Here is a 115,343-nt window from a genome sequence, read left to right as displayed (position 1 = left end):
ACTTAAAAACAGGGGAATGCAGCGCATTTTCATGGGCAACAAATTACTACAATTATCGGCACTGTTCCTTATCCGTGTTGTGCATTGAATGGTCTATCTGCCCAGGCCTGCAGCTTGCTGCCAGGCGACTGCAACCGCCGCCGGCCCACAAAGAAGATACTTACCAGGCCCAGCTGCTAAAAACCTTTCCTGCAAGAGGTTACGGGGACAATTGGTGAACTACAGGGTGTTTGCAGAAGTGTTAACGGTTGTTAAACCCCTGCCCTGGCCATATTACTTTCACAAGGATTTATTTATTTTAGCCGCTACGAATGGCTAACCAACATCTGTACCGCCCTTTACTTTAATAACACATCAGACAATAAGAACCGTTACCTGCAGCAATTACACCGACTACTCCACTACAGATGAATGGCCAATCGCTTTGTTTTTCCTGAATCACTATTTGCCTTATGTATTACACGTCCAATATTCCAGCATCCCTGCTCCCGGACAATGAAAAAGAAAGGTTGCAACACCTGCATCGATACAAGATCCTGAATACCGCACCAGAAGAGGACTATGATAATATTGCGCGCGAAGCCATGGCGATCTTTAATACGCCATCCGCCGCAATTACTTTCATAGACCGTGACACGGCGTATCCTAAAAGTTATGTGGGCGCCGGTGGTTGCAGCCACCTGCCGCGCTATGCCTGCTTTTGCGCCATCGCCATCCATAACAGCAAGGTGACGGTTTTCCCCGACACACAGCAGGTTCCCGAACTGCGCGCCAATCCTTACAGCAATGGCCTCAACCCGGCAACACCGCCTATCCGCTTTTATGCTGGCGCACCACTGCGCACGCCTGAAGGCACACATATCGGTACCATCTGCGCATTGGACAATAAGCCGCACGCAACGATCACGGATGAACAGGCGCTGAAACTACGTGCCCTGGCACGCCAGGTAATGCAACACCTGCATATGCGCCTGCACCTGCAGAACGCATTGAAAGGACAGCGACCCAATTGACCCTTCCATTATTTTTTTCATAAGCCGCTTCCCCCACCGGAAGCGGCCTTTTATTTTCATAACTTTTGTAAATTCGGTAAACGCCCGTCTTGCATGTCCATCGCTCGTCAATGTTTGTTGTTGCTCCTGCTTGCCCCTTTGATTTCCTTTGCGCAGGATGCCCATTACTGGTCTTCTGAATACAATGCCGGCGGCTTTTTTGCACCGGGGGCTGTTATTGCCAATAACCGCGATAGTGGGGTACTGTTCTACAATCCTGCCCTGCTGGCGGTTTCGCAACGCAATGCGGCAGCCATTGGTGGTAACATTTACCAGGTAAACCAGATCAGGATAAAAGACGGCACGGGCAGTGGTAAGAACCTGGTATCCAATAACGCATCCGTGGTACCGCAGATGATCTCCGGCAGTTACACCCTGAAAACCCCGCGGGCACTTACTTTCGCCTATGCACTCATTAACACGCCGCTGTTGTATTACCAAACCTCCCAGCGGGCAGATACCAAACAAAATGTGCTGGACGATAGCTACAGTCCCGGGAATGAAGTATACGTGGGCCAGTATACGGCGCAGAACAATGTGTATGAATCCGGCGCTGTGCTGAGCACCGGCTTTAAATTATCCTCCCGCTTCGCGATAGGCTTTAAGCTGGAAGGCCTGGTACACAACCAACGCTACAACACCAGCTACACTTCCCGTGCCCTGCTCAATACCGGTCCTGACACCCTGCTGCCGCCTATTGTGAACAGCGAAGCCATGTACAACGTCAGCTACTACAGTGCGGGGGCGCGGCTGAGCGCAGGCCTGGCCTATGAAGCCGGCCCACACCACCTGGGCCTGCTCATTACCTCACCCCTGCTGCATGTAATGGGTAGTGGTACCATCGTAAGCGACAACCTGCTCTCCAACATACAACTGACGCCCGGCGAGCCATTCAACCTCCTTGCCAATACCCGGCAGACGGGCCTCCACGCCAATTATAAACAACCCTTCAACGTCTCCGCCGGCTATCATTATGATTACGGCAAAGGCCAGCTGGCCATTACTGCCGCATGGTTTGCAGCCATGAAAGAATACAATATCATCACCCCCCATGCGGGTTTCTTCATACGCCCGGACACCGGCAGCAACAATGCCACGCCAGACCTGCTGCGCCTGCGCGATGCCCGCAGAAGCCTGCTGAATATAAGCCTGGGCCTTACCTACCAGTTACAACCTGCTGTGGCAGGGTATGTGGCTTTCCGCACGGACTTTGCCTACAATGGCACCCAGGTGCCGGACAATACCAAATCCGGCTATACAGCAAACATCAGCAGCTGGAACCTTTACCACCTGCAACTGGGCGCTAATCTGAAGAAGAAACAATACAACCTGCGCGCTGGATTATTGTTATCTTATGGTCAAACCCAGCATTACCCGCAACCGCTCAACTTTGACGATCCCCATGAAGATAACCTGCTGGTGGGCAAGAGCGGCCTGGTAAAAGGGCACTCCATCACTGCTGGTATCATGCTGGCATTTATCCACAATCTTTAAGCGCTTATGCGACTTTCGCCTCGACAAAGGAGATGGTTGAAACGCTTTGCCATCCTGTTACTGTTGCGTGTAGTGATAGGCGTGGTATTGTATTACATTATCACCTACAAGTTCCGGGAAGTGACCCAATACGTGGTCCGCAAAGAAAGCAAAGGGCTATATTGCGTTTGACGCAGGCAGCATTGACATGCACCTCTTCAAAGGCACGCTGGTGCTGAATCATGTGTCACTGCACTGTAGGGACACGATGCACACGTCCGCTCATTTTTCCGTAGATGTACCACAGGTCTATCTTTCCATTGCCTCCTTCAAAGACCTGGTGCTGCATCAAAAACTATCAATAGACAGTATGTCCATTTTGCAGCCCCATGTAACAGCGCATGTGCGCGGGGGACCGGGAAAAATTTGTATTCAACTACTGGGTAAAAACCTTGCTACGCGGCCTGATGACCGTGCCGGCGTGAAAAAAGATAAAAAATACCGGCAGCAATACGAAGCAGACAAAGGGCGCTATTTCTTAGGCAATACTCCTCCTTAAAACAGGAAAGGCGATCCATACGCGGACCGCCTTTCCTGTTTATGCCTTTTGCCTCAACGAAGGATGCTCTGGTGGCAGCGGCACAATATCCGGCTCATTGGGAAGCAGTGGAAAACGCCGGGCTACCCAGTCTTCCTTGGCCTTTTCAATGAGGGCCATGTCACTGGCTACAAAGTTCCAGTAGATGTGGCGCGGCTCCGGGAAGGGCTCCCCGCCAAAGATGTACACAGTGGTATGCTCTCCCATCACAAAATCGCATAACTGGCTGTTCTTGGCCACCAGTATACGCCGCGGCTCATACACGTTGCCTTCGCTTTCTACACTGCCTTCTAAAATGTACATCCCCACATCACCATAGAGATCCTTACCCAGTGAAATAGTCTGGCGCTCTTTATTTTTCAGTTCCAGCAAATATAACCTGCTGTATACCGGCACAGGAGAGCGGTGCCCTTTTACCTCACCGGCCACCAGCTTGTAATGCACTCCGCCTTCTTCCCAGGAAGGAATCGTATCACCTTCCGCGTGGAAAAAAGTGGGGTCCATCTGTTCCAATTCCCTGGGTAGCGCCACCCAGATCTGTAATCCATGCAGCACTTTATCGGAATGGCGGAAGCGCTCGGGCGTGCGCTCAGAATGCACAATGCCTTTGCCAGCCGTCATCCAGTTTACCTGCCCTGGCTGGATCTCCACATTGGTGCCCAGCGTATCATGATGGGTAACATTGCCTTCAAACAGGTAGGTGAGCGTAGACAACCCTATGTGCGGGTGCGGGCCTACATCCAGGTTCTGGTGATCGCTCATTTGCGCGGGGCCCATGTGATCAATGAAGATAAAAGGCCCTACCATGCGCCGTTCGCGGAATGGCAGCAGGCGCCCCACCAGGAAATGCCCAATGTCTGCAGGACGTTCTTCTATGATAAGCTGGATGTTAGACATGTCAGATGATTGAATTGTTATTTACTGCTGATGGTTTTTAAAGATCAAATGGCCAAACTGTCAGGCTGTTGCAGTACAAAGTTCTGTACAATACAGCAATCTAACAATTTGGCCATTTAACAATTTGGCAATCCGGCAATTTAACTATTTCAAATTGCTGGTATGTTCGTCAAAGTATTTTTTGATCTCAATCACGTCGCCCAGGTTGTGCATCCAGTTGGATTCGTGCTCAATAGATACCATACCGGTGAAGTGCTGGCGTTTCAGCTCTGCAAAGATGGGCGGGAAGTTGATCACCCCTTTACCTACTACTGTGTCAGCAGCCTGGGTATCGTTGAATTTCACGATGTCTTTCAGGTGGGCACCGTAAATGTGGCCGTCCAGTTTTTTCAGGCATTCCACGGGATCCAGGCCGTTACGTGCCCAGTGGCCTACGTCTGCGCAGGCGCCAATGTTGGGGTGGCCCTGGATGGCAGCCAGTACGGAATCAGGGTGCCAGTATACGTTGGGTTTGGGGTGATCGTGGATGGCCACTTTAATGCCATACACACCTGCCAGGCTGTCTACCATACCCCATTGGGATTTGATTGGCTCTGAAGTGATGTAGCTCAGGCCAAAATATTTTGCCAGTTCAAATGCCTTGATCCATTCAGCTTTGTCTTTGGGAACGATAACGCCCATGGCCACAATACTGATGCCTTTCCTGGCCAGCAGGTCCTTTACCTTGGATTTTTCGTCCGCGGTCATGTCACCGCCAAATTTGCCTTTCATGCCGCCGCCCAGGTCCTGGCCCCAGAAAGCTTCAATGTTCTTGATGCCGGCGCTATCTACCTTGTCCAGTGCATCTGTAAAAGAAAATTTCATGAAGGTCCACATCTGGATGCCCAGCTTGTACGGTACGCCTGCAGTGGCGCTGGAAGAATCTGTGGCAGTGCTGGTGGAGTCCGTAGCAGTCTTAGTGCTGTTGCCATTATTGCAGGCGGGCAGCGACACGCTCACGGATGCAGCGCATAACACGCCCAGTAAATAACGTGAAACTTTGTGCATGGTAATAACGTTGTTTGATTGATGAAAACTACCACCCAAGATAACAAATTGTTGGTTTGCGGCACATTTTTAAATGATAAATGGTCGGTGATGGCATCACCGCCGTATTGCTTTGCGCGGGGCGTCCTGTTCTGCTACTTCCTGTGCGTGAGGCTTACTGCCACGCTCCATTCTGCGCCGCTGCCTATGTGGTGGACAGCCGCAAAACTGCCCTGGTTCAGCGCAAAGGCCAGGTCCAGCAGGCTGTTTACATAACAGAGGGGCTTTCCTTTTGCTACGGCGCCAAAGGTCTGGCAGTAAGGTGCATCGCCTTTGTATACCTGCTTACCCTTGTGGAAAATGGTGAAGTGTACGACATCGCCAAACTGCGGGTTTAGCTGGTTAAAGAGGTCCCCGCTGATGTTGGTCCAGAGATTGCCATACTGCACGTCCAGGATGGCAATGCTGCCTTTGATCACGGAACCTTCCCGCACCGCGGGCTGATAAGGGATGGTCACTACTTCAGCCGGCAGTTTAGGCCCCACCTGCTCAAAGCTGATCGTGCCGGAAGCCAGCCTGGCGCCGGTGTAGGCATATACGTCGCGGCCGTGGAAGGTGTAAGATTGCCGGGAATCCCGGCGGCGGTTCACCGCTTCGTCTATTTCCCTTACTTCTGCAATGCCCAACGACTGCGCCACCAGCGTAAGCGTGCCATTGTCCGGCGTTACAATGAACTGGCCGGTCTTTGTTTTCAGCACCACGGACTTGCGGGAGGTGCCCACGCCTGGATCTACCACAGACACAAACACGGTACCCGCGGGCCAGTAAGGCACCGTTTGTTCCAGGCGGTACGCCGCTTCCCAGATGTTATAAGGCGGTATCTCGTGCGTAAGGTCATACAGTTTCAGGTCGGGCGATACGCCATTGGCCACGCCTTTCATGGCGGCTACCGCGCCATCCTTCAGCCCGAAGTCTGATTGGAACACGACGATCTTATTCTGCGCCCATGCGCCCAAACCCGCCAGCAGCAGGGACACAAAGGCAATGAACGTTATACATTTACGTATCATGACAGCTGATTTTTTACCGTCTATAAGTTAGTAGATTATTGCCAGATTGTTGCAGGGTCTGTTGCGGCCGCGCTGCGCGCAAAAACTGTGCTGCGCATGACCGCCACCAGAATTCATCCCGGCAAAATTGGGCTTCATCACATTTATTTTCCCGCCAGGGGAGATGCCTGTAACTTATAGCAGCATTCATTTCCCCCATGAAGACACTTACTTTCCTCCTGCTGTTTGCCTTGTGTGGTGGCCGCCTGCCGGCGCAGGATGCGGGTACCATCCGGTTCACGGATGCTTCCGGCCAGTACCTGGAGCGCGTTGTGTACAGCGATACCGCGAACCTGAATGTGCAGGCCCATTTTGAAAGATCGCTCATTGCCTACTGGCAGGCCATGCGGCCGGGTGGTGATGTGCAAACGTTCCTGCAACATGGCAACTGGCAGTTCCGCTTTTTCGTGGATGATAAGCTGGTGTACACGGAAAACCTGCACCATGGCGCTGGCTTACCGCCCTCCAAACAAGTTCCTGCTCTTTCCGCGCCGCTTATCAGCAGCAAGCCCCGCGACCATTGGGGCTGTTATCTCTGGGGGCGTTTCCTCCTGCAGGGCGGGGAATCCGCGCTGGGCACCGGCGTTACCCACCAATTGAAAATAGAACTACGCCCTTACCTGCAGCTGGACAGCCTGCAACTGGGCCCACTGGCGGCCAGTGGCAGCGTGGCTGTCACCGTGCCCCCGATCCACATAGATCCTGCGGCGTCGGCCATACAAACCATCCGGCCAGGCAGCGGCTGGCGCACCAGCCCATCATCTTATGACACGGCTCTGATACGGCAACTCAATGAGCAGATCCTTGCCCGCCGCTTCAAAGAGATCACCAGCATTATTGTGATCCGCAACGGACAATTGCTGCTGGAAGAATATTTCAATGGCAGTGACCGGGATTCCCTGCAGGACACGCGTTCCGTGGGCAAGTCCTTCACGTCTGCGTTAATGGGCATTGCCATTCAGGAACACCTGGTCAAAGATGAAAAGCAGCCACTGGGTACCTTCTACAAACTTTCCCAATTTGATCATTACACACCGCAAAAAGACAGCATTACGCTGGAGCAACTGCTCACGATGAGCAGCCCGTTTTATGGCAATGATGACCTCAGTGACTCCCCGGGTAATGAAGAAAATATGTACCCTACGTCCAACTGGGTAAAGTTTGTGCTGGACCTTCCGCTGGATAGCAGCCGTCCGCAGGGGAAGCCATGGAATTACTTCACTGCCGGTGTAGTGTTGCTGGGTGATATATTGCAACAAAGCACCCCGCAGGGGCTGGAGCAATATGCTGCCACAAAACTCTTCACACCACTGGGCATTCATCACTACCAGTGGCAGTACACGCCCCAGCATGTGCCCAGCACCGCCGGTGGCCTGGGCCTGCGCAGCCTGGACCTGGCCCGGTTTGGCCAATTGTATAAAAATAGAGGCAACTGGCAGGGCCGGCAGATCATTCCTGCCAGCTGGGTAAAGGCAAGTTTTCAAAAACGCGCAGTGCTGCCCACCGGACCCCAGGAATATTACGGTTACCTGTTTTGGAACAAGACCTTCCGTGTTAATGGCAAGGACGCGGAAACCTTTTACAGTAGCGGCAATGGCGGTAATAAGATCTTTGTGTTCACGAACCAGCCGCTTGTGATCGTGATCACAGCTACGGCTTATGGCCGGCCGTATGCGCATCCGCAGGTGGATAGGATGATGCGGGAGTATTTGTTGCCGGCGGTGTTGCCGTGAGTAAACGCGGTAGGTGGAAGGGCTGCATCAATGACACAGCCCTGCTTTTCTATTTTGGTCTTTACTTTATTCTGATTGTTGCTTGTGTTTTAACTGCCAGTTGATGCACTGGTACCACGCAATGCCTTCACGGGAAAAACCTGCGTCCTGCGGCAACAGGGATGCGTTGCCACTATTGAAATCCGGCTGGTAAGTACGCACCTTGCGCACCGGCGATTGTACCAGCAGCTTACCATTGCGCAGGTACCCCAGGCCCTGGTAAGTACTGATGAAGGCCCGCTCCTGGCCAGGCGCTTCATTAAGCACATCCTGCCCGAAGAACTTGGAACGGTAATGAAAATTGAGCAACCCTAAAATAGTAGGCGCCACGTCTATCTGGGCTGTGAGTGTGCTCACTTCCCGAGGTTGCAGTATCCTGGGTGCATAGATCATCATGGGAATATGATAACCCGTAACCGGCAGTTCCATGTGGCCGGCCGCGCTGGCGCAATGGTCTGCCACGATCACGAAGACAGTGCTGTCGAACCAGGGCTTGGAGGCGGCTTCCTGCAGGAACTTATGAATGCTGTAGTCCGTGTATTTCACCGCACCTTCCCGGCACTGTGCAGACGGCGGGATGTCTATGCGGCCTTCGGGATAGGTGAACGGACGGTGGTTGGAAACCGTCATGATATGCGAGAAGAAAGGCTTCCCGGCCAGGTAGTTGGAATCCAGTGTATGCAGGGCCAGTGTGAACAGATCTTCGTCTGCCACGCCCCAGATATTTTCATAATGTACCTGCGATGCGGGAATGGCGGAGCGGTCTATCACCGTATAACCATTGTTACTAAAAAAGGCCTTCATGTTATCAAAATAGCTGTAGCCCCCATAAATGTATTGGGTGGTATAGCCTTTGGAGCGGAACACGCTGCCCAAGGAAAACAGGTGCGCATTGTCCGGCCGCTTTACAATACTTTGCCCGGGCGTGGGTGGAATGGAGAGCGACAATGACTCCAGGCCACGTACCGTGCGGGTGCCGGTGGCATAAAGATTGGTGAAGAACAGGCTTTGCCCGGCCAGGGTGTCGAGGTAAGGCGTGATGTTCTTATCAGAGCCAAACGCTTTCATGAAGCTGGCGCTGAAGCTCTCCACGCTGATGAGCACCACGTTCAGGTGGCGCTCCGCCTGCGGGTAAGTGATCTCCCGTTCTATGCTGTAAGGGCCCTGGTTTACAAAATGGCTATTGGGCGTTTGTAATCCCGCCCGCACAATGCGGAAAGCAGCTTCATCCGGGATGGTCTGGTAGAATTTGTAAAAGTCGAGCTCATTCTGGAAAAAGGCAGATGCAAACTGGTAAGGGCCATTGCCGGCCAGTTCATTGGCGTACTGGTTATTACTGAAATCCTTCCATTTTTCCTGCACACCATAATAAGCGATCGCCGGCAGCAGCAGGAGCAAAACTGCTACAGCCGTACGTTTGCCGAAGGCCATAGATTTATACACGCTGTTGCGGATATACTGCCGCTTCCATACCACGATGGTAATGGCCAGTAATAACACCACGCTCACGATAGGCACGATGGGGTAAGACTCCCCGATATTACCCAGCACTTCCGTGGTGTACACGAGATAGTCTACCGCAATAAAATTATACCGGGTGCTGAACTCCTGCCAGAAGAACCATTCGCTGACACTGTTGAACAACAGCAGGAAAGTGACCAGCACCGTGAAAAAATACAGTACCCCCGTTCTCCACCGCAGGCGGAATGATGGCGGCATAAAATACAGGAATACGTAAATGGCAAAGCGCAAGGCAATATAAAGGATCACACCCCGTGACAGGTCTTTATTATAATCTGTAGGCACCACGTGCGTAAAAAGCAGCAGGGAAAGCAGGCCAGCAAAGCCGGCCACTACCCAGGGCATCACTTTCCGGCGGTACATAAAGTCGTTTTGCAGCCAAAGCTGCAGCACAAAGGGGATAATGACGAAGCTCGCAACAGCGCAGTCGTACACAAAGCCTAGTAACATGGCACCGAGCCATTGGCCAAAATGCATGCCCGTGGAGGGCGTAGCCGCAAACAGTACAACACGGGTGATCGTGGAAATACACAATACGAGGATAAGGATCATTCCCACTACGGAGAATCTGGTCTTGAACATGCTAATGATTTAATTCCACTGCAAAATTCTGTAGTAAATCTGTAGTAAATTTAAAGATGAGCCACAGCAGCAGGTTGCAGCGGACAGACGGAATTTGTTTTTTTAATGTTGTTTTAATACCAGCCCGAGGGATAGAACTCAGCCGGGAAATTGGTAATGCACCAGTAAAGGTAATTATTGGCAGGATAGCAGGGTACAAGTATTTGTTAGTGGCACCTGGCAGTTATGAACGGCGTATAGCTTTAAACTTTATCTTCATAGGGCAAATTTCTGTTACATGGAAATCAAAGTCATCATAACCGGTGCCACCGGCCTGGTAGGGGAAGGTGTGTTACTGGAATGCCTGCAAAACCCGGCCGTGAGCCAGGTACTGCTGGTAAGCAGGAAGCACTATCCCCTGGAACATCCCAAGCTGAAGGAGGCGCTGGTACAGGACTTCTTTCACCTGGACACGGTGAAAGATCAACTGAAAGGATACGACGCCTGCTTTTACTGCGCCGGCGTAAGTTCCAACGGTATGACAGAGGCGGATTACAGCTACATCACCTACGACACTATGCTGCACTTTGCCGGCCGGCTGGCCAGCATGAACCCGCAGATGGTTTTCTGCCACATTTCCGGCAGCGGTACAGATACCACGGGAAAAAGCAAAATGATGTGGGCCAGGGTAAAAGGCAAAGCCGAGAACGCGGTACTGAAACTGCCCTTCAAGCAAACCTACAACCTGCGGCCCGGTGCCATGAAGCCCAGTGTAGGGCAACGCAATGTGAAAGGCTATTACAAGATCATTAATGCGCTGTTTCCCCTGCTGCGCGGGCTGTTTCCCGGCAGTACCAGTACCGTGCGGGCGGTGGCGCTGGCCATGATCAACTGTGTATTACAAGGTTATCACAAGCACACGCTGGAAGTAAACGATATCAAAGCATTGGCCGGCATTAAGTAAATGACCATGGAAGTATTCAGCCTGCAGAAACGCATTGCCATCAACGCATCTCCGGCCGTGATCTGGGAAGCGCTCACCGTGCCGGCGGTCATGCAGCGCTGGATCGTTGATGTGCCTGTACAGATCATCATTACGCCCCGGTGTGGCGGCCAGTTGCAGTTTTCCGGCGACCTGCATGGCATTCCCTTTAACAACCATGGGGAGATCCTGCACTGGAAGCCGGAACAATTCGTACAGTATACCTACTGGAGCTCTTTATCACAACAGGCAGATGTACCGGAGCATTATGCCCGCATCAGCTTCCGGCTGGATGAGCCGGGGCATTTGCATTTTGCGCAGGAAAATATTTTAACCGCCCCCACTTATCACCACTTTAACTACTACTGGAATACGGCGCTGGGGCTGATCAAGAAGGTGTGTGAGGAGCCGGTGCAATAGCTTTCTCCCTGCTTAATGAGCAGCACCGGCCATCTTCCGTTGGATGATCGCCTGGGCCAGCCGCAGGTCCATATCACGACCCGCCACTATATCGGCAGGCGTGTATTCCACCACGGAATCCGGCATATTGCCCCTGCCCTTTTGCGCAGGTGTGCTCATAGACACTACCCGCAGCCACGGAAATTCCACTTTTATCCCGGTTGCCGGTAAGGTGAGCTCCTGCATGGCAAAGCCGTTGCAACCTTCCGCAGTACCCGCCGTTTCCCGTCCTGCAAAAATGGTGTGGGCCCGCTGGGCTTTCAATGCGGATATGAACAAGGCGCCGGACGAAAATGTACCTCCATCCGTAAGTACGATCAGCTCACCGCGGTAACGGTCTTTCTTTGCCACCGGCAGCGGGCCATATCCCTGTCCGAATGCAGGTAATATATTCATGTGATAATGCCCGTCTACTAACGCCCCCGGGGTGCAACTGGCTTTGAAATTCTCCGTAAGTGCACTATCAAAGTCTGCACCCAGCCTATGCTTGGAAGGATCCGGCAGGCGACAGTAAAGGTCTTTGATGATACGAAAATCTGTATCTGCCAGGTAAGACAGGAGGCGCATGGCAATACGCAGGTCGCCGCCGCCGTTGTGCCGCATATCCAGCACCAGATATTTTGTATTGGCTTTCGCTATTTGCGCAAAGCTTTTTTGCATTGCCAGGGTATCGGTATAAGCCAACACAGGGACTTCCAGCAATGCGGTATGCGCAGCCGGGGCAAAATAAAGTCCCAGGTAGCCGGTGCTATCCACCTTTCTCCAACCCGCATATTTATCTTCCGGTATCACCATTTCTTTCAACGCGGTATCTGCAGCATTCAGGGTTACTTCCTTCAGGGCCCCATCTGCACCTTTCACCGTCAGCTGATAAGGTGGTTGCCAGTGATACACGGTGTTGCAGGCATCTTCAAAACCATCGTATTCAGAAAGGTAAAGCTCTTTGAATGAAGGTACATATCCATCCCCGCAATACAGCTGCGATCCATGCGCAATGATCGCTGCAACCGGTACGCCGTTCATGCGGATAATCTCATCGCCGGTAGCAAGTTTTGTAGTGCGGCGCGTAGTGATCCATGCACGTTGTTGCTGCACGAGCACTTCAAACGGCAGACGAAATACGTTGGTGGCAGGATGGTAATGGACAGAGTGTCTTACCTGGGTATGCCCGCATCCCAGGTAGCAGAGGAAAGGATATAATTTGGCCACGAAGGCATCTTCCGTCATGGGTGCCGTAAGGGAAGCCCGCAGCTGCCGGTACTGCCGCTCCATACTATCGGGCGCCGTATAGATCCCAAACCCGGGATGGATCTCGCTGAGAGCCGTCCATAACACATCCGCATCTGATTGCATGGCTTCAACCGGCAACAGGCTGTCCTGTAGTGGGGTGGTGTGTTTAACGCCGCGGGTACAGGCGAAGAGCAAACAGGTAACGATGTAAAGGATCGGTAAAGGGCTGAGCATTGGCTTTCTCATATCCCCAAGATACGGTTTAACAATCCCTTGCGCAAAAAAAGCCCGCAATGATACGGGCTTTTCAAAAGTAGGTTGGTTTGAGATCACTCCGCGCGTAATGATTTTGCAGGGTTGGCCATCGCTGCTTTTATCACCTGGAAACTAATGGTAACGCCCGATAACAAGAGCATTCCCACTGCCGCTATCACAAACAGCTGGATGCCCACGGATGTGCTGTAGGCAAAAGATGCCAGCCATTCATTCACCACCCAGTAAGCAAGCGGAAAAGCAATGACCATTGCAATAACGATGGTCCTCAATGATTCCAGGGAAAGCAGTCCTACGATGCTGACAACGGAAGACCCCAGTACTTTCCGGATACCGATTTCCTTGGTCCGTCTTTCAGCGGTAAAAGAGATCATGCCAAACAGGCCGAGGCACGATATAACCACTGCCAGTACACCAAAGTATTTTACCAGGGCATTTACCTGCATTTCACTCCGGTACATCTGCTCAAAGGTTTCATCGGCAAAATGATATTCAAAAGGATAGGCCGGGTTGAAATCACGGGTAAGCTTATTAACGGCGGCAATTGCTTCCTTTATTTGACCTGGGCGTAAACGGATCATCAGGTAACTGGTATTCCCCGGCGTCAGGCATAAGATCAGTGGTTTAATGGGCGTATGCAAGGAAGCGATATGAAAATCTTTCATCACCCCGATGATCCTGCCGGGGCCATTCCAGAATTTCACCTGCCGGCCCACTGCATCCTGCTGCATGTTCATCATCTTCGCAGCGGCTTCATTGATCACGTAGCTTGAAGAATCAGCAGGATAGTCCCTGGAAAAATCGCGCCCGTCCATCATCTTTATACCCAGTGTCTGCGCAAAGCCGTACCCGGTAGCCGTTGCAACTACCTCTGTTTGCAGGTCTGCCGGCTTGCCCTCCCATGACAGGTCGCCCGAGGTGGAATTTAAATCCATCGGGAGCTGGTTCACGGGAACGGAAGACTCCACGTAAGGCAGTTTACCCAACTCACCCTGGTAAGTGTCCAGTTTGTTATATAGGTCGCCGGCCAGTGGCAGGTAAATAATATGCTCTTTGTCGAAACCAAGATTTTTATGCTGGATGTAATCCACTTGTTTGGATACCGCCAGCATGCCTACAATTAAAAATGCAGACAAAGCAAACTGCAAAGTAACGAGGCCTTTGCGTATGGAGGTTACACTGCCAACCTGTGTACGGATGTTGCCTTTTAAGATGCGCACCGGGTTGAAAGAAGCTAAAAACAAGGCGGGGTAACTTCCTGCAACGATGGTGGTCACGACCACCAGCACCGCGAGTGTGTACCATAATTGTGGCTGGAGGAAGTTGAGTTGGATCTGTTTTTCAAAGAGCTGGTTAAACACGGGCAGTATGAGCCACGTGAGGACAATGGCAAACAGCGTGGCCAGTACGCAGGTAAAGAACGATTCCGTCATGAACTGCCCCACCAGGGATGCTTTCCCGGCGCCGGTCACCTTGCGGATGCCTATTTCCCTGGCCCGCAGGGATGCCCTTGCGGTGGCCAGGTTCATGAAGTTCATACAGGCGATCAGCAGGATGAAAATGGCCACCACGGAGAAGATCTTCACGTATTCAATACGGCCGCCCGCCGGCTTTCCTTTAGCGTAATCACCGTACAGGTACACATCAGTGATGGGTTGTAGCGTGGGATAATTCGACCAGAAGCCTTTCGGTGCGAAGTTTTTGTAGATGGAGTGCATCACCGTTTCCGTGTGCTGCAGGTCTGCCCGGGGCCTTAACCGCACGTAGGTAAAAAAGGAAAGATTACCCCAGGTTTTCATCCAGTCTTCTTCCTGTACTTTGAAATTGATCATCCAATCAAACTGCAGGGTACTGTTATGCGGCAGGTTCTCTATTACTGCACCCACCGTATAATTCCTTTTGTTATCGATCAGGATTGTTTTGCCTACAGCATGCGTAGTGTTAAAATACTTTTCCGCAATTTTCCGGGTAATGATCACCTGGTCAATGGAGGCGAGGGCCTGGTTTACATTGCCATCAATGGCAGGGAGTGGGAATACTTTGAAAAAATCATCCGTGGCATAGGTCCCTTTTTCGTTCAACGCCTTATCGCCCACGGTGAACAACGCATCGCGCCAATAGGTCATTTTGGTAGCGTATGCTGCCTGGGGGATATTCTGCTGGATGGCTTCATACAAGGGGCCGGGGGTAACGGTGGCCGTCCTGATGTCGCCGTTAAAAGCGGCGTTGATGTGCACTTCATAGACGTCTTTGGTCCCGGGGATAAAACGGTTATAGCTTAGTTCATCACTTACCCAGAGCCAGATCAGCAAGCTGCATGACAACCCGATTGCCAGCCCGAAGACGTTGATAAACGCGGTGAGTTTATTCTTGGATATATTCCGCCATGCGGTTTTGAAAAAGCTCTTGATCATAGGGCATCCTCATTTGGTTTTGAGGCTGGGATGGGGATCTAAAGAACCATGCCAAGAGACCAGTTGATTGGTTTTCAATGCGCAAGGGTGTAGGAAAATTAGTGAACTGTACGGAACTGTACAATAGGCGTCCGGTAACGGGAGGGGGATAGGCTACCTGCCTATGGCAAATTTTTATAACTAAAATCAGTGTAGCATTAGATGGGAAATTATTGTAACTATGCATTTTATAACCCAGAATTCACCTAAAAGCTTTCATGAAAAACAGACTGCTTGCAATTATATTTTTATTTATATGCACAACACTGCACGCACAAACAAGTGATAATTTAATAACTGTTGGCAAAAAGTATTCGATCTATTCCAATACATTAAAAGAGACGCGCACCTATTCTGTCTATTTGCCGCCTTCCTACCAGAGCAATCCAACTAAAAAGTACTTTGTGGCTTATGTCTTAGATGGAGGGAGGAACAAATTTCTTGAAGTGACCGGAATAGCACAGTCAATGAACTCTACAGCGGATTTAAAAATGCAAATCCCTGAATTGATAATTGTATCAATAGAAAACACAGACAGGACAAGGGATTTTACGCCTACACATTCCCTGAATTATTTAGATGCGGAAAACATCGCCGCTTTTAACAGCAGCGGTGGAGCGAACGCATTTATGCAGTTCATTGGAAAAGAACTGATGCCGCAGATAGACAGTTCATACAGGACCCTTTCCAAAAACCTCATCATCGGGCATTCACTGGGAGGCCTCTTCGCTATTCACTGTCTATTGGAATCGCCTGGGTTGTTTAATTATTATATCCTTATAGATCCTTCATGGTTTTGGGATCACAATTATATTGGAAAAAGGACCAGGGAAGTTTTAAAAGCAAAACCTGATCTGAAAGCACGCGTGTACATCGCATTGGCTAATAACTTCCAGGAAGATAACAGGCATTATAAATGGGGACATGAATTTTACGATTTGCTGAAAGACAGTGCATCTTCCAATATAAATGTAAAACTGCGATATTTTGAAGACGAAAAACACCTGACGGTTCCGGTGCCGGCTACTTACTATGGACTTCGTTATATTTTTGATGGTTTTGAACTGGATATAAACGAAGTATGTAAAAATCCCGATCTGATCAACAAGCATGATCTGGAAATGTCCCAAAAGATGGGCGTAACAATTAAATCGGACGAGCGCTTTGTAAATACGCTTGGTTACATTGCATTATACGACAGGAATATTCCTGATATTGCCATTGGTATCTTTGAAATAAATGCAAAAAACTACCCTTCTTCAGTTAATGTCTGGGACAGTTTGGCGGACGCCTACCTGGTAAAAGGTCTCAAAGAAAAAGCTAAAGTATGCTACGAAAAGATATTATCGCTGCAACCTGGTAATATGGATGCTAAAAAGAAACTGGAAAAAATTAAGTAATGAGTCGAAAGGGGGCTATTTCAGGTGTCCCCCATCGTACCGGCGCGTTACCCCACACTTCTGAACTCCACCGGCGTTTTGCCCGTTTTTTGTTTGAAGAGCTTATTAAAATATTGAGGGTATTCAAAACCCAGTGAGTAGGCTATTTCTCCAACCGATCTGTTGGTGCTTAACAGGATATTCTTGGCTTCCTCTATTAAATAAAAATGAATATGGTCCTGGGTGTTTTTGCCGGTTTCTTTTTTCAGCAGATCGCTTAAATAACTGGGAGACAAATGCACCTGTTCTGCCAAATATTTTACGGAGGGTAGTCCGGCTTCCGTCAGATCGCTTTTTTTGAAATATTCTTTCAGCAGCTTTTCTATTTGAACCACCACTGCGTTGTTGGAATTTTTGCGGGTTATAAATTGCCGGCCATAAAAACGGGTACAATAATTCAGTAACAATTCAATATTGGAAACAATGATGGCTTGGCTATGCATATCTATGTTCTCCTGTAGCTCAGACTGAATTTTTAGTATACAATCACCTAAGATCTGCTTTTCTTTTTCCGACAAGTGAAGCGCTTCAGTGCTCTCATAAGAAAAAAAGCTGTACGCTTCCATTTTCGCATGCAGCGTGCTGCCCCTGATCAGATCGGTATGAAAACACAGCGCCCAACCCGCCATGTTCTCCATGGCTTCTGTATCACTATCCATTTCAATAGCCTGGTTAGGCGCCAGGCAAATAAGGCTGCCATCCTGAAAATCTACAATTTTACGCCCGTACTTAACCGTATTACTTTGATAATTCTTGAACATCACCGTGTAGAAATCGGTCGTTATGGTTGTCTCCTCGCTGACATGGTCGTTTTTAACCTGGCTAAAATCCATCACAGCCACCAGGGGGTGATGGATGTTAGTGAGACCAAAAAATTTGTACAGGTCTGCAATGGTTTGCAGGTGAAGAAATATGCTCATGATGATAAAAGTAACTTTTTTACCGGTTAAAGTCCAAACTGGCTCTTCACGCCCTTAATAATAGCAGCATCATCCAGTTGCTTACGGTTTGCAATAATTGCTTTAGCGTCTTCACCGGCGGTATATCTTAACTGATCGCTGCCGTCTGTAGCGGCTTCATAAATTACCTGGGCTACTACACTTCCAGGTGAAGCGTTCTGGTACATGGTTGGGACAGATGACATCAGTTTTTGCACGAGCGGCTGATATTCAGTAAGCGTTTCATCATTGCTGAAGTCAAATGAACGACCGCCAAAATCGGTGGCAATAGCACCTGGTTCAACGATTTTTACCTGGCCGCCAAATTGTGACACTTCATAGCTCAACGATTCCGAAATACCTTCAACGGCGAACTTGGTGCCATGATATAGGGCCCCTAATGGGAAAGTTATTTTACCGCCAATGGATGAGACGTTAATGATAATGCCACTTCTGTTTTGTCGAAAATGAGGAAGCAGCGCGCGGGTAACATCCAGCAGTCCGATCACGTTGGTATCGAACTGGCGAACGATCTTTTCGCGGGAGAAAGATTCCAGCGGCCCGTAAGCGCCATACCCGGCATTATTCAGCAGTACATCAATTTTGCCAAATTTTCGAATGCCTTCCTGCACGGCTTTGTTGATTGAATTTGTATCCAGCACATCAAGTGCTGTTACATATACATTTGGCAAGGCCGTTAGTTCGGTCTCATTTTCAGGTTTACGCATGGTTGCGATCACGTTCCAGCCTTTTGATTGAAACAGTAATGCGGTTGCTTTTCCTATGCCGCTGCTGGCGCCTGTAATAAAGATTGTCTTATTCATTTTAGTAAGATTTAATTGATGCTGTAAAGGTCTTACTAAAGGCCGCCAGTTGCATAATACTAATTCCGGGTAGTTGTATGCTTTTTACGGATTTATTCAGTTCTAAGGCCTTTAACGGGGTTTGCCAGGACCGCTTTGACGGGGGCCAGTACACGCATCGTAAAGACAGCAATTAAAAGAACCGCTGCTCCCGCCAGCGGAAACGTCCACCAGGATATGGGACTGCGATAGGCGAAATCCTGCCATTAGTGGTCTATAAAAATACCAGCTTATGGGTCGGGGCGACCATTATAGCCAGTAACAATGAATCAGATTGAAAAATTGGGAAATTCAGCGTGAGATTAGACACTGCTCTGTAATATCGAAAAGAACAGTTCCAGTCTTGTCTTTTGCCGGGGAAATAGATCTGTATGAAGATCCGATTGAACAAGAATGTTTCGAACCAAAAAGCCCCTTCAAATTCAATGATCTGAAGGGGCTCTGAATTTTAGTCGGGATGGCAAGATTCGAACTTGCGACCTCCTGGTCCCAAACCAGGCGCGATAACCGGGCTACGCTACATCCCGTCCCGTTCTCTGCAAAACCCCGGAACATACTCCCGGAACCCGCAGAAGGAGTGCAAAGGTAACCAATAGTTTTAATAAAACAAATTCACCCCGGCAAAAATTCACCTAAGGTGGCCCTCAGCGCAGCGTTTCTCGAGCCGGAAGACGGTGTCAACAGTTACTGTTGCTCAAGAATGGCAACACCCTGTACTTTCACTTTACGCCCAGCGATGGCATCCGCGCAATAGTGTACGATGCCAACCACAAGCAAAAAGCCTCAGACCACCCTTACAGGCAAAACCTGGGAAGACCATGACATGAAACGCTCAAAGTTGAAAGACCTCCACGAGACCAACGGGCAAGTGGTCATTTTCCTGTAGCAGTGTATACTTGGGGTATACCCGATGCATACATACTGATAGTTCGATGTGAGTATACTATTCATTTTGTTCAGTGGAGGGTTGGAATACCTGGCTTCGTTAACGTGTTGGCCTTTTAACAGTACAACACGTTAAAAAATAACACAATGCATTATCTTTATAGTTCAATATCCCGATCCTATGTTTAAATCCTTCCTATCCCTGGCAGCCATAGTGCTGGTTACCACGGTAAACTGCCTGGGCCAAACGCCCAAAGTAGCCCTCAGTGCATCTTTTCCCGAGCCCGAGGATGGCGCCAGCCGCCTGCTTTCCATGAAAAACGGTAACACGCTCTACCTTCACTTTACACTAAAGGACGGGATAATCGTAACGGTGTACAACCCGCAACACCAACAGCAAGCAACGGCTACTGTAACCAGCAAAGACTGGAACAATGACGACATGAAACATTCTGAACTGAGGGGCCTGTACGAGATCAATGGGCAGGCCGTGATCTTCCTGCTGCAGGTTGCCAACAGAAGGCCCAGCTTTTACCGCATCATCGTGGATGGTGAAACGGGCAAGTTGGTAAAGGAAGACAAACTGGTGGAACTGCATAAGAATGATTATGTACCCATTGGATCTACCTCTCGCTGGGGCGACATCGACCCTAGTAATTTCCATGTAGAGAAAGACCCTGCATCTGATTATTATGCGGTGATCCTGGATACGTACCTGGAAGATAACAAGGATGTCCGGATGACGGTAACCCTTTACGCTCCTGATCATTCAGCAGTAAACCAGGCTTACTTCGAGGTTCCCAGAACCACCTTTAAGACCGTGGATTATCAGGCTGCTTATGTACATGGGGACGAATACATTTTCCTGGCTGCGCTGGGCAAGAACGAATGGAGAGATAAAGATGCCCAACTCATGACGGCTGTACTTAAAAAAGGCGATAACCATTTCCAGGTGCAAACACTGAAAGAGACACGTGGCTTTTGCAATCCCGTTTCCGGCGTGCAATATGACGCAGGTAGCCAGACCTTGGCCCTGTTAACCACCACAGAAAGCCGCAACCTCAATCTTGTTGAAGACCCTAAACACAGTGACAACGGGCATGTCACAGCACTCATTTATGTTAATCCCAGCGAACTGACCGTAAAACACTTTGGATTTATCAAATACAGTTATATCAGCGACTATGCAAAACGCAACATGGATTACAAGGACGATTACAAGGGGCTTCCCCAGGACTTCCGGATGAATGCTGATGGTACACTGAGTGTAATGCTGGAAGAAGTGAATCCGCAAGACCTTACCGCCAGCGGGGGCTTTTCCGCCGGCTCGCTCACCCAGTTTTTCAACATTGGGATCGCCAGTTTTGACAAGGGCGGGAAAGAAATTAACGGATACGGAATAGCCAAGCACCAGCAAACGGATGGCTTTTTCCCCTTCTGGCGCAATTACCGCCGCGACAAGGGCTCATGGTCTTTCCATAGCTTTGGCGCCATGGGCAACCATGCCACTACCTCTTTTTACTCCTACCAGTACCTGCATCCTGCCAATGCTGAATACGTGCTGTTTAATGACTACAACAAAAACATCCGTAGCAGCAGTGAAAGTCCGCGCGACCGCGCAGAACTGGTAGCCGCATCGGAAAGCAGCACAGTATGTTACCGTATCACAAATGGGAAGATGGAAAAATTCTTCCTCTATGGAGATCCGGGAGACGAGGATATTCATCGTTATAGCATCATGGAATCTACCATCCACGATGTAACCCAACAAAAAATAGTGACCATCATGGTTGAAAAAACAGGCCGTAAAGACCCCAAAGCCCATATAGCCTGGATAGACTTCGAATAATCAAACCCATTCCCAAAAATAAAAAGGTACGGCCCTCACAGCGCCGTACCTTTTTCATCTCCTAATACTGGTACTTCACCAGCGGGCACACCTTGCAGGCATTTGCCCCTTCCTGGCCGTACCAGCGGCAGCTGCTGCGGATCCCGCAGGCCACCAGTTCTTCTTTCCAAAAAGTGGATTCAATTTTATCCAGCACGGTTTTGATCACCGAGCAGGATTGGGAGGCCCCATCCCATTGCTGGCAGGCACTCTTCACGCATTTGTTCACAAAGCGGAAGCGCTGCCCCACGGGACTGCCCACCTGTGCAGCCGCTACAAAGCCTTCATTGAGCTCCAGGGGCTGGGCCAGGATATCCACTTCGCCGGCTTCATTGGCAATGCCCAGCAGGCGCGATCCCTGGTACAGGGGCGCACTGGGGCATAGCGAACGGGGTGCCTCCATAGCTTAATGCGCCAGGATAATAGCGCCGCCTACCGTGGGTTGTTTAAACGTTTCCTTCAGCAGCCCTTGCAGCGCAGCCGCTTGTACATTGTACAAAATACCGCCGTTGATAATGCCCTGGTACACCAGGGAATGGCCGGCGGCCTTGCTGGAGGCCATTTCCAGGCTGCCCAGCTTAGCGATCACTAACTGGTTGATCGCCGCGGCGATCTCTTTTTGTTTGTCTTCGGGAAGGGAAATACCGTCAAGTTTCACGGTGAATTCGGTGGACTTTGTGCTCATGATAAAAACTTTTTTGGGGATGCCTACTCTAACGCGTTCGGCGTTGCGCCCTACTCTGATGCGGGTTTTCGGGTACGCCCGTAAAAACGTTTGACCGTGGAAAATGCATGGGTAACATGCACAAGCTGTTGATTAAATATAACCGGGGAACAATAAAAACGGGCTGTTGATCCGTGTATGCTGGGGTATTGTAAAACGTAAGAACAAAGAGAAGGTAGCTAAAAAAAGCGGCACAGCCAAAAATTTGAAAACGTCAAACACACAAACGTTTGCATTATTACCATCTTTTTAAGTTTCGCCGCCGGCTGGTTTATTTGGATGATTGCTGCTATTTTTAGCCCTATGGACACCAGAAGAGAATTTTTAAAGAAAGCGGCCCTGCTCTCCGGAAGCGCAGGCCTGGCAGGCATTCTGCCCCCCTCCATCCAGAAGGCCCTGGCCATAGATCCCGCCCCGGGCACCACCTTCCTGGATGCCGAACATGTGGTACTGCTCATGCAGGAGAACCGCTCCTTTGACCATGCCTATGGCAGCCTGCGCGGTGTACGCGGCTTCAATGATCCCCGCGCCATCCGCCTGCCCAACGGCAACCCCGTGTGGCTGCAAACAGACGCCAAAGGCCGTACCTATGCGCCTTTCCGCCTGGATATCAAGGGCACCAAGGCTACCTGGATGCACTCCCTCCCCCACTCCTGGGAAAACCAGGTGGATGCCCGCAACAATGGCCATTACAACCGCTGGCTGGAAGCCAAACACTCCGGCAATAAAGCCTACTATGATATGCCCCTCACCCTGGGCTACCACACCCGGGAGGATATTCCTTTTTATTACGCGCTGGCAGACGCCTTCACCATCTGTGACCAGCATTTCTGCTCTTCCCTCACCGGCACCACACCTAACCGCCTCTATTTCTGGACCGGCACCATCCGCCCGGAACCCAAGCCCGACGCACAAGCCAAGGTTTGGAACAGTGATGCAGACGACCAGACCATGGTGAGCTGGCCCACCTTCCCCGAAAAACTGGAAGCGGCAGGCATCTCCTGGAAAGTATACCAGAACGAGATCAGCGTGGGCGTAGGCTTTAAAGACGAAGAAGATTCCTGGCTGGCCAATTTTGGGGACAACCCGCTGGAGTATTTCACCCAGTACAATGCCCGCCTCTCCGCCAATCATATTGCCTTCCTGCAAAAGGAGGCCAATGCCCTGCAGGTACAGTTGGACCAGAACACGGATGGCAACAAGACCGCTACCATCCAGCAGGCACTGGAACAGGTGCATGCCGCGCAAAAGCTCTACACGGCCGAAGCATACAATGCCCTGTCGCAAACGGAAAAGAACCTGCACGAAAAGGCGTTCAGCACCAACAGGAATGATCCGCATTACCACGAGATCACGAAGCTGCAATACGATGATAACGGCACGCCCCGCGAACTCATGATCCCCAAAGGTGATATCCTGCACCAGTTCCGCGAAGATGTGAAAAACGACCAGCTGCCCACCGTGTCCTGGATCGTGGCGCCGGAGAATTTTTCCGACCACCCCTCCGCACCCTGGTATGGCTCCTGGTACCTGAGCGAGGTAATGGACATCCTCACCCAGAACCCGGAAGTATGGAAGAAGACCATCTTTGTATTGACGTATGATGAGAATGACGGCTACTTTGATCACGTGCCACCCTTTGTAGCCGCACGTCCCAATGCGCCGGAAACAGGCTACGCTTCTGCCGGCATCAACACCGCGGTGGAATACGTGATGAAAGACCAGCAATCCAGCTCCCCGGCAGATACCCGCGAGCACGCCATCGGCCTGGGTTACCGCGTACCGCTGGTGATCGCCTCGCCCTGGAGCCGTGGCGGGTACGTGAACTCACAGGTATTTGACCACACCTCCTCTTTACAGTTCCTGGAAAAATTCCTGCTGCATAAAACCGGAAAGTCCGTAGTAGAAAATAACATCTCTACCTGGCGCCGTACCGTGGCCGGTGATCTTACTTCCACCTTCCGTCCTTACAACGGCGAGAAGATCCCCGCGCTGCAATACCTGGAAAAGAACACTTTCATAGAAGGCATTCACAAGGCCCAGTTCAAAGACCTGCCGCATGATTATGTAGCACTGGATGAAAAACAGGTGGCCAGTATTCAACAGGCACCCGCCTTCCATGCCTTACTGCCCCGCCAGGAAAAAGGAACCCGCCCTGCCTGTGCACTGCCTTACCACATCTTTGCAGATGGTAATTACAATGCAGCCCGGCAGCAGTTCGAGATCACCTTCCAGGCTGGCAAATCCTCTGTGGGGGCACCTTTCAATGTGTATGCCTACAACGTAAAAACAGGCACGCTCCAGGTGCGCGACTACGCCGTAACGCCTGGTGACGCCCTGCCCGACAACTGGAAGCGCTCCCTGTTTGACAACGGTGCTTACCTGCTGCACGTGCACGGGCCCAATGGTTTCTTCCGCGCTTATGAAGGGGGGAACGATATTCCTGCACTGAAGATCACCACTGCCTACCAGACCAATGGCAATATTGTGCTCCAGTTTACCAACAATGGCAACAAAGCCCTGCAGCTCACGGTGACAGACAAGAGCTACCATGGTGGCCAGAAACATACCACCCTGGCAGCGGGCGCGCATTCACAACTGGTGTGGGAGCTGGCGCAAACCCATGGCTGGTACGACCTGGCAGTTACCGCGGCGGGCTTCAACGGCTTTGCGCAGCGCTACGCCGGCCACGTGGAAAACGGTAAGCCTTCCAGCAGCGACCCGCTGATGGGTGGCCTTTATCCCACCGCATAACAATCCGTGAAAACACATACTGGAAAAGGCGCTGCAGTGATTGCGGCGCTTTTTTATATTGCCACCATCTCCTCCACAGGTTCCTGGCTGTCGATGAATTTGATCTCCATGATCTTTTGCTCAAAATCATTGGCGGGCACCAGGGCCCTGGATTTAATGCGCGCTTTGTAGGTATACACCGTACTTACGCTGTAATCCAGGATCCTGGCCACTGTTTCAACATCGCTGACACCCAGGCGCATGAGGGCAAAGATGCGCAGCGTGGCATTCAGGGTCTCGCCAGACTTGGGCCACACCTGGTCTTCTTTTTTGAGCAGGGCGTTGAAAGCAGTAATAAAGTTGGGGAAGATGGTCAGGAATACGCTGTCCAGCATGGTATACAACTGCCCTTTTTCTTTATCAATATGCACGTTGTTCAACAGGCGGGTCACTTCATTGTACTTGCCCAGTTTAATATTATGCTGGATAGTGATCTTCAACCGGTCCAGGGTTTCAATATAAGAAGAGCAGGTGTTGAAGAACAACCCGATCAGTTCTTCCTTGATGCGGGAAGACTCCCATAGTTTGTTATTTACATGTTCCAGCTCCGCATTTTTTTCTCTGATCATCCGTTCATTGGCCTTGATGCGGAGAAATTGTTTGCGGTAAATGACCAGCGCAAAGAACAAGCTCACCGCGGTGATCAGGAACACCAGGAAGCCGATCAGGAGCTTGTCCCGTTCATGCTGCTTTTCGTTTATCACCTTGCCGGCGATCAGCGGCAGCATACGCTCTATCTGCACCGCGCGGTTGCGGGCACCATAGAACTTAGCATTGTGGGCCGCCTCCTCCATGAAGGCATAGGCATCGCCGGTCCGGTTTTGCTTAAACAGCTCTTCCCCCAGCAGGAATACCGCCAGTGTTTCTTTGGTGGAAGAACGGACATCACACAGCGTGGCCAATGCCAGGAAAAAAATACGGTCCTGTCCCGTATAGGCAAAGCTCAGGCGTGTGGCCACCATGGCCATGCCGTGTTTATCCAGGTTGCGTCCCAGGATCAGTCGGTAAAAATAACCAGGGGTGAGGCTGCGTGCTTTTACGGAATCGGGGATAAAGGCCAGGTCAATGGTCTTTTCAAAATCGTTGGAGGGCGTCACATTTTCCAGGCGCCGGAAATCGGCCTTCGATTGCCGGAGGTATTGTTTGGAGAAATAGGCATCGCTGTCGTAATCCGCTATACCCTCGTTCAGCCTGGCCCGGAGGATGAGGTAATCCGTTTTCTGGGCAGCCGGCAGTGTGTCCGGATCTATTTTATTGATAATATCAAACGCTTCCTTATAAAAGCCGGATCCCAGGCAAATGCTTCCCATCATGATCTCACTCCGGGTCAGCTCCTGGGCTTTCCCAAACCGGGCGGCCAGGTCAGCCATGGCTTTTACATAGACAAAAGCGGAATCGAACTTATAGGCGCGGTACTCCTCGAACAACTGCTCATAAAGCCGCGACTGGGTATAGTAGGGGCTGCCGGAGGCAAACTGCAATTGGCCGCGCAGCCCGGCTATCCGCTTTTCCTTTTGCTGGTCGTACACCTGTGTCCGGCCTAGCTCCGACCGTAATACCTTTAATAAACTGTCTGTATTTACGTCCTGGGCATACAACTGCAAGCTGACCAGGCAGCAGCATAGTACTGTTAAAAGTTTCCTCATTGTGGAAAGGAATCTGTTTTAGATGGTAAACATTCCATACCGGATCTCCGCTCCGGTGAATGCATCGCTTCCGTTAAAAAAATAGTTAACTCCTGAACATGCAGCATGATAATTTCCGCTATCTGAAACGGCCTCTTCCCGGCCGGCGGTGTGTTTCCTGTGTGCCTTAAATGTACTCCTTTTACTGGTTTGTTCCTACATATGTTGTTAGGAAGGCTTAGATTTTTCCGGGTCGCCATCGACATAACAAATTGTCTGTCAAGTATTTATTTTTTGAAGGCCTTAGATTTTCCGTTGGGCACACTTCTGTCCGGCCGTACGCGCCGGCATCGTGAATTAACTTGGTCTGCCCGTCCGCACTGCCCGGACCGGCATTGGTTACTTCATCCCGCTGCAGCAATGAAGGGCCTGCCACCACGTATGAACCAATAACTAAAACAGCTATGCTAAGAATTCTGCGATTATGGAGCCTCCTGGCTTTGATCCTTGCCGGCGCGTTCCCGGCGATGGCACAAAACAGGCCCATCACCGGGAAAGTGGTAGATGCTACTACTTCCCAGCCTTTGCCCGGCGTGAGCATCCGCATTGCGGGTACCGCTTCCGGGGCCGCCACGGATGTGAACGGCGCATTCCAACTGTCCGTACCGGCCAATGCCAAACAACTCATTTTTTCGTCTATTGACTACACCACCCAAACGGTGGACATCGGTACCGCTACCACCCTCACGGTGAAATTACAGCCTTCGTCTACCCAACTTTCCGGCGTAGAGGTGGTGAGTGTAGGGTACGGCACTATTTCCAAGAAAGAGGTATCCAGCGCCATTACCCACGTGTCTGCCAGTGAGCTGAAGTCCGTGGCCAGCAACAGCCCCCTCATGTCTTTGCAGGGCAAGGTGGCTGGCCTCACGGTGTCCAACACCTCCACCGCCGACCCCAATTCCACCCCCAGCGTACAGATGCGCGGTGTATCCTCCCGCAATGCCGGCCTGGGACCGCTGTACATCATCAACGGTATTCCCGGCGGGAACATCGACAACATCAACCAGAACGATATTGAATCTATCGACGTGCTGAAAGGCGGGGCGGCTTCCGCCATTTACGGTACCCGGGGTAGCAATGGGGTGATCATCATCACGACCAAGAAAGGAACCAGTGATTCAAAAATGATCTATAACGGGTATGTGAGCCTGGATTATCTTACCCAGAAACCGGACGTACTGAGCGCTGCCGATTTCCGCAAGTACCGCGTGGCCTCCGGCAAAGGCCAGGACTACGGGGCTAACACAGACTGGATGAAATCCGTGACCCGCGAGCCTGCCATTGGCCAGAAACATACCCTGCAACTCTCCGGTGGCAATACCCAGACGAATTACTTTGCCTCTGCAGACTACCGCAATGCCGATGGTATAGACCTCCGGGCCTATAAAAAAGAATACGGCGCCCGTGTGAATATCAACCACACCACGAAAGACAACCTCTTCACCGTAACACTGGGCATTGCCCCTCGTTACATGCATACCAGCAATTCCGACCAGGCGAACTTTAACAACGCTATCACGCTCAATCCTACTTACCACATTTACGACAGCACCGGTGCGTATAATTACATCAACACCGGCTTTTTCTCCAACAACCCGGTGGAAAACGCAAAGCTGATCAAAAGTGAAGCGGAGATCCATGAGCTGGACATCAACGGTTCTGTGAAGATGAACATCCTCCCGAACCTGAATACGATGGTGACCGTGTCTGACATTACCGCGAACTACAAGAACATGTTCTTCTCACCGTCAACACTGAGCTCCATCCGGCATAATGGTTCTATCACCAAAACAAATTATGCTTCGCAGGAAGAACAGGACCATGACCAGCGCAACCTGGACTGGACCATCAATTATTCCCTGAACGCCAGTAAGCACCATGTGCGCCTGCTGGGTGGCTACTCCTACAGCTATTTCAATTACCAGCAGTTCAGCGCCAATAACTACGATTTCCCGTTTGATACCTTCCTGTGGAACAACCTGCAGTCCGGCACCTGGAACGCCGGCGCAGCGGGCAACGCGCAAACCGCGGTAGCCTCTACCCAGAACGATTCCAAGCTGGTGGCCTTCTTTGGCAGGGTGAATTACGATTTTGATGGCAAATACATCTTCACGGCCAGCTTACGCCGGGAAGGTTCTTCCAAGTTCGGCTCCGACCATAAGTGGGGTAACTTCCCCGCCGTATCCGCCGCCTGGCGCCTCACAGACGAAAATTTCCTGAAGAACAAGCTCTCCTGGCTGAACGACTTGAAACTGCGTGCCGACTATGGGGTAACGGGTAACCAGGATTTTGATCCTTACAAATCCCTGCTGCTGTATGGCGGTGCCGGTTACTTCACCTACAATGGTACCGTGTACCAGGTGTACGGCCCCTCTCAGAATATCAACCCGCTCCTGGGTTGGGAAAAGGCGATCAACTTCAACGTGGGCCTCGACTTTGACCTGTTCAACGGCCGCCTGGGCGGTTCACTGAACTACTACGTCCGTAAGAACAAGGACCTGCTGGGCGACTACACGGTGCCCGTGCCGCCTAACCCGCAATCCACCACCTACGCCAACGTAGGTACCATGAGCAATTCCGGCATCGAGGTCCAGCTGAACGGCGAAGCAGTGCATACCAGCAATTTCAGCTACAACATTTCACTGACCGTTGCTACCAACAACAACAAACTGGTATCCTTCTCCAATAAATTATACGAAGGCAATCCCTACCAGGATGTGGCAGGCCTGCCCGCTCCCGGCTCTCCCGGCAACATCCAGCGCCTGCAGGAAGGCCACCGCATCGGTGAGTTTTATATGTGGCGGTCTGCCGGTGTAGACAAAGACGGGCAATTGCTGGTGTATAAAAAAGACGGTACCGTGGTAACGGGCAATGCTGCCAGTGTGGACGACAAGCAATTTGTAGGTAATGGCCTGCCGAAAGTGACCGGCTCCATGGGCAATATGCTCAGGTACAAAAACTGGGACCTCAATATTTTCCTGCGTGGCAATTTTGGTTATAAACTGTTTAACATGCAGGCATTCTACCTGGGTACCCCCGCTACACAATCGGATGCCAACACCCTGCGCTCCGCTTATGATCCGGGCAGCAGGTATTCCAAGCTGACAAACACCAGCACGTCCCAGATCCCCTCTGATTACTTCCTGGAATCCGGTTCTTTCGTGAAGATCGATAACGTAACACTGGGATATACCCGCCACCTTGATTTCAAGTACCTGCATGGCGTGCGCGTGTATGCTACCGCTACTAACCTGCATACGTTTACCGGCTTTAAAGGAGGAGATCCTGACCTGTACCCTGTGAATGGTCTCACACCTGGCGTGCAAGGCAGCATTGCCAACGGTTTTGGCCTGAACTTCTACCCCGCCACCATGCAATTCCTGGCCGGCGTACAGCTCACATTCTAAACGATCAACTGTGCCACATGAAAAACACTTATAAAAAATATATACTGCCCGCGGTGCTGACCATCAGCCTCACCATGGGTGCATGTACCAACCTGGATGAAAAGGTGTACGATAAGGTAGATGCAGGAAGCTTTCTGACCCGCCGGGATGACGTGATCCGCGATTTCCTGCGCCCGTTTGAGCACGCCTACTGGAGCATACAAGGCAATGACCTCTATGCCGCGGGTGAAGATGCTACCGACGAAATAGGCACCTACAACCGCCAGGGCGACTGGCAGGATGGTAACTATTACCAGCGCATGCACTACCACACCTGGACCACCCAGGATAACTTTACCAGCGGCGCCTGGACGGCCTTCTACCAGGGCATTACACTTGCCACCAATTCCCTGCAGGACATGGAAGGCATCACTGATCCCCGGAAGCTCAATGTAACGCCGGAAGAACTGGCGGATTTTAAAGCAGAACTCCGCACCCTGCGCGCCTGGTTCTATCTCCGGGCCTTTGACTACTACCGCAATATTGAGATTGTGACGGATGTAAAGAACAGTACCAAAGGCAATCCACAATCCACACCGGATGAGACCTTCAAGTACATTGAGTCAGAACTGCAGGCCGCCATACCGGACCTTTTCCAGCGCGAAGCACTGGGCAACAACAGCATTGGCCGCTGGACACAAGCCGGCGCCGCCTCATTGCTGGCGCGCCTTTACCTGAATGCGAAAGTGTATATCAAGCAGGACAAATTCAGCGAGTGCGCCACCATCTGCCAGGATATTATCAACGGCAAATATGGGAAATACCAGTTGGATACCCGCTGGGACGCACCCTTCGATTACACGAACAACCTGCCAAATTCTGAAGTGATCTATGGCTTCCCCTGCACCCTGGGCCGTACCCACTGGCAGTATGATGGCGGCATGTTCTTCTGGGGCATGACCTACGATGCAGCCCCCTTGTATTGCGGTTTCACAGATTTTGGACAATCCAATCCCAAATATGCGCTGCAACCCGGCAGGGACGTGGATAGCGTGGAATACACCTTTGCACTGGGCAAGCCCTTTGTGAAGTTCCAGCACTACCCGGACGATTACCGTTTAAAGCTGTATAAAAACCTGGGCAACAGTACCCGCGAAGGCATGTTCCTCTATGGCTACCTGCCTTACAAACACAATGTGAATGGGGTAACGGTAACAGATACGGTGCGTGGCAACAAAGGTCCCTACCCCCTTTTCATCCGCGACCAGGTGGGCATGTTCCTGGATGCCAAACCCGGCACCCGCATTGCTGACAAGGAATCCGATATGAACCACGCAGACCACAACTCCGGCGTGTTCCTGGTGAAATATCCCGTGTATCCCACACCGGATCCTAACCGCATTACCTCTGCCTATGCAGAAGTGCGCCTGTCTGAGATCTACTACACCCTGGCGGAATGTAAATACCGTGCAGGTGATAAAGCCGGTGCCGCGGTGCTGCTGAATGCCGTGCGCCAGCGCAACTACCCGGCCGGCTCTCCCAGCCTGTATAAAGCAGATGGCAGCCAGCTCACCGACCAGGAAATGCTGGACGAGTGGGGCCGGGAATTCATTGGCGAGAACCGCCGTCGCACAGACCTGATCCGCTGGGGCGTATTCAACACCGGCACCTGGTGGGATAAAAAACCAGACGCGGATGATCACACAGCGATCTTCCCCATCGGCATCACGATCATGGGCGCCAATCCACAATTTGTACAAAATCCAGGTTACTGATTTTAATTCCACTGCCGCTCCACCTTCCGGGGCGGCAGTTTTTATGTATTCAACATTATCAATTGCATCTATTCATGAGCTTTTCGCCGAAGCATTTTCTTTTTATTCTTTGCATCGCTTGCGGGGCGGCCGCCACGGCACAAAACATCCCGGTACAACGCGCGGGCCTTATCAGCCCTTCCATCGCTGAATTTATTCCCAGGGGTTTTGACCCTTCCAAAACACCATCCCTGATCCTGCAAAAAGAGCCCTCTATACAAAGCGCGCTGCCCGCCACCTGGAACGTGCAGCCGGAGTTTGCGGTTGAAAATGGGAAAGCCATTGCTACCGTGCATTTAAAAGGAAACATCAGCCTGTATGGCGGAGGTGAAGTGACCGGCCCTCTTTTGCGGAACGGCAAAACCATCAGGCTTTGGAACACAGACAACGGCGCCTATGGCACAGACGGGGGCAGGCGGCTTTATCAAACACACCCGTGGGTACTGGGCGTCCGTGAAGATGGCAGCGCATTCGGTGTGCTGTTTGACAGCCCCTGGAAAGCCGAACTGACCACAGACCCGGACAAGATTGAACTGCGTACGGAAAGCACGGTTTTATTCCGGGTGTTTATCATCAACCGCTCCTCTCCGCAGGAAGTGGTGAAAGGACTGGCAGCACTTACCGGTACCATGGAAATGCCGCCCAGATGGGCTTTGGGCTACCAGCAATGCCGCTTCTCCTATGGCACTGAAAAAAGAGTGCGCGAAATAGCAGATACGTTCCGCGCCAAACAAATACCCTGCGATGCCATCTGGATGGATATTGATTATATGGATGGCTATCGCGTATTCACGTTCAACAAAACTAATTTTCCCAACCCCGCCAAACTTAATGCAGACCTGCATGCACAGGGCTACCACACTGTGTTTATGATAGACCCTGGTGTGAAAGTAGATAACAACTATACGGTGTATGCATCCGGCAAGGCAAATGATGTATGGGTGAAAGACCCTGCCGGCAAGGAATACCACGGCAAGGTATGGCCGGGCGATTGTGCGTTCCCGGATTTTACCCGGCCGCAAACCCGCCAATGGTGGGCCAGTCTTTATAGCGATTTTCTAAAGAACGGCATGGACGGTATCTGGAACGATATGAATGAACCTGCCGTTAACGACAATGATTTTCCCGACAGCCTGCGGCTGGGCACCATGCCTTATAACACACCGCACCGCGGCGGTGGTGGCCTGCCTGCAGGGCCTCACCTGCTGTATCATAATGCTTTTGGCAGGTTGATGGTACAGGCTACGCGCGAAGGGGTGATGGCAGCAAAGCCGGACAAACGCCCCTTCATTTTAACCCGCGCCAACCTGCTGGGTGGCCAGCGCTTTGCCGCCACCTGGACGGGTGATAATTATGCCAGCGAGGAATTCATGAAAGTATCCGTACCCATGTCCATTACACTGGGCCTTTCCGGCCAGCCTTTCAGCGGCCCGGACATAGGCGGTTTCCTGGGTAACACCTCCGGCGACCTGTGGGCAAACTGGCTGGGCTTTGGCGTTTTCATGCCCTTTGCAAGAGGCCATGCCTGCGCCGGTACGAATAACAAAGAGCCCTGGGCGTATGGCGCCGCTATTGAAAGCACATCACGCATTGCACTGGAACGGCGCTATCGCATGCTGCCGTATTTATACAGCCTGGTGCACGAAGCCCATACCAATGGCCTGCCCTTAATGCGCCCTGTCTTCTTCGATGATCCCGCAGACCAGCGCCTGCGCGCGGAAGACCAGGCATTCCTGCTGGGTAAGGACCTCCTGGTGATCCCTGCCTTTGCAAAGGAGCCCCAGTTGCCCAAAGGCATATGGGAACCGTTAAGCCTTGTAACCGGTGATACCGCAGATGCTTACCAGGCAAAGCTGCTGATCAAAGGTGGCAGCATTATTCCTGCCGGCACGGCCATCCAGCACACCAATGAAAATGCACTGGCAACACTCACCCTGTACATCTGCCTGGATGCACAGGGAATGGCCAATGGCACGCTGTACTGGGATGCCGGCGAAGGCTGGGGATTTAAAACCGGCGCTTACAGGCTGCTGAAATTCCAGGCCACGGAAAAAAATGGAAAGACCCTTATCCGGCTGGCATCGCGGAGCGGGAAATATAATATCGGTAAAGACATTCACCAGGTTCTGGCCGTGGTTATCAAAAATGGCCACACGTTTACCGGCCGGGTGTCCCTGGAAAACGGTGTATTGAATACAGGTGGCTGATGCCATCACCAACGGAAACCATGCACGGAAAAGGTCAGCGATCTGCTGGCCTTTTTCATTTGTAAGAAGGCTGGCTCGCGCAATTACAATATTATAAGGATTCCAAATAAATTAAAAAAACAGGGCGCCAGCAAGGTAGGCCTCAGTGAATATGTGCTCCGGGGCAACTCAGGGTGCTGGGTGGCGCAGACCACCACCGCGGCAGGCTTCTTTAAACAATTGCAGGGGCATGTAAGCACCTGTACATTTTATGCGTCAGGCACGGCTCACTAAAGCGGGGGGCAGGCATCACGTGCCCGGGTGAGCCGTTTAACAAACAAAACTGAGCTTTCTAACAAAATTCTGCGGCCGCAAGTGGCCTTACTTTGCACGTATAAAAACGAACATTATGAGCAAAGTTTGGTTTATCACCGGTGCCTCCAAAGGCCTGGGCCGCAGCCTCACCCAGGCTGCCCTGAAAGCAGGCCACCAGGTGGCCGCCACCGTACGTAATCTCACCCAGCTGGACGAACTGGCTGCGCAATACCCGGAACAACTGCTGCCCCTGGAGCTGGACGTAACGGACCATACCCGCGCCAAGGCCGGTATTACCGCTACCATTACCCGTTTTGGCCGTATAGATGTGCTGGTGAACAATGCCGGTTTTGGCATTACCGGCGCCACGGAGGCTTATTCCGAAGAACAGGTACAAAGCCAGCTGGCCACTAACCTGTACGCCCCCATTGACATTACCCGCCTGGTGCTGCCATACATGCGCCAGCAGCGGAGTGGCCGCATCCTGCAGATCAGCTCCATTGGGGGCCGCCAGGGCAATCCCGGCCTATCCATTTACCAGGCAGCCAAGTTTGGCCTGGCCGGCTTCTCCGAGGCGCTGGCCAAGGAAGTAGCCCCCCTGGGCATTTTTGTGACCAGTATAGAGCCCGGCGGTTTCCGCACAGAATGGGCCACCGGCTCCATGAGCTTCGCCCCTGAAATTCCTGGTTATGAAAGCACGGTGGGCGTAATGATCAACGTGCTGCGCAATAATCTCTTCACTCCCCAGGGCGATCCCGACAAAGCCGCCAAAGTAATGCTGGACCTCGTGGAAAACCCGGAGCCTCCTGTACACCTGGTGTTGGGCAGTGACGCCCTGACCATGCTCAGGCAAGCCAATAACACCCGCGATACAGAGATGGAAAAATGGGCCGCTGTGAGTCTCACTACTGACCACGACGATGCCGGCAACTTTTCCGAGAGCACCATTTTTAAAGCCTTGCAGGATAAGATCTAGTTGGGTAGAAGCGGAAGGATCCGCAGGATATGATATTGGCAGATGGTTAGGTTGTTGTACAATTTAACCGTCTGCCAATTTAACCATGCAGGAATGCTTAAATTTGAGATCATGGGGGAGAACACAATACCTGAATATTTACCGCATATTTTTTATAACTGCTACTACCAGAAAGTGCGGGAAGGAGAGAGCTTTGCGCCCAGCCATGTGCTTAGCTACACCATAGCCGGCCAGTCTGATATTACGGTGGGTGATAAGACCTTCACCATGAAAGCGGGCGACCTTTTCCTGTACCGCAGGAACCAACTGGGCCGATATACCAAAACCCCGCCCCCGGACGGCGTGTATGAATCCGTATCCATTTCACTGGACGAACAAACCCTGCGTAGCCTGGCGGCAGAATTGCACCAGGAAATGGACCAGCCCTGGACCGGCGATACTATGCTGCGCCTGCCGGTAAATGCCATGCTCAGTAACTACATTGAATCGCTGAAGCCTTACCTGAACCGCAATGGCGACATCAACCCCACGCTGGCCGCCATCAAGGTAAAGGAAGCCGCTATGATACTGCTGCAATTAAATCCTTCCCTGAAAAATTTCCTGTTTGATTTCAGTCCGCCCGGTAAGCTGGACCTGGAAGGTTTTATGAATACCCACTACAAATACAATGTAGACCTGAACCGCTTTGCTTACCTCACCGGCCGGAGCCTGGCATCGTTCAAGCGGGATTTTGAAAAGATCTTTCATGCATCGCCTAACAAATGGCTGCAGCAAAAACGCCTGCAGGATGCTTATTACCTGCTGAAAGAAAAAGGCTGGCGCTCTTCCGACGTATACCTGGAAGTAGGCTTCAAAGACCTGTCGCATTTCTCCTTTGCCTTTAAGAAAGCGTTTGGCATTACGCCTTCACATGTAGGGGCTTCCAGGGCGTAATGTTTATTACAGTGGCAATGCCCAGTTGCGATAACATTTCCTTACGCCCCTTTGCCGTGACTACCAGTTCCCTTGAAAACTGCACACGGCGGAACTATTGTTTATGCACCCATTCCTCCAGCAGCCTCGCGCCCAGTTTGCCAGACTGCCCAGCGATTCCAGGACATAGGCCACCACGGGATGCGCCAATGCATCATAGCGGTGCCGGCCTTGTTGCGCCACTTTTGCCATATCGGCTTCCGGATAAAGGTAGGGCATCCTACTTTGTGCATGGTTCATTATAAAATGAAGTGTGGGTGGTAAAAATATTTTTGGAGGATTGCATTCTTTCATCGTAATATTGCGATATAATTCTCAGCAAGTTGGGTGTTACTCACCAGACAGTAGCTGGTAGCAGTACCGGCCCTCATTGTGCATGGTATGTAGCCATGCGGCTGCGGTGGAAAATATTACAAGGATAACCCTATTGCTGCTGAAGTATAAAACGATTGCTATGACCACTCCCCTTTTTCCGAAGCTGGCCCACTATCTTGCGGATGCAGCCAACGATTTTGAACAGATTTCCCTGCAGCGCAAAGCGTTGCTCCGCCAGATTGCAGATGGTGTTATTGATGCGCTGGATAAAACCGGGCACGCAGCACTGATCTATGTATGTACCCATAACTCCCGCAGGAGCCACATGGGCCAGTTGTGGGCCGCCGCTGCTGCCGCTTATTACAATATACCGGGCGTTGCCACTTACTCCGGCGGCACAGCAATCACCGCGTTCAATCCCAATGCCATCCAAGCGCTGGCAGATGCAGGTTTTAAGATAACAGGCCCGGAGGTATCACCCAACCCACATTATTCCGTTGCCTACTCCGCCGAAGAAGCGCCTGTGGAGGCGTTTTCAAAAAGATACATGGACCCGCCCAACCCGGCAGATCATTTTATTGCAGTGATGACGTGCGCACATGCAGATGATAACTGCCCGTTTGTAGCCGGGGCCAGCCTGCGGGTGGCAACGCCATATGAGGACCCCAAAGAGGCAGATGGGAAACCTAATCAGGCGCAGGTGTACAGCCAGCGTTGTAAAGAGATCGCGACAGAGGTGCTGTACACCTTTTCGTTGGTGGCAGAGAAAGTTGCTAACGGGTAGGGGGCTTTTAGTATTTAACGCCAGCCCAAGCCGGGTGCCACATGCTCCAGGATAGCCGAAAGGATATGGACATTATATTCCACTCCCAGCGTATTGGGTATCGTTAACAACAGGGTGTCTGCTTCCTGGATGGCCTCATCCTTTGCCAGTTCCTTAATAAGCTGGTCGGGTTCTCCGGCATAGCTCCTTCCAAAAATGGCGCGTTGATCACTGTCAAGAAAACCAATTTTATCAACGCTGTTACTATCCCGTCCAAATAGATACCGGTCCTGTTCAGTCATCAGCGGAAAGATGGACCGGCTTACGGAAACCCTTGGCTCCCGCTGATGCCCGGCTGTTTTCCATGCCTGCTTATACAACCTGATCTGCTCCGCCTGTTGAACATGAAATGGCTTACCGCTTTCGTCCATCTTCAGCGTGGAGCTTTGCAGGTGCATCCCGTTTTCGGCGGCCCAGATGGCGGTCGCATTGGTACCCGCGCCCCACCAGATGCGTTCCCGCAATCCCGGGGAATGCGGTTCTAACCGTAATAAGCCCGGTGGATTGGGAAACATGGGATTGGGATTGGGTTTTGCAAATCCAACGCCACGGAGCTTATCCAGGAATTGCAATGCTTTCCTGCGGCCCATGTCTGCATCCGTTTCTCCTTCGGCGGGTTCATAACCAAAATAACGCCACCCGTCAATTACCTGTTCGGGCGACCCTCTGCTGATGCCCAGTTGCAACCGCCCGCCAGAAATGAGGTCGGCCGCACCGGCGTCTTCCACCATGTAAAGTGGATTTTCATACCGCATGTCAATCACACCCGTTCCGATCTCTATCTTGTTTGTCCTGGCGCCGATGGCGGATAGCAAAGGAAAGGGGGATGCTAATTGTGCCGCGAAATGGTGCACCCGGAAATAGGCACCATCCAAGCCTATTGCTTCCGCCGCCACGGCCAGGTCGATGGACTGTAACAGGGTATCGGCCGCCGTACGGGTTTGATAGGCGGGGTGATTGGACCAATGCCCGAACGATAAGAATCCTATTTTCTTCATGTGGTCTCTTTGTAGTTACAAAAATAGGGACATTATTGATGGTATGAGGGTCATGTTGGTTGAAATACCCTAATCTTTCATGTAAAAACCATTTGCATTATTTAAGCTTGCAGCGTGGGAAGCAACAGCTTTTAAATGGAAGGCTGATGGTGTTCTTTCCAAACATACCCGTTTGCTGCGGCCACTGATGGAACGATTTATGACATCAAGCATTGGCTAGAGATAACGTGAACGCCACCTTAACTGAAAAGATCTATTGAAAATCAATTCGTTTTCAAATTCGGTATCCTTTATACTTTATACCGATTCGAAGGAGCAAACAAGTCGAAAGAAAATCACTTTAAATATATTTCAAGACGCCAGTTTACCTTAAATGCTTTAATTCAAATGGAACAGCCTTTTTAAAGGCTGCAAACACATCTACAAATCCTCTAGCATTAGGTTTGGATCGAAGTATTCCATTCGTATCCAAAGTACAACAAAATGAACTTATAAGTTCCATATCACTATCAGAACTAACGGACGTCAAATCAGTCTTATACTCATATTTTTTTTCACTTGCTTTAACAGTACCATCTGTTAAAAATTTATACTCAATAAATAGTTGGCCCGTTTCCCCAAAAATACTCCACTTGGCAGTGCTTATTCTTCCATTAACATAATGTACGCTAGCTTCACTTCCTTCCGAACTAAGGCCATCGATAGAAAAAGAAACAGTCGTATCAGTTGATCTAATGTTCGCTTGTGTTGTCTGTAAATGATCCTTCGTTTTCATTGAACTCCGCTGTTTTAAACCATTTTTCTCATTTACATTGTTCTTCTGAACACATGCATTAAACGATAAAAAGCAAACACTTACTAAAAAGACCTTCATAATGTATTATTGGATAATTGGCAATCCATTTTTATCTTTCGGAAGCTCTCGAAGTTGGCCAAACATGCATTGGCCTTTTAATAGCAAAACGCGTAATATTAGGCAGTACTTTCAAGATATCAAAGAAGAAAAAATGCGATGATACCTATCAAGTGTGGATCACGCAAGAATCTTAAATTAGCTTAAAAGAACAGAATAATAATTAGGGCCCAAAACCTTCTTCAATTCTACCGGCAACGTATTAAAGAAATCCTCAACATCATCAGTTGATAGATTTTGGCTAAAATTAGGGGTCGGATTGTTAACACTTTGGCAGTGTAGTAACGGGTTATGGTCAATATGCCCACCGAGCAAAAAACACTGTCATCACTTGCGCCTACAACATACATCAAAATTTCGAACTATTTCTAGCACAAAAAAGCCTTCAAATCCAAAGACTTGAAGGCTTAATTTAAAGCTTGCGGGCCAGAGGGGCCAACTTTCGAACTTTTTAAAGGAGGATTTATTGAAAATCAATACGCTATTACCTATACCGTAAGCCTTTTAGTTCGGATGTAGTCGTGAGATCAACCGATTATGTTAAGTCCTTTTCATAAAATTGGACGCAGGCGAGCTATTTCTTAAACAGGTTCTTAAATGACAACCACCATAACTTCCGAAAAGATAATGCCATAGCTCCTAGACCAGGCCATCAGTTTCTATAAGATACTATGTGCAGATTGAGCGGCACCAGTATTTGACAAACTAAAAAGACCTCCCAACCTCAGTGACCTCAGGGCTTTCTGTAACGCATACAGTTCGGGCAAGGAGCGTTTGAATTTCACAAAAGAATACTTATTAAAAATTAACCATTCTAACTCATTCAATTTAAGCGTCACCTTCACTTTAATATCATTACTTGTTTCCTTAAATTAACGTACCAAATACCCCCATAACGCTGAATTGTGTATAAAGGATATCCTGGCTGTAAGTTGAATTTAATGTATTTTTTTTGATTCACTAGCCTAATTGTAATAACATCGCTCTCCATAAATTGACTAATTCCAATGTCATTTCCGGAATATCCAGTACTGGTATATTTCCTGTTTTCATCATTAATATTCCAACTCGCAATCTTTTTCTTATTAAGATAGACTTCAACGATATCATTAAACTCCTCAAAAAAAGATAAAACAGCCAATTCCCGAGCCCCTTGTACAATCATACTTGCACTATCTGTTACTCGCTCATACCCCAATTTAATACGCTCCTCCTGATAACCATCCAAGTTTACTCCCACTTTATTTCCAGAGGTACAATTCACGGAAAACATTGAAGTAAACAAAAACAAAATTGCCAAACGAATAACTTTCATGAGTTACTATTGTTTAGGTGCTTTATCAGCCTCGTTATTATTAGGAGATCTCAGATCGGCTCCTGAAAATGGTGAGACTTTTTTGATCTTCAAAAACATTGCATTTATTTGTTCTTTTAATATTTCATCACGGCTCTTTTTAGTCGGAAGTAACGAAAGGTCTGGATTTTCAGCAGAGTTCATAAAATTATTTAGTACTTTGTCACGATCGAATGGAGCTATAGTCTGATCCAGCATTTGCAAATTAATCTTTTCTATTCCCTTTAAATTCCAGGGGTGGTTTACCCCCCCAGAATGTGCCCCCTCGTGCCGTGTAGTTGAAACAAAGTCAGTTACCGGCGTCAACTTTCCATCCATTGTAATTGCTAAATTAAGTGTAAAGTCTCTTATGGCACCAGTCGTCTCCCCTGGAGTACTGCTTGTCAAGGTCGTTGTAGTCGTTGTATTTCCTACTGTATTAACTGTAACCTTATTGGTACTTACACGGTCATCAAAATTCAGAATTCCTATGTTACCATCATCCGGACTCACAGGGCTATAGTCTAAAATAACTTCCGTTTTAGTTATAACTTTAAATGGAATATCGAACAGGTATATTAACTCTTCATTTTTAAACGATTGCTCTAATGTGGTCTTTACTAATTCTGCCCTAGATTTGATCACGTTAGGATCTGTTACAATTTTAGAACTATTGGTAACCTTCATTCTTACGGTCATTACATTTTCAATTGCTAAATTAGGCGTACCTGTATTAACGAATCTGGAATCTGCCCCCCACTCCTTTCCATCTATATCAACCCCATCAATAGGTCGATTGCTGGCAAATTGATACGGTGTCAACTCTGGATAGGATTTGGCAATTGGATCTGTACTAAGGAATCTAGCAATTCTCGGGTCATACACTCTCATTCCATAATCCTGATGATTCCCGTCTCCCTTCACCTCATTATCATTCTCCTTCCCATTAAATCCATAACGGTATTTTTCACTTTTACTATATGACCGACCAGGCATCAAAGACCCAAATGGGTAATAATCGTTCGAATTTACAACATCCACATTATAGTACGTGATGGTTCCGTTACCACCATCTATCCCCAACTTTCTATCCCTCACAGTAGCCATTACATTCCCAAGGTGATTTGATAGTTCATACTCCTTTTCTCCACGACTATTGCTCGCGGTATAGGCAAACCCCATCCCTGCAGCCAAATAGGTAATTTGCGTCCCCCCGCTTGAATAATTACTCCGAAGCATATGACCCACCATCTCCTCATCAGGCAACGTCAAGGCTAAAATTTTACGCTCGATGTCCTGTTGCTCCGTTTTGAATTGTGCAACCGCCAATAACAATTCCCTTCTATTATCCGAACGATAAGCCTGAACATATAATCCCGTATCCTGCCGATCAAGCAGCGCTGTTGTCTGACTTATCGCCTCCTTTATCTGTTGGCTTTGTAATTCCAACCAGCCCCGGTAAAGCAAAAACACATCATCCTTTGATCTTAACAAAGAAGTATATTTCCCTGGCCTCAGCGGCATACTGTCTACAACTTTATCCTGGCCGTCGTAAACAAACATCTTTAACGAATCAGACGGCACAAGGAAATCTTGGCAATAAATCCTAATGGTGAAGTAGCATAATAAATAGTAGTATCTGGCCTACTCATTGTTTTCCCTGCGAGAGACTTACGAAACAGAAACGCATCATCCCTCGATAAAGACGATGGAGATGGGCAATTAAATAAACACAGCTTTATACACTGCTTTTTAAAAAGACCTTCTAAGGCCATCAGTTGCTGCAATGTACTATTGGCAGCTTTTACCGTACTGGAATTATAAACAATCCGACGATTATAACTCGTATCCTTTAAAGCCAGTTTACCCAACCGCCTGTATTCCGCCACTGCATCGTCCAGATACACCTCATTTTCAAGGCATAATGCCCTGTAAAAACTAAAAGGATCAATAGCATTTGAGGAAATCTGCATAAAGGCTGTTTCCTGTAATTGCACAGAATCATAAGCAGTTCCATAACAGGTAAACCAGTAAAGCCGCTTATTCGTCTTATCCAGCACCGCCATGTTCACATACATATTAGACGCCGGCTTCCTTCCAAATATCACCAGGTCCTGCTGGCCATTTGCAGCTTGTCTTAAAAGCGGAGCAATACGCGGATCAGTTCTTACATCTATTTGTGCCTGTACATTTTGACAGACAACCAGGCAAAACAATGCAATAAAAAGGGACAACCATTTCATGATACAGGAAACACTTCGGGATTTATACGCGGGTTAAATTCGCAAGCAATCCTTTTGCTTACACTTCAAATATATAGTACAATCCTATATTTTCCCAAACACAAAAACGCCTCCAAATCTCTCGACTTGAAGGCGTTTTACTCCGCGGGGCAGGCGGGACAACTTTCGAACTTCTTAAAGGAGGATTTATTGAAAATGAATAATTTAAAAATCTCTTCTAGCCCCGTGGTTTGAAAGCCCCACTCAGTTTTCGCAAAAAATGTCCTCCCCGTTTTCTTAGAATTGAAGGACGACTTGAATGCCACTTACTTTCATCCATTCTACTAGATCATACATCTATTTAATTTTAAAATTACTAAAAAGAATATCTCCTTTTTTGAACTCCACGAATAATTTTCCGTCACCTGTGACTGCTTCCACGTGACCAGTTGGCGCGGACGAGCAAGTTGCCGCTGAATGGGCAGCATTGGTTTACCTGGATATTGATTTTGAGGATCCTTTTCAATTTTCATTTGGCTTTAAAAACAATATGGGTATTCACCGAGCCAGCTTTCGGGGTTATAAACTGTAGTTAGTTTCACCTTAAATATCGTATCGGGCCTTGGAGGGAAGATAGATTATGTGACTAATTTCTTCCCCAAAACTGGCTACAGAATGCATTCTAGTGACAGAAAATACACAAAACGGTGTTTTTCTGCTGAAAAGGAATGTATCGAACCGAATTAATTAAGCCGATTAGCCGAGCAGCCTTCCTCAATTTCACTCATTCCTGTCATCAAAATACTTAACGACATGATCCCTAAATTCAACGGATTCCGCAATTACATATAACTCCAATTCGTCCTCATTCATAAGCTGGAAGATTGAATAACCAACTTCGACTCCATACTGTACATTTAAATCATATGCTTCTGTTGAATCGACAACTTTAATTACGTCTTTCTGTGTATCCACACTCCAAAGTGTATTGCATATCACGGAAAAAACATTCTTGAATCTTATTTCAAAAAGGTGATAATAAGTGAAATCAGTGCTAATCGCTATAACAAGTTCATTATGACGGTATTCAAAAATCGAAAAATCTAAAAATGCGAACTCCTTCACTTTCTGATTTATTAGTGTAAGTGTGTTTTCATTCATAAAGTCAATTATTTACTGGTATATGAGTATCATTTGCTGCCTGCGGGTTATTGCCAGATTTCAATTGAGTTTCTGAATACCAGTTATTGTTATCATCTGCATATTCCCACCCGTTTCCCTGGCCATTTTCATTCTTTCCTTGAAGTCTTCTTGCCACTCTAAAAGTCTGCCCATGTGCTGAATTAGAGCCGGCCGGTGCTTTATTGTCTGCCCCACGCGACCGGACTTCATAATCATACCCATTTTCCGCCCATTTCTCCTTAAAATTACCTGGAAGCTTAGGCAATCCCTGTCTTTTTAGTGCTCTAGCTAGAATCGAGCGCGCGGTAGAGTACTGGCCGGGCTTCATATTTACCTCAGGTAAAATACCACGTTTCTCAGCCTCTTCTTTATATTTCCAATCTGATGGCTTTGCGGTTCCATCCAGTATTCTACTTTTAACAGTATTCAGATAATAATCAGTTAACGTGGAAGGGTCATCCGTAAATATTTCCATTTTGTCTGGGGTAGATGCAGAAGATCCCTTGTCATCATCATTAGCCGGTTGAAGCATCAACCATACAAATAATGTAGCTCCGCCAGCTATTGGTCCTAACGAAGAAGAACTTTCTATCAACTCTCCGGCAGCATTCATCGACAACCTTGTACTCAATTCTATAGCTCCTCTTTCTATAACTTTAGCACCTACCACCGGCAAGACTAATACACCATTGTTGAGCCTAGCAAACTGAGTAGAATTATTACTATTAACTAATTCTTCACCATCTAGATCTATTCCTTGGACAGGACTATTACTGGCAAACTGAAAAGGTGTAAGTTCCGGATATTTTGAATGTAATGGATCTATACTCAAAAATCTGCCCAACCTCGGATCATATACCCTCATCCCATAATCCTGTTGATCCCCTTCCCCTTTAACTTCATTATCATTCTCCTTCCCATTAAACCCATAACGATACGCTTTGTCTGAATCATATGACCTCCCCGGCATTAATGAACCAAATGGGTAATAATCGCTGGAATTCACAGCATCAGCATTATAATATGCAACCGTTCCATCGCCATCGTCTACGCTCATCTTTTTGTCACTCACTGTAGCCACCACATTTCCAAGATGATTTGTAAGTTCATATGTCTTACCCCCTCGCTTATAACCCGTAACATAGGCAAAACCCATTCCTCCCGACAAGTAGCTTATTTCTGTAGCATCACTCGGATAATTACTTCGAAGCATTTGGTCTACCATTTCTTCATCAGGCAGCCTCAGCGATAATATTTTACGCTCAATATCTTGCTGTTGGTTCTTGAATTGCGTCAGTGCTATCAACAACTGCTTTCTATTCTCCACGCGATAAGCTTGGATATACAATCCCGTATCTTGCCGATCAAGCAACGCTATCGTTTGACGCATTGCTTCACTTACTTGCTGGCTTTGCAACTCCAGCCAGCCTCTGTAAAGCAAGAACACATCATCTCTTGACTTTAACAAATAGGCATACTTCCCTGGTTTCAGCGGCATACTGTCCACAACATGATCGTGCCCATCATAAACGAACGCCTTTAACGAATCTTGGCTGCGTAAGGAAATTTTAGCAATAAACCCTAATGGCGAGGTAGCATAATAAATGGTGGTATCTGGTTTATTTACAGATTTTCCTGCAAGAGACTTACGAAGCAGAAATCCATCACCCTTTGATGCCGAAGGAGATGGACGGTTAAACAAACACAATTTTAAACACTGCTTTTTAAAAAGTCCCTCTATAGCCATCAATTGCAGCAGTGTACTATGTGCAGATTTTACCGGAGTAGAATTGTAAATCATCCTGCGGGTATAACTCGTATCATTCAAGGCCAATTTACCTAACCGCCGGAACTCCCCTGTTGCATCATCGAAATACGCCTCGTTTTCCTGGCATAACGCTTTGTAGAAATTAAAAGGATCAACAATATTGGACGCTATTTGAGCATATTCAGCTTCATGTAATTGTACCGAATCATAAACCGCCCCATAACAAGTAAACCAGTAAAGCCGCTTACCTGTCTTATCCAGCACCGCCATGTTCACATACATATTAGACGCTGGCTTTCGCCCAAATATCACCAGGTCAGCTTGCCCATTTGCAGCTTGTCTTAAAAGAGGAGCAATTCACGGATCAGTTTTAACATCCATCTGCGCCTGCCCGTCATTACAAACAAACAGGCAGATCAAGCCAAACAAAAGGGATAACCATTTCATGATACTGGGAATACTATGCGATTATACTCGGGTTAAAATCAGCAAGCAATCATCGCTTGTGCTCACAACATACATCAAAATTTCGAACTTTTCCAAACACAAAAAAGCCTTCAAATCCAAAGACTTGAAGGCTTCATTTTAACTCTGCGGTGAGGGAGGGATTCGAACCCTCGGTACAGGTTTAAGCCCGTACGACGGTTTAGCAAACCGTTCCTTTCGGCCACTCAGGCACCTCACCGTTTCCCCGTGAAGGGAGCGCAAAAATAGGAAATATTTATAAATCACAAAATAATTTGCTCATTTCTCCTCAAAACACGCAAAAATCAAACTTTACATAAACATTAACACGCTCCATAACCGCCACCACAGCCATATTATACCTACACACCCGGTAGCTGCTTTTTTATACCGCTTATTGCGCCTATCTTACCCCACGTACTATAGCTGAAGATTCTTACGCGACCGGTACATTCACCGGCACAGCCGTCACCACTTTACAACGCACACTATGAAATCATTTACCCACACCACCGATCCGGTGTTTGATGCAAACCGCACCTATACCGCCATCGACCGGTTTTTATTACGTTTTATCCGTGACCAACGGGATCTGCCCTTCATCCACCTTACGCTGAAGATCACGTTCACCTTATGGCCACTGGCCATCCTCCTGTTCATCCCCGGCCTTAATAATGTCGCCTGGTGGACCGCCGCCGCCGCTTACACCTTCTTTAATAATTTTGTATTCAAAGGCCCCTTTGGCCTCATGCTGCACTGCACCAGCCACCGCAAGTTGTTCATACAGCGATACGACTTCATGAACCACTACCTGCCCTGGGCCCTGGGGCCCCTCTTTGGACAGACACCGGAAACCTACTTTGCCCACCACATTGGTATGCACCACGTGGAAGACAATATGCCGGAAGATGAAAGCAGCACTATGGACTTTCAGCGCGATAGCCTGAGCCACTTTGGCCGCTATTTTGGACGCTTTTTTATAGCCGGCGTAATTGACCTGGTCTATTACCTGGGCCGCAAAAAACGCAAATCACTGGCGCGCCGTGCCATCCGCGGCGAGTCCCTCTTCATCCTGGCCTGCATCGGCCTGTGCTTCGTAAACGCACCAGCCACCATTGCGGTGTTCATCCTCCCCTTCCTCATCTCCCGCGTGATCATGATGGTAGGCAACTGGGCACAGCATGCCTTCATCAACCCCGAAGCGCCGGATAATGCTTATACCAACAGCATTACCTGCATCAATACCAAATACAATTACAAGTGCTGGAACGATGGTTACCACATCAGTCACCACCTGAAACATAATATGCACTGGACAGAGCACCCCGCTTATTTCCAGAAGACCCTGCAGGAATACGCCGATCATAACGCTATCGTATTTGATGGCATCCACTTCCTGCACGTGTTTGTCTGGCTCATGCGCAAGCGGTACGACCTCCTGGCAAAGCATTTTGTAAACATTGGCAACCGCTTCCAGACAGACGAAGAGGTGGCCGCATTCCTGCGGGAACGCACCCGCCGCATCCCCATCGCATTGCCGGTGGCGGCTTAGTACCGGGTACGTCCCACGGGATTGCCCCCCGAAACCGTTTAGCTGCGACCCAAATACTTCCCGGGTCGCAGCCTTTTTTTTGGCCCGGCCGCAGAAGATATAAGGTATTATCATTATGAATATGCATAATGATAAGATAAAGTGTAAATTTGCGGCTCAAACTTTTTTTAAAGGAACATTTAATTATGCGAACTGTTACACTGAGAAGAGTAGTGATAACCGGACTGGGAGCACTGACGCCGATCGGGAATGATGTAAATACTTTCTGGGAAAACCTGAAGGCTGGCAAGAGTGGAGCCGGCCCTATCACCAAATTCGATACCACCGAATTTAAGACCAAATTCGCCTGTGAGCTGAAAGACTTCGATATTGAAAAGTTCATCGAAAAGAAGGAAGCCCGCAAGATGGACCAGTTCACTCAATACGCCATGGTGGCCGCTTCCGAAGCAGTGGAAGATGCCGGTCTTAATAGCGGGGGCATTGACAAGACCAAAGTCGGTGTGATCTGGGCCTCCGGCAACGGCGGTATGCAGACCTTTGAAGACCAGATCCTCGAATTCCAGCAGGCCAACTTCGTTCCGAAGTTCTCCCCCTTCTTTATTATTAAGCTGATCTCTGACATCGCCGCCGGCCAGATCGCGCTCAAATACGGTTTCATGGGTATTAACTTCTGTACCGTATCTGCCTGCGCCTCTTCCAGCAGCGCCCTGGTAGACGCTTTTAACTATATCCGCCTGGGCAAGGCCAAGGCCATCATTGCCGGCGGCTCTGAAGCCCCCATTACCCGCGCAGGTATTGCCGGTTTCAATGCTATCAAGGCCCTTTCTACCCGGAACGAAGATCCTTCCCACGCTTCCCGCCCCTTTGATACAGACCGCGATGGGTTTGTAATGGGTGAAGGCGCCGGTGCCCTCGTGCTGGAAGAATATGAGCACGCGGTAGCCCGTGGTGCAAAGATCTATGGTGAAATGGTAGGCGGCGCCATGACCGCCGATGCGTACCACCTCACTGCCACCCACCCCGAAGGCCTGGGCGCACGCCTCGGCATGCAGGAAGCCATTGAAGACGCCGGCCTTACCCTGGCAGAGGTAGACTACATCAACGGCCACTGTACTTCCACTCCCGTAGGTGACGTATCTGAGCTGAAGGCCATTACCACCCTCTTTGGCGACCTGGCTCCCAAACTCAATATCTCCGCTACCAAATCCATGACCGGCCACCTGCTGGGTGCCGCCGGCGCCATTGAAGCCATCGCCTGCGTGAAAGCTACCCAGGAAGATATCATACCGCCCACCATCAACACCACCACCATTGGCGACGATATCCCCTCAGGCCTCAACCTGACCCTGGGCCAGGCGCAAAAACGCACCGTGAATGTGGCCATGAGCAACACGTTCGGCTTCGGCGGGCACAATGCGATCGCGGTGTTTAAGAAGTATAAATAATTGTACAACGTACGCAGTATCAAGGGCACAAGACAAGTCTGTCTTGTGCCCTTTTTTTGAGCGCTGCCACCGGGCTTACCCACCTCATCGGGAACCGTACGTTATACGTTGTACATTGTACGTTGTACGCTAAAAATTCGTTACTTTCGATACTCGATTTTAACAGAGAATGGCAAAACAAAACAAGCAACGGAACGCTGTTCCCGCCGCTATCCAGGAGGAGCAGATTGAGATCATTGGCGCACGCGAGCATAACCTGAAAAACCTGGACCTGCAGCTGCCTAAAAACAAACTGGTGGTGATCACCGGTATCAGCGGCAGCGGAAAGTCATCCCTCGCATTTGATACTATCTATGCTGAAGGCCAACGCCGCTACATGGAAAGCTTTTCCGCCTACGCCCGCCAGTTTATCGGCGACATGGAAAGGCCCGATGTAGACAAGATCACCGGCCTGAGCCCCGTAATTTCCATAGAACAGAAAACCACGAATAAGAACCCGCGCTCTACCGTAGGCACCATCACGGAGATCTACGACTTTATGCGCCTGCTCTATGCCCGTATTGCAGATGCTTATTCCTATAACACCGGCAAGCGCATGACCCGCTTCTCCGAAGAGGAGATCATTGCCCACATCTTCAAAAACTACCCGAAGAAAAAACTGGTGGTACTGGCGCCCCTGGTACGCGGCCGCAAAGGCCACTACCGCGAGCTGTTTGAGCAACTGCGCAAACAGGGCTACCTCAAAGTGCGGGTGGATGGGGAGATCCTGGACATGAAGGAGCGCATGCAGGTGGACCGCTATAAGATCCACGACATAGAACTGGTGGTAGACCGGGTACAGGTGACAGACGATGCGCGCGTGCGCATTACCCAGAGCGTGCAGAAAGCCCTGACCATGGGCAAGGGCCTGCTCTTTGTGCTGGATGCAGACACCAATAAGCTAAGCCAGTACAGCAAACAGCTGATGTGTGAAGACACAGGCATTTCCTACGAGGAGCCTTCGCCCAACACCTTCTCCTTCAACTCGCCCTACGGCGCCTGCCCCCGCTGCAAAGGCCTGGGCACCATTTACCAGATCAATATGGACGCCATCATCCCGGACAGGAGCATTTCTATCAACGACGGCGCCCTCGCACCACTGGGCGAAGCCAAGGATACCTTCACCTTTAAACAAGTGGCAGCCCTGGCCCGCAAGCATAAGTTCTCCCTCACCGCACCGGTAGAGAAGCTCAATGAAAAAGCACTCAACCTCCTGCTCTTTGGTGACGAAAACGGGTCGCTGGATATGGAGATCGAATTTGATGATAATACCACCGGCACCACCACCTACGCCACGGAGTACGAAGGCGTGGTGAACATGGTACGCCGGTATTTCAACGATACCTCTTCCGAGCAGGTACGCAGCTGGGCCGAAGGCTTTATGCAGCTGGATACCTGCCCGGTGTGCAATGGTACCCGCCTGCGCAAGGAAAGCCTCTACTTTAAAGTGGATGGCAAGCACATTGCCGAAGTAGGCAAGATGAACCTGGACAAACTGGCCGCCTGGTTTAAGGATATTGAAACCCGCCTCACTAACCAGCAGAACCTTATTGCCAAGGATATCCTCAAGGAGATCCGCGAGCGTACCGGCTTCCTGCTGAATGTAGGCCTGGCCTACCTCACCCTGAACCGGCCCACCCGCACCCTGAGCGGGGGCGAAAGCCAGCGCATCCGCCTGGCCACCCAGATAGGCTCCCAGCTCATGGGCATCACCTACATCCTGGATGAGCCCTCCATTGGCCTGCACCAGCGCGACAATATGCAACTCATTGACGCCCTGCGCAACCTGAAGGAAATGGGCAACACCGTGATCGTGGTGGAGCACGACAAGGACATCATGCTGCATGCAGATCACCTGGTGGATATAGGCCCCGGCGCCGGCAAGCATGGCGGCACCGTGATAGGCCAGGGCACCCCGGCAGAAGTACAAATGCTGGACACCCCCACCGCCGGCTACCTCAATGGCAAACGATCCGGCCATGTACCAGACACCCGCCGCAAGGGTAACGGTACTTTCCTGGAGGTAAAAGGTGCCTCCGGCAATAATCTGAAGAATGTAAACCTGAAACTGCCCCTGGGCACTTTCATCTGCATAACCGGCGTATCCGGCAGTGGCAAATCCACCCTGATCAATGAAACGCTGTACCCCATTCTTTCCCAGCACTGTTACGATTCCAAGACGCCGCCCATGCCCTACAAAAGCGTGAAAGGCCTGGAACATATAGACAAGGTAATTGAGATAGACCAATCGCCCATAGGCCGCACGCCCCGCAGCAACCCGGCCACCTATTGCGGCTTTTTCACAGACATCCGCACCCTCTTTGCCTCCGTACCGGAAGCCAAGATCCGCGGCTACAACGCCGGGCGCTTCTCCTTCAACGTGAAAAGCGGCCGCTGCGACGTGTGTGAAGGCGGCGGCATGCGCGTGATAGAAATGAACTTCCTGCCGGACGTATATGTGCACTGCGAAAAATGCAACGGCCGCCGCTACAACCGGGAAACCCTGGAGATCCGCTACAAAGGCAAATCCATCTCCGATGTGCTGGACATGACGGTGGACGAAGCCGTGGAATTTTTCCAACCGGTGCCCTACATCTACCGCAAGGTAAAAACCCTGCAGGACGTAGGCCTGGGCTACATTACCCTGGGCCAGAGCGCTGTAACCCTCAGTGGTGGCGAGGCGCAGCGCGTAAAGCTGGCCACGGAGCTTTCCAAGAAAGACACCGGCAAAACCATCTACATCCTGGACGAGCCCACCACGGGCCTGCATTTCCAGGACATACAACTGCTCCTGGGCGTACTCAATAAACTGGTGGAACGTGGCAACACCGTGCTGGTGATTGAACACAACCTGGACGTGATCAAAATGGCTGACTACATTGTAGACCTGGGCCCTGAAGGCGGAGACGGTGGCGGCACCATCCTCTGCACCGGTACCCCCGAAGCGGTAGCCCGGTGCCCGGAAAGCCACACCGCCATTTTTCTGAAGAAAGAGTTGAATTAAAGTCATAGGTTTGCCGGGCAAATCGACAGGTAAAGGGGCACTGCCCTTTTACCTGTTGTGCTTAATAGTTTATACCCATGCGTTGTATAACATACATCAGATCATTTTGGTACATATTGCTGCTGCCAGTGTTCCTTTGGGCCTGTGAAGACCAGACTAAGGTGTGCGACCAGACAGTGCGCAGTGATTTCAAAATGTCCTTCCTTCACCATAATACTTTCAAGAACCTGGACCAGGACACGGCCCTGCCGGCAGTGACCATCAAGGCGCTGGACAAGGATGTGATCTATGAGCCACGCCAGTCCGTCAACCTTACTTATGTTTCTCTGACCCTGGACCCGCTGCACGATACTTCCAAGTTTTTTATCCTGCCGGATACCATCGCCTCCCGGTCAGATACGATCACACTCATTTACTCCCGCGAGCCGCACTTTGTATCCGCCGGCTGTGGCTTTACTACTTATTACAGCCTGAAGTCAGTGACCAGTACTAATCACTCCATTGACTCCCTGCATATCTTACAACCAAAGATCACTACTACGAATGACACGCACGTTACGCTTTACTTTTAGCATGCTCCTTTGCCTGCTGGTGGCCGTAACGGTGCATGCCCAGGTAAATAAATCGCAGTATAAGCCGCCCGTAAGCCTGGACTCCACCCGGCGCACGCAGCAACTGCACCAACGCGACAGCCTGGAGGCCCTGCGTCCCAAAGTAGTGCCGGACACCAGTCACCACCCGCTCACAGACACCACCCGCCGCCTGCGCGCAGACAGCACCAGGCGCATACAGCCCCGCGATTCCCTGCACAGGCCACAGCCGCATAACCCGGCAGACAGCATGGTGATCGTGGATAACGGCCTTCGCCTGGGCATAGACATCAGCCGCTTTGTAGTGAAATATTTCCAGCCTTACCGCACAGACATTACTTTCACCGCAGACTACCGCTGGAAGCCAGACCTCTACCTGGCTGCGGAATTTGGCTACAACAACACCCAGCACAGTGATACCAATTATACCTACAAGGGCAATGGTATGTTCATCAGCGTGGGCGTGGATAAGAACTTCCTGAAGCGCAATAATGGTTTTGAAAGACACATGTTCTACGGCGGCGCACGTTATGGCTTTGCCCACATGAGCTACGAAATACCTGCCTACACTATTTACGGCAACTACTGGGCACAACCCGGTGAGAACGGCGTAACCGGCAGTTATCCCAAGACCAGCGTAAACGTGCACTGGATAGAGCTGCTGCTGGGCTTCAAGGCAGAGATCTTCCATAACTTCTTCCTGGGTTGGAGCATTCACGACCGCATTATGATCAACAATGTGGCTGGCAGCGCCTTCCCCCCGCTGGTAGTACCAGGCTACGGTACGGGCAACAAACGCAACCAGTTTGACATGCAGTACACCATCTCTTACCTTATACCACTGAACAAAATAGCGGTACCGGCATTTCCAAAAAAGAAAAAACCGAAGCCCGAACCGAAACGATAATAAAAAAGCGGCATCCCTTACCGGTGCCGCTTTTTAGTTATGTTCAACCTGGTTGAGGACCGCCTATGGCCTCACCATTTCAATATGCGGAATACCATCTTCCAGGTACACGTCACTGCTTTGTTCAAAACCCAGGGAGGTATAAAATCTTTGCAGGTATTGCTGGGCACCGATCTTGATGGGCCCTTTACCAAAGCGGGCCTCCACTTCCTCGATAGATTTTTCCATCAGCGCCCGGCCGGCACCCTTTCCCCTTACACTGGCGGCATTCACCACCCGCCCTATGCTGGCCTTGCCGGGATATTTTACACCCGGGGCAAACAGGCGCGTGTAGGCCACCAATTCTCCTTCAATGGTACCCATGAGGTGCAGGGCCTGCTGGTCTGAATAGTCGAGGTCCTGGTAAGGGCAATTCTGCTCCACTACAAACACTGCTGCGCGCAGGTGCAGGATGTGATATAGTTCCGCTGTGGTCAGTTCTTCAAACGCCTTCACCGTCCAGTTCATGTTCCGATATTTTTAGAGAAGCCCAAATGTAATGAAAAGCCCCGTGCGTAAGGGGCAGGGGCAAGGTATTTTTACCGATAAAAGCCAGCACTAGCGGCCTACTTCGGGGAATACAGCCAGGCTCTCCTGCCCACCTTCTCCCACCGCCTGCACGGCAAAGTAGTAGTTGTCTTTAGAGTAAGGCAGGCGCATGCTGGTTTCCGTGGTATAGAACTTTTTCTCCCACACCGGGCTGGATGTTTCCCGCATCAGCACATAATAACCTTTTGCTTTGCCGTATTTGGGCGGCGCCCAACTGAGGCTGCTATAGTTCGTCAGTTCTTTCACATCGATCTTTACGGCTTCTGGTTCAGCAGGCGCACTGGCCAGGTTTGCCAGCACAGAAAGGTTCATGGCTGCGTTCTTGCGCAGGTACTCAAAATCCATGTACTCCGGCAGGTCACCGTATTGAATGCCATTCTCTGTGCGCAGGTCCTGGTGCTGGCGGTCAAAGTTTTCATTCATTTCCGTAATGCGCACCGCGGTGAAGCCCTGCTGCTGGAATGGTGAGTGGTCGCCGCCGCGCAGGAAACGGTCTGCCCGGTATTCCAGTTTTACTTCCAGCTGGTCTACATAGCGTTCCCCCGTTTCCTTGATGTAGCGGGCCAATTGACGGCTCCTGCTGTCGTTTTCCATTCCCATGCTTTTAATGCGTTTGATCATGGCTTCATCTGCCGTGGCGGGAATACCTTCGCTGAACACGCGCACTTTCGTGTTGTCATTCAGCAAAGTCTGGCTGGAAGTGCTCTGGCCTATGATATCATTATTCAGCATGGCATCTATCTGCCAGTTTTCCTGCTTTGCTTTCTTTGCCATGTAAGTGGCGCCCAGCAGGCCTTGTTCTTCCCCGCTCACCGTTACAAAAATGATGGTAGCCGGAAAGGACTGCTGGCTCATCACCCGTGCCAGCTCTATTACCGCGGCGCTACCACTGCCATCGTCATTAGCGCCCGGTGCGGTGTGCACGCGGTCCATTACATCGGTAACGCGGCTGTCCAGGTGGCCGCTGATGATGTACACGCGGGGATCGTTGGGGTCTGTACCTTTCAGCGTGGCCACCACATTGCCCAGGTTAATATCTTTATCCACCCGCTTACCATCTGCCGCGTAAGCAGTGGTGTCCAGCTTCACGGTGAGGCGGCCGCCGCTGGCAGGGGCAAAGGATTCCATTTTATGCAGTACCCAATTGCGCGCAGCGCCAATACCTTTCTTCACATCTGTAGTACTGCTGATGGTACTGCGGGTATCAAACTTTACGAGCTGCAGGATGTAGCTGTGCAGGCTGTCTGCATTTACCGTTGCTACCATTTTCCCAATCACGGGATCGCGCTGCACGATGGTTTGCGCGCGCAGCAACGCGGGGCAGGCCAGCAGGCCACAGATCACCCATTTCTTCATCATAAGCCAATTCAGTTTTTGGTGGAGGCCCCTAAATTAAGGGCATAGGCCCATTTCCCCAACTTTTAGGGATGGGAGGATACAGATTTTGAACAACGGATTTTAGCCTGCGGCAAATGGGCCACCGGTGGGCATTTTGCCCACTTCCCCCCGGGTTTGACCATCGGCTGCCGCGGCAAATAGGTGGCCTTTCTTCCGGCCACAGGCCCTATTTTTAAGGCCGGCAGCTGATTAAAATATGATTGTATGACGACCAACGCTTTCCTGGCACTTGAACACATTACGGTACGCCACCTGGACAACACCCTCTTCCGCGAGCTAAGCTGGCAGGTGGAAAACGGCCAGCACTGGGCCATCATTGGCCCCAGCGGCTCGGGTAAGAGCGCCCTGCTCAATACCCTGGCCGGCAAATTTAACGTGATCAACGGCGCCATCCGCCACCACTTTTACGATGCCTTCATTGCCGCCCACCCACAGGATGATCCTTACTTCAATTACCGCCGCCTCATGGCCACGGTAAGCCACCACCACCAGTTTAAGAACCATTCCAACACCACTGATTTTTATTACCAGCAACGTTTCAATAGCTCCGACAGTGACGACGCACCCACCGTGCAAAGCTATCTTTTTGGCGATGCACCCGTAGATGCAAAGACCATGGAATGGCTTACGCCCCTGCGCATCCCTTCCCTGCTGCACAAAGAACTGATCAAACTGTCTAACGGTGAAACCCGCCGCACCATGATAGCCCATGCCCTGCTGCAGCAACCCAAACTGCTCATGCTGGACAATCCCTTCATAGGCCTGGACGTGCAGGCACGTAAGGATTTCCAGGAAATGATCAACCACATCATCTCCAGCCTGGGCACCACTGTGCTGCTGGTCACCAGCCCCCACGAGATCCCGGACATGATCACCCATGTGCTTACGCTGGATGAAGGCCGTATAACGGGAACGTATACACGCGAAGCATTCATGGCATTGCCACAAGCAGCGGTAAAGGAAACTGCACTCCCCGCATTTGACAAGGATCTCATCACCAAACTGACAGCCCACGCGCCACGGGAGCATTTTGATGTGATTGTGGGCATGCAGGATGTGAACGTGAAATATGGGGACGCCCGGATCCTGCAAAACATTCACTGGACCATCAGACCCAATGACAAATGGGCGCTGCTGGGCCCCAACGGCGCGGGAAAGTCTACCCTGCTCAGTCTTATCAACGCAGACAATCCACAGGCTTATGCCAACCGGATCGTGCTCTTTGACCGCAGGCGCGGCAGCGGGGAAAGCATCTGGGATATCAAGCGCCGCATCGGCTTCGTGTCGCCGGAACTGCACCAGTACTTTGCCACCCAGGCCAATTGCCTGCAGATCGTAGGCTCCGGCTTTCATGACACTATAGGCCCCATCCGCAGCAACACGCCGGAGCAACTGGAAATAGCCCGCGGCTGGATGCAGGTATTGGGAATAGATAGCTATGCCAACCAGCCATTTAAACAGGTGCCGGAAAGCATACAGCGCATTGCCCTGCTGGCGCGTGCACTGGTGAAAAACCCGCCCCTCCTCATTTTTGACGAGCCTTGCCAGGGCCTGGACGCCCGCCAGAAAGAACATTTCAAACAGGTGATAGAAGCCCTGTGCGCCGCCCTGCCGGTAACACTGGTATTTGTAACACACTACGTGGAAGAACTGCCAGCCAGCGTGGATAAATTTATCCGCCTGGATAAAGGCAGGCAGGTGGAATAAACAGCCTTGAGGGTTAACCGTTGATCGTGAACGGCTACGGATCAAAGCCAGCCCGCGATGAACGGTTAACCATTAGCCATAAACAATTAGGCATTTAATAATTTAACCATTTAACCACCCACAATTAACATTTAACCCTTAACGATTAACCATTTACCCTTAACTTTACCCCAATCCTTTTTTAAAACCTCCATTCGCTTATGCGCGCACCCAAAAGCCTGCTCCTCCTGACTGTATGCATACTGGCAGGACTGGCCACTATCTTCCACGGTTGTAAACGTGCCCGGAAGACCATCAATCCCGAATTTGCCAAGTATATTGAAGCCTACACCACCGGCGTGATCTCCAAACAAAGCACCATCCGCGTCCAGCTGGCCAATGCGGTGAATGTGACCCATGCTGATAATGAACCGGTAGACAAATCCCTCTTCGATTTTTCGCCGGGCATCAAAGGCAAGGCGTACTGGGTAGATGCCACCACCATTGAATTCCGCCCGGATGAAAACCTGCAGCCAGGCAAGGACTACGATGCCACGTTCAAACTTTCCAAAGTGGCAGACGTACCCGCCCAGCTGAAAGACTTCGACTTCAGCTTCCGTGTCATTAAACCGGCATATGCCGTAGAAGCGCACGGGCTCAAAGCGGCAGACAATAACTCCCTTGAAAACATGACCTACACCGGTGTGGTGAACACCGCCGATGTGGAAGACCCACAGAAAATAGAGCAACTGCTCAAGGTGAACTATGATGGCGCCAAACCGGTGACCACCTGGCAGCACAACCCTACAGCACGCACTTCCTCCTTTACTATTTCCGGCCTGGCCCGCGGCAACACCGCCCGCCTTCTGGGCCTCACCTGGGATGGTACGCCACTCAACGTGAACAAGCAGGATAAAAAAACGGTAGAAGTGCCCGCCATCGGTGATTTTAAGGTACTGGAGGTGCGCGCGGAGTCAGACCCTGAGCAGCACCTGCTGGTCCAATTCTCCGATCCCATCAGCCCCGCCCAGAGCCTGGAAGGCATGATCGGCATCAGCAACGCCAGCGACCTGCGTTACACCATCAGCGGCAGTGAAGTAAGTGTGTATGCGCCGGAACGCCTGGAAGGCAACTACCAGGTAAATATTGCCGAAGGCATTCTCAATATCACTGATAAAAAACTGGAAAAGGCGTGGAGCGCCAACGTGAATTTTGAGAATACCCTGCCTGCCGTCACCATCCCCGGCAAAGGCGTGATCCTGCCCCAGAGCAGCAAACTGGTAATGCCCTTTGAAGCCGTGAACCTCAAGGCGGTAGACGTTACCATCATCAAGATCTACGAAAACAACATTCCCCAATACCTGCAACGCAACACACTGGACGGCGCAGAAGACCTGCGGCGTGTAGCCAAACCCGTAGTGGAGAAAACCGTGCGGCTGGACACAGACCACTCCCTGAACCTGCACAAGAAAAACCGCTTCTACCTGGACCTGGAAAAACTGCTGCAAACTGAACCTGGCGCCATTTACCGCGTTACCATCGGCTTCCGTAAGTCCTACGCCATTACCAGCTGCACCGCGGCCGATTCTACCGGTAACAACACCGCCAGCAACGGGGATGAATACGATGAAAGTGAATACTACGGTGATAAAATAGACGAGGACGATGGCTTCTGGAGCCGGTACGACAGCTATTATCCTTACGGCTACAACTGGCAGGAGAAAGACGAGCCCTGCTCCAGCTCTTACTACAACAAGAGCCGCTGGGCATCGCGCAATATCATTGCGTCCAACATTGGCCTCATTACCAAACGGGGGAATGATAACAGCATGCTGGTGGCCGTAACAGACATCCGCGATACCAAGCCCCTGATCGGCGTGGAACTGGAACTGCTGGACTACCAGAACCAGGTGATCTTTAAAACCAAAAGCGACGGGGATGGCCTGGCCACCTTTGACCTGAAACGTACCCCCTACCTGCTCATTGCCAAAAAAGACAATGAACGCGGCTACCTCAAACTGGACGATGGCAGCTCCCTGCCCCTGAGCCGTTTTGACGTAAAAGGGGAAGAGATCCAAAGCGGCATCAAAGGCTTCCTGTACGGGGAGCGCGGCGTATGGCGCCCCGGCGACTCCCTCTTCCTCACCTTTGTGCTGGAAGACAAGGATAAAAAACTGCCGGATAACCACCCGGTAACCCTGGAACTCTTCAATCCCAAAGGCCAGTTGTACAAGCGCATTACCCAAAACAACGGGCTCAATGGCTTCTACAGCTTTGCTACCGCCACCGCCCCGGACGATCCCACGGGCAACTGGACGGCGAAAGTGCAGGTGGGCGGAGCCGCCTTCACCAAGAACCTGAAGATTGAAACGGTAAAACCCAACCGCTTAAAAATAAACCTGGACTTTGGCGCTAAAAATGTACTGACCAAAACAGCCGGCGGCACCACCGGTACGCTGAATGCACAATGGCTCTTTGGCGCTACCGCGCAAAGCCTGAAAGCCAAGGTGGACGTGGCCCTGAGCGCACAAACCACCACCTTTAAGAAATGGGAAGGCTATAGCTTTGACGATCCCGTAGGCCATTTTGAAACGGAGAACAAGACCATCTTTGAAGGGCCGCTCAATGAATCCGGCAGCGCACCGGTGAAAGCAGATTTCCCGCTGGGCAATCCTGCACCCGGCATGCTGAAAGCCAACTTCGAGATCAAGGTATTTGAGCCGGGCGGCGACTTCAGCATCGATCATTTTTCCCTGCCCTACCATCCCTTTACTTCCTACGTAGGCGTAAAAATACCGGATGGGGATCGCATGACCGGCATGCTGCTTACAGACCAGGACCACCCTGTGAGCATTGTGAATGTGGATGATGACGGCAACCTGGTAAGCGGCACCCGCACGGCGGAAGTGTACCTTTACAAGCTGCGCTGGCGCTGGTGGTGGGATGATACCGGCGACGACTATACGAACTTTACTTCCGACAAGTACAACCAGTTCATAGGAAAACAGGAAGTAACCCTGGTGAATGGTAAAGGCACGTATAAGCTGCGCGTCAACAGCCCTGAGTGGGGCCGCTACCTGGTGCGTGTAAAAGACCCGCAAAGTGGCCATATGACCGGCCAGTCTGTGTACATCGACTACCCCGGCTGGGCAGAGCGTGTACAGCAGGAAAACCCCGAAGAGGCTTCCATGCTGGTATTCACGGCGGATAAACCTGCCTACAAAGTGGGCGATCCTGTAACGCTCACCATCCCGAGCAGCAAGGGCGGGCGCGCGCTGATCAGCATTGAATCGGGTAGTAAAGTGATCAAAACCGCGTGGGTGAATACCGACGACAAACAAACCGTATACAAGTTCAAGGCGGAAAGCGGCATGTCGCCCAATGTGTATGTGAACGTAAGCCTGCTGCAGCCCCACGCACAAACGGTGAATGACCTGCCCATCCGCATGTATGGCACCATTCCTATCAGCGTGGAAGATCCCAACACCATCCTGAAACCGGTGATCAACATGCCGGAAAAATTCCGCCCGGAAGACAATGCCACCATTAAAGTGACGGAGGCAAACGGCAAGGCCATGACCTATACTGTAGCCGTGGTGGATGAAGGCCTGCTGGACCTTACCCGCTTCCAGACACCAGACCCGCACAGCGTGTTCTATGCCCGCGAAGCGCTGGGCGTAAGGACGTGGGATATTTATGACTACGTGATAGGCGCATGGGGCGGCGACCTGGAACGCATCCTGAGCATAGGCGGCGACCAGGGACTGAACCGCAACGCCAGCGCTGCTAAGGCCAACCGCTTTAAACCAGTGGTAAAATACATGGGCCCCTTCTACCTGAAGAAAGGACAAACCGCTACCCACTCCTTTAAACTGCCGCCCTACATTGGCGCTGTGAAAGTGATGGTGGTGGCCGGCCAGGAGGGCGCTTACGGCAGTGCGGAAAAAACTGCCGCCGTGAAAAAGCCACTCATGCTGCTCACCTCCGCGCCCCGCGTACTGGGCCCCGGTGAAACCATACAACTGCCGGTAACAGTATTTGGCCTGGAAAAAAATATCCATAATGCCAATGTGACCCTGGCCACCAACAACCTGCTGGAAGTTGTGGGCGACCGCACCCGTACCGTTACCTTCACCCAGCCCGGTGAGCAGCTCGTGTACTTTGATGTGCGCGTGAAAAATGCTACCGGCGTGGCCAAATTCAAGGTGACCGCCAGCAGCGGCGCAGAAAGCGCCACGGATGAACAGGAACTGAATGTGCGCAACCCTAACCCGGTAATGACCAACATCCTGCAGAACGACCTGCAGCCGCATGCTGCGTGGAACACGGCGTTTAGCCCCGTGGGCATGGCCGGCACCAACAAAGGTGTGCTGGAGATCTCCACCATTCCACCGTTGAACCTGGGCAAGCGCCTCAATTATCTCATTGAATACCCCTACGGCTGCGTAGAGCAAACCACATCGGCCGTATTCCCGCAACTGTCGCTGCCCGCGCTCATGGAAGTGAAGGAAAGCCAGAAGGCGGAAATAGACCGCAACATCAAGGCAGGCATTAACCGCCTTAAAGGTTTCCAGACCAGTGATGGAGGCCTGAGCTACTGGCCGGGCAATAATACTGCTGATGAATGGGGGACCAACTATGCCGGCCACTTCCTGCTGGAAGCACAGGACAAGGGCTACACCCTGCCCCCCGGCATGCTGGACCAGTGGAAGAAATACCAGCGCAATAAGGCCGTAACCTGGGCACCTAACAGCTATAACTTCTATGGCGGAGACCTGATGCAGGCATACCGCCTGTACCTGCTGGCCATGGCCAAAGCACCTGAACTGGGCGCTATGAACCGCCTCAAGGAATTTAAATACATCTCCGTGCCGGCAAGATGGCAACTGGCCGCCGCCTATAAACTGGCGGGCCAGCCGGAAGCCGCAAACGCCCTGGTGGCAGGCCTCTCCACGGACGTAAAACCTTACACACAACTGGGTGGCACCTTCGGGTCCGACCTGCGCGATAAGGCCATGATCCTGGAAACACTAACGCTCATGGGTAAACGAAGCCAGGCATCTACCCTGGTTACACAAATAGCTGCCAGCCTTTCACAGGACTATTGGTACAGCACGCAGACCACGGCCTACAGCCTCATCGCCATTGCCCGTTACTGCGGCGCTAACAGTGGCGGCAGTGTAATGAACTGCAGCTACACGCTCAATGGCGTGAAGGGCAGCATCAACAGCCAGCACACCTACGTGGCCCAGGTGCCGGTAACCTTCAATGGCGCCGCAGGCAATGTGAGCCTGCAGAACAATGGCGGTAACCTGCTCTACGCACGCCTCATCCTGCAGGGCCAGCCCGAAGCAGGCCAGGAACCGGTGATCCCGGCTAACCCGGAGATCCTCACCATGGAGGTGCGCTACAGTACCCGCGACGGCAAGCCGCTGGATCCTGTATCCCTGAAGCAGGGATCGGATTTCATGGCCACCGTTACCATCCACAATCCCGGCAAACGTGGGTATTATGAACAGATGGCGCTGAACCAGGTGTTTCCCTCCGGCTGGGAAATTCTCAATACCCGCCTGCTGGAAAATGACAGCGCTTTCCATAACTCACCTTCCAATTACCAGGATATCCGCGATGACCGGGTGTATACGTTCTTCAACCTTGAAGAAAATAAAACACATACGTACAATGTGCTGCTCAATGCCGCATACCTGGGCCGCTACTACCTCCCGGCCACCAGCTGTGAGGCCATGTACGACAATTCCATCCGCGCTTACGCTACCGGTAAGTGGGTGGAAGTAGTGAAATAAAAGTGATCTTTCTGCTCATGCAAAAACTCCTGGCCTGGGGTCAACGAAGAAAATGGTGGCTGGTGTGCATTGCCGTACTGCTCCTCCTGTACGGCTTTGCCCTCCCCGCAAAACTCTTTACTGACCCCACTTCCTACGTGATAGAAGACAGTCACGGAGACCTGCTCAGCGCCACTATCGCGGCAGACGGGCAATGGCGTTTTCCCGTGGCGAAAAAGGTCCCGGAAAAATTTGCCCAGTGCATCACCACGTATGAAGACAAACGCTTTTACCATCACTGGGGTGTGGATCCCCTGGCCCTGGGGCGCGCCACCCTGCAGAATTTCCGCAGCCGCCATGTAGTGAGCGGGGGCAGCACCCTCACCATGCAGGTGATCCGCCTTTCCCGCAACAAGCCCCGCAATCTCTGGCAAAAACTGGTGGAAATAACCCTGGCCACCCGCCTGGAATTTTCCTACTCCAAAAAGTCTATCCTGGCGCTGTATGCAGGCCATGCACCCTTTGGGGGCAACGTGGTAGGCCTGGATGCGGCGGCCTGGCGCTATTACGGCCGCAGCCCGGAAGCCCTTTCCTGGGGCGAGATGGCGGCACTGGCAGTATTGCCCAACAGCCCTGCCCTGGTGCACCCCGGCCGTAACCGGCAGGAACTGCTGCGCAAGCGCAATGCTCTCCTGGAGGAACTGTGCACCGCTAAAAAAATAGACAGCAGCACCTGTGCGCTCTCCAAGCTGGAGCCCCTGCCAGACCAACCTTTGGCCCTGCCACAGCTGGCACCCCACCTGCTGGAGCATTTCCGCCAGGAAGCCATGGCACACCATGATCCTGACACCCGCATCAAAACCACGATAGACGGGCCCTTACAACGGAATGTAAACGACATTCTGCAGCGCTATCATACTATTTACCGGGCCAATGGTATTAACAACGCCGCCGCCCTGGTGCTGGATGTGGAAACAGGCAATGCACTCGCTTACGTGGGCAATATCTACAACCCTGCGGATTCTGCCCTGCAAAGCCACGTGGATATCATTCAAAGCCCCCGCAGCCCGGGCAGCACGCTGAAGCCCATCCTGTACGCAGCCCTCCTGGGCGATGGGCAGATCCTGCCCAATACCCTGATCCCGGACATTCCCACCCAGATAGCCGGCTACACACCGCAGAACTTTGACCTGGGGTTTGATGGCGCCGTACCCGCATCCCGCGCCCTTTCCCGCTCCCTGAACGTGCCCGCGGTGCGTATGCTGCAATTGTACCGTTATGAAAGGTTCCACGCATTGCTACGCCAGCTGGGCGTTACCACGCTCAAACAAAATGCGGATCACTATGGCCTTTCATTGATCTTGGGAGGGGGGGAGAACACGCTGTGGGAGCTGTGTGGCGTGTATGGCAGCATGGCCCGCACCCTGCTGCACCTGCAGCAAAATAAGGGCGGCTATGATCTGGACGATATTCACGGGCCGGGCTACCGCATGGATGAGCGCCGCGTATCCCGCTACCAGCCCGGCCCCAATGGCCTGCTGGATGCCGGCGCCATCTGGCATGCCTTCAATGCCATGGAAGAAGTAATGCGCCCCGGCGAGGAAATGCTGTGGCAACAGTTCTCCTCCAGCCAGCGGGTAGCCTGGAAAACCGGTACCAGCTTTGGTTTCCGTGATGGATGGGCCATTGGCGTTACCCCCGGCTATGTTGTAGGCGTATGGGTGGGCAATGCAGATGGCGAAGGCCGCCCCGGCCTCATTGGTGTATCTACCGCGGCCCCCGTGCTGTTTGATATCTTTAAACTGCTGCCCGCGGGCGCCTGGTTCCCCACCCCGTATGATAAATTAAAAAAGGTGGAAGTATGCCGCCAGAGCGGCTTCCGCGCAGGGGAAAACTGCCCGGACCGGGATTCGCTGTGGGTACCCGCCGCCGGCCTCCGTTCCGGCACCTGCCCCTATCACCAGCTGGTCCACCTGGATCACACGGGCCAGTACCGCGTTACCGAAGCATGTGAGCCGCCTTACCTCATGCAGCACAAGCCCTGGTTTGTACTGCCACCCGCCATGGAATTTTATTACAAGCAAAAGAACAGCTACCTGCCCCTGCCACCCTACCGGCAGGACTGCTTATCATCTGTAGACCAGGACAAGCCGGCCATGGAGCTGATCTACCCCCGCGCCGGCGCCCGCATTTACGTGCCCGTGGAAATAGACGGCAGCCCGGGGGAAGCTGTGTTCACCGCCGCACACCGCACGCCCGGCACAAAGATATTCTGGCATATCGACAACCAGTTTGTGGGCACCACTATGGACATGCATCAACTGGCCGTGCACCCGCCACCCGGTAAACACACGCTGACATTAGTAGATGAAAATGGGGAAGAAGTAAGAATAAATTTTGAGATACTGGACAAAGAGAAGAAGTCCTGATCAATACCCATATTTCTCTTTCCAGAGCGCCCTCAGGTACTTGCGCAGCTCATCTTCCCGCGGGTTGTGGGCAGGATCATACAGGCGGGTATTGGTAATGGCATCCGGCAGGTATTCCTGCGGGGCAAAATGGTGCTCAAAATCGTGCGAGTACTTGTAGTCTTTGCCATAACCCTGCTGCTTCATCAGCTTTGTAGGTGCGTTGCGGATGTGCAGGGGCACAGGCAGGTCGCCGGTTTGGGCCACCAGGCTTTGTGCCTGGTTAATGGCCATATAGGCCGCATTGCTTTTGGGGCTGGCAGCAAGGTAGGTGGCGCATTGCGAAAGAATGATGCGGGCCTCCGGGTAGCCGATCATGGTCACCGCCTGGAAGCAATTAGTGGCCATCAGCAGCGCATTGGGATTGGCATTGCCAATGTCTTCCGAAGCCAGGATCACCATGCGCCGGGCAATGAACTTCACATCCTCACCACCGGCTATCATGCGGGCCAGCCAGTACACGGCGCCATTAGGATCGCTGCCGCGGATGCTTTTGATGAAAGCAGAAATAATATCGTAGTGCTGCTCTCCCTGCTTATCGTAAATGGCTACACGCTGCTGCGCAATGTCCATCACCACCTGGTCTGTGATCACCACGGGAGGCTCGTTCATGGTATCTACCACCAGCTCAAAAAGATTGAGCAGCTTGCGGGCATCGCCCCCGGAAATGTTGAACAAAGCAGCGGTTTCTTTCAGCTCCACCTGCTTGCTTTGCAGCCACTTGTCCTTGAGCAATGCCTGCTGCAGTAATTGCAGCAATTCCTCCGGCCCCAGGGGCTTCAGCACGTATACCTGGCTGCGGGAGAGCAGGGCCGCGTTCACTTCAAAAGAAGGATTTTCCGTGGTGGCGCCTATCAGTGTGATGATGCCTTTTTCCACGGCGCCCAGGAAGGCGTCCTGCTGTGCCTTATTGAAACGGTGTATTTCGTCTATGAACAATACCGCCCCCTGTTGCAGGCGGGCCGCTTCTATCACTTCCCGCACTTCCTTTACGCCGGAAGAAATGGCGCTGAGGGTGTAAAAAGGAACATCCAGGGTGTGGGCAATGATGTTGGCAATGGTGGTTTTGCCCACACCAGGAGGGCCCCACAATATCATGGAGGGCACCTTGCCCTGCTGGAGTGATTTCCGTAAAATGCTGCCCGGCCCCGTCAAATGGGCCTGCCCCACCAGGTCGTCCAGGGTTTGTGGACGCAGCCGCTCTGCTAAAGGAACCTTGGCCATACTCAACTTGATTAAATACTAAACAACGCCGCCAATACCGGGCCTAAAACAAACTGTCCCCGTTATCCTGTCCGCCCTGGCGCCGGTGCAGGTACACCTGCAGGAAGTTCATGGACATAATATAGTTCACCATCAGGGAAATAGCGTAGATCAGCATTGCCACTGCCATACCGCGCACCAGCTGCTCCAGCTGGCCCAGGGTAAAGGCGCCGGGGCCTTTGGGCTGCTGGTCCAGCATAGGTTGTACCGCTTCCCGCACCAGGCTTTCCGGCGCACGCAGGAAAGTGATACAGCTGGCCATGCACATGAAGGCGGCAAAGGCCGTGATAAAACCGATCACCCGCAGGCCGGTAGGCTTCTGCTCATCCAGTGGCTCGCCGGTACGCAGGCTACGGTGCAGGGAAAGCCCCAGCCAGCTGTGAATGGCAGCCGCACCCATGAAGAATATCAGTACCAGGCCGGTAGGGCTTACAGACATCAGCAGGCTGAGGGCAGCCAGCAGTACCAGGCCGGAAGACACTACCAGGTTAATAATGCTCAATACTTTCAACAAGCCGAACTTAAACGTCATATCCACATTTTAATACAGTTGCAAACCTAGCAATTTTGTTCCACTGTATCTATTCCGGGATGAGCGGTGGCCCGGCAATTCCCCAAATGCAATACCTTTAGCGCCTAAACCACTTAACTTATGAGCATTAAAAAAGCCGGACTGCTGGCCCTGCCGGTATTGCTGGTCGGGGCAGCTGCATTCGTGCAGGGGCCTCCCACCAAAAAAGCACCCGCCAAGGTACCCGCTTTCGATCTGTCTTCCCTGGACCGTACCGCGGACCCCTGTACCGACTTCGACCAGTTTGCCAACGGTAACTGGAAAAAGAAGAACCCCATCCCCGGTACAGAAAGCGCCTGGGGCTCCTTTAACGTACTGGATAAGGAAAACAAGGAAGTACGCCTGAAAGGCATCATCGAAGAGATCTCCCGCAAATCCAATCTCGCCAAAGGCTCCGAAGAACAGCAGATCGCTGATTTCTACCGCTCCTTTACGGATACCGTTACCATCGCCAAGCGCGGCGTAAGCCCCCTGGCCCCCTGGTTCGACAAGATCAACGCTGTACAGAGCCTGTCTGACTGGGCCAAGGTGACCGGCGAACTGCAGGTGTACAACGTGCCCACCGTATGGGGCTTTGGCGTGGAAGCCGATGCGCAGAACAGCAAATGGAACGCCCTGTACGAAGGCCAGGATGGCCTTACCCTGGGCGACCGGAGCTACTATGAGCGTACAGATTCCGTGACCGCCAATGTGCGCGCGGAACTGGTAAAGACCATTGACCAGCTGCTGCAGCTGGCCGGCTTCAACGACCCGCATCCCGGCCAGACCATCATGGATTTTGAAACCAAACTGGCCAAACTCCAGCTCACCCGTGTACAGCTCCGCGATCCGCAGAAAACGTACAACAAGAGCAACTATGCAGCGCTGAAAACCCTGGCCCCCACTTATGATTGGGACGCCTTCACTGCTGCACAGGGCCTGAAACCGGATACCATCATCCTGCAGAACAAGGAATATATCTCCGGCACGGATGCCCTGCTGAAAAGCACCCCGCTGGAAACCCTGAAGCTCTACACCCGCTGGCACCTGCTCAGCCACTACGCTTCCCTGCTCAGCAAACCCTTTGACGACGCCAACTTCCATTTCTTTGGCACCGTGATGACCGGCCGTAAAGAACAGAAGGACCGCCTCACCCGCGGCATCCGCGCTACAGATGGCTACCTGGGTATGCCCCTGGGCAAGCTGTTTGCCAAGCAATATTTCCCGGAAAGCTCCAAGCAGAAAGTATCTGAGATGATAGAGAACGTGCGCACCGTATTTGGCCAGCGCATTGACCAGCTCTCCTGGATGAGCGATACCACCAAGAAAATGGCCCACGCCAAGCTGGCTTCCTTCACCTACAAGATCGGCTACCCCGATAAGTGGAAAGATTACTCCAGCATTGACATCCGCCCCAACACCCTGGTGGAAAACGTGATGAATGCAGAGAAATGGCGTTCCGAGGATAACCTGGCCAAACTGGGCAAACCGGTAGACAAATCCGATTGGGGCATGACGCCGCAAACGGTGAATGCTTACTACAACCCGCTGAACAATGAAGTGGTATTCCCCGCAGGCATCCTGCAACCGCCCTTCTTCAACCCCGATGCAGATGACGCGATCAACTACGGTGGCATCATCGCGGTGATCGGTCACGAATTCACCCACGGGTTTGATGATGAAGGCTCCCAGTTTGATGCAGACGGTAACCTGAAAAACTGGTGGACCGCTACGGATCGCGCTAACTTTGACAAGCTGACCGGTCGCTATGCAGACTACTTCAGCCGCATTGAAGTACTGCCCGGCTTTAACATCAACGGCCGTCTCACCCTCGGTGAAAACACCGCCGACCTGGGTGGCCTTACCCTGGCCTACTACGCGCTGAAAAATTCTTTCAAAGGCAAAGGCGAGCCCAAACCGATTGACGGCTTCACCTGGCAGCAGCGCTTCTTCCTGGGCTGGGCACAGGTATGGCACGGCAACATAACGGAAGCCGCCCTGCGCAACCAGGTGCAGACCAACCCGCACTCCCCCGCGCGTGACCGTATAAACGGGCCCCTTCCCCACCTGAAAGAATTTGCAGATGCATGGCATTGCAAAACCAGCAAGATGGCACTGGGTGATACTTCCAGGGTAGTGATCTGGTAAAAGAAATTGTCTTAGGTCCTAAGTCCTAGGTCTTAAGTACAAGGCATTAAAACAAAGGCCGTCCCGGTTAAACCAGGACGGCCTTTTGCGTTCATACAACCCAATTAGATCGACCACCGAAAAGTAGTTCGTAATATCAGGCGCCTCATACCTGAGACTTAGGACCTAGGACTTAAGACTTAAGACCCAGGACCTAAACCCCCATCCAACCTACGCCTGCAGCGCTTCCTGCAGATCCGCCGGCATGCTTACACCCGTTGTTTGGGAAGGATAGGCTTCCGTACCGTGTTCAAACATATCCAGGCCACCGGGACCAGTTTCGCCATGCGGCTCCACGCGCAGTTTCCAGGGATAAGGCAGTTTGCTGATAATGCCAAACAGGGCGAAGGATACCGCCAGTGTAGCTACGGTAACGGTAAGGCTGCCAATGGCCTGCGCCTCCAGCACACCAAAGCCGCCACCGTAAAAGAGCCCTGTCACCGGGGCGGAGTTATCTGCGCCCAGCGGGCCGGTAACGCCGTACTGGCCGGATGCAAAGAGGCCGAGGGATAAAGTACCAAAGATGCCACAACCACCATGCACCGCTACCGCGCCAATGGGATCATCCACGCGCCAGTGCTCCAGTAAATTCAATACAGCCCATGCCACGAAGCCAGCCAGGAACCCGATCAGGATAGCACCCAGAGGAGATACCCAATAACAGGGGCAGGTAATGGCCACCAGGCCGCCCAGGAAACCATTGGTGGTATAAGCCAGGTCAAATTTCCCTTTCGTATCGCCAATATAAAATGCAATGGCCATGGCAGAAATACCGGCAGCGCAGGCAGCCAGCGTAGTATTTGCCGCTACGCGGCCAATGCCCTGCATGTCTACGGCAGACAACGTGGAGCCGGGGTTAAAACCATACCAGCCAAACCACAGGATAAACCCGCCTACCGCGGCCACGGTAAGATTATGCGGCGCGGGCATACCGCCCCCGTCGCGCTTGAATACGCGGCCTAAGCGGGGCCCCAGTACAATGGCACCCGCCAGCGATACCATGCCACCAATGGTGTGCACCACGGTGCTGCCGGCAAAGTCGCGGAAGCCCTGGCCCAGGCCCGGCAGGAAGTGGCCGGGAGTACCCATCAGCGCCAGGAAACCATCCGGCCCCCAGGCCCAGTGGCCTATAATGGGATAAATAAAACCGGTAACGCCAATGCTGTACAGGATATCGCCCCGGAAACTGGTACGGCCAATCATAGCACCGGATGTTACCGTAGAAGTAGTATCCGCAAAAGCAAACTGGAAGATCCAGTGCGCCAGGATGGGAATACCAGTGGCTCCATAGGTTTCAGGCGCCCCGTTCAAAAAGAACCAATGATACCCGATGAAACCATTGCCTTCGCTGAACATAAAGGCATAGCCAACAGCCCAGAACAGGATACCACAAAGGCAGGTATCAAAAATACATTCCATCAGCACATTCACCGTTTCGCGCTTGCGGGCAAAGCCGGCTTCCAGGAATACAAAGCCCGGCTGCATGCCAAATACCAGGAAGGCCGCCAGCAGCGTCCAGATAGTGTTGGCCGTGTTGATCAAAGTGGTTTCATGTGCGGTGTAAGCATCCGCTGCTGCAGCCTGTGCGTGGGCAGGCATACCCAGGAAACCGGGCAGCAGGCCCATGGCAATGATCACGGCAAAAAGGCCCAGCATCTTGCCTGCCATCATAGCTCCGGCGATGCGCCATTTGTCGCGGCGGCTCAGTTTTTCCAATACCGGCGGCTGTTGCGCGGCGCCGCCCGGTAAAATTCTGTTCATGATAAAATTGGTTGCTCCCATTTCTTATAGATTTAGTGATGAAAACTAAAGGGGGTTACATATACAGTTCAGGTTAAATGGAGCATTGTCTTTTTATAAATTATCAGAACGCATAGATGGCTGCAAAGAGCAGGCTGGGGCCCGATTGCGTTACCGTGCCGTCTTTTTTGGTAAAGAGCGGCTCGGAGCCGTGATCATAGCGGAATTCAGGAATGAAGGTGAAGCCGCTCACTTTGAAATTGGCGGACAAAGTGTTGGCAAAAACGGCGGCTCCCAACGGTGCTACGCCACCGGCGCGTGCATAGGGATGCATCTTCACCCCATCATTATCGCTGAAATATTCTGTGCGCAGGGTAAGGCCCAGCCAGGGTTTGGGGTCCAGGTTAAAGTAAGCCGCGGTACCCCACCAGGTGCGGTGCGTATCATACTTACCTTCATTGCTGGCGGTAGAAGTATTCACCGTAGCGTTAAAACCGATACCAAACTTGCTGGACTCCCTGGAGTTGATCACCAGGTCATACTGGTGCACCTTGGTATCCGTTACATCGCGGCCACCCACGTAGTTGAGAAAGAGTTTGAAATTATCGCTGGCAGTGTAGCTATACTGCGCAATGAGGTTTTTATTATTCGAACCGTCGGCGGGCACCGAACGGAAGTCTGTTGGCTGGGAAACACCGATCATGATCCCGCTTTTGCCCACCGTGAAGTCGGCCCGAACCCCGGTGTGGGAAAAAGGTCCATTGGTGAACATATAAGACATGCTGTAATTACGGTTGGCATACGCGTCCAGCACCTCGTACCCCACGTGGGTAGCCCAGGTACCGGCGGTGAACTTCACCCATGCAGTGGGGGAATAGCTGATGTACAGTTGTTTAATGGCTTGTACAATACCGTTGTCGTTGTAGACAAATTCCTGTGCACGGGAACCAAAACCCAGGTCGGCCACCATGTCCACTTTATCTGTTTTATGTTCCAGTTTCACACTGGCCATGCCCAGCCTGAACTGGTCATGAGAGCTGGTGAAGCTGGTAAGGTCTGTGTTTGTCTTATTAAAATCGTAACGGTAATACACATCCACGGAGCCGGTGATGAGCAGGGCCGGTGGAGGCGGCGCAGGCGCAGGGGCCTGTGCGGGAGCGGGGGCCGTAGTGGCCTTGGCCGCAGTGGTGTCAGGGCCTTGCGCCCATACCGAGAAGGGAAGGGTAGCGGTTATCAGGAGGAGTAAAGCTGTTTTACGCATCACAAAAATTTTGTGGGTGGAATAATGGGAGGATGTGCCGAGATAGTAGATACACGAGGGGCCTTGCCGCTATTCCGGGTAGCAGCTGTGGGGGTAAGGCCTGGCTCAGTATTAATTTTTTGGCGTACGATGCCCCGCGCCGGCCCTTGCACTCCGGCGGGGTAACCCGCTTGCATAAGCAAAGCGGCTGGAAGTTTCTCAGATGAAAATAAAAGACTGGTCCCCCTTATGCAGGGAGATGAAACAGTAACAGACTATAAAGCTATCTGTGAGCGCGATTACAGGACCACTCTGTGCGGAGCCACCGGTGGGCGACATCCTTCGCTACTACTTGGTTGAAAAAAACGGTTAAACTTTCTATTCGCTGATTTACTAAAACTGGAACGCTGTTTACATTTCCGGCCCCGGAGCCGTGGTTTCGTTTTTCACTACTACGTAAGCCGGCAGACTCCCACTTGCTGGCCGTTACTTACATTAATAAATCCAGTCACGTGATTATTACAATACTAAAATATCAAAAAGCGCTGTGTTTTAAAAGCATCTTATTATATATAATATATTATAATGTGATAAAAATGACCCCTGATTTTCGCCGTAAATGCAGAATACACAATCGTTTACGCGCCTGCTGACAGATTTAACAGGAAAATCACACTCTTCAAAAAATTGAAGTTTTTAAAAAAAGAAGGCCGTTTTCCGGGGTTTATTCAAGGAATTTCCTGCTTTTTTCCGCCCTCCGGCCCATTTCCATGCGGTAATATGGCAATGCCTGGCGCCTTTGGGCCGCCCCAGGATAATTGCACCATAACCTTCCGCCATCCAGCCCATTTCCATACCGCGGTGCCCCCATCTCCCAGGTCCGTTTCGCCCAGCTTTCCTTACCTGCCAGCCATATACCGTGGCACCCCATAAAAAAACCGTCCCGTGGAGACGGGACGGTATGCTGATAGATAAATTTTACGCATCACTGCCTTACGACAGTGAGTATCTTATTTGACTGGATTAAAGACCCCATTTGGTCCATCCGGCGGTCCAGTCATTGCTGGCGTCCATGGCACCTACGAAATTGGTCTTGTCAAAGAAAGCATTGTCAAAGCTGCCAGTGAATTTACCAGTGGTGCTCAGTGCAGGAGAACCGGTAGCAGGTTTCACATTGGGAGCGGCAGTATTAAAGGCGTCTGTCAGTTTCACATCAGCAGCAGTGGTGAACACCTGGCTGCCGCCATCTGTGGTAACCAGGGCTTTCAGGTCATCCGCGGTGATCACGGTGATGGAAGAAACCTGGAACTGGTTAGCAGCTGCCTGCAGCAGGGAGTTGGTAACACCAGCTGTTTTAGCCACAAAGAAATTGGCAGTAGCCTCGTCATCCAGGTGCAGGCCGGCTTTCTGGCCACCCAACACGATGGAGTTGTTCAGTTCTACGGAAGAACCTCTTCTGAAGCGCATGTTATAACCATAATCCACAGAAGTTCCGGCAACATTGTTGGGACCTATTGCAGTAAAGTTAGACAGCAGCGGGTGTGTGATCGGGGTGGTGGTCACCGGCTTGTTAGACGGGTTGGTATTATCCACTTCAAAATTGTTGGATACGTCGCCGCTGGAGCCTTTCGGGTCGGTGAACTTCGGGTCCTTGATAGAGATCGCATACTGGATCTTGCCGCGGTAACCATCGTCCATATCAAAGTCGTCGTCAGCGCAGTTATAAGCGATCAGGTATTTGGCATTCACCGTGCCGCCAAAGAATTCAAAGGCATCGTCCAGGCCACGGGATACCTGGATGTGATCCAGGGTAGTGCCGTCACCTACTGCATAGAGAGAGAGGCCGTTCACTTCATCGCCGTCGGCTACTGCTTTACCAGCGTATTCAATACGAACATATTTCAGGCTGCCGGAATTATCGTGATCATCTGTGCCACCAAACAGTTTGTGGGTCTGGTTCACACCACCTTCCAGGGTACCGTGGTTACCGTTACCGGTGGCCAGGCCTACCAGTACTAAACCACCCAGGTCACCAGGGGTCTTTGTTTTCTCACCGGAGGTAAAGATAATGGGTGCTGCTGCGGTACCATTAGCTATCAGCTTGGAACCTTTGTACACGATCAGTACACCAGCAGAGTCTTTTTTGCTGATGATAGTAGTACCCGCTTCAATGGTCAGGGTAGCATTGTCAACATACACATAACCACGCAGGCGGTATACCTTGTCTTTACTCCAGGTAGTGCTGGTGCTGATGCTGCCACGCACGTCAATGGTATCGGAGTTTCCACCGCCGTTACCAGGTTTCGGGTTGTCGTCTTTGCCTTTGCAAGCCGCAAAAGTTGCCGCAGCAAGGAAGAACCATGCATACTTCTTCATGCAGTTTCAGTTTGATGATATTAGAGAATTGAGTTCCTAAAAGCTGTACCGGAGCGCCAGCGTAAAGGTGGTACCGGGTTTAAATGAGTTGATGATCTTGTCGTCTTTGCTTTTATACGCCGTATTGCCACTGCCAAATTTGTAGTACCAGGCTATGGGCTGCGAGAGGATGTCCGAGATATTCAGTTTGATCTCCCCTTTATTGCGGATCACTTTTTTTGTTACCTGGAAGTCCAGCAGGTCGCGTGGCTTCTCATAAGTATCAGCACCGGCAGCCGTACCGCGGAAGCGCAGGCGCTGCCCGATACGGTTGTACAGCAGGTTTGCAGAGAACCCATTATCCGCAGAAACATAGGTGAGGCCTCCGTTTACCAGGTAAGGGCTTTGTCCCTGCAGCGGTGTTTTCTTAGACACACCATCCAGCGTCACCTGGGAGTTGATCACCGCGGCATTGGCGTAGAACACCAGGTGCTCAAACACCTTACCGGGTACAAAGCTGAGGCGCTTGCGCACTTCCACTTCCGCGCCATAGTCCCGCGCTTTGCTGGCATTGCTGTAGCTCAGTACATTATTACCTTCATTCAGCTGTTCTATCGGGTCTTTAAACTGTTTGTAGAATACGGAGGCAGAGATAATTTCACCGGCACCGGTGAAGTGCTCAAAACGCAGGTCTGCATTGGAAATGCTGGCGCGCTTCAAGGTCGGGTTCCCGATCACGTTGTATTCATTCTCGTAATCATAATAGCGGAAATCCGCCAGCTCCCTGAATTCCGGACGGTTCACAGACCGGAAGTAAGAAGCACGGATATTGGTTTTCTCCGTGAGTAGATAAGTGAAGTTGGCAGAAGGCAGCACATCTGTGTTGTTATGCTTGTTCTGCGCCTGGTTCAGTGATTTCAGTTCCTGTGAATAAGATTCCAGTCTTGCACCCCATGCCAGGCGTACTTTTTCTCCAAACTTGTTATCCAGCATCACATACCCTGCGCCCAGCGTGGCCAGGCCCTGGTAGTCTTTTGAGTTCAGGTCTATCTTGGCCAGGAACAACTGGCGCTGGTCCAGGCTTTCATTGGAGAAAATATTTTCCGGTGCCACGGTCTTTCCATCCAGGTGGATGGTTTCTCCATAAATATTGCTCGTTGAGTAGCCCAGTGCAATAGCAGAGAAGTGCCGGTCCCGGTGCGATACCAGGCCACCAAATTTCACCTGTTGATCCTGCCCAAACAGTTGGAAGGGCGCTGCCAGGTTTACACCTCCCCCAAAGATATTTTCATACAGGCGGGTGTAAATGCGGCCGGCATCGTGAATGGCCGGACTGTTCTCCACCGGCACTTTCAGCCGGTACACAGTATCCCCGGTGGGATTGGAATCCGGGTCATCCCTTACAAATGCCAGGATGCGCTGGTCCGGCTGGTTGCGGTAAGAATAACCATAAGATGCATTCCATGTGATCTGCAGCTTGTCATGCTTCAGCGCGTGCGAACCTTCCACTACAGAATTGAACAGTCCATTTTGCGTGGCTTCATTATCGTAGCTCAGGATCTGCTTTACGCCGGATTCATAGTTGGCGCCATTGCGCACAGAAAAGTCGGTGTTGAAAGTATTGCTGAAAAAGTTCTTCCATGCAATCTTACTGCGGCCATAGGAATAAGCCATGTTCAGCACACTGCCCTCCTGGTGGGTAGCTACAGAGAGGTAGTCGCGGTAACCGAAGAACAGCTCTTTGGTACCGGGCAGGTATTCATTGCGGATACGCTCCGTGGCGCGGCGGCTGGTGCCGTAATTTACAGAGAAGATATACCCGAAGCGGCGGTTGCGGCTCAGGCGGAAACTATTGCCCATGGCGTATTGCACACCCAGTGAAGGCAGGCTCTGGTCTGTTTTGCCACTGGTAAACGTGTTAGAAAATTGTTTGCTGACCGCGATCTTATCCGCCGTTTCCAGTTCTGTGTAATTGCCGGCCACACTGGTGTAGGCGCCGGGCAGCGCACGGCCGCCATTGTCCCAACCCAGGAAATCCGTTTTCCCGTCGGGCAGGCCTTTGATAAAATCCTTACCGGTGGTCTTCGTGTTGTAGGCAGTGGCTACCTGCAGTTCCATGAATGGCTGGTCAGGAAAATCCTTGGTCAGCACTTTCACCGCGCCGCCGGCAAAGTCACCCGGCAGGTCGGGTGATGCCGTTTTGTAAATAGTAATGTTATCAATGAGGGTAGACGGGATAATGTCAAAAGAGAAAGCTTTTTTATCAGGCTCTGTGCTGGGCAGCAGTGCGCTGTTCATCAGCGTAGCGTTGTAACGGTCTCCCAGGCCACGTACTACTACAAAGCGGTTGTCCTGGATGCTGGTACCGCTTACACGCTTCAACACCTCGCCGGTATTGCGGTCTGGCGAGCGACGGATAGCTTCCGCGGAAATACCATCAGATACTACTGCATTGTTTTTCTGCGCAGTGTACAGGGCATTGATGCTTTCCTGTTTGTAAGAGGCGGTCACCACTACTTCCTGCAGGGATTTGGAGGAAGGTTCATCAAGGATGACGTCAAGGCTGGTGGTGGCGGCAGCTTTCACAACTACGCCGGTAATGGATTTAGTGTTGTAGCCAATGTATTTGAAGTTCACGGTGTAGGTGCCGGGCGCTATGCTCAGTTGATAATGACCATCTACATCGGTTACCGCTCCGGCATTGGTGCCGGAGGCCAGCACCGTTACGCCAATGAGGGCATCTCCATGGCTTTTGTCGGTCACTTTGCCCGCAATTTTACCGGTGGTCTGGGCTGATAAGGAAAGAGATGGCACAAGCAATACTATCACCAGTTGCAGGAACCGGCGCACGCTACAGGTAAGAATCAAGGTCAGATAATTTTCGACAAAACTATCCGGCCAATGTTAAGCGATCATTACCGGCGTGTTAAATTAAAATAATATTAGAATGAAATTAAAACTACATTATGAACTAATGTTGTTCTAATATATATGGTACTAAATAAATTGATAAAGATATACGGGCACCCACGCCGGGCATAAATAAAAAGCCCGGGCACGTACCCGGGCAAATAGTTAAACAACAAAGATGGCTAATATGCTATCAGCAAGCCAGGGGTGGCTGCTGCCGGTTATTCATTTTAAGTAGCTTATCCAGGCCGGAATCCAGCTGCTGGTTACGCTGTTCGCTGTCGTCCGTGAGGCTGCACACGGAGAACAGTTGGAACAGGCGCAGGCTTTTATTGGTAAAGGGCTTTGAGTCTTTATTGCAAAGTTCCAGGGAGAAGTGAAAGCGTTCTTCCAGTTCTTCTTCAAATTCACGCAGGCTCAGTGTTTCGTCGATGGGATAGTCCACGAGTATTTCTTCTTCAAAGCCCGCGTCTTTCAAGGTATCAAAACCATTGGCAAGGGAATAGTGTGCGTACACCGCGCAATTACAACTGAGCAACCGCTGAAACTGCATTTGCAGCAGCGATATGGTCATTAATGGGTGTAGTTTGAGGATTTTCATTGCTTACAAATGCTTGGTATTTCTCACGATGCAAACGTCGTGCTGCTATGTAAATTGAATATTAACTACTTGTTATAATAATGTGAAAATACCATGCATCTTCACCGGATAGTTTAGGACGGTAGCAAGGGGTAGTAGTCGGTACAGGAAGCAGGAAAGAGGCGACTAGTGGCAAGGGCAGGCCGCCTCCGGGTTTTATGTGTCGGATTACTTGTTCACTGCTGCAAAGGAAGCCAGGCTGGCTTCCCAGTCCAGGCCGGGTTCTTCGTCTTCAAGGCTTTCATCTTCCTGGGCCCGCAGCGCGGCTTGTTCAGCGCGGCTTTGGGGATGGGTGTACAACGTCCATTGGCCGCCTGCGTACTCCAGGGAGGTGAGGCTTTCCACCCAGTCGCCGGAGTTGAGGTAGGTCACGGTTTTACCATTGTGCTCCATGGTGGAGATCACCGGCTGGTGGATGTGGCCACAACATACTACGTCAATGCCTTTGTCAATGGCAATTTCCGCCACGGTTTGTTCAAAGTCGGAAATAAATTTCACGGCCTGTTTCACCCCGTGCTTCACTTTTTTGGAGAAGGACATCTTTTCGCGGCCCATTTTCTCCATCAGGTTATTCACCAGGCGGTTCAGGATAATGAGGATATCATAGCCCTTCCCTCCCAGCTTGGCCAGCCACTTGGAGTTTTTCATGGTAATGTCGTATACATCGCCATGGAAGAACCAGTGTTTTTTGCCATCCACGTCGAGGATCAGCTTATTGTCAATAGAAAAATTGCTGAGGCCAAAGCCGGCAAACTTGCGCAGGGCCTCGTCATGGTTGCCCGTCAGGTAGTACACTTCCGTGCCTTTCCCTATGAATTTCAGCAACCTGCGGATGACTTTGGTATGGGACTTCGGGAAATAGCGCTTGCTAAACTGCCAGATGTCGATAATATCTCCGTTGAGAATCAGTATCTTTGGGTCGATACTGTCGAGGTACTGAACCAGCTCTTTCGCATGGCAACCATAAATTCCCAGGTGCACGTCAGAAATTACGGCGATGTCTAATGGGCGTTTCTCAGGCATTTGCTTAGTAACTAGGTATAAACCAGGCGGCTGGTTCGGGTGTTATGAGTAAATATTTAAATGCAAAAGTCTACCGCACATATTACTTTTATATTAACTGCACATTAAGGAATTATTAAATCGGGAAATTTCTTGGCATCTATAGTTGTGCCGGGCTATTTTTGCCGCAAATTCAAACTTGAGATTTATGGGAGGTTTTAACTCTTTTGTGAAATTATTTGTACCGAAAGACCGTGTTTTTTACTCATTATTCGAAGATGTAGCCGCCACCCTGGTGGAAATGGCTACCGTGCTGGTGGAACTCGTGGAGACTAAAGACGCTTCCGTACGTAAAGACAAAGTAAACCTCATTGAACGCCTGGAGCACAAGAATGACGACCTTACCCACCGCATTCTCGTGGAACTGAGCCAGAACTTCATCACTCCCTTTGACCGGGAAGATATCCACTACCTGGCCTCCACCCTGGACGACGTGGCAGATTACATCCACGGCTCCTCCAAGAGAATAGACCTGTACAAGGTACATGAGCTGAACGATCATATCCGCAAGCTGGCAGACCTGATCTACCAGGGTTGCGTAGAACTGTCCCGCGCCATTCCCGAGCTGCGTAACATGCAGAACATGCGGGTGATCACCGAAGCCTGTGTAAAGATCAACAGCCTGGAAAACCATGCAGATGATATTTATGACCGCGCCGTAGCAGACCTGTTTGACGAGCATTCCAACAATGCCGGGGAGCTGATCAAAATGCGCGAGATCTACCAGGCCCTGGAACTGGCCACGGACAAATGCGAGGATTGCGCCAATGTGATCGAGACCATTATCATTAAGTACGCCTAAGCCTGATCCGGCAGGCAGCTGCATTTTTTTCTCTAACCATTTGCAACATGGCGCTACTAGTAATCATCTTTATACTGGCTTTTGTTTTCGACTTTATCAACGGCTTCCACGATGCGGCAAACTCCATTGCCACGATCGTTTCCACCAAGGTACTTACCCCCTTCCAGGCAGTGATATGGGCCGCTATCTTCAACTTTGCGGCATTCTTCGTGGCCAAATACGTCATACACGAATTCAAGGTGGGTAACTCTATTGCCAATTCTATCTTTGAACAATACATTACCCTCAAAGTGATCCTCAGTGGGCTCATTGCAGCTATCAGCTGGAACCTGCTCACCTGGTGGTATGGTATTCCCTCCTCCTCTTCCCACACCCTGATCGGGGGCTTTATCGGGGCGGCGGTAATGAACGCCGGCGGCGATTACCACGTGATCAACTTTGCCAAAGTAATGCCCACCGTGTACTTTATTGTACTGGCACCGTTCATCGGTATGGCGGTTTCTTTTGTGATCACCATCCTCATCCTCAATATTTGCCGCAGGGCTAATCCCTTCCGCGCAGAAAGCTGGTTCAAGCGCCTGCAGCTGGTATCTTCCGCTGCCCTGAGCCTTGGCCACGGCAGTAACGATGCCCAGAAGGTAATGGGCATCCTGGCCGTATCCATGGTGGCCTCCGGTCACCTGGACAATATCAGGAATGTGCCGGACTGGATCCCCCTCTGCTGCTTTACCGCCATTGCGGCGGGCACCATGAGCGGTGGCTGGAAGATCGTAAAAACGATGGGTACCCGCATTACCAAGGTAACCCCGCTGGAAGGGGTAAGTGCGGAAACTGCCGGTGCCTTCACCCTGTTCCTCACCGAGCACCTGGGCATCCCGGTAAGTACCACCCACACCCTCACCGGTTCCATCATTGGCGTGGGCGCCGTAAAACGCCTGAGCGCCGTACGTTGGGGCGTTACCGTAAGCCTGCTCTGGGCCTGGATACTGACCATCCCCATCAGCGCCTTACTGGCGGCAGGGATCATGTTTATCGTAAACCTGGTGTCATAACCACACAACATTATATGCAGGAAAGAGGGTGTACCGCCAATGGCTACACCCTCTTTTTTTATGCCATGCGCAACCGCATGCGTAGTGGTTTTTCATGTAAATAAAGTTATTTTTGTCAGCCACTTGCCCCGGCCGGGTGCAGCACAGGCATACAGGAAAAATCAATTGAAAAACGGAACGGCCGGGTAGCAGCGAAATTACCAGTTCAAAAAACATCCAGCCTTTTAACAGGTACTTATTTTAACTATTCTCATGAAAGGAATTATCCTGGCCGGCGGTTCCGGCACACGCTTACATCCCATTACATATGCCATCAGCAAGCAGATCATGCCGGTGTATGACAAGCCCATGATCTACTACCCGCTGTCTACCCTTATGCTGGCGGGCATCCGCGACATCCTGATCATTTCCACCCCGCATGACCTGCCGGGCTTCCGCCGCCTGTTTGGCGATGGCTCCCAGCTGGGCCTTCACCTCAGCTATGCAGAGCAGCCCACACCCAACGGGCTGGCACAGGCCTTTGTGATCGGGAAGTCCTTCATTGGCAAAGACCCGGTAGCACTGGTACTGGGTGATAATATATTTTACGGCGCAGGCCTGGGCACCCAGCTGCAGAAGAACACCACCCCGGAAGGCGGCATTGTGTACGCCTACCATGTGAGCGATCCTGAGCGCTACGGGGTAGTGGAATTTGATGAGCAGATGCAGGCAAAGTCCATCGAGGAAAAGCCCCTGCAGCCCAAGTCGAACTATGCAGTGCCCGGCCTCTATTTCTACGATAATGATGTAGTGGAAATTGCCGGTAACCTGCAGCCCAGTCCCCGCGGGGAATACGAGATCACCGATGTGAACAAGGCCTACCTGGAGCGGGGCAAACTCAAAGTATCCATCCTGCCCAGGGGTACTGCCTGGCTGGATACCGGCACCTTTGACTCCCTCATGCAGGCATCACAGTTTGTGCAGGTGATAGAACAGCGCCAGGGCATTAAGGTGGCCTGTATTGAAGAAATAGCATACCGCCAGGGCTTTATTAACGCAGCCCAGCTGGAAGTACTGGCAAAACCTTTGCTGAAAAGCGGCTATGGCACTTACCTGAAAGAAGTGCTGGAAGGCAATATCTGATCGGCTCTGTTTTAACTTATCATATAAATTTCACTTACAATGAAGGTGCTTGTTACGGGCGGCTGTGGTTACATTGGCTCCCATACGATAGTAGATTTGATCAACAACGGGTTTGACGTAGTTTCTGTAGACAGTAACATTCGCAGCTCCACCCAGCTGCTGGAAGGTGTGGAACGCATCACCGGCAAAAAGATCCACAACTACAAGGTGGACCTCTGCAACCTGGAAGATACCAATGCGGTGTTCCACGAAAACCGCGACATCGTGGGGGTGATCCACTTTGCAGCCCTCAAAACGGTACCCGAATCCGTGGCTAACCCACTGCTGTATTTCCAGAATAACCTGGACTCCCTCATTAACGTGCTGAAATGTGTAAAGGAGTATAACATTCCCAACTTCGTATTCTCCTCTTCCTGCTCTGTGTATGGCAATGCGACCGAACTGCCGGTGGTGGAAAGCTCTCCCCTCCTGGAAGCCCAGAGCCCCTATGCCCGTACCAAGCAGATGGGCGAACAGATCATCCGCGATTACAGCAAGGTGCACGATACCCAGAGCATCCTGCTGCGGTACTTTAACCCCGTAGGCGCCCACCCCTCCGGCCTTATTGGCGAACTGCCCCTGGGCAAACCGGACAACCTGGTGCCCGTGATCACCCAGACCGCCATTGGCAAGATCCCGAAAATGGTGGTGATGGGCCACGACTACGATACCCGCGACGGTAGCTGCGTGCGCGACTACATCCATGTGATGGACATTGCCAATGCACACACCCGGGCCCTGCAATACCTCATTGACAAAAAGAATAAGACCAACTGTGAAGTGTTCAACCTGGGTACCGGCAACGGCGTAACCGTGCTGGAAGCCATCAAGGCATTTGAAAAAGTGTCCGGGGTGAAACTGAACTATGAGCTGGGCCCCCGCCGCCCGGGAGACGTGATCGCCATTTATGCCAACAACGCCCATGCCCGCAAAGAACTGGGCTGGAGCCCCGAAACCGGCATAGACGAGATGATGCGTACCGCCTGGCAGTGGGAGCTGAACCTGCGCGATAAAGTAAGGGCCAATTAACAACGGCGGTTCCCCAACCGGCAATTTCCAGCTTCAGCAATGTGTTAGGGCCTGGTATACAGCACCCGCGCGCATTTCCAGGGGTTGGAAATTGGAATTTGATGTCTCCCGGTAAGGGACCCTTTTGAGGGGAAATTTAGCATTTCCCTGGTTTAAACTTCGTTGCTTTAATACCGTCTTAATACCGGCGCCTGTGAGAAAGAACAGTACCTCCCGATCCAACAATAGCATTTCCGGCTATTGCCATTTAACCGAAACATGGCCGTAACATCAGACGATAAAGAACTTTTAGCACTTTACCGGCAGCCTGCCACCAGAGAAAAGGGATTTACGCGCATCATTGAAAAATACCAGGAAAAGCTTTACTGGCATATCCGCCGCCTGGTGATTGATCATGAAGATGCAAACGACGTCCTGCAGAACATGCTGATAAAGGTTTGGAAGAACCTGGAAGGTTTCCGGGAAGATTCCCAGCTTTACACCTGGCTTTACAAGATTGCTACCAACGAAAGCCTGACTTTCCTGGAGCAGCAGAAGCGCCGTGGTGGAGCGGTATCCTTGTCTGATGTGGAAACGGGGCTGAGCAACAAACTGAAGGCCGATGCCCAGTTTGATGCCAACAGGCTGGAATGGCGCCTGCAAAATGCCATCCTGGCCCTGCCGGAAAAACAGCGCATCGTGTTCAACCTCCGTTATTACGACGAGATGCCATACGAGGAGATGAGCCGGGTGCTGGACACCTCGGAAGGAGCACTGAAAGCCTCTTACCACCACGCGGTGAAAAAAATAGAGGACTTCATTAAGAAAGGCGCCGAAGAATAAGAACTGTAAACCAACGGAAGCAGGACAACCTGCGCAACAATATCATGAAAAAGGGGAAAGATATAGCAGCTGAGTGGGAGCAGATAGCCCCAGGTCTTCATCTACCGGATGAAGCGCCTTTCCGCGTGCCGGAAGGGTATTTTGCCGCATTACCGGACCAGGTGATGCAGCGCATCCGGGCAGCGGAGGATGCGGAGGTGGCGGACATCCTGGGCACCCTGCCCAAGATAAGCCCGCTCACTGCGCCCGCACCCGGATATTTCAGCCAGCTGGGCTCCCAGGTGATGCAACGCATTCACCACGAAGAAGCCAGCACCTCCCTGGAAGAGGCCCGGGAAATAGACGGCATCCTGGCCGGCCTTCCACGGAATCATCCTTTTACCCCGGCCCCACCCGCTTATTTTGAAACACTGGGCAGCCAGGTAATGGGCCGCATCCAGCAGGAAGAAGAAGGCGCCGGAGTGGTACCGATGAAGCAGCCCCACCGCACCTGGGTAAAATGGGCCGTAGCCGCCTGCACCGCCGGTATACTGGCCACTGCGGGCATCCTGCGCTACAGCGCCGGCAGCGATAATGCCGGACCGCTGGCCAAGGTAAGTGACCAGGAACTGGTGGATTACCTGCAAAGCCATAATGACGAATTTGATAACGACGCGATCTACGCGAGCGTGAGCAATACAACAGCCACCCCGGAACAACAAAAAACCCAACCCGGTGTGCAACTGGACGATGTGTCCACAGACGACCTGAACCAATACATTGAAACAACGAACACAAACGACCTTTAACAGCCGTTTGCCAAGAGCGACATGAAATCTATACGCATTATATTATTCATCCTTTGCGGCCTGATCGGGAGCACCGTTGCAGTAAGGGCGCAAGACGAGGCACAAAACCCGGGTCTTGAGCGCATCCGTGCGGCACAGATCGCCTACCTCAGTAAAGAGCTGGACCTGAGCCCGGAAGAGGCCCAGAAGTTCTGGCCCGTGTACAACCAGTACTCCAAGGAAGTGGAAACACTGATCGAGGAACGCAAACGGACCATGAAGGACCTGCGTCAAAACCCGGATCCTGCTGATCCTACAGCCCAGGCCACCCAGGACCTGAAGTACCAACAGCGCATGCTGGACATCAAAACCCGGTACAAGGACCAGTTTGTGAAGGTACTGCCCGCACAAAAGGTAAACACCCTGTACCGCGCCGAACGGGATTTCCGCCAGGCATTGCTCCGCGAATACAAAATGCGGCAGGAGCAGCGCGGCGTGCCCCTGCGCAGGATGCGGCAATAAACACGATCATCTCTTATCCTATATAAAGAGGAAAGGCGTCTCCCAGGTGGGGACGCCTTTTTATTTGCTGCGGGTGCATTTTATTTTTTACGCGAGGATGCCTGCGCGAAGAGGGCCCTCCGGGATTTTGAGGGCGGTTTATTCGCATTCAAATGAACACCTGCGTAAGTATTCCAGTGACCGCTTATTGTTCCGTGTAATGCGCTCTTACTTCAATCACTTTACCCCGCTCATTGAGCACCATCAGCTCTGCGGACAGGCGGTTGTTCACGCTTTTGTAGTAGAGCACCACGGAGTTTACCCCTTCCAGCACGTGGTAAAGGTCAAAATGCAGGTCGGGGAAGGCGGCAAGGCCCTTGGTGAAATACGCTTCCAGGGCGGCTTTGCCGCGCAGGCCGCCACTGGGGTCATTGTTCAGTTTTTTAACCAGGGGAGAATAAAATACCACGTCATCATCGTAGTGGGAAAGGATGTCCGGGAGGGAATGGCTGTTCCACGCGGCTATCCATTCATGTGCAAATTCCAGCATAGCGTTTTTTTATAACAAGGTACGCCTCCCGGCGCTGCAACTATTTGCTGAAATGCTCATTTTTTAAAGGGCATGCATAACGCCAAACTGGCGGCGAAATACAACACAGTAAAGGTTGATTTAGGCCGTTCGCCAGGTGGCGGCGTGGTTCCAAACTGGCGGCGAAACGTTTGATAAAGATTGATTTAAGTGGTCCGCCACCTCGCCGGCGTAGTTCCAAACTGGCGGCGAAAGGCCCGGTAAAAGTGGGTAAGGTCTTCAAACCCGCTGCTGTAGGCTATTTCACGGATAGGCAGCCGGGTAGTGCGCAGCAGGAAGCCCGCACGGCCCAGGCGTTGCTCCTGCAGCCAGGCCATGGGAGACACCTGGTAACGCTGACGAAAGTGGCGCTGCAGGCTGGCCCTGCTCATGCAACTGCGCCCGGCCAGTGCCTCCAGGTGGCGCAGCTCCTCCAGGTGCTCCCCCACCGCACGGATAGCCAGCCCCAATGCCGGCGGCTGCGCGGCCCGCAACATACTGAATACCATGGTGGCTTCCGGCTGCTGGCGCAGTAAGGCCAGCAAGGCGTCCTCCAGCGCAGCTACATCCAGGGCCGTGCTAGTTTGCGTGCAGTGCAACAGGGTTTGGGTATAACGGTCCCAGTCGCGGGGCATTTGCAGCGGAAGGGAGCGGGTCCTGGCCTTACCTGCCGGTGCAGGACCTGCATGCAGCAGGCCCGCCACCAGGGCATCCGGCAGCTGCAGGTTCAGACTCTCGAACCCACCGGGCAGGATCTCGGAACAAAGGAGTGTATCGCGGGGAATGAGAAAAATATCGCCGGCACGGAGGTGGTGCACGGCGTTGCCGTCATACATGCGCTTCTGCCCATGAAGTATTATGTTTATAATGGTGCGGGGTACATGCAGCATATGGCAGGCATCTTCACGGAAACGGCTATACGCTGCAGAAACATCTGCACATTGTGCGGTGTACATGGCAGTACAGCCGGGCACGGGGCGGTTTGTATAAGCAGCGTACATTAAAATGGCGATTCATTGGCCGGAGGCGGGAAATTGTAACCCATTACCCTACATCCTGGCAAAAGGCGTCCGCACATCATGGTAGAACAGAAAGGTCCAGTCTTCCGCGCGGCCCTGCTCCAGGTACTGCTGGCGCAGCTCCATGCAGCGCTTACCGTCGTAATCATATTTTGCTACAAAGCGGCTCTTCATCTGTGAGATCTGCGGGGCCACATCGCCGCCATAGAAGATCTTTTCTGCACCGTCTTCGATCAGGAACACCTGGTGATAAGGGCAATGCCCGCCGGTAAGCGTATAATGGATATAACCATCAATGATACCATCCCCGTCTACAAACACCACGTTGTCCCGCTGGCGCAGGATGGCTATATCTTCCGCCAGGTAAGACTTCCCGTCATTATCCAGCGCGTATTGCATCTCCCTTTCGTTCACGTAATAAGTTGCGTGCGGGAAGGTTAGGGCCCGCTCCCCGCTCACGGGATCTTTGTAAGACACGCCACCAGCGTGGTCTTTATGCAGGTGGCTCATGAGCACCTTGGAAATATCCATGGGATTCACGCCATGGTCTATGAGATGCTGGTGCAGTTGCAATACCCCGTCCTTATTGCGGAAGCCCAGCCCTGCATCCAGCAGGATATAATCGTGATCGGTAATAACAAGGAAGGGCTGGATCTCCACCAGCAAAGAGCCACCACCGCGCTCTTCCAACGTATCCCTGCCTACCGCAAATGGTACAAACTGCTTGGTCTTGTCTACCGTAAAAGCTCCTTCCGACAGTGGTATGATGCGCATTAGAATCAAATTTGTCCCAGGTTTCAGGCCCTAAGTCTTAGGGCCAGGGTACCCGTATCGTTAATAAAAATCAAGGCACAAGGTACGAAGATCCATTTGCTTGACCTTGCACCTTGTGCCCTGGAAGAGCGGTACCTAAGACTTAGGGCCTGAGACCTGATGCAATTTTTATCTCAACACCATTTGCCGGTCTGCATCCAAACGGAGCATGATGAAAATGAGGATAGTGAACGTCATCATGGAAGAGCCGCCGTAGCTCACCAGCGGGAGCGGAATACCGATCACGGGCGCCAGGCCTATGGTCATGGCCACGTTGATGAAAAGGTGGAAGAAGATAATACTGGCCACCCCATACGCGTATACCCTGCTGAATGTCGATCGCTGTCGCTCCGCCACCTGGATGATCCGTAAGAGCAGGGCCACGTAAATGGCCAGGAAAATAATGCTGCCTACAAAACCAAAGTCTTCCCCGATGGTGCAGAAAATGAAGTCCGTGCTTTGCTCCGGCACAAAGTCATAGCGGGTTTGGGTGCCTTTAAGGTATCCCTTCCCCAGCAAGCCCCCGGAGCCAATGGCGATCATACTCTGGCGGGTATTGTAGGTGGCCTTCGGATCATCGTCCTTGCCCAGCATTACATAAATACGTTTTACCTGGTAATCCTTTAACACCTTGGTAAAGGCAAAGGGTACCACCACCATCACGAAGGCGGAGCAGAAGGCCCAGATGGCCACAATGAGCACCAGGATGGAGCGCTTGCGCCGGATCTGCCGCCGCATGAAATATCCTACCAGCAAGGCGATCACGGTAAATACGATGAAAAGTATTTTCTTATTGTCAACCAGCAGCGCACTCAATACCAGCACTGCGGCAGAGAAGGCGATCACCAGCAGCACGCCGGGCAGCCCCTCGCGGTACATTACCAGGAAGAAGCTGAAATACACCAGGGCCAGGCCGGTTTCCTGCTGGGCAATGATGATCACCGCCGGCACCAGCGCAATGGCTGCTGCTATCAGACGGGGGCGCAGCTTTTTAAAATCCGTTTCCAGCATGGACAGGTACTTGGCCAGCGCCAGGTTGGTACACACTTTCGTAAACTCTGCCGGCTGGAACTGGAAGCCTCCTATCACCAGCCAGGAGTGGGAACCATTTACATCGCGCCCCAGGCCTATTACCAGGATGAGGAGGAAAATACCGAATGCGTAAAAGAGATTGGCGGTAGCCGTAAAAAATTTAGAATCTGTAAGCCAGATGCCGGTAGCCAGTATCATGGAGATGCCGAACCACATCATCTGCTTGGAAAAGCTCTTGTTTACATGAATGATGTTATACCACAGCGGATCACCCTCGCGGTGCTCCGCGGCAAAGATGCACAGGATGCCTATGATCACCAGCGCCAAGTACAGGCCTACAATAGGCCAGTCTATGCCAGAAGTAAGTTTTGCGTTTTGACGGTTCATGGGCGGTTAGATCGTTTTAGGACGGTTCTTATCGTCGTTTGCTGCAGCAGGTGGTTTAATATGATTCAGGGAGTCCAGCTTGGACTTGGCCAGCATGGCCGGTGAAATGGTCACGGTGTTGATCATCTTGTCCACCAGCGGCTGACGCTTGGCGGCAATGGTGTCATTCAGGTATTTTTCTATCATGAAGCTGGCAATAGGCGCTGCGTAGGTAGCACCAAAGCCGGCGTTTTCCACCACCACGGCAATGCAGATCTTCGGGTTCTCCACCGGGGCAAAGGCCACGAAGATAGAGTGGTTCTTCAACTTGGTACGCTCCCCGTTTACGATCGCGTAGTTCTCTGCTGTACCGGTCTTACCACCCATGGTTACACCGTCAATGCGGGCGCCCATGGCCGTACCGGCTTCCACCACATCCTGCATACCACGTATTACAGAACCGAAAATGGTATCCTGGATGTGGGCTACTACGTGCTTCTCTTTGTATTTGGCCAGTACATCGGAATTATCGCCATCGATCTTTTCTACAAAGTGGGGGATGTAAAAATAACCACGGTTAGAGATGATGCACATTTCATTGGCCATCTGCAGGGGCGTGAGGGTCAGCTCACCCTGGCCTATGCCGAGGAACACGTTGGTACAGGAGTTCCAGCTGCCGTTGTAGCGTTTATTAAAGTAAGCTGTATCCGGCAGGGTGCCTTTGGATTCACTGGGAATATCTACCCCGATGCGGTGGCCGAGGCCAAAGGAGGTCATGTAATCCCACCACTTCTGCATACCACCGGTCTTAATGCCACCCAGCTTGGGATTATCCACCGTGAGGCGGTATACGTGCGAGAAATAAGAGTTGCAGGAGTGGGCCAATGCCAGGCGCAGGTTTGCAGCGTGCCCGGCATCATGGTGCTCGCATTTGATAGGGCGGTTACAGCCGTAATACGCACCGCCGCAGGGATACCCGAAGCTGGGCGAGATCACGCCTTCATCCAGCGCCACAGTAGCGATCATGGGTTTGAAGGTGGAGCCCGGCGGGTAAGTAGCCTGGATGGCACGGTTCAGCAGAGGCTTGGTCGTATCGGTAAAGAGGCGGCTGAAGTTCGCATTCCGGAAAGGCCCTGTAAGCAGGTTGGGATCAAAAGAGGGGCCGCTCACCATGGCCAGGATGCCGCCGGTACGCGGGTCTATGGCCACCACGCTGCCTATCTTGCCGCGCATGAGTTTTTCGCCCAGTTGCTGCAGGTCTATATCCAGGGAAAGGCGCAGGTTCTTGCCGGCAATGGCAGCCGTGTCAAACTCGCCGTTCTCATAAGAGCCTTGTGTCCTGTTCAGGTTATCTTTCACCAGGTACTGGATGCCGCGCTGGCCCATCAACTGGGGCTGGTAGGTGCGTTCCAGGCCGGTGAGGCCAATGTAGTCACCCTGGTTGTAATCCGCGTACTCCGGGCGTTTCAGCAGGTCTGGCGGAATTTCCGCGATATACCCCAGAAAGTTTGCCGCCACCCCGTAAGGATAGGAGCGGATCTGGCGTTGCACCAGTTCAAAGCCGGGCTGGAAAAGGAACATGCTTTCCTGCAGGCGGCCAAAGATGGCGGGCGGCAGCAGCGGGGCAAATACGGAAGGGCGTACGCGGCCATTTTTTATAATGGCGGCGTTAAACCGTTTGTTATACTCCGCGTTATCGATCTCCAGGATCTTGCAGAGGTAAGCGGTATCAATTTTTTTCGCATTGGCCGGTGTTACCACCAGGTCGTACAGCGCGTCATTACTGAGGATGCTCCGGCCCTTGCGGTCCAGGATGATGCCACGGCTGGGATACACCACCTTGCGCAGCACCGCGTTGGCATCGGCCAGCTTTGCATATTTCTTTTCCACTACCTGTAAAAAGAACAGGCGCGTACCAATGATGAGGATCATTCCGAGGAAGATCATCTGGATCACTCTTCTTCTGGGCTGATTGTAAACTGACATGGGATATTGTGAGTAATGAGCTGTAAGTTTTAATAGGAACGGGACACAGCGCTATGATGTTGCGTACGGCATCCCGCAGCAGGCAAAATTAGCGCATCGCACCGTAAGGTTGCGCAAAAGACAGCAGCCCTGCACCGGGCAGGGGTACTACTGTTTCTTGGAATAGAATAACAGCTCGTACAGCAGGATCAGCACCAGGCTGGCGGCGGTACCAAGCACTATTTTCAGCAACAGGTACAAAGGGTTGGCCATGTTGAACACGCCCAGGCTGAAGTACACCACGTGGTGCAGGAACACCAGGATAGCGGCATACACGAAGAACTGGGTGGTGCCCATGCTGCTCATGGAAGGCGATTTCTGGGTGGTTTCAAAACCGCCCTGGGGCGACAGGATGTTGATGATGAACGGGCGCAGGTAAGCGATGAACACGCAGGCGGCGGCATGCTCGCCCATGGTGTTCATGAACATATCCAGCGACAGGCCGGTGAAAAGCCCCAGCAGCATAAGGCCGGGCCGGGGGAGGTTAAATGGCAGCAGCAGGATGAAGAGCATGTAAATATACAATGACACCATCTGCCCTACCTGTATCTTGTTGAGCACAAAAACCTGCAGCAACAGCAGCAGGATGAAGCGGATTATATTTCTTAAGAGTACACTCATTTGATAGCCCTCGTTGAATCTTCCAGGTTTTCCTGTTCGTCTTTCAACAGGTTTTCTGTCACATACACGTATTCCAGGTTGTAAAAGTTGGTAGCCAGCCGTAAGCGGATGCTGTAAGAGGTGCTGGCTTTATCCTCCACGGTCACGCTATCCACGTAGCCGATGGGAATGTAAGGCGGGAAGAAGGAGGAATAGCCGCTGGTTACCACGGTATCGCCTTTATGCACGGTGGCGCTGCGGGGAATGTCGCGCAGGGTGGCGTACATGCCGGAGCCACCGTCCCACTGCACTTTGCCGGCCTCGCCGGTGCGGTACAGCTTACCAGAGAAGCTCAGGCTGCGCACTTTACTGAGCAGGGAGAGCACCACGGCGTAGTTGTCACTCACACTGCGCACCACGCCCACGATGCCGGAACTGGAAATAACGCCCATATTGGGCTGCACGCCCTGGAGGCGGCCGCGGTGGATGGTAATGTAATTGACTTCGTGCTGGTTAATATCGTTGTTAACAACTTTGGCTTCGCGGTAAAAATATTTGCGCACTTTGCTTTCCACCAGTTTGTGCAGGGTATCATCACTGTAGCGGCGCAGGGTATCGGAGTGGATGCCGCTGGTGGTATCGAGCAGGTCGTAGGTAGTGGCCAGGTAGTTGCGCAGGCGGGCGTTTTCCCGTACCAGGCTGTCATTGGTGGCGGTGAGGTGCAGGTAATATTCCACCTGGTTGTACTGGTCGTACATTTTGCCAGAGATCCTGTTGGCCGAGTTGACGTAAGCGGTATGCTGGAAATCGTTTTTCTGAAAAACCAGCACAATACAGATCACTTCCAGCAGCAGAAATAAAAAGAAGTTGAAATAACGCCTGAAGAAGATGATGAGATTACGCACCTGGTAAAGTATAAATTTCCAAAACACAATTTCCAACCTCAAAAGCCGGTAAAGTATGCCCTGGAAAAGGTTTTGCTGGTTTAGGTTTTATAAATCCAGGTTTCAACTTCAACCCGGATGGTATTGGAAATTGAAACCTGGAATCGGAGCTTGTGCAGCTGTTATTGCATGAGGAAGGGGTATTTACCCACGTGTTTCAGGGCAATGCCGGTACCTCTTACCACGGCGCGCAGCGGATCGTCTGCTACATGTACGGGCAGCTTGATCTTCTGGGACAGGCGTTTGTCCAGGCCACGCAGCAGTGCACCACCACCGGTAAGGTAAAGGCCACGGCGGTAAATATCGGCCGCCAGCTCGGGGGGCGTGGTTTCCAGCGCCTTGAGGATGGCCTCTTCAATCTTGAAAATGGATTTATCCAGTGCTTCCGCAATTTCCTGGTAAGATACCTGGATCTGCTTGGGAATACCGGTTACCAGGTCACGGCCATTCACCGCAATGTCATCAGGCGGGTTGTCCAGCTCTTTCAGGGCAGAACCTACCTGGATCTTGATCTGCTCCGCGGTACGTTCACCGATGAGCAGGGAGTGGTAGCGGCGCAGGGCTTCCATGATGTCTGCGGTGAACTCATCACCCGCAATACGGATACTCTGGTCACACACAATACCGGCCAGGGCGATCACGGAAATACCGGTGGTCCCCCCCCCGATATCAATGATCATATTACCTACCGGCTCTTCTACGTCTATACCGATACCAAGGGCGGCTGCCATTGGCTCATGGATCAGGAATACTTCTTTGGCGCCCGCTTGCTCTGCAGAGTCGCGCACCGCACGTTTCTCTACTTCCGTGATGCTGGACGGGATGCAGATCACCATACGCCAGCTCGGGGCAAACAACGGCTTTTTGGGGTACACCATCTTGATCATTTCACGCAGCATGCCTTCAGCTGCGTTGAAATCCGCGATCACACCGTCTTTCAACGGGCGGATGGTACGCAGGTATTCATGTGTCTTTTCATGCATCATCATAGCCTTTTTACCTACGGCCACAATTTTGCCCCCTGCTCTTTCAATGGCCACGATGGATGGCTCGTCCACCACCACCTGGTCATTATGAATGATAAGCGTATTCGCTGTACCCAAGTCGATCGCTATCTCCTGCGTTAAAAAATTAAAAAAGCCCATTGTTGATACGGTCAAAAATTTGAATGCAAAATTGGATAATTCTCACGAATATACGATAACAAAAATGTTAAGTTACCCGAAATATTTTTTTGATTTAAAACGCTGTCAGCACCGGCATTTTCACGGATGATGATGCTTCCCTCACAGGCATAAACTGTACCAGCATTTTATACCTGCTCCCTTCAAATATATATTAAAATTAAATTTTATACAAATTCAAAGCCGATATCTTTTCTGAAATATTTTCCCTCAAATTGTATTTGGGCAGCGGTTGCCTTGGACGCCGCCAGGGCGGAGGCCAGGTCCGGTGCCAGGGTGGTTACCGTGAGCACGCGCCCGCCATTGGTCACAACGTCTGCGCCCACCTGTTTAGTACCGGCATGTAGTACCAGCTGTGTGGCCGTGGCCGCGGGAATGCCGGTGATCACCTTCCCTTTCTCATAGTCCCCTGGATAGCCGCCGGCTACCAGCATAACGGTGGCGGCTGTACGCGGATCGGCCTGGATGGCTTGCTGCGCAAGGGTTCCGTTGGCCACGGCCTTAAACAGTTCCAACAGGTCGTTCTGCAGGCGTGGCATTACCACCTCGGTTTCAGGGTCGCCCATGCGGCAGTTATATTCAATCACAAAAGGCTCGTCCCCTACTTTGATCAGCCCAAAGAACACAAAGCCGTTGTAAGCGATGTTCTCTTTGGAAAGCCCGTCAATTGTGGGTTTCACTACCTGTTGTTCTACTTTTTCCATGAAGGTGGCATCTGCAAAAGGCACCGGGGATACGGCGCCCATACCGCCGGTATTGAGGCCGGTATCGCCTTCGCCAATGCGCTTATAATCCTTGGCAGAAGGCAGGATCACGTAGCTTTTGCCATCCGTGAGGGCAAACACAGACATTTCAATGCCGGTGAGGAACTGCTCTATCACTACTTTTTTACCGGCATCGCCAAACTTGGCGTCACGGATCATTTGCTGGAAGGCATCCTGCGCTTCCGCCGTGGTGGCGGCTATCACCACCCCTTTGCCGGCGGCCAGGCCATCGGCCTTGATCACTACGGGCAGGGGATGCTGGGCCAGGTAAGCCATGCCTTCTTCAAAAGTAGCTTCGGTAAACTCGCGGTAAGATGCAGTGGGAATATGATGACGGCCCATGAACTGCTTGGCAAAGGCCTTGCTGCCTTCCAGCTGGGCACCATATTGCGAGGGGCCCATTACCGGGATGTGTTGCAGTTGTTCGTCTTGCAGGAAGAAGTCGTAGATGCCTTTTACCAGCGGCTCTTCCGGGCCAGGCACCACCATGTCAATGGCATGCTCCAGGCAGAATGCCCGGATCGCGGGAAAATCTGCTACCGCGATGTCCACATTCTGGCCATACTGTGGCGTACCGGCATTGCCCGGTGCAATGAAAAGTTGAGTACAGAGAGGGCTTTGTGCCATTTTCCAGGCCAGCGCGTGTTCGCGGCCTCCACTACCAAGCAATAATATTTTCATAGCTATGTATTCCTGAATGCCCTGCCTTTTCCGGGGAAAAATTAGCCGGAATAGCTCTTTTTGGGCCGTATTTTACGATTTGAGTGCAAAGAACGTTTAAAAAAACGGCAGTATCGTTTTTTTCATCGAAAAGGCCGGAATTATTTATCTTGCCGGTTTGGAGTACCAAAATTTACACTAAAACAACATTAAATAAACCAACCGATCTATGCAATCAACTGTTGCTGAATCAGGGGCCATCACCGAATCTTCGGCAAAAAAATCATGGCATCCGAAAGGGTTGTTTGTGCTCTCCTCCACGGAAATGTGGGAGCGATTCAACTTCTATGGCATGCGCGCCCTGCTTACCCTGTTCCTGTCCACTGCACTTGCTTTCAGCGATGCCCGCGCTACCATCGTATACGGTGGATACCTGGGGCTCTGCTTCCTCACTCCCATGCTGGGCGGCTATATCTCTGACCGCTACCTGGGCAACCGTTACAGCATCATGCTGGGCGGCCTTATCCTCGCTATTGGCCAGCTGTTCATGTTCTTCAGCGGCAGCGTTTTCTCTACCAACCTGGACCTTGCTACCACGCTCATGTGGGTAGGCCTGGGCGTACAGATCCTGGGCAATGGTTTCTTTAAACCTAATATCTCTTCCATGGTAGGCCAGTTGTACCCGAAAGGGGACAACCGTATGGACAGCGCCTTTACCATCTTTTATATGGGCATCAACATGGGCTCCACGCTGGGCATGGCGATCTGCCCCCTGCTGGGCGACCATGTGGATGCAAACGACCACCAGATCCCCGGTGTGTTCAAATGGGGCTTCCTGGCAGCCGGTTTAGCCATCATCATCGGTACCGTTTTCTTCTGGTTCATGAAGGATAAATACGTGGTAGGGCCAGATGGCAGGCCAGTGGGTACTAAACCCCGGTTTGACAAAAACAAGGTGCACGTAGCGGGTGAAGAGGCGGACAAAGCACATTTTAAGCCCGCCTCCGTGCTGGGCTGCCTGGTGCTGGGTATCGCCGTATACCTGGGCCTGCACTTCCTCATGGCCGGTGACGATCCCATTGAATCCTGGCTGTATCCTTTTATATATGCATCCGGTATCACGCTGGCAGTGCTGATCCTTTCTGATAAATCCGTCACCAAAGTAGAGCGGGACCGTATCCTGGTGATCTACGCCGTATCCTTCTTCGTGATCTTTTTCTGGGCTTGTTTTGAGCAGGCGGGATCATCCCTGACGTTTATTGCGGCCAACCAGACGGACCGTCATTTCCTGGGCTGGAACATGCCGGCCAGCTTTGTACAAAATGCCAATTCTATTTTCATAATTGTGCTGGCCATTCCTTTCAGCCTGTGGTGGGGCTGGCTGCAAAAAATGAAAGCGGAGCCCATCTCCCCCGTGAAACAGGCCGCAGGATTGGGTTTCCTGGCCCTGGGCTATTTCATTATCGCGCAGAAAGTAAATGGCCTGGGCGATGGTAAACTGGGCGTGATCTGGCTGATCGTGATGTACCTGTTCCATACCATTGGTGAGTTGTGGGTATCCCCCATTGGCTTGTCGCTGGTGGCCAAACTGGCGCCCAAGCGTTTCAGTTCCCTGCTCATGGGTGTGTTCTTCCTCTCCAATGCCTCCGGCTATGCATTGTCCGGCACCCTGGGTGCCCTGCTGCCGCCCAAGCCGCAGATGTACCACGATGCAGCCAAGGCCAACATCAACCTCCAGGGCATCCTGGATGGTACTACGGCCCTTACAGCCGGCATTAAACAGCAGCTGCATGACCTGAAGATCCCCGACCACTATCCCAGCTTTGCAGGCTTTACGATCCACAATCTCTACGAGTTTTTCATGGTGTTTGTGATCCTGCCCGGCAGCGCAGCCATACTGCTTTTCTTCCTGTCCTTCCTGCTGAAACGCATGATGCACGGGGTGAGATAAATTTCGGGGGGATTAACTATTTTTATTCCGGCTAACCCGCAACATTATATCGTCGTTACAATCTTAATCTATTCTTATTCTTATGGCAGAATTTAAGCCTTTCGTGGCGCCGGAGAGTAACATGAAGGAGTTTACCTTCAAGAGCATCCTGCTGGGCGCCTTGTTTGGTATCATCTTCGGTGCTTCTACCGTGTACCTGGCCCTGAAAGCGGGCCTCACCGTTTCCGCGTCCATCCCTATCGCCGTAATTGCTATCACGCTGGGCCGGCGTTTTTTCAAAACCACCATCCTGGAGAATAACATCATCCAGACCACCGGTTCCGCCGGTGAAACCATTGCCGGGGGCGTGGCCTTTACCCTGCCGGGCTTCCTCTTCCTGTCTACCGGCGGCGATGGCGACAAATATTTTAATTACCTCACGATCCTCACCCTTTCCATCCTGGGCGGTTTCCTGGGCACACTGATGATGGTGCCCCTGCGCAGATCCCTGATCGTGAAGGAGCATGATAACCTGCCCTACCCGGAAGGCACTGCCTGCGCGGCGGTGCTGAAAGCCGGTGAAAAAGGTGGCAACTTTGCACGCACCGCCTTCTGGGGCCTGGGTTTCTCCGTGGTATATGCCGTTTTCCAGCACGTATTCCATATTATTGCAGAAGTACCCAGTTGGATAGCCAAGCAAACCAATAAGTACTCCCCTTCCATGAAGATCGGCGCGGAAATAACCCCGGAATACCTGGGTGTGGGTTATATCATTGGCCCCCGCATTTCCGGCGTACTGGTGGCGGGTGGCGTACTGGCCTGGTGCGCACTTATTCCCCTGCTGGCTACATTGGTACCGCCAGACATGATTGCCGCGCAGCTGTCTAAGCTGGGCTACCTGGCAGACATCCATACTGCCGGCGGCCGCAACGGCTGGGACCCGCTGAACCATACTTTCAGTGATTATTCCGGCGCTGTGTATAACGCTTATATCCGCCAGATCGGCGCGGGCGCTGTTGCAGCGGGAGGCTTTATCACCCTGCTCAAAACCATTCCCACCATCATTACCTCCTTCCGTGAGAGCATAAAATCCCTGCGCGACAAGGATGAATCCGTATCTGTAGCCCGTACAGAGCGCGACCTGAGCCTGAAATTTGTAGGCATTGGCGTACTGATCTTACTGGTGCTGATGTCCGCAATCCCACTGATCCCCGGCGACAACTGGTGGACCCGCGGTATCATCGGTGTACTGGTGATCATCTTCGGAGCCTTCTTCGTAACGGTGTCCAGCCGCATTGTAGGCCTGATCGGTACTTCCAATAACCCTATTTCCGGTATGACCATTGCCACTATTATGGCCACCAGCCTGGTGTTTATCAGCGTGGGATGGAGCGGCCGTGTGTACGAGCCCATGGTGCTGGTAGTAGGGGGCATGATCTGTATTGCCGCGGCAAATGCTGGCGGTACATCACAGGACCTTAAAACGGGCTACATCGTAGGCGCAACGCCGATTTACCAGCAAATTGCACTGCTGATCGGCGCTATCGTTTCCTCTATCGTGATCGGTTATACCGTGAAAGTACTGGATACCCCCACCGGGGATATGCTGGCACGTGGTATCACGCATGCCATTGGCACGGAGAAATTCCCTGGCCCGCAAGCCACGCTGATGGCCACTTTGATCAAAGGCATCCAGGCGAATAACCTGGACTGGCAATTCATTGCAGCCGGCGTGTTCATTGCCATTACGATTGAACTTTGCGGCCTCAACGCATTGTCCTTTGCCGTAGGCTTATACCTCCCGCTGACCACTACCCTGCCCATCGCGGTAGGAGGCGGCATCAAAGGCATTGTAAACTATCTCTCTAAAAAAGAAGGCAAAAAGAAAGAAGACGATGACCTGGGACAGGGCAACCTGTTTGCGACCGGCCTTGTAGCCGGGGGCGCTATTACAGGTGTGATCGTAGCCTTCCTGAGTGTAGGAAAATCTACCGGCGAGATGATGGATAAGCTAAACATGGAAGCATCCCTGTCCAACGGACTGGGCATAGGCCTTTACGATGTGGTGGGCGCCCTGTTCTTCCTGGCCATGGGCTTTACCCTGTACCGCATAGCGCGCAGTCGCAAACTGGCGGCCAGCCTGGAAACCATCGAGGAATAATCTTTCCTTCCAACTTATAAAAACACCGGCTGCATTTGTCTTGCAGCCGGTGTTTTTTTATACAATTTTAGCAGACAGGTCTGCGTTATTGTGCTATCTTAGTACCATCCCCTGGAAAAAAATACTCCCTAGATGAAAAAACTGCTACTGCTTTTAGCGCTATCAACAACCCTGCTTGCTTCCTGTAGCAAAAATGATGACGACAACCAGCGTCGCAAGTTTGTGAGCATGAAGCTGGATGATGGCTATGAGATCGGGGAAGACCCCAAAGGCGTGGTAACTTTTTCAGACCAGAGCACAGACAATCCCACCGGCTTCCCCACCCTGGTGGTGAGTGGCTTCAGCTACAATAAACTGTATTTCACCTTTTCCATTACTTCCACTACCGGTGCGCTGCACACCGGTGTTTACACCTCCGCCATGTCAAACAACAGCCTTACCATGCTGGATGTGAATGCCAATGTGATGGAGGCCAATGTAGACCAGGGCCAGTTTACCCTCAATATTATCAGTGTGCAGGACAGCACCGTACAGGGCACCTTCACCGCCACGCTGGTCAACGATGTTACCGGCGAGATCCACACTGTTTCCAATGGCGCATTCCGCACCAACTTCAGCAAATCCAACTAAGCGTTATACAAAATCCAGGTGAGGATATTGTTGTTGTAAGATCGCCCGATCGTCCGCCCCCAGCCACTTGTTCAGCAAGGTGGCATACACGCTTTTGAAATCCACTTGGTATTGCAGGTCTCCTTCCAGCAGGTTCACCAGGTCGGGGCCGGGATTGAGCAGGCCTTTTTGCCGCAGCGCCCCGCTGATCAGGAACATGTTATTGGCCGTGCCATGATCCGTGCCACCACTGGCGTTCTGCGCTACCCGCCGGCCAAATTCGGAGAAGGTCATGATCACTACATCCTGGAAACGGTTGTTTGCTTTCAGGTCCTGCACAAAAACATCCAGCGCATCGTCCAGCTGCCCGAAAAGCCGCTGCTGCTGGCCCTGCTGGCCCACGTGCGTATCAAAGCTCCCATGCGATACGTAATACACTTTCGTATTGATATCACTCATCACCAGGTTTGCAATGGTGCGCATATGCTTGCCCAGTTCCGTATTGGGATAGGCCGCCTTGCTTTGGTAGGTTTTGAATTGCTGTGAAATATAGGAAGCACTGGAAATGGTTTCGCCCATGGTCTTATAGAGGTACTCCACGTTGTGGTGCCCGTCTTCGGTGTGATGCTGCGCCTGCAGCGCTTTGAAGAAAGGATCATTGCTGGTACCCATAAGACGGTTAGGATCTGTAAAGGCCAACCCATTGTTGCTGGCGCCTTTCAGGGCAAGGCTCAGGGTATCATCCATTTCCAGCGCCTGCGTGGGATGATCACAGCCATTGCACTGTGCATCCAGGTAACGGCCTATCCAGCCATTGCTCCAGCTATCACTGCTGCTGCTGGCAGTTTGCCAGATATCCATGGAACGGAAGTGGGAGCGGTCGGGATTGGGATAGCCTACATTTTGCAGCAATGCCATGTCCCCGTTATCATACAATGCTTTCAATGATCTCAATGCGGGGTGTATGCCTTCTTCATCCGTGAGCGACAGGGCATCTTCCCTTTTGATGCTCAGCGAAGGGCGCAGGCGGTAGTAAATATCATTGCGGTAAGGAATGATGGTATTGAGCCCGTCATTGCCCCCCGAAAGCTGTACCACCACCAGCACCTTATTGCCCGCACCCGCCAGGGGCCTGCGTTCCAGTGCTTTCAGGAATTGCGGCATCAGCGTGGCAGCGGAGGCCAGGGAGCCTAACTGGAGGAAGCGTCTTCTGTTAAGGATCAGCATAGTTAAAGATTGTCAGGGTACATAACACACCTCCTAGCACAACTGGTACTCGGGTGTGCTCATCACATCGATGGTCACTGTTTTGATGTAGGACTCACGGGTGGCAGCGTCTGCGTATTTGTCCAGCAGGGCGGACGGCAGGTTGTTAGCGCCTAAAAGATGCTGGGCAATGGCGGGAGCCAGTGATTCCCGCGGGATGGCGGAAAGGGCCGACAGGTAAGGCTCCCAGTTGATGCGGGCATTGATCTTTTTAGCATACTGGCGTTTCAGGAAATCATTGATGGCCAGTGTTGCTTTATAGTGCTGCCCTTCTCCCATTTCCGGCACCAGCTCCTTGGGCATTACGCTGAGTGTTTGCGAGTAGAGGATCACCTGGGGTACCCGCATGCGGAACATCAGGCTGGAACTGTCTATCCACGCGCGCCCGCCGGGCCAGCCGGCTACGTTGGGCGGATAAAAAAGTAACTGGCCCATGATGCGCTGGAACAGCAGCATTACCTCTTCCTGGTCAAACAGCATGGGGATAGTGCGGCGTATGCCCACCAGCAGTTCCACCGGCGATTTGATGCGGTTGCCCACATTGGCATTGTCATAGAAAAAGTCGCTGGTGAAGATATGCTGCATCAGCCCATGGATATCGTAACTGCTGGTGTAAAACTTATGCGCCAGTTTGTTTACCTGGTCTTCATCCACCTGATCATTTACAAAGTAGGCGTATATTTTCCGGGTAATGAAGCGGGCGGTCTGTTCCTGTTCGCAAAGTATTTTCAGCACATCATCCCCATCAAAATTGCCGGTCTTTCCCAGCACGGTTTTACGGCCTTCATCATGCGCGTTTTTCCGGAATACAAAGGTACCCGTGTCGTCAAAGCCCCAGCCGGTAAAGGCCCTGGCGGCTTCTTTCACATCCTGTTCCGAGTAGTGGCCGCGGCCCATGGTAAACAGTTCCATCACCTCGCGTGCAAAGTTCTCGTTAGGGTGTTGCTTCCGGTTCTGCTGGTTATTGAGAAACTGCAGCATGGCCGCACTTTTTGACACGGCGGTGAGCAGGTCTGCAAAATTGCCAAGGGCATTTTCACGGATCACCTGCAGCAGCTGCTGGTTGAAGAAGACATTCTGGGTGCGGCAGGCAAAGTGGCCGTGCCAGAACAGGGCCATTTTTTCCCGGAGTGCGTTGGGGCTGCCTATCATTTCCAGCATCCAGGATACGTTGAGGTCGCGGATAGCCTGTTCATTCATCTGCCTTATTTCCTTGCGCTGGTCGGTGCTCATGTCCTTGTTGCGGCTGTAATCCGGCATATCGGTATCATGGATCACATACAGGGGCTCCAGGGGCGCTTTTGCGGGGCCCATTACTATTTTGTTGACCAGCTCATTGCGGCGCTTGTTCTGCCAGTCTGTGATAACGGGCATCGTTTCGCCAAACCCGGCCCTCCAGGCCAGGTGTTGCAAGCGCAGGCGATCGTTGTCTTTCACAAACGCCATAGGATATTTTTGTAGTAAGACGGAATCTTTGTGGAAGGGTTTAAAAAAAGGTCTTAAGTCCCAGGTCTTAAGTCTTAGGTACCTGTTCTTGTAGCAGTACGACCTAAGACCTAAAGATCTAGGACAACTGCTTCACCCTCCTGCACATTGTCACCAGGTCTATGCGGCGTCCGTCTTTCTGGCGGATACCACCGGGCAGGCGACCGCACTCCTGGAAATCGAAATTGCGGTAGAGCTGGATAGCTTTTTCATTGTGGGCAAACACCTGGAAATAGATAAGCTCCAGGAGGGGATGGTCTTCGGCCCAGCGTACCATGGCCGTCATGAGGCGGCGGCCAATGCCCAGGTTCCAGTAGTTGCGGAGAATGGCAATGCCCATTTCGCCGGTGTGGGCCTGTTTATAAAAGCGGCCCTGGGTTACGGTAAGATAGCCTACAATGAAGCCATCCACCACTGCTACCAGCAGCAGGTGGTTAGGCTGGTCCCGGAAAGATTTGATAAAAGCCCGTTCCCCGGGAATGTCCATTCCCAGGGCTTCTTCCGGCGTGTGCAGGAGAAAATCGGATTCGCGGGTCATTTGCTGCAGGCAGTGCATCAGGGCCGCAGCTTCGTCCAGTTCAGGCAAGCGGATGACCAGGGATTGTCCGTTAGGGAGGAAATGATGCATGCTGCAATGTAACAAAAAACCGGCGCCCTTGTGAGGCGCCGGTCCGTTGTGCTTTATTTTTTGGCATTGGCCTGTACAAAGGCCAGCACCGCTGATTTCTGGTCATCACTCAATTTGGCTTTAACGGCCATCTTGTTGATAATGCCTACCCATTGATCCGCCGTATGGTATTCCGGCAATTGGTATTTGTGGCAATGCGCGCAGTGCGATACATAAATGGGCTTCCCCGGCGTATCAGGGTATTTGGCCATGGCAGCATCCACTTTGGCAGTGTCAGTGGGCGAAATGCCTTTCATACAGGCGCCCAGCGCAAACGTGAGCAATAATAAGCTTCCAGCGATTTTTTTCATAGTAAGTGCTTTGTGGTAAGGTAATATACAAAGAAATGCTTGTTTAAACACCTATCTACTCCCTCATTGCGGAAGCTTAACACATATCGCTTACCCGATCTTATTGCTGCCAAAGTAGGGCTGCACCGCGGCCGGGATAGCAATACCTTCCGCTGTCTGATGATTCTCCAAAAGACAGGCCAGAATACGGGGAAGCGCCAGGGAGCTGCCATTGAGGCTGTGCACCAGTTGGGACTTACCATTGCCATCCTTGAAACGGGCCTTCAGGCGGTTAGTCTGGTATCCTTCAAAATTAGATACGGAACTAACTTCCAGCCAGCGGCCCTGTGCGGCGGAATATACCTCAAAATCGTAGGTAAGTGCAGATGTAAAGCCCATATCGCCCCCGCAAAGGCGCAGGATGCGGTAAGGCAGTTCCAGTGACTGGATCAGCTTTTCCACGTGGCCCACCATTTCCTCCAGCACATGGTAAGAGGTGTCCGGGTGCACCAGCTGCACGATCTCCACTTTGTCAAACTGGTGCAGGCGGTTGAGGCCACGCACGTCCTTGCCGTAAGAACCAGCCTCGCGGCGGAAGCAGGGTGTGTAAGCCGTCATTTTAATGGGCAGCTCACTTTCCTTGATAATGGTATCGCGGTAAATATTGGTTACCGGTACTTCTGCCGTGGGAATGAGGTAAAAGCCGTCTTCCGTTACGTGGTACATCTGGCCTTCTTTATCGGGCAGCTGGCCGGTGCCGGTGGCAGATTCCGCATTCACCATGTAAGGCGGCTGGAACTCCGTATAGCCGTTGCCGGTATTATAGTCCAGGAAGTACTGGATAAGCGCGCGTTGCAGGCGGGCCCCTTTATTTTTATAAACGGGAAATCCGCTGCCGGTAATGCGGGTGCCCAGTTCAAAGTCGATCAGGTCATACTGTGTAGCCAGCTCCCAGTGGGGCTTGGCGCCTTCCTGCAGGGTGGGCATGTTGCCTCCGGTACGCACCACTTCATTGTCTTCCGGGGTTTTGCCGGCAGGCACTGATTTATGGGGCAGGTTGGGTATTTTATACAGCGCCAGGGTAAGGGCTTCCTCCACCTGTTTCAGTTCGTCATTGATGGGCTGCAGGCGCTCCTTCAGTGTAGCCACTGCGGCTTTGCGGGCTTCCGCACCGGCCTTGTCGCCGCTGGCCATGAGCTTCCCGATCTCCTTGGACGAAGCGTTGACCTGAGCTTGGGTTTCATCATACTCCAGGGTCAGTTTCTTGCGGCGGTCATCGAGCGACAACACTTCCTCTACCACACTGATCTCCTTGAAATTCCTGAGCGCCAGGCGCTCCAGCACCAATTCCTTGTTCTGGCGAATAAATTGAACCTGTAACATGATGTGTTTTAAATAAATTTTCTCAAATATATAAAAATAGCAACTCCCGGCAGTGCAGTACCACCGGGAGCGCCTGTATTTTCCTGTGATCACTAGCTCAGATATTTTCCCACGATGGGCACGCGCCGCCCTACGCCAAAGGCTTTTGACGACACACGGATGATGGGGCAGAACTGGTTACGCTTGTATTCATTATTGTTCACCAGCTTCAGGGTACGGGCCACCAGCGCGGCATCAAAGCCCTGGGCCTCAATTTCCCGGGGGCCCTGGCGGCGCTCAATGTACTGGTACAGGATCTTATCCAGCACTGCGTAGTCCGGCAGGCTGTCGCTGTCCTTCTGTCCCGGCCGCAGTTCTGCGCTGGGCGCCTTGTCAATAATGTTTTGCGGGATGATCTCCCCGTTCCGGTTAATGTAGCGGGCCAGCGCGTACACCTGCATTTTATACAGGTCTCCTATCACAGACAGGCCGCCGGCCATATCGCCATACAGGGTACCGTAGCCGGTGGAGAGCTCGCTTTTATTGGACGTGTTCAGCAGGATGTAGCCAAACTTATTGGAAAGCCCCATCAGCAGGTTGCCTCTTATGCGGGACTGTGTGTTTTCCTCTGCCACGTTAAACGGCAAGCCGTTGAAAAGCGGGTTCAGTGTGTTTAAGAACGATTCGTAGATATCGTGGATGCGCACAATATCATAGGGATTGCCCAGGTTTTTGGACAATGCGACCGCATCATCCACGGAATGTTCGGAAGAATAAGGAGAAGGCATGAGTACCGCGCGTACATTTTCCTTACCCAGCGCTTCACAGGCCAGGGCCAGTACCACTGCGCTGTCTATGCCGCCACTGCTGCCCAGGATGGCTTTGGTAAAGCCCATCTTCCCGAAATAATCGCGTATCCCCAGGATCAGTGCCTGGTAAATGCGGTCAATATTATAATCAAATACCAGCCCGGTAACGTCTGGCACTACTTCCACCGGTGGGGCAGGGCTGCCGTTGTACAGGCTTTCCAGCTCCACGGTGTAAGTGGCTTCTTCAAAATAAGGCAGTTCTTTTACCACGTTGCCACCGGCATCAAACACCAGGGAGCCGCCGTCAAACACGATCTCCGTTTGGGAGCCCACGGTATTGTTATACAGCATGGGGAGCTTGTACTTGCGCACATTGGCCCGTATAATTTCCTTGCGTTCATGTGCATGGTCATAATCAAAAGGCGATGCACTGATGTTGATCATCACATCCGGCTGCTGGGTGATGAGGTGGTCCATGGGACAGTCGCGGTACAACGGGTTATCGCCCAGGTTCCAGATGTCTTCACATACCGTGATGGCCAGTTTTTTTCCCTTGAAAGGCACTACCGCCCACTCATAAGCAGGCTCAAAATAGCGGTATTCATCAAAGATATCATAAGTGGGCAGCAGGGTTTTGTGTACCACTTGCTTTACCTCGCCTTCATACAGGAACCAGGCTGCATTGAAGAGGTCTTTACCATTCACCTGGGGGTTGCGCGCGGGGCTGCCCACGATCACGGCAATGTCTGTGGCATGCGCCCTGATCTGGTCAATGGCGGCATAGCACTTGGCAATAAAATCCTCGAACTCCAGGAAATCGCGGGGCGGGTAGCCACATACGCATAGCTCGGAGAAGACCACCAGGTCTGCTTTCTGCGCCTTTGCATCCGCAATGGCGGCAATGATCCTGGCTGTATTTTTTTCAAAATTACCGATGTGGTAATTCTGTTGGGCCATTACAATTTTCATGAGCCTACCTTATTTTTCATCAGAAGAACAATCCCAGCTTCAGCACAAAGTTATTGCGCACCACGCGGCCGTCGTCCCACCTGGAATTGCGGGTTACGTCTATGAGGCCGGCTTTGTACTGCAACCCGGCCACCAGGCTAAGGCGCCCATCCAGCGGGTATTCTATGCCACCACCCAGGGCCAGGCCGGTGTTGATGGGTGCAATATCTTTCATCACATTCACTTTATCAAACGCGTGGTCCTGTGCGTCTGTAATATCTGCACGGGCCTTGATATTGAAATCTAAGAAAGTACCAAATTCACCGTAAATATCTATCCCATCCTGGCGCACGGTTTTCAGTTTAATGGCCAGGGGAATATCGATATAAGAAAGGTGCAGGTCGTACTCCGCCGGCGTAAGGCGGTAATCGCTGAGGCCTTTATTGGCAGCGTATTTCATGGTAGACCCGCCGGTATTTACCGTAAAGCCGGTAGAGAAGGCATAGCGGCCATAGGTATCAAGGATAAAGTCTGCCATGAGACCATACGTGATACTGCCGTGCATGGACTCACGGTCTGCACCGGCATCCTGCGGGCCAAGGCTGGCCAGGCCAGGACTGATGGTAAAACCCAGGCGCAGGTAACGGTCTACCGGCACGCGGCGTTTCACCACATAACTTTGGGCAAAGGTGGAATAGGAGGCAGCAAGGAAAAACAAAAATAGCAGGACGCGTTTCATGTATTTATTTTTATTAAATACTTTTAGGAGATCATTTCTCAAAAAAGCGATGCAAAGGTACACTATTAAAAAGACAAGCGCCAGTGCAATGGTATTGCTGCTGCTGGTTATCAGCGCCTGTACACAACGCCGTAAAACGCCGGATGTAAGCAACATATCCATGCCTGTAAAGGTAGCACGATTTGACCAGGAACTGTACCGGATAGACACCAACCAGGTGCAGGCCGGCCTGCACCAACTGTACCTGCAGTATCCCTATTTCCTGCCCACTTATTTGCAGGATATCCTCAACTTTGGCCCTTACCAGGATAGTGTGGCACCCGCTGCCCCTACCGCGGATGCGCCCCGCATGACGCAGGCAGACGCTGTGCGCAAGCTGCTGACCAACAAAGACCTGCTGGCGCTGAAAACCGTAGTGGACGGGCAGTTTGCCAATATGGACAGCGTGGAGCAGCAACTCAGCCTGGCTTTTAAATACACGAAATATTATTTCCCGCACTTTCATGCACCCCACGTCATTGCCTTCACCTCCGCGGTGAGCAACTACGGCGCCATCACGGCCGATTCTGTGCTGGGCCTGGGGTTGGACATGTACCTGGGCGGGCGTTTCGACTACCACCTGATCCCGGACCTGCCGGATTATATGATACGGCGGTTTGATAAACCTTACCTTATTCCGGATGCCATGAAAGCGCTGGAACAGCAAATGTTTCCGCCCAGGGCCACTGGCACACAACTGCTCGCGCAGATGGTGGATGCAGGGCGCCAGCAATATTTCCTGGAAATGGTGCTGCCGGATGTGGCAGATACCTTGCGTACCGGCTATACAGCGGCACAGCTGAAGTGGTGTTACGATAATGAACAGATGGTCTGGCAGTATTTTGTGCAGCAGAAATTGCTTTACATCACCGACTGGCAGGAGGTAACGCATTATATGGGGGAAGGGCCCAGCACCCAAGGTATGCCGGAGGGATCGCCGGGAAAGATCGGGTTGTTTGTGGGATGGCGGATTGTGAAGAGTTATATGGAGCGGCACCCGGAAGTAACGCTGCAGCAGTTGATGGAGATGAAGGACCCTTTGCAGGTTTATAATGAGGCTAGGTACAGGCCGAAGTAAAACGTTATTATGCAGGCTGGCATCTGTGAGCCGGTAGATGAGCCGCAAATGTGTTTGCGGCTTTTTTTATTTCATGCTGCAAAATTCTTCAATATCAACCATCCACTCTCGCACAAACGCCCTTTCTTAATTATCCGGGCCAATGATGACAGTCCTGGAGTGTATGCTCATAACAGCCTTGTGTCACTAAACATTTTAGCAACTGCCAAACCATTCTAATGCATTCGATTGAAAACCAGGAGATTAATTAAGCTTGAAAGGTACGATCATTTGGAATTCAGGGATCTTTACCTCGAAAAGTTTCTTATCCAGCTGGTTTTCCATCTGGTAAGTGCCGTACATTTTACCCAGTTCAGTGCGGAGGTTGGATCCGGATACGTATTGATAGCTTTCGCCGGGGGCCAGCAGCGGCTGTACGCCTACTACGCCCTCCCCTTCTACTTCCCGGTGGGTGCCGTTTGAATCAATGATGTACCAGTGGCGGCGCAAGAGCTTGATGGGGAAGGTGTTATTGTTTTCAATGGTAATGCGGTAGGCAAACATAAACTCACTGCCAACGGGGTTGGAGTAGTCCGGTTGATAAAATGTTTCAACGCTGATGGTTATTCCCTCTGTTACCTTCTTTACCATAAAAAACAGCCTTTACTGTAAAAATAAGTAAATAATTCCAGCTTTTGGACCCGGCGGACCGGTAAGATAATCACACTTTAGGTGCAAAATCGATATTTCTCAGCACCTCCGGATCCCGCTCGGCTGCCCGGGCAGCCACTTCAAATGCATTCTGATAATATCCATGCCGCCGGTATTCCCGCCAGTAAAGCCACAGGAAACGCAGTATACCATACTGGCGGTATTGGTACACGTGACAAACCTCGTGCCGTATCCAGCCGGTGTCTTCCAGGAAACGCTGCCGGCTTACACCATGCAAATAAATGGTTCGGCCTACTACCATGGCCATTTGTGTACTGCCCATGCGCTTTGCCGCCATCCGCGCCAGCCACGCGTCTTCTTTGATATGTACCTCTAATTTGCGTATCACTACTATAAATGAAACCGCCTTGAAATGTTAAAACCCCAGCGAAACTGCCCCTGCAACCAGCTGGCCCTTGTTTCGGGAATGAACTGGTTTTCCAGGATGGCCGTTGCATTGGTGAAGTTAATGCTAAACACGTGTCCGCCCGTTTCTATCTCCAGGCCCACGGCCAGTGGGTTATAAAACGGCTGGCCCTGCGCCTTGAAATAATCCTTACCTGCCCGGTTGCGGAATGGATAAAAATACTCCGCGATCACACCCATCCGCCGGCTTACCTTGTAACGGGCACTGCCACCCAGGGCAAACATACGATTTTGGTCCATGTAAACGACGTGATTCCGCTGTACATATGTAGGCGAGAGGGATAAAGACAGGGCCCCTGCTTTTTTTGCCAAAATGAACTGCGCCGTGTAGAGCATGCGGTCATTAAAGCTGGCAAAGTAACTGGCCTCACTTACAGCGGTAGCGGCGGCCATGCCGGTAACTACGGCATTGCCGAAAAATGCCAGCGAAAAGGGCACCGAGTTGTCCGTGGTTTGCTGCAACAGCTTATACTTAAACATCCCTTCATACAACTGCGTAAAACTGCCGGAGCCTTTGGACCGGGAAATGCCTGCCATCAGCCGGTCTGTAATGCCATACTCAAACGCAATGCGGATGTCTGTGGAGTTATCCATGCCAAAGAAGGTCTTGGCCCCACCCAGGCTGCCACCCATATCGCCAAAGCGGTGGGCCACGCGGAAATCCAGTTCCCGCTGATGCAGGGTCTCCGTGCTTTCTCCTAAAATGATGCGGGTGGATTTATAAGTGCCAATGACCGGCTGATGCGCCGGCTCCAGGGAGTCCAGGCCGGCCAGGAGGGGATCTGCAGGCGCCTGGCCATGCACGCTCAAAGACGCCAGCATGGCCAGGGCCAAATATTTCATTTTCATAGGCAGGGTTTTCAATAGGGGTCCAAAGTGGCACTGGCGGCGGCTTACGGCTTGTAGTCCGCATGCACCGTCACCTCTACCACTTCGGCAATATTTTCCAGCATAAGGCTGGGTACTTTAATGGAATGATCTACCAGCTTTACCTGGAATCTGGCATCGCCTACTACTTCGGTACCTTTCACCACCAGGGTGCCTTTGGTTTCATAATGACGGCTTATCCCATGCAGCAGCAACTCTCCTTTTACCACCACGGCATAGCTGCCATCCTTTGCCAGGTCTGCATCTGTGACTACGCTGCCTTTGAACTCCGCGTTCGGATATTTGGATGATTCCAGGTAGCTGTCGTTAAAGTGTTCCTTCATCAGCTTGTACTTAAACGCAAAGGACTGGACCGGCACCTTGAAGTATACTTCCTTTGTCTTCACGTTCAGCGTGGCATAAGCCTGTGCGGTTTGCGCCTTAATATCTTCCAGCGGCGTGGAAGAAAAGAAGGATACCGAAGCGGCTTTGTCCGTTCTTACGTCCTGCGCTAATCCCTTACCGGCGGCCATGGCCAGCAGGAGCATCCAAAAATATCGTTTCATGATGTTCAATTAATCCTGCATTCCGTTACTGATCCAGCACGCAATGGAATCCTTGGTGCTGGCGCTCAAGGGAGAAAAACCCTGTGAGCCCGGCATGTCTGCATCCACGCTGGTTACATGTGCGGAGAACAATACCTTGTTACCGCTAATATAATTTTTAAGTTGGTCCGGGGTGGAAAAATTTGCGATGGCCGGGGAAGTTTGCCCCGGGTGGCAGCCCCGGTTCACACAGCTGGTGGTAACAATGCGCTGTATGGCGGCGGTGTGGATGTCCATGCTGCATTCCGTACTGCCCGCAGGTTTGGGCGCTTCGGAGGTTTTGCAGGACAGGTACAAAAAGGCGCCCGCAAGGACGGCTACAAAGACGGTTTTCATAAGGGATAGGTTGCAAATACCACCGTAAGATACACAATATCGGCCGCAGGCGGATCGCCAAATAGTTGTAGGATTTGCACGCAGAAGAATGCCCGTTTTTTTTATTTTTGGCCAACGCTTAAATCATACCCGTGGAGAACATAGCCGCATTATACGAGATCTACCGCCAGCATCCTTCTGTACAGACAGACACCCGCAAGCTGAAGCAGGGCGACATTTTCTTTGCGCTCAAAGGCCCCAACTTCAATGGCAACGCCTATGCGGAGCAGGCCCTGGCCGCAGGCGCCGCCTGTGCCGTAGTGGATGAAGCGGCTTACTATACACAACCGGACAAAATGGTACTGGTGCCCGATGTGCTGCAAGCCTTGCAGCAGCTGGCCAATACGCACCGGCGTACACTGCAGATCCCCTTCCTGGCCATTACCGGCACCAACGGGAAAACCACCACCAAAGAACTGGTGAACGCCGTGCTGTCTTCCCACTTTAAAACGGTGGCCACCGCAGGCAATCTCAATAACCATATTGGTGTGCCGCTCACCCTGCTCAGTATTCCGCCGGATACGCAGCTGGCGGTGATAGAAATGGGGGCCAACCACCAGCGGGAAATTGCCGGCTACTGCGAAGTGGCCATGCCTACCCACGGCCTCATTACGAATATTGGAAAGGCGCACCTGGAGGGCTTTGGCGGCCCTGAAGGCGTGAAAATAGCCAAGGGCGAACTGTATGATTACCTGCGTACACACAACGGTACCGCGTTTGTATGCACGGATTATGATTACCTGCTTCCCATGGCCAAAGGCATTGCCACCGTGATCACTTACGGCAGCCGGCATGCAGACCACCAGGGCCACGCGGTAACCGGTCCGGCCCTGCTTTCCGTAGCGCTGGATGGCGATGCCTCGCCGGTGCAAACCAACCTGGTGGGCGCTTATAATACCCCCAATGTGCTGGCCGCCGTAACCATAGGCCGCTACTTTGGCGTGCCGGAAGCCAGCATCCGCGCGGCACTGGAAGCATACATGCCTTCCAATAACCGCTCACAGGTAATGCAGCAGGGCACTAACACCATCATCATGGATGCGTACAATGCCAATCCGTCCAGTATGCGGGCGGCCATTGAGAATTTTGCCGGTATTGATGCCCCCAAAAAAGTACTGCTGCTGGGAGGTATGATGGAATTAGGGGAAGACAGCATCCGCGAGCACCAGGCCCTGGTGGACCTGCTGCAGCAAACGCACTGGCACGCCGTGGTGCTGGTAGGCGGTGATTTCAGTAAGGTAAAACATCCTTACCTCTTCCTGCCGGATGCCGCTGCCGCGCACAACTGGCTGGCGCAGCAGCAGTACCAGCATGCTTACCTGCTCATTAAGGGATCGCGCAGCGTGGGAATGGAAAAAGTGTTATAAATACAATTATATATGTAAACGCCCGCTGGCAGCTATTTTGCCAGCGGGCGTTTTGCTTATGTATAAGAAAAGGTTATTTGTTTTCGGTTAAAATAATTCGATGCTGCAGGGGGTCTCAAAAGCGGCAATACCGGCCTGCAATGGATTTCAAGAAAGGGGCGTGATCCGCTCCTGCAATGGTTTCCAACCCGCCAGGAATATCCATAAAAAAAATACCTGCAAGCTGGAAAGCCCGCAGGTTTTTCATAACCTATGCCAACTTTAGAGTAAAAACTTAATTGCCTACAATGCCCCCGTGCATTACGCTCAAGGTCACTACCAGCCTATATTTGAATGAGATGATCCTAATAAAGGTGAAAAATATCTTAGGTGTTTTCTTGCCTGGTTTTCGGTGATCGTCCCGTGAATGTTATACTGTTTACAAGGGTTCTAACGCTTCTCTGTTAACAACGACGTAAATTGCTTGACGAAATCAATGAACCGGGATCACTTATTACAACTACTCGTCGATAGGATATGTACGGTCTAAAGGTCGCACCGGATTTGCAGAATGAAAAAAAAATTTACTTTATGATAATGAAGCGGTTAAATTGGTTTTAACGCGTTACAACATGCAATCTACCGCTTACGCCTATACGAAAACTCAGCGGATCTCCTGGCAAAGCTCTATCAGCACACCATGGCTGTCTTTCGGGTGCACAAAACAGATCAGCTTATTGTCCGCACCGGGTTTCGGCGTTTCATTGAGCAAGGTGAAACCCTCGCTGCGCAAGCGCTCCATCTCCGCATAAATATCTTCCACATCAAACGCAATGTGGTGGATCCCTTCTCCCTTCTTATCCAGGAAACGCCTGATGGTACTGGCTTCCCCCGTTGCTTCCAGCAGTTCTATCTTCGTATCGCCCTGCTGAAAAAAGGCGGTTTGCACCTGCTCACTATCCACCGCTTCCTGCTTGTAGCAAGGCGTGTTAAGCAGGCGGCTGTATAAAGGCACAGCCTTTTCCAGGGAGTAAACGGCGATGCCTATATGTTCTACTTTCCGCATGACTGGCTGGCGCCGGTTTGGGAGGGGCGCCGCCTGTAATTAAACGATTCCCCGGCACCTGGCAAAATCCGGCTTGTCATGCCCCGGTCGGATCTTGCCAGGGGGCGCCAGGCACAGCCCCATTCTTCGTAAATTCACACCATGCAACTGCCCGTTTATCTTGATTATAATGCCACCACCCCCTGCGATCCGCAGGTGGTGGAAGCCATGCTGCCTTATTTTACCCGGCAGTTTGGCAACGCCGCCAGCACCCACCCCCTGGGTTGGACAGCCGCCGCAGCCGTGGAAAAGGCCCGGGGCCAGGTGGCCCGGCTTATTGGGGCCACCGCGCAGGAGATCATCTTTACCTCCGGCGCCACAGAAGCAGATAACCTGGCCATCAAAGGCGTGTACGAAGCCTATGCCGGCAAGGGGAAACATATGATCACCGTGGCCACGGAGCACAAGGCCGTGCTGGATAGTTTTGAGCACCTGGAAAAACAGGGCGCGTCTGTCACTTACCTTCCCACGGATGCACTGGGGCACGTTAGCCTGGAAGCCCTGGAAGCCGCCATCACCGCGGAAACCATCCTTATCTCCGTGATGTACGCCAACAATGAAACGGGTGTCATCCATCCCATACGCGCCATCAGTGCCATTGCAAAAAAGCACGGGGTACTTTTTATGTGCGATGCCACCCAGGCCGTGGGCAAAATATCCGTGCATGTGCTGGAAGACGGCATAGACCTGCTGGCCTGCAGCGCCCACAAGATCTACGGTCCCAAGGGGGTAGGTGCCCTG

The 115,343-nt window shown here is 51.7% G+C and carries 91 protein-coding genes and 2 tRNA genes (2 of these 93 only partly in view); 39 read left to right on the top strand and 54 right to left on the bottom strand.

Annotated elements, in window-relative coordinates:
* Positions 1 to 33 carry the beginning of an esterase-like activity of phytase family protein gene (locus tag DCC81_RS05930; RefSeq protein ID WP_108685646.1) on the bottom strand. It extends 1,092 nt beyond the left edge of the window, so only the first 33 of its 1,125 coding nucleotides appear in the window; it begins with the start codon at positions 31 to 33; its stop codon lies beyond the left edge, outside the window.
* Between the two features lie 419 nt (positions 34 to 452).
* Between DCC81_RS05930 and DCC81_RS05925 the strand changes: the two genes are divergently transcribed.
* The 4 genes from DCC81_RS05925 (at position 453) to DCC81_RS05915 (ending at position 3,084) form a co-directional block, all read left to right on the top strand.
* The gene (locus DCC81_RS05925; RefSeq protein WP_108685645.1) at positions 453 to 1,013 is read left to right on the top strand and encodes a GAF domain-containing protein; all 561 of its coding nucleotides are present in this window, start codon (positions 453 to 455) and stop codon (positions 1,011 to 1,013) included.
* Between the two features lie 93 nt (positions 1,014 to 1,106).
* Complete coding sequence (locus DCC81_RS05920; RefSeq protein WP_133177563.1) at positions 1,107 to 2,546, top strand: hypothetical protein; 1,440 nt, start codon at positions 1,107 to 1,109, stop codon at positions 2,544 to 2,546.
* A 6-nt stretch (positions 2,547 to 2,552) separates the two neighbouring features.
* Positions 2,553 to 2,717 (top strand): hypothetical protein, encoded by a 165-nt coding sequence (locus DCC81_RS25505; protein ID WP_165806456.1) that lies wholly within the window; start codon positions 2,553 to 2,555, stop codon positions 2,715 to 2,717.
* Between the two features lie 16 nt (positions 2,718 to 2,733).
* The gene (locus DCC81_RS05915; RefSeq protein WP_108685643.1) at positions 2,734 to 3,084 is read left to right on the top strand and encodes a hypothetical protein; all 351 of its coding nucleotides are present in this window, start codon (positions 2,734 to 2,736) and stop codon (positions 3,082 to 3,084) included.
* Positions 3,085 to 3,123: 39 nt separating this feature from the next.
* Here the strand turns inward: DCC81_RS05915 and DCC81_RS05910 are convergent, their stop codons facing one another.
* The 3 genes from DCC81_RS05910 to DCC81_RS05900 all read right to left on the bottom strand — a co-directional run bounded on the left by DCC81_RS05910 (position 3,124) and on the right by DCC81_RS05900 (position 6,116).
* Positions 3,124 to 4,020, bottom strand: a complete 897-nt coding sequence (locus tag DCC81_RS05910) for a pirin family protein (RefSeq protein WP_108685642.1) — start codon at positions 4,018 to 4,020, stop codon at positions 3,124 to 3,126.
* 144 nt (positions 4,021 to 4,164) lie between these two features.
* On the bottom strand, positions 4,165 to 5,067 hold the full coding sequence (locus DCC81_RS05905; protein WP_108685641.1) for a sugar phosphate isomerase/epimerase family protein: 903 nt from the start codon (positions 5,065 to 5,067) through the stop codon (positions 4,165 to 4,167).
* 134 nt (positions 5,068 to 5,201) lie between these two features.
* Positions 5,202 to 6,116 (bottom strand): SAM hydrolase/SAM-dependent halogenase family protein, encoded by a 915-nt coding sequence (locus tag DCC81_RS05900; RefSeq protein ID WP_108685640.1) that lies wholly within the window; start codon positions 6,114 to 6,116, stop codon positions 5,202 to 5,204.
* A 197-nt stretch (positions 6,117 to 6,313) separates the two neighbouring features.
* Here DCC81_RS05900 and DCC81_RS05895 point away from each other — a divergent pair, with 197 nt between their 5' ends.
* On the top strand, positions 6,314 to 7,888 hold the full coding sequence (locus tag DCC81_RS05895; RefSeq protein ID WP_108685639.1) for a serine hydrolase: 1,575 nt from the start codon (positions 6,314 to 6,316) through the stop codon (positions 7,886 to 7,888).
* Positions 7,889 to 7,954: 66 nt separating this feature from the next.
* Here DCC81_RS05895 and DCC81_RS05890 read toward each other — a convergent pair whose 3' ends face one another.
* A complete protein-coding gene (locus DCC81_RS05890) occupies positions 7,955 to 10,030 on the bottom strand; it encodes an LTA synthase family protein (protein WP_165806455.1) in 2,076 nt (691 codons plus the stop codon).
* A 277-nt stretch (positions 10,031 to 10,307) separates the two neighbouring features.
* Between DCC81_RS05890 and DCC81_RS05885 the strand changes: the two genes are divergently transcribed.
* Both DCC81_RS05885 and DCC81_RS05880 read left to right on the top strand, forming a co-directional pair.
* Positions 10,308 to 10,973, top strand: coding sequence for an NAD-dependent epimerase/dehydratase family protein (locus DCC81_RS05885; RefSeq protein WP_108685637.1), 666 nt, complete (start codon positions 10,308 to 10,310; stop codon positions 10,971 to 10,973).
* A 6-nt stretch (positions 10,974 to 10,979) separates the two neighbouring features.
* Positions 10,980 to 11,411 (top strand): SRPBCC family protein, encoded by a 432-nt coding sequence (locus tag DCC81_RS05880; protein ID WP_165806454.1) that lies wholly within the window; start codon positions 10,980 to 10,982, stop codon positions 11,409 to 11,411.
* A gap of 12 nt (positions 11,412 to 11,423) precedes the next feature.
* On the opposite strand, the gene DCC81_RS05875 is transcribed toward DCC81_RS05880, so the two are convergent.
* Complete coding sequence (locus tag DCC81_RS05875) at positions 11,424 to 12,926, bottom strand: S41 family peptidase (RefSeq protein ID WP_108685635.1); 1,503 nt, start codon at positions 12,924 to 12,926, stop codon at positions 11,424 to 11,426.
* 83 nt (positions 12,927 to 13,009) lie between these two features.
* Entirely contained in the window at positions 13,010 to 15,367 is a 2,358-nt protein-coding gene (locus tag DCC81_RS05870) for an ABC transporter permease (RefSeq protein WP_108685634.1), read from the bottom strand.
* A gap of 257 nt (positions 15,368 to 15,624) precedes the next feature.
* On the opposite strand from DCC81_RS05870, the gene DCC81_RS05865 reads away from it, so the two are divergent.
* Positions 15,625 to 16,806: an alpha/beta hydrolase-fold protein gene (locus DCC81_RS05865; RefSeq protein ID WP_108685633.1), complete on the top strand. Its 1,182-nt coding sequence runs from the start codon at positions 15,625 to 15,627 to the stop codon at positions 16,804 to 16,806.
* A gap of 47 nt (positions 16,807 to 16,853) precedes the next feature.
* Here the strand turns inward: DCC81_RS05865 and DCC81_RS05860 are convergent, their stop codons facing one another.
* The 3 genes from DCC81_RS05860 to DCC81_RS05850 all read right to left on the bottom strand — a co-directional run bounded on the left by DCC81_RS05860 (position 16,854) and on the right by DCC81_RS05850 (position 19,173).
* Positions 16,854 to 17,765, bottom strand: coding sequence for a helix-turn-helix domain-containing protein (locus tag DCC81_RS05860; protein ID WP_108685632.1), 912 nt, complete (start codon positions 17,763 to 17,765; stop codon positions 16,854 to 16,856).
* Between the two features lie 26 nt (positions 17,766 to 17,791).
* Positions 17,792 to 18,607, bottom strand: a complete 816-nt coding sequence (locus DCC81_RS05855) for an SDR family oxidoreductase (protein WP_108685631.1) — start codon at positions 18,605 to 18,607, stop codon at positions 17,792 to 17,794.
* Positions 18,608 to 19,098: 491 nt separating this feature from the next.
* Positions 19,099 to 19,173 (bottom strand) — tRNA-Pro (locus DCC81_RS05850).
* A 233-nt stretch (positions 19,174 to 19,406) separates the two neighbouring features.
* Between DCC81_RS05850 and DCC81_RS25940 the strand changes: the two genes are divergently transcribed.
* On the top strand, positions 19,407 to 19,532 hold the full coding sequence (locus DCC81_RS25940) for a hypothetical protein (RefSeq protein WP_262510156.1): 126 nt from the start codon (positions 19,407 to 19,409) through the stop codon (positions 19,530 to 19,532).
* Positions 19,533 to 19,712: 180 nt separating this feature from the next.
* Complete coding sequence (locus DCC81_RS05845) at positions 19,713 to 21,380, top strand: hypothetical protein (protein ID WP_108685630.1); 1,668 nt, start codon at positions 19,713 to 19,715, stop codon at positions 21,378 to 21,380.
* 61 nt (positions 21,381 to 21,441) lie between these two features.
* Here DCC81_RS05845 and DCC81_RS05840 read toward each other — a convergent pair whose 3' ends face one another.
* Entirely contained in the window at positions 21,442 to 21,822 is a 381-nt protein-coding gene (locus DCC81_RS05840) for a hypothetical protein (protein WP_108685629.1), read from the bottom strand.
* A gap of 3 nt (positions 21,823 to 21,825) precedes the next feature.
* Positions 21,826 to 22,104, bottom strand: a complete 279-nt coding sequence (locus DCC81_RS05835) for a hypothetical protein (protein ID WP_108685628.1) — start codon at positions 22,102 to 22,104, stop codon at positions 21,826 to 21,828.
* Between the two features lie 342 nt (positions 22,105 to 22,446).
* Between DCC81_RS05835 and DCC81_RS05830 the strand changes: the two genes are divergently transcribed.
* The gene (locus tag DCC81_RS05830; protein ID WP_108686482.1) at positions 22,447 to 24,897 is read left to right on the top strand and encodes a phosphocholine-specific phospholipase C; all 2,451 of its coding nucleotides are present in this window, start codon (positions 22,447 to 22,449) and stop codon (positions 24,895 to 24,897) included.
* A 53-nt stretch (positions 24,898 to 24,950) separates the two neighbouring features.
* Here the strand turns inward: DCC81_RS05830 and DCC81_RS05825 are convergent, their stop codons facing one another.
* A complete protein-coding gene (locus DCC81_RS05825; protein ID WP_108685627.1) occupies positions 24,951 to 26,582 on the bottom strand; it encodes a DUF6377 domain-containing protein in 1,632 nt (543 codons plus the stop codon).
* A 443-nt stretch (positions 26,583 to 27,025) separates the two neighbouring features.
* On the opposite strand from DCC81_RS05825, the gene DCC81_RS05820 reads away from it, so the two are divergent.
* The 6 genes from DCC81_RS05820 to DCC81_RS05790 all read left to right on the top strand — a co-directional run bounded on the left by DCC81_RS05820 (position 27,026) and on the right by DCC81_RS05790 (position 37,369).
* Positions 27,026 to 30,028 (top strand): SusC/RagA family TonB-linked outer membrane protein, encoded by a 3,003-nt coding sequence (locus tag DCC81_RS05820; protein WP_108686481.1) that lies wholly within the window; start codon positions 27,026 to 27,028, stop codon positions 30,026 to 30,028.
* Between the two features lie 17 nt (positions 30,029 to 30,045).
* Positions 30,046 to 31,782, top strand: coding sequence for a RagB/SusD family nutrient uptake outer membrane protein (locus DCC81_RS05815; protein ID WP_108685626.1), 1,737 nt, complete (start codon positions 30,046 to 30,048; stop codon positions 31,780 to 31,782).
* A gap of 74 nt (positions 31,783 to 31,856) precedes the next feature.
* A complete protein-coding gene (locus DCC81_RS05810; protein ID WP_108685625.1) occupies positions 31,857 to 34,028 on the top strand; it encodes a TIM-barrel domain-containing protein in 2,172 nt (723 codons plus the stop codon).
* Positions 34,029 to 34,416: 388 nt separating this feature from the next.
* Positions 34,417 to 35,298 carry an oxidoreductase gene (locus tag DCC81_RS05805; RefSeq protein WP_108685624.1) on the top strand — a complete coding sequence of 294 codons (882 nt, stop codon included), beginning with the start codon at positions 34,417 to 34,419 and terminating at the stop codon, positions 35,296 to 35,298.
* Positions 35,299 to 35,391: 93 nt separating this feature from the next.
* Positions 35,392 to 36,231, top strand: coding sequence for an AraC family transcriptional regulator (locus tag DCC81_RS05800; protein ID WP_240612907.1), 840 nt, complete (start codon positions 35,392 to 35,394; stop codon positions 36,229 to 36,231).
* Positions 36,232 to 36,724: 493 nt separating this feature from the next.
* Positions 36,725 to 37,369 carry a low molecular weight phosphatase family protein gene (locus DCC81_RS05790; RefSeq protein WP_133177562.1) on the top strand — a complete coding sequence of 215 codons (645 nt, stop codon included), beginning with the start codon at positions 36,725 to 36,727 and terminating at the stop codon, positions 37,367 to 37,369.
* Between the two features lie 14 nt (positions 37,370 to 37,383).
* Here DCC81_RS05790 and DCC81_RS05785 read toward each other — a convergent pair whose 3' ends face one another.
* From DCC81_RS05785 to DCC81_RS05740, 8 genes are all read right to left on the bottom strand, one after another.
* Positions 37,384 to 38,406, bottom strand: coding sequence for an LLM class flavin-dependent oxidoreductase (locus DCC81_RS05785; protein ID WP_108685621.1), 1,023 nt, complete (start codon positions 38,404 to 38,406; stop codon positions 37,384 to 37,386).
* A gap of 364 nt (positions 38,407 to 38,770) precedes the next feature.
* The gene (locus DCC81_RS05780) at positions 38,771 to 39,181 is read right to left on the bottom strand and encodes a hypothetical protein (RefSeq protein ID WP_133177561.1); all 411 of its coding nucleotides are present in this window, start codon (positions 39,179 to 39,181) and stop codon (positions 38,771 to 38,773) included.
* Between the two features lie 979 nt (positions 39,182 to 40,160).
* Positions 40,161 to 40,634, bottom strand: coding sequence for a hypothetical protein (locus tag DCC81_RS05775; RefSeq protein WP_133177560.1), 474 nt, complete (start codon positions 40,632 to 40,634; stop codon positions 40,161 to 40,163).
* Positions 40,635 to 40,640: 6 nt separating this feature from the next.
* Entirely contained in the window at positions 40,641 to 42,146 is a 1,506-nt protein-coding gene (locus DCC81_RS05770; protein ID WP_165806453.1) for an RHS repeat domain-containing protein, read from the bottom strand.
* Between the two features lie 71 nt (positions 42,147 to 42,217).
* Positions 42,218 to 42,895, bottom strand: a complete 678-nt coding sequence (locus tag DCC81_RS05765; protein WP_108685617.1) for a hypothetical protein — start codon at positions 42,893 to 42,895, stop codon at positions 42,218 to 42,220.
* Positions 42,896 to 43,654: 759 nt separating this feature from the next.
* A complete protein-coding gene (locus DCC81_RS05750; protein ID WP_108685614.1) occupies positions 43,655 to 44,035 on the bottom strand; it encodes a hypothetical protein in 381 nt (126 codons plus the stop codon).
* Positions 44,036 to 44,039: 4 nt separating this feature from the next.
* Entirely contained in the window at positions 44,040 to 46,094 is a 2,055-nt protein-coding gene (locus DCC81_RS05745; protein ID WP_165806452.1) for an RHS repeat-associated core domain-containing protein, read from the bottom strand.
* A 324-nt stretch (positions 46,095 to 46,418) separates the two neighbouring features.
* Positions 46,419 to 46,509 (bottom strand) — tRNA-Ser (locus DCC81_RS05740).
* Positions 46,510 to 46,779: 270 nt separating this feature from the next.
* Here DCC81_RS05740 and DCC81_RS05735 point away from each other — a divergent pair.
* From DCC81_RS05735 to DCC81_RS05715, 5 genes are all read left to right on the top strand, one after another.
* Positions 46,780 to 47,841, top strand: a complete 1,062-nt coding sequence (locus DCC81_RS05735) for a fatty acid desaturase family protein (protein WP_108685612.1) — start codon at positions 46,780 to 46,782, stop codon at positions 47,839 to 47,841.
* A 185-nt stretch (positions 47,842 to 48,026) separates the two neighbouring features.
* Positions 48,027 to 49,286 (top strand): beta-ketoacyl-ACP synthase II, encoded by a 1,260-nt coding sequence (gene fabF, locus DCC81_RS05730; RefSeq protein WP_108685611.1) that lies wholly within the window; start codon positions 48,027 to 48,029, stop codon positions 49,284 to 49,286.
* Positions 49,287 to 49,455: 169 nt separating this feature from the next.
* Positions 49,456 to 52,329, top strand: a complete 2,874-nt coding sequence (gene uvrA, locus DCC81_RS05725) for an excinuclease ABC subunit UvrA (protein ID WP_108685610.1) — start codon at positions 49,456 to 49,458, stop codon at positions 52,327 to 52,329.
* A 77-nt stretch (positions 52,330 to 52,406) separates the two neighbouring features.
* The gene (locus tag DCC81_RS05720) at positions 52,407 to 52,901 is read left to right on the top strand and encodes a DUF6452 family protein (protein ID WP_133177559.1); all 495 of its coding nucleotides are present in this window, start codon (positions 52,407 to 52,409) and stop codon (positions 52,899 to 52,901) included.
* On the top strand, positions 52,873 to 53,826 hold the full coding sequence (locus DCC81_RS05715) for a DUF6048 family protein (protein WP_133177558.1): 954 nt from the start codon (positions 52,873 to 52,875) through the stop codon (positions 53,824 to 53,826). The genes DCC81_RS05720 and DCC81_RS05715 overlap by 29 nt, the downstream gene beginning before the upstream one ends.
* 63 nt (positions 53,827 to 53,889) lie before the next feature.
* Here the strand turns inward: DCC81_RS05715 and DCC81_RS05710 are convergent, their stop codons facing one another.
* Both DCC81_RS05710 and DCC81_RS05705 read right to left on the bottom strand, forming a co-directional pair.
* Complete coding sequence (locus DCC81_RS05710; RefSeq protein ID WP_108685607.1) at positions 53,890 to 54,333, bottom strand: GNAT family N-acetyltransferase; 444 nt, start codon at positions 54,331 to 54,333, stop codon at positions 53,890 to 53,892.
* A gap of 90 nt (positions 54,334 to 54,423) precedes the next feature.
* The gene (locus DCC81_RS05705) at positions 54,424 to 55,773 is read right to left on the bottom strand and encodes a M28 family metallopeptidase (RefSeq protein WP_205686259.1); all 1,350 of its coding nucleotides are present in this window, start codon (positions 55,771 to 55,773) and stop codon (positions 54,424 to 54,426) included.
* A gap of 243 nt (positions 55,774 to 56,016) precedes the next feature.
* Here DCC81_RS05705 and DCC81_RS05700 point away from each other — a divergent pair, with 243 nt between their 5' ends.
* The 3 genes from DCC81_RS05700 to pbpC all read left to right on the top strand — a co-directional run bounded on the left by DCC81_RS05700 (position 56,017) and on the right by pbpC (position 65,710).
* Positions 56,017 to 57,519 carry an ATP-binding cassette domain-containing protein gene (locus DCC81_RS05700; protein ID WP_108685606.1) on the top strand — a complete coding sequence of 501 codons (1,503 nt, stop codon included), beginning with the start codon at positions 56,017 to 56,019 and terminating at the stop codon, positions 57,517 to 57,519.
* Positions 57,520 to 57,719: 200 nt separating this feature from the next.
* Positions 57,720 to 63,302, top strand: coding sequence for an alpha-2-macroglobulin family protein (locus tag DCC81_RS05695; protein WP_108685605.1), 5,583 nt, complete (start codon positions 57,720 to 57,722; stop codon positions 63,300 to 63,302).
* A 17-nt stretch (positions 63,303 to 63,319) separates the two neighbouring features.
* On the top strand, positions 63,320 to 65,710 hold the full coding sequence (gene pbpC, locus DCC81_RS05690) for a penicillin-binding protein 1C (protein WP_108685604.1): 2,391 nt from the start codon (positions 63,320 to 63,322) through the stop codon (positions 65,708 to 65,710).
* Here pbpC and DCC81_RS05685 read toward each other — a convergent pair whose 3' ends face one another.
* Positions 65,711 to 66,973, bottom strand: coding sequence for a replication-associated recombination protein A (locus DCC81_RS05685; RefSeq protein ID WP_108685603.1), 1,263 nt, complete (start codon positions 66,971 to 66,973; stop codon positions 65,711 to 65,713).
* Between the two features lie 43 nt (positions 66,974 to 67,016).
* Positions 67,017 to 67,544, bottom strand: coding sequence for a hypothetical protein (locus tag DCC81_RS05680; RefSeq protein ID WP_108685602.1), 528 nt, complete (start codon positions 67,542 to 67,544; stop codon positions 67,017 to 67,019).
* A gap of 120 nt (positions 67,545 to 67,664) precedes the next feature.
* Between DCC81_RS05680 and DCC81_RS05675 the strand changes: the two genes are divergently transcribed.
* On the top strand, positions 67,665 to 69,710 hold the full coding sequence (locus tag DCC81_RS05675) for a M13 family metallopeptidase (RefSeq protein ID WP_108685601.1): 2,046 nt from the start codon (positions 67,665 to 67,667) through the stop codon (positions 69,708 to 69,710).
* A 210-nt stretch (positions 69,711 to 69,920) separates the two neighbouring features.
* Here the strand turns inward: DCC81_RS05675 and DCC81_RS05670 are convergent, their stop codons facing one another.
* The 6 genes from DCC81_RS05670 to DCC81_RS05640 all read right to left on the bottom strand — a co-directional run bounded on the left by DCC81_RS05670 (position 69,921) and on the right by DCC81_RS05640 (position 79,657).
* Entirely contained in the window at positions 69,921 to 71,510 is a 1,590-nt protein-coding gene (locus DCC81_RS05670; protein WP_108686478.1) for an ammonium transporter, read from the bottom strand.
* Positions 71,511 to 71,613: 103 nt separating this feature from the next.
* Positions 71,614 to 72,750, bottom strand: a complete 1,137-nt coding sequence (locus DCC81_RS05665; RefSeq protein WP_108685600.1) for an outer membrane beta-barrel protein — start codon at positions 72,748 to 72,750, stop codon at positions 71,614 to 71,616.
* Between the two features lie 1,002 nt (positions 72,751 to 73,752).
* A complete protein-coding gene (locus tag DCC81_RS05655) occupies positions 73,753 to 75,105 on the bottom strand; it encodes a hypothetical protein (protein ID WP_108685598.1) in 1,353 nt (450 codons plus the stop codon).
* Between the two features lie 36 nt (positions 75,106 to 75,141).
* The gene (locus tag DCC81_RS05650) at positions 75,142 to 77,952 is read right to left on the bottom strand and encodes a TonB-dependent receptor (protein WP_108685597.1); all 2,811 of its coding nucleotides are present in this window, start codon (positions 77,950 to 77,952) and stop codon (positions 75,142 to 75,144) included.
* Positions 77,953 to 78,187: 235 nt separating this feature from the next.
* Entirely contained in the window at positions 78,188 to 78,568 is a 381-nt protein-coding gene (locus DCC81_RS05645) for a hypothetical protein (RefSeq protein WP_108685596.1), read from the bottom strand.
* A gap of 234 nt (positions 78,569 to 78,802) precedes the next feature.
* On the bottom strand, positions 78,803 to 79,657 hold the full coding sequence (locus tag DCC81_RS05640) for a UDP-2,3-diacylglucosamine diphosphatase (protein WP_108685595.1): 855 nt from the start codon (positions 79,655 to 79,657) through the stop codon (positions 78,803 to 78,805).
* A 187-nt stretch (positions 79,658 to 79,844) separates the two neighbouring features.
* Here DCC81_RS05640 and DCC81_RS05635 point away from each other — a divergent pair, with 187 nt between their 5' ends.
* The 7 genes from DCC81_RS05635 to DCC81_RS05605 all read left to right on the top strand — a co-directional run bounded on the left by DCC81_RS05635 (position 79,845) and on the right by DCC81_RS05605 (position 85,851).
* Positions 79,845 to 80,498 carry a DUF47 domain-containing protein gene (locus DCC81_RS05635; protein ID WP_108685594.1) on the top strand — a complete coding sequence of 218 codons (654 nt, stop codon included), beginning with the start codon at positions 79,845 to 79,847 and terminating at the stop codon, positions 80,496 to 80,498.
* Between the two features lie 47 nt (positions 80,499 to 80,545).
* Entirely contained in the window at positions 80,546 to 81,550 is a 1,005-nt protein-coding gene (locus DCC81_RS05630) for an inorganic phosphate transporter (protein ID WP_108685593.1), read from the top strand.
* Between the two features lie 252 nt (positions 81,551 to 81,802).
* Positions 81,803 to 82,672 carry a glucose-1-phosphate thymidylyltransferase RfbA gene (gene rfbA, locus DCC81_RS05625; protein ID WP_108685592.1) on the top strand — a complete coding sequence of 290 codons (870 nt, stop codon included), beginning with the start codon at positions 81,803 to 81,805 and terminating at the stop codon, positions 82,670 to 82,672.
* Positions 82,673 to 82,711: 39 nt separating this feature from the next.
* On the top strand, positions 82,712 to 83,740 hold the full coding sequence (gene galE, locus DCC81_RS05620; protein WP_108685591.1) for a UDP-glucose 4-epimerase GalE: 1,029 nt from the start codon (positions 82,712 to 82,714) through the stop codon (positions 83,738 to 83,740).
* Positions 83,741 to 83,998: 258 nt separating this feature from the next.
* Positions 83,999 to 84,562 (top strand): RNA polymerase sigma factor, encoded by a 564-nt coding sequence (locus DCC81_RS05615; protein WP_108685590.1) that lies wholly within the window; start codon positions 83,999 to 84,001, stop codon positions 84,560 to 84,562.
* Positions 84,563 to 84,606: 44 nt separating this feature from the next.
* A complete protein-coding gene (locus DCC81_RS05610) occupies positions 84,607 to 85,350 on the top strand; it encodes a hypothetical protein (protein WP_133177557.1) in 744 nt (247 codons plus the stop codon).
* A 21-nt stretch (positions 85,351 to 85,371) separates the two neighbouring features.
* Positions 85,372 to 85,851 (top strand): hypothetical protein, encoded by a 480-nt coding sequence (locus DCC81_RS05605; protein ID WP_108685588.1) that lies wholly within the window; start codon positions 85,372 to 85,374, stop codon positions 85,849 to 85,851.
* A 184-nt stretch (positions 85,852 to 86,035) separates the two neighbouring features.
* On the opposite strand, the gene DCC81_RS05600 is transcribed toward DCC81_RS05605, so the two are convergent.
* From DCC81_RS05600 to purD, 9 genes are all read right to left on the bottom strand, one after another.
* Positions 86,036 to 86,380: a nuclear transport factor 2 family protein gene (locus DCC81_RS05600; protein ID WP_108685587.1), complete on the bottom strand. Its 345-nt coding sequence runs from the start codon at positions 86,378 to 86,380 to the stop codon at positions 86,036 to 86,038.
* A 185-nt stretch (positions 86,381 to 86,565) separates the two neighbouring features.
* A complete protein-coding gene (locus DCC81_RS05595; protein ID WP_108685586.1) occupies positions 86,566 to 87,399 on the bottom strand; it encodes an AraC family transcriptional regulator in 834 nt (277 codons plus the stop codon).
* 48 nt (positions 87,400 to 87,447) lie between these two features.
* Positions 87,448 to 88,191 (bottom strand): MBL fold metallo-hydrolase, encoded by a 744-nt coding sequence (locus DCC81_RS05590; RefSeq protein WP_165806451.1) that lies wholly within the window; start codon positions 88,189 to 88,191, stop codon positions 87,448 to 87,450.
* A 168-nt stretch (positions 88,192 to 88,359) separates the two neighbouring features.
* Positions 88,360 to 89,649, bottom strand: a complete 1,290-nt coding sequence (gene rodA, locus DCC81_RS05585; RefSeq protein WP_108685585.1) for a rod shape-determining protein RodA — start codon at positions 89,647 to 89,649, stop codon at positions 88,360 to 88,362.
* 6 nt (positions 89,650 to 89,655) lie between these two features.
* Complete coding sequence (mrdA, locus tag DCC81_RS05580) at positions 89,656 to 91,614, bottom strand: penicillin-binding protein 2 (RefSeq protein WP_108685584.1); 1,959 nt, start codon at positions 91,612 to 91,614, stop codon at positions 89,656 to 89,658.
* 147 nt (positions 91,615 to 91,761) lie between these two features.
* Positions 91,762 to 92,274, bottom strand: a complete 513-nt coding sequence (locus DCC81_RS05575) for a rod shape-determining protein MreD (RefSeq protein ID WP_108685583.1) — start codon at positions 92,272 to 92,274, stop codon at positions 91,762 to 91,764.
* On the bottom strand, positions 92,271 to 93,158 hold the full coding sequence (mreC, locus tag DCC81_RS05570) for a rod shape-determining protein MreC (protein ID WP_165806450.1): 888 nt from the start codon (positions 93,156 to 93,158) through the stop codon (positions 92,271 to 92,273). Before mreC ends, DCC81_RS05575 begins: the two co-directional genes overlap by 4 nt.
* 161 nt (positions 93,159 to 93,319) lie before the next feature.
* The gene (locus DCC81_RS05565; RefSeq protein WP_449384881.1) at positions 93,320 to 94,357 is read right to left on the bottom strand and encodes a rod shape-determining protein; all 1,038 of its coding nucleotides are present in this window, start codon (positions 94,355 to 94,357) and stop codon (positions 93,320 to 93,322) included.
* A gap of 191 nt (positions 94,358 to 94,548) precedes the next feature.
* The gene (purD, locus tag DCC81_RS05560; RefSeq protein ID WP_108685580.1) at positions 94,549 to 95,826 is read right to left on the bottom strand and encodes a phosphoribosylamine--glycine ligase; all 1,278 of its coding nucleotides are present in this window, start codon (positions 95,824 to 95,826) and stop codon (positions 94,549 to 94,551) included.
* 208 nt (positions 95,827 to 96,034) lie between these two features.
* On the opposite strand from purD, the gene DCC81_RS05555 reads away from it, so the two are divergent.
* The 3 genes from DCC81_RS05555 (at position 96,035) to DCC81_RS05545 (ending at position 100,526) form a co-directional block, all read left to right on the top strand.
* Complete coding sequence (locus DCC81_RS05555; protein ID WP_108685579.1) at positions 96,035 to 97,756, top strand: peptide MFS transporter; 1,722 nt, start codon at positions 96,035 to 96,037, stop codon at positions 97,754 to 97,756.
* A gap of 82 nt (positions 97,757 to 97,838) precedes the next feature.
* Positions 97,839 to 99,896, top strand: a complete 2,058-nt coding sequence (locus DCC81_RS05550; RefSeq protein WP_108685578.1) for an OPT family oligopeptide transporter — start codon at positions 97,839 to 97,841, stop codon at positions 99,894 to 99,896.
* 132 nt (positions 99,897 to 100,028) lie between these two features.
* Positions 100,029 to 100,526, top strand: coding sequence for a hypothetical protein (locus tag DCC81_RS05545; RefSeq protein ID WP_133177556.1), 498 nt, complete (start codon positions 100,029 to 100,031; stop codon positions 100,524 to 100,526).
* Positions 100,527 to 100,529: 3 nt separating this feature from the next.
* On the opposite strand, the gene DCC81_RS05540 is transcribed toward DCC81_RS05545, so the two are convergent.
* From DCC81_RS05540 to DCC81_RS05510, 7 genes are all read right to left on the bottom strand, one after another.
* Complete coding sequence (locus DCC81_RS05540) at positions 100,530 to 101,732, bottom strand: DUF1501 domain-containing protein (protein ID WP_108685576.1); 1,203 nt, start codon at positions 101,730 to 101,732, stop codon at positions 100,530 to 100,532.
* Between the two features lie 33 nt (positions 101,733 to 101,765).
* Positions 101,766 to 103,217 (bottom strand): DUF1800 domain-containing protein, encoded by a 1,452-nt coding sequence (locus DCC81_RS05535; protein WP_165806449.1) that lies wholly within the window; start codon positions 103,215 to 103,217, stop codon positions 101,766 to 101,768.
* Between the two features lie 118 nt (positions 103,218 to 103,335).
* Complete coding sequence (locus DCC81_RS05530) at positions 103,336 to 103,884, bottom strand: GNAT family N-acetyltransferase (RefSeq protein WP_108685575.1); 549 nt, start codon at positions 103,882 to 103,884, stop codon at positions 103,336 to 103,338.
* A 53-nt stretch (positions 103,885 to 103,937) separates the two neighbouring features.
* Positions 103,938 to 104,234 carry a hypothetical protein gene (locus DCC81_RS05525; RefSeq protein ID WP_108685574.1) on the bottom strand — a complete coding sequence of 99 codons (297 nt, stop codon included), beginning with the start codon at positions 104,232 to 104,234 and terminating at the stop codon, positions 103,938 to 103,940.
* Between the two features lie 90 nt (positions 104,235 to 104,324).
* Positions 104,325 to 105,596, bottom strand: coding sequence for a serine--tRNA ligase (gene serS / locus DCC81_RS05520; protein ID WP_108685573.1), 1,272 nt, complete (start codon positions 105,594 to 105,596; stop codon positions 104,325 to 104,327).
* Between the two features lie 92 nt (positions 105,597 to 105,688).
* The gene (locus DCC81_RS05515; protein ID WP_108685572.1) at positions 105,689 to 107,353 is read right to left on the bottom strand and encodes an NAD+ synthase; all 1,665 of its coding nucleotides are present in this window, start codon (positions 107,351 to 107,353) and stop codon (positions 105,689 to 105,691) included.
* Positions 107,354 to 107,372: 19 nt separating this feature from the next.
* A complete protein-coding gene (locus DCC81_RS05510; protein ID WP_165806448.1) occupies positions 107,373 to 108,071 on the bottom strand; it encodes a porin family protein in 699 nt (232 codons plus the stop codon).
* A 49-nt stretch (positions 108,072 to 108,120) separates the two neighbouring features.
* Here DCC81_RS05510 and gldB point away from each other — a divergent pair, with 49 nt between their 5' ends.
* Positions 108,121 to 109,188, top strand: coding sequence for a gliding motility lipoprotein GldB (gene gldB / locus DCC81_RS05505; protein WP_165806447.1), 1,068 nt, complete (start codon positions 108,121 to 108,123; stop codon positions 109,186 to 109,188).
* A 243-nt stretch (positions 109,189 to 109,431) separates the two neighbouring features.
* On the opposite strand, the gene apaG is transcribed toward gldB, so the two are convergent.
* From apaG to DCC81_RS05480, 5 genes are all read right to left on the bottom strand, one after another.
* The gene (gene apaG / locus DCC81_RS05500; RefSeq protein WP_108685569.1) at positions 109,432 to 109,818 is read right to left on the bottom strand and encodes a Co2+/Mg2+ efflux protein ApaG; all 387 of its coding nucleotides are present in this window, start codon (positions 109,816 to 109,818) and stop codon (positions 109,432 to 109,434) included.
* Between the two features lie 70 nt (positions 109,819 to 109,888).
* Positions 109,889 to 110,227, bottom strand: coding sequence for a DUF4157 domain-containing protein (locus tag DCC81_RS05495; protein WP_240612906.1), 339 nt, complete (start codon positions 110,225 to 110,227; stop codon positions 109,889 to 109,891).
* Between the two features lie 2 nt (positions 110,228 to 110,229).
* Positions 110,230 to 111,153, bottom strand: coding sequence for a DUF5777 family beta-barrel protein (locus DCC81_RS05490; protein WP_240612905.1), 924 nt, complete (start codon positions 111,151 to 111,153; stop codon positions 110,230 to 110,232).
* A 44-nt stretch (positions 111,154 to 111,197) separates the two neighbouring features.
* Positions 111,198 to 111,737: a YceI family protein gene (locus DCC81_RS05485; RefSeq protein ID WP_133177554.1), complete on the bottom strand. Its 540-nt coding sequence runs from the start codon at positions 111,735 to 111,737 to the stop codon at positions 111,198 to 111,200.
* Between the two features lie 9 nt (positions 111,738 to 111,746).
* Positions 111,747 to 112,112 carry a hypothetical protein gene (locus tag DCC81_RS05480; RefSeq protein WP_108685567.1) on the bottom strand — a complete coding sequence of 122 codons (366 nt, stop codon included), beginning with the start codon at positions 112,110 to 112,112 and terminating at the stop codon, positions 111,747 to 111,749.
* Between the two features lie 131 nt (positions 112,113 to 112,243).
* Between DCC81_RS05480 and DCC81_RS05475 the strand changes: the two genes are divergently transcribed.
* Positions 112,244 to 113,518, top strand: a complete 1,275-nt coding sequence (locus tag DCC81_RS05475) for a UDP-N-acetylmuramoyl-tripeptide--D-alanyl-D-alanine ligase (RefSeq protein WP_165806446.1) — start codon at positions 112,244 to 112,246, stop codon at positions 113,516 to 113,518.
* A 115-nt stretch (positions 113,519 to 113,633) separates the two neighbouring features.
* On the opposite strand, the gene DCC81_RS25935 is transcribed toward DCC81_RS05475, so the two are convergent.
* Positions 113,634 to 113,765 (bottom strand): hypothetical protein, encoded by a 132-nt coding sequence (locus tag DCC81_RS25935; RefSeq protein ID WP_262510155.1) that lies wholly within the window; start codon positions 113,763 to 113,765, stop codon positions 113,634 to 113,636.
* Between the two features lie 396 nt (positions 113,766 to 114,161).
* On the bottom strand, positions 114,162 to 114,563 hold the full coding sequence (gene mce / locus DCC81_RS05470; protein WP_108685565.1) for a methylmalonyl-CoA epimerase: 402 nt from the start codon (positions 114,561 to 114,563) through the stop codon (positions 114,162 to 114,164).
* Between the two features lie 141 nt (positions 114,564 to 114,704).
* Here mce and DCC81_RS05465 point away from each other — a divergent pair, with 141 nt between their 5' ends.
* Positions 114,705 to 115,343 carry the 5' portion of a cysteine desulfurase family protein gene (locus DCC81_RS05465; protein ID WP_108685564.1) on the top strand. 522 nt of this gene lie beyond the right edge of the window, so the window shows 639 of its 1,161 coding nt (coding positions 1-639); the start codon lies at positions 114,705 to 114,707; the stop codon falls past the right edge of the window.

The organism is Chitinophaga parva (assembly GCF_003071345.1).
Taxonomy (GTDB): Bacteria; Bacteroidota; Bacteroidia; order Chitinophagales; family Chitinophagaceae; genus Chitinophaga; species Chitinophaga parva.
Note: the sequence above shows the minus strand (reverse complement) of the source record. Positions and strands in the feature narration are given on the sequence as shown.

Bases quoted from the DNA above. Each gene is read 5' to 3' on its own strand.
- DCC81_RS05550 (WP_108685578.1), top strand. From the start codon at position 97,839: ATGGCAGAATTTAAGCCTTTCGTGGCGCCGGAGAGTAACATGAAGGAG.
- DCC81_RS05860 (WP_108685632.1), bottom strand. From the start codon at position 17,765: ATGAGCATATTTCTTCACCTGCAAACCATTGCAGACCTGTACAAATTT.
- DCC81_RS05835 (WP_108685628.1), bottom strand. From the start codon at position 22,104: ATGAGCACAAAGTCCACCGAATTCACCGTGAAACTTGACGGTATTTCC.
- rodA (WP_108685585.1), bottom strand. From the start codon at position 89,649: ATGAACCGTCAAAACGCAAAACTTACTTCTGGCATAGACTGGCCTATT.
- DCC81_RS25940 (WP_262510156.1), top strand. From the start codon at position 19,407: ATGCCAACCACAAGCAAAAAGCCTCAGACCACCCTTACAGGCAAAACC.
- DCC81_RS05865 (WP_108685633.1), top strand. From the start codon at position 15,625: ATGAAAAACAGACTGCTTGCAATTATATTTTTATTTATATGCACAACA.
- DCC81_RS05910 (WP_108685642.1), bottom strand. From the start codon at position 4,020: ATGTCTAACATCCAGCTTATCATAGAAGAACGTCCTGCAGACATTGGG.
- DCC81_RS05765 (WP_108685617.1), bottom strand. From the start codon at position 42,895: ATGAAATGGTTGTCCCTTTTTATTGCATTGTTTTGCCTGGTTGTCTGT.
- DCC81_RS05595 (WP_108685586.1), bottom strand. From the start codon at position 87,399: ATGTACGCTGCTTATACAAACCGCCCCGTGCCCGGCTGTACTGCCATG.
- DCC81_RS05610 (WP_133177557.1), top strand. From the start codon at position 84,607: ATGAAAAAGGGGAAAGATATAGCAGCTGAGTGGGAGCAGATAGCCCCA.
- galE (WP_108685591.1), top strand. From the start codon at position 82,712: ATGAAGGTGCTTGTTACGGGCGGCTGTGGTTACATTGGCTCCCATACG.
- DCC81_RS05630 (WP_108685593.1), top strand. From the start codon at position 80,546: ATGGCGCTACTAGTAATCATCTTTATACTGGCTTTTGTTTTCGACTTT.
- DCC81_RS05780 (WP_133177561.1), bottom strand. From the start codon at position 39,181: ATGAAAACGAAGGATCATTTACAGACAACACAAGCGAACATTAGATCA.
- DCC81_RS05490 (WP_240612905.1), bottom strand. From the start codon at position 111,153: ATGAAAATGAAATATTTGGCCCTGGCCATGCTGGCGTCTTTGAGCGTG.
- DCC81_RS05895 (WP_108685639.1), top strand. From the start codon at position 6,314: ATGAAGACACTTACTTTCCTCCTGCTGTTTGCCTTGTGTGGTGGCCGC.
- DCC81_RS05885 (WP_108685637.1), top strand. From the start codon at position 10,308: ATGGAAATCAAAGTCATCATAACCGGTGCCACCGGCCTGGTAGGGGAA.
- DCC81_RS05805 (WP_108685624.1), top strand. From the start codon at position 34,417: ATGAGCAAAGTTTGGTTTATCACCGGTGCCTCCAAAGGCCTGGGCCGC.
- pbpC (WP_108685604.1), top strand. From the start codon at position 63,320: ATGCAAAAACTCCTGGCCTGGGGTCAACGAAGAAAATGGTGGCTGGTG.
- fabF (WP_108685611.1), top strand. From the start codon at position 48,027: ATGCGAACTGTTACACTGAGAAGAGTAGTGATAACCGGACTGGGAGCA.
- DCC81_RS05615 (WP_108685590.1), top strand. From the start codon at position 83,999: ATGGCCGTAACATCAGACGATAAAGAACTTTTAGCACTTTACCGGCAG.
- DCC81_RS05665 (WP_108685600.1), bottom strand. From the start codon at position 72,750: ATGCGTAAAACAGCTTTACTCCTCCTGATAACCGCTACCCTTCCCTTC.
- DCC81_RS25505 (WP_165806456.1), top strand. From the start codon at position 2,553: ATGCGACTTTCGCCTCGACAAAGGAGATGGTTGAAACGCTTTGCCATC.
- DCC81_RS05735 (WP_108685612.1), top strand. From the start codon at position 46,780: ATGAAATCATTTACCCACACCACCGATCCGGTGTTTGATGCAAACCGC.
- purD (WP_108685580.1), bottom strand. From the start codon at position 95,826: ATGAAAATATTATTGCTTGGTAGTGGAGGCCGCGAACACGCGCTGGCC.
- DCC81_RS05700 (WP_108685606.1), top strand. From the start codon at position 56,017: ATGACGACCAACGCTTTCCTGGCACTTGAACACATTACGGTACGCCAC.
- DCC81_RS05880 (WP_165806454.1), top strand. From the start codon at position 10,980: ATGGAAGTATTCAGCCTGCAGAAACGCATTGCCATCAACGCATCTCCG.
- DCC81_RS05775 (WP_133177560.1), bottom strand. From the start codon at position 40,634: ATGAAAGTTATTCGTTTGGCAATTTTGTTTTTGTTTACTTCAATGTTT.
- DCC81_RS05645 (WP_108685596.1), bottom strand. From the start codon at position 78,568: ATGACCATATCGCTGCTGCAAATGCAGTTTCAGCGGTTGCTCAGTTGT.
- DCC81_RS05840 (WP_108685629.1), bottom strand. From the start codon at position 21,822: ATGGAGGCACCCCGTTCGCTATGCCCCAGTGCGCCCCTGTACCAGGGA.
- DCC81_RS05905 (WP_108685641.1), bottom strand. From the start codon at position 5,067: ATGCACAAAGTTTCACGTTATTTACTGGGCGTGTTATGCGCTGCATCC.
- DCC81_RS05800 (WP_240612907.1), top strand. From the start codon at position 35,392: ATGCTTAAATTTGAGATCATGGGGGAGAACACAATACCTGAATATTTA.
- DCC81_RS05535 (WP_165806449.1), bottom strand. From the start codon at position 103,217: ATGGCGTTTGTGAAAGACAACGATCGCCTGCGCTTGCAACACCTGGCC.
- DCC81_RS05710 (WP_108685607.1), bottom strand. From the start codon at position 54,333: ATGAACTGGACGGTGAAGGCGTTTGAAGAACTGACCACAGCGGAACTA.
- DCC81_RS05720 (WP_133177559.1), top strand. From the start codon at position 52,407: ATGCGTTGTATAACATACATCAGATCATTTTGGTACATATTGCTGCTG.
- DCC81_RS05715 (WP_133177558.1), top strand. From the start codon at position 52,873: ATGACACGCACGTTACGCTTTACTTTTAGCATGCTCCTTTGCCTGCTG.
- DCC81_RS05870 (WP_108685634.1), bottom strand. From the start codon at position 15,367: ATGATCAAGAGCTTTTTCAAAACCGCATGGCGGAATATATCCAAGAAT.
- DCC81_RS25935 (WP_262510155.1), bottom strand. From the start codon at position 113,765: ATGAAAAACCTGCGGGCTTTCCAGCTTGCAGGTATTTTTTTTATGGAT.
- DCC81_RS05655 (WP_108685598.1), bottom strand. From the start codon at position 75,105: ATGAAGAAGTATGCATGGTTCTTCCTTGCTGCGGCAACTTTTGCGGCT.
- DCC81_RS05640 (WP_108685595.1), bottom strand. From the start codon at position 79,657: ATGCCTGAGAAACGCCCATTAGACATCGCCGTAATTTCTGACGTGCAC.
- mrdA (WP_108685584.1), bottom strand. From the start codon at position 91,614: ATGTCAGTTTACAATCAGCCCAGAAGAAGAGTGATCCAGATGATCTTC.
- mce (WP_108685565.1), bottom strand. From the start codon at position 114,563: ATGCGGAAAGTAGAACATATAGGCATCGCCGTTTACTCCCTGGAAAAG.
- DCC81_RS05785 (WP_108685621.1), bottom strand. From the start codon at position 38,406: ATGAAGAAAATAGGATTCTTATCGTTCGGGCATTGGTCCAATCACCCC.
- DCC81_RS05825 (WP_108685627.1), bottom strand. From the start codon at position 26,582: ATGAGGAAACTTTTAACAGTACTATGCTGCTGCCTGGTCAGCTTGCAG.
- DCC81_RS05530 (WP_108685575.1), bottom strand. From the start codon at position 103,884: ATGCATCATTTCCTCCCTAACGGACAATCCCTGGTCATCCGCTTGCCT.
- DCC81_RS05695 (WP_108685605.1), top strand. From the start codon at position 57,720: ATGCGCGCACCCAAAAGCCTGCTCCTCCTGACTGTATGCATACTGGCA.
- DCC81_RS05750 (WP_108685614.1), bottom strand. From the start codon at position 44,035: ATGAATGAAAACACACTTACACTAATAAATCAGAAAGTGAAGGAGTTC.
- gldB (WP_165806447.1), top strand. From the start codon at position 108,121: ATGCAAAGGTACACTATTAAAAAGACAAGCGCCAGTGCAATGGTATTG.
- DCC81_RS05925 (WP_108685645.1), top strand. From the start codon at position 453: ATGTATTACACGTCCAATATTCCAGCATCCCTGCTCCCGGACAATGAA.
- DCC81_RS05845 (WP_108685630.1), top strand. From the start codon at position 19,713: ATGTTTAAATCCTTCCTATCCCTGGCAGCCATAGTGCTGGTTACCACG.
- DCC81_RS05900 (WP_108685640.1), bottom strand. From the start codon at position 6,116: ATGATACGTAAATGTATAACGTTCATTGCCTTTGTGTCCCTGCTGCTG.
- DCC81_RS05480 (WP_108685567.1), bottom strand. From the start codon at position 112,112: ATGAAAACCGTCTTTGTAGCCGTCCTTGCGGGCGCCTTTTTGTACCTG.
- DCC81_RS05575 (WP_108685583.1), bottom strand. From the start codon at position 92,274: ATGAGTGTACTCTTAAGAAATATAATCCGCTTCATCCTGCTGCTGTTG.
- DCC81_RS05540 (WP_108685576.1), bottom strand. From the start codon at position 101,732: ATGCTGATCCTTAACAGAAGACGCTTCCTCCAGTTAGGCTCCCTGGCC.
- DCC81_RS05600 (WP_108685587.1), bottom strand. From the start codon at position 86,380: ATGCTGGAATTTGCACATGAATGGATAGCCGCGTGGAACAGCCATTCC.
- apaG (WP_108685569.1), bottom strand. From the start codon at position 109,818: ATGGTAAAGAAGGTAACAGAGGGAATAACCATCAGCGTTGAAACATTT.
- DCC81_RS05680 (WP_108685602.1), bottom strand. From the start codon at position 67,544: ATGACGTTTAAGTTCGGCTTGTTGAAAGTATTGAGCATTATTAACCTG.
- rfbA (WP_108685592.1), top strand. From the start codon at position 81,803: ATGAAAGGAATTATCCTGGCCGGCGGTTCCGGCACACGCTTACATCCC.
- DCC81_RS05545 (WP_133177556.1), top strand. From the start codon at position 100,029: ATGAAAAAACTGCTACTGCTTTTAGCGCTATCAACAACCCTGCTTGCT.
- DCC81_RS05855 (WP_108685631.1), bottom strand. From the start codon at position 18,607: ATGAATAAGACAATCTTTATTACAGGCGCCAGCAGCGGCATAGGAAAA.
- DCC81_RS05915 (WP_108685643.1), top strand. From the start codon at position 2,734: ATGCACCTCTTCAAAGGCACGCTGGTGCTGAATCATGTGTCACTGCAC.
- DCC81_RS05510 (WP_165806448.1), bottom strand. From the start codon at position 108,071: ATGAAACGCGTCCTGCTATTTTTGTTTTTCCTTGCTGCCTCCTATTCC.
- DCC81_RS05525 (WP_108685574.1), bottom strand. From the start codon at position 104,234: ATGAAAAAAATCGCTGGAAGCTTATTATTGCTCACGTTTGCGCTGGGC.
- DCC81_RS05745 (WP_165806452.1), bottom strand. From the start codon at position 46,094: ATGGCGGTGCTGGATAAGACAGGTAAGCGGCTTTACTGGTTTACTTGT.
- DCC81_RS05605 (WP_108685588.1), top strand. From the start codon at position 85,372: ATGAAATCTATACGCATTATATTATTCATCCTTTGCGGCCTGATCGGG.
- DCC81_RS05890 (WP_165806455.1), bottom strand. From the start codon at position 10,030: ATGTTCAAGACCAGATTCTCCGTAGTGGGAATGATCCTTATCCTCGTA.
- DCC81_RS05675 (WP_108685601.1), top strand. From the start codon at position 67,665: ATGAGCATTAAAAAAGCCGGACTGCTGGCCCTGCCGGTATTGCTGGTC.
- DCC81_RS05820 (WP_108686481.1), top strand. From the start codon at position 27,026: ATGCTAAGAATTCTGCGATTATGGAGCCTCCTGGCTTTGATCCTTGCC.
- DCC81_RS05705 (WP_205686259.1), bottom strand. From the start codon at position 55,773: ATGATGAAGAAATGGGTGATCTGTGGCCTGCTGGCCTGCCCCGCGTTG.
- DCC81_RS05670 (WP_108686478.1), bottom strand. From the start codon at position 71,510: ATGAACAGAATTTTACCGGGCGGCGCCGCGCAACAGCCGCCGGTATTG.
- DCC81_RS05515 (WP_108685572.1), bottom strand. From the start codon at position 107,353: ATGAAAATTGTAATGGCCCAACAGAATTACCACATCGGTAATTTTGAA.
- DCC81_RS05485 (WP_133177554.1), bottom strand. From the start codon at position 111,737: ATGAAACGATATTTTTGGATGCTCCTGCTGGCCATGGCCGCCGGTAAG.
- DCC81_RS05685 (WP_108685603.1), bottom strand. From the start codon at position 66,973: ATGGCCAAGGTTCCTTTAGCAGAGCGGCTGCGTCCACAAACCCTGGAC.
- DCC81_RS05790 (WP_133177562.1), top strand. From the start codon at position 36,725: ATGACCACTCCCCTTTTTCCGAAGCTGGCCCACTATCTTGCGGATGCA.
- DCC81_RS05555 (WP_108685579.1), top strand. From the start codon at position 96,035: ATGCAATCAACTGTTGCTGAATCAGGGGCCATCACCGAATCTTCGGCA.
- DCC81_RS05815 (WP_108685626.1), top strand. From the start codon at position 30,046: ATGAAAAACACTTATAAAAAATATATACTGCCCGCGGTGCTGACCATC.
- DCC81_RS05590 (WP_165806451.1), bottom strand. From the start codon at position 88,191: ATGCGCATCATACCACTGTCGGAAGGAGCTTTTACGGTAGACAAGACC.
- serS (WP_108685573.1), bottom strand. From the start codon at position 105,596: ATGTTACAGGTTCAATTTATTCGCCAGAACAAGGAATTGGTGCTGGAG.
- DCC81_RS05635 (WP_108685594.1), top strand. From the start codon at position 79,845: ATGGGAGGTTTTAACTCTTTTGTGAAATTATTTGTACCGAAAGACCGT.
- DCC81_RS05830 (WP_108686482.1), top strand. From the start codon at position 22,447: ATGGACACCAGAAGAGAATTTTTAAAGAAAGCGGCCCTGCTCTCCGGA.
- DCC81_RS05875 (WP_108685635.1), bottom strand. From the start codon at position 12,926: ATGAGAAAGCCAATGCTCAGCCCTTTACCGATCCTTTACATCGTTACC.
- DCC81_RS05920 (WP_133177563.1), top strand. From the start codon at position 1,107: ATGTCCATCGCTCGTCAATGTTTGTTGTTGCTCCTGCTTGCCCCTTTG.
- DCC81_RS05810 (WP_108685625.1), top strand. From the start codon at position 31,857: ATGAGCTTTTCGCCGAAGCATTTTCTTTTTATTCTTTGCATCGCTTGC.
- uvrA (WP_108685610.1), top strand. From the start codon at position 49,456: ATGGCAAAACAAAACAAGCAACGGAACGCTGTTCCCGCCGCTATCCAG.